Annotated in this window: 90 protein-coding genes, 2 tRNA genes, 3 rRNA genes and 1 pseudogene (2 of these 96 only partly in view); 37 read left to right on the top strand and 59 right to left on the bottom strand. The window is 68.8% G+C overall.

Going from position 1 to position 115343, the window contains the following annotated elements; genetic code table 11:
• Window positions 1–8359 carry the 5' portion of a type I polyketide synthase gene (locus L2Z93_RS05330; protein ID WP_090585513.1) on the bottom strand. The gene continues 860 nt to the left of window position 1, outside the view, so 8359 of the gene's 9219 nt are visible here — the first part of the coding sequence; its start codon is at window positions 8357–8359; its stop codon lies off the left edge, out of view.
• 480 nt (window positions 8360–8839) lie between these two features.
• Here L2Z93_RS05330 and L2Z93_RS05325 point away from each other — a divergent pair, with 480 nt between their 5' ends.
• Window positions 8840–10156 carry an MFS transporter gene (locus tag L2Z93_RS05325; RefSeq protein ID WP_090585515.1) on the top strand — a complete coding sequence of 439 codons (1317 nt, stop codon included), beginning with the start codon at window positions 8840–8842 and terminating at the stop codon, window positions 10154–10156.
• 81 nt (window positions 10157–10237) lie between these two features.
• Here L2Z93_RS05325 and L2Z93_RS05320 read toward each other — a convergent pair whose 3' ends face one another.
• The 3 genes from L2Z93_RS05320 to L2Z93_RS05310 form a co-directional block, all read right to left on the bottom strand.
• Window positions 10238–12190 carry a YhgE/Pip domain-containing protein gene (locus tag L2Z93_RS05320; RefSeq protein ID WP_193438916.1) on the bottom strand — a complete coding sequence of 651 codons (1953 nt, stop codon included), beginning with the start codon at window positions 12188–12190 and terminating at the stop codon, window positions 10238–10240.
• Between the two features lie 14 nt (window positions 12191–12204).
• Entirely contained in the window at window positions 12205–12924 is a 720-nt protein-coding gene (locus L2Z93_RS05315) for a hypothetical protein (RefSeq protein WP_370745804.1), read from the bottom strand.
• Window positions 12925–13026: 102 nt separating this feature from the next.
• Window positions 13027–14274 (bottom strand): FAD-dependent monooxygenase, encoded by a 1248-nt coding sequence (locus tag L2Z93_RS05310; protein ID WP_090585521.1) that lies wholly within the window; start codon window positions 14272–14274, stop codon window positions 13027–13029.
• 146 nt (window positions 14275–14420) lie between these two features.
• Between L2Z93_RS05310 and L2Z93_RS05305 the strand changes: the two genes are divergently transcribed.
• A complete protein-coding gene (locus L2Z93_RS05305) occupies window positions 14421–15044 on the top strand; it encodes a TetR/AcrR family transcriptional regulator (protein WP_090585523.1) in 624 nt (207 codons plus the stop codon).
• Here L2Z93_RS05305 and L2Z93_RS05300 read toward each other — a convergent pair.
• A complete protein-coding gene (locus L2Z93_RS05300) occupies window positions 15026–16636 on the bottom strand; it encodes a PucR family transcriptional regulator (RefSeq protein WP_090585526.1) in 1611 nt (536 codons plus the stop codon). The genes L2Z93_RS05305 and L2Z93_RS05300 overlap by 19 nt on opposite strands.
• Before the next feature lie 172 nt (window positions 16637–16808).
• On the opposite strand from L2Z93_RS05300, the gene L2Z93_RS05295 reads away from it, so the two are divergent.
• Genes L2Z93_RS05295 through L2Z93_RS05285 form a run of 3 tightly spaced genes read left to right on the top strand, consistent with a single transcriptional unit; the run spans window position 16809 to window position 21602 of the window.
• Window positions 16809–17891, top strand: a complete 1083-nt coding sequence (locus tag L2Z93_RS05295; RefSeq protein WP_090585528.1) for a saccharopine dehydrogenase family protein — start codon at window positions 16809–16811, stop codon at window positions 17889–17891.
• Window positions 17892–17912: 21 nt separating this feature from the next.
• Window positions 17913–19466 carry an L-piperidine-6-carboxylate dehydrogenase gene (gene amaB, locus L2Z93_RS05290; protein ID WP_090585530.1) on the top strand — a complete coding sequence of 518 codons (1554 nt, stop codon included), beginning with the start codon at window positions 17913–17915 and terminating at the stop codon, window positions 19464–19466.
• A 3-nt stretch (window positions 19467–19469) separates the two neighbouring features.
• Complete coding sequence (locus L2Z93_RS05285; RefSeq protein ID WP_090585532.1) at window positions 19470–21602, top strand: thiamine pyrophosphate-dependent enzyme; 2133 nt, start codon at window positions 19470–19472, stop codon at window positions 21600–21602.
• A 409-nt stretch (window positions 21603–22011) separates the two neighbouring features.
• On the opposite strand, the gene L2Z93_RS05280 is transcribed toward L2Z93_RS05285, so the two are convergent.
• Window positions 22012–22611, bottom strand: coding sequence for a hypothetical protein (locus L2Z93_RS05280; RefSeq protein ID WP_090585534.1), 600 nt, complete (start codon window positions 22609–22611; stop codon window positions 22012–22014).
• 80 nt (window positions 22612–22691) lie between these two features.
• On the opposite strand from L2Z93_RS05280, the gene L2Z93_RS05275 reads away from it, so the two are divergent.
• From L2Z93_RS05275 to L2Z93_RS05260, 4 genes are all read left to right on the top strand, one after another.
• Entirely contained in the window at window positions 22692–25220 is a 2529-nt protein-coding gene (locus tag L2Z93_RS05275) for a lysylphosphatidylglycerol synthase transmembrane domain-containing protein (RefSeq protein ID WP_234785988.1), read from the top strand.
• A gap of 2 nt (window positions 25221–25222) precedes the next feature.
• On the top strand, window positions 25223–26107 hold the full coding sequence (locus tag L2Z93_RS05270) for an alpha/beta fold hydrolase (RefSeq protein ID WP_090585536.1): 885 nt from the start codon (window positions 25223–25225) through the stop codon (window positions 26105–26107).
• 102 nt (window positions 26108–26209) lie between these two features.
• Entirely contained in the window at window positions 26210–27700 is a 1491-nt protein-coding gene (locus tag L2Z93_RS05265) for a flavin-containing monooxygenase (RefSeq protein ID WP_090585538.1), read from the top strand.
• Between the two features lie 26 nt (window positions 27701–27726).
• Complete coding sequence (locus tag L2Z93_RS05260) at window positions 27727–28182, top strand: VOC family protein (RefSeq protein WP_090585540.1); 456 nt, start codon at window positions 27727–27729, stop codon at window positions 28180–28182.
• Window positions 28183–28194: 12 nt separating this feature from the next.
• Here the strand turns inward: L2Z93_RS05260 and L2Z93_RS05255 are convergent.
• From L2Z93_RS05255 to L2Z93_RS05245, 3 genes are all read right to left on the bottom strand, one after another.
• Window positions 28195–28278, bottom strand: a tRNA-Leu gene (locus L2Z93_RS05255).
• A 55-nt stretch (window positions 28279–28333) separates the two neighbouring features.
• Window positions 28334–29557 (bottom strand): NAD(P)/FAD-dependent oxidoreductase, encoded by a 1224-nt coding sequence (locus L2Z93_RS05250; RefSeq protein ID WP_090585543.1) that lies wholly within the window; start codon window positions 29555–29557, stop codon window positions 28334–28336.
• A gap of 76 nt (window positions 29558–29633) precedes the next feature.
• The gene (locus L2Z93_RS05245; RefSeq protein ID WP_090585545.1) at window positions 29634–30554 is read right to left on the bottom strand and encodes a DMT family transporter; all 921 of its coding nucleotides are present in this window, start codon (window positions 30552–30554) and stop codon (window positions 29634–29636) included.
• Here L2Z93_RS05245 and L2Z93_RS05240 point away from each other — a divergent pair.
• The 3 genes from L2Z93_RS05240 to L2Z93_RS05230 are packed head-to-tail and all read left to right on the top strand — an operon-like array spanning window position 30553 to window position 32772.
• A complete protein-coding gene (locus tag L2Z93_RS05240) occupies window positions 30553–31965 on the top strand; it encodes an aminotransferase-like domain-containing protein (protein WP_090585547.1) in 1413 nt (470 codons plus the stop codon). The two genes, L2Z93_RS05245 and L2Z93_RS05240, sit on opposite strands and share 2 nt — an antisense overlap.
• A 37-nt stretch (window positions 31966–32002) precedes the next feature.
• On the top strand, window positions 32003–32431 hold the full coding sequence (locus tag L2Z93_RS05235; protein WP_234785989.1) for a hypothetical protein: 429 nt from the start codon (window positions 32003–32005) through the stop codon (window positions 32429–32431).
• Window positions 32428–32772: a DUF3817 domain-containing protein gene (locus tag L2Z93_RS05230; protein ID WP_090585549.1), complete on the top strand. Its 345-nt coding sequence runs from the start codon at window positions 32428–32430 to the stop codon at window positions 32770–32772. The genes L2Z93_RS05235 and L2Z93_RS05230 overlap by 4 nt, the downstream gene beginning before the upstream one ends.
• Window positions 32773–32974: 202 nt before the next feature.
• Here L2Z93_RS05230 and L2Z93_RS05225 read toward each other — a convergent pair whose 3' ends face one another.
• On the bottom strand, window positions 32975–34399 hold the full coding sequence (locus L2Z93_RS05225; RefSeq protein WP_162561854.1) for an MFS transporter: 1425 nt from the start codon (window positions 34397–34399) through the stop codon (window positions 32975–32977).
• A gap of 75 nt (window positions 34400–34474) precedes the next feature.
• Here L2Z93_RS05225 and L2Z93_RS05220 point away from each other — a divergent pair.
• Window positions 34475–35545: pseudogene (locus L2Z93_RS05220) on the top strand (acyltransferase family protein); the annotation flags it as partial.
• A 44-nt stretch (window positions 35546–35589) separates the two neighbouring features.
• On the opposite strand, the gene L2Z93_RS05215 reads toward L2Z93_RS05220, so the two are convergent.
• The 8 genes from L2Z93_RS05215 to clpS form a co-directional block, all read right to left on the bottom strand.
• A complete protein-coding gene (locus L2Z93_RS05215; protein ID WP_090585553.1) occupies window positions 35590–36186 on the bottom strand; it encodes a non-canonical purine NTP pyrophosphatase in 597 nt (198 codons plus the stop codon).
• Window positions 36187–36194: 8 nt separating this feature from the next.
• Entirely contained in the window at window positions 36195–36974 is a 780-nt protein-coding gene (rph, locus tag L2Z93_RS05210; RefSeq protein WP_090585555.1) for a ribonuclease PH, read from the bottom strand.
• A 10-nt stretch (window positions 36975–36984) separates the two neighbouring features.
• Window positions 36985–37800 (bottom strand): MBL fold metallo-hydrolase, encoded by an 816-nt coding sequence (locus L2Z93_RS05205; RefSeq protein ID WP_090585557.1) that lies wholly within the window; start codon window positions 37798–37800, stop codon window positions 36985–36987.
• Window positions 37801–37882: 82 nt separating this feature from the next.
• Complete coding sequence (murI, locus tag L2Z93_RS05200) at window positions 37883–38731, bottom strand: glutamate racemase (protein WP_090585560.1); 849 nt, start codon at window positions 38729–38731, stop codon at window positions 37883–37885.
• A 14-nt stretch (window positions 38732–38745) separates the two neighbouring features.
• On the bottom strand, window positions 38746–39411 hold the full coding sequence (locus L2Z93_RS05195; RefSeq protein WP_090585647.1) for a rhomboid family intramembrane serine protease: 666 nt from the start codon (window positions 39409–39411) through the stop codon (window positions 38746–38748).
• 11 nt (window positions 39412–39422) lie between these two features.
• The gene (locus L2Z93_RS05190) at window positions 39423–40460 is read right to left on the bottom strand and encodes a P1 family peptidase (RefSeq protein WP_090585649.1); all 1038 of its coding nucleotides are present in this window, start codon (window positions 40458–40460) and stop codon (window positions 39423–39425) included.
• Between the two features lie 5 nt (window positions 40461–40465).
• Window positions 40466–41068, bottom strand: coding sequence for an oxidative stress transcriptional regulator AosR (aosR, locus tag L2Z93_RS05185; RefSeq protein WP_090585562.1), 603 nt, complete (start codon window positions 41066–41068; stop codon window positions 40466–40468).
• 3 nt (window positions 41069–41071) lie between these two features.
• On the bottom strand, window positions 41072–41368 hold the full coding sequence (gene clpS, locus L2Z93_RS05180) for an ATP-dependent Clp protease adapter ClpS (protein ID WP_090585566.1): 297 nt from the start codon (window positions 41366–41368) through the stop codon (window positions 41072–41074).
• A 403-nt stretch (window positions 41369–41771) separates the two neighbouring features.
• Between clpS and L2Z93_RS05175 the strand changes: the two genes are divergently transcribed.
• The 5 genes from L2Z93_RS05175 to glgB all read left to right on the top strand — a co-directional run bounded on the left by L2Z93_RS05175 (window position 41772) and on the right by glgB (window position 50960).
• Window positions 41772–43070, top strand: coding sequence for a nicotinate phosphoribosyltransferase (locus L2Z93_RS05175; RefSeq protein WP_090585568.1), 1299 nt, complete (start codon window positions 41772–41774; stop codon window positions 43068–43070).
• Window positions 43071–43075: 5 nt separating this feature from the next.
• Window positions 43076–45088, top strand: coding sequence for an ATP-dependent DNA helicase (locus tag L2Z93_RS05170; RefSeq protein ID WP_234785996.1), 2013 nt, complete (start codon window positions 43076–43078; stop codon window positions 45086–45088).
• A 45-nt stretch (window positions 45089–45133) separates the two neighbouring features.
• Window positions 45134–46576, top strand: a complete 1443-nt coding sequence (locus L2Z93_RS05165) for a neutral zinc metallopeptidase (protein ID WP_090585571.1) — start codon at window positions 45134–45136, stop codon at window positions 46574–46576.
• Between the two features lie 103 nt (window positions 46577–46679).
• Window positions 46680–48755, top strand: a complete 2076-nt coding sequence (locus L2Z93_RS05160) for an alpha-1,4-glucan--maltose-1-phosphate maltosyltransferase (protein ID WP_090585574.1) — start codon at window positions 46680–46682, stop codon at window positions 48753–48755.
• 12 nt (window positions 48756–48767) lie between these two features.
• Window positions 48768–50960 carry a 1,4-alpha-glucan branching protein GlgB gene (gene glgB, locus L2Z93_RS05155; RefSeq protein WP_090585577.1) on the top strand — a complete coding sequence of 731 codons (2193 nt, stop codon included), beginning with the start codon at window positions 48768–48770 and terminating at the stop codon, window positions 50958–50960.
• 253 nt (window positions 50961–51213) lie between these two features.
• Here the strand turns inward: glgB and L2Z93_RS05150 are convergent, their stop codons facing one another.
• From L2Z93_RS05150 to L2Z93_RS05140, 3 genes are read right to left on the bottom strand one after another with little or no spacing between them, the layout of a single operon-like run.
• Window positions 51214–52095 carry a tetratricopeptide repeat protein gene (locus tag L2Z93_RS05150; protein ID WP_193438917.1) on the bottom strand — a complete coding sequence of 294 codons (882 nt, stop codon included), beginning with the start codon at window positions 52093–52095 and terminating at the stop codon, window positions 51214–51216.
• Between the two features lie 43 nt (window positions 52096–52138).
• Window positions 52139–52852, bottom strand: coding sequence for a VOC family protein (locus tag L2Z93_RS05145; RefSeq protein WP_090585579.1), 714 nt, complete (start codon window positions 52850–52852; stop codon window positions 52139–52141).
• Between the two features lie 14 nt (window positions 52853–52866).
• Complete coding sequence (locus tag L2Z93_RS05140; protein WP_090585581.1) at window positions 52867–54045, bottom strand: acetyl-CoA C-acetyltransferase; 1179 nt, start codon at window positions 54043–54045, stop codon at window positions 52867–52869.
• A gap of 92 nt (window positions 54046–54137) precedes the next feature.
• Here L2Z93_RS05140 and mce point away from each other — a divergent pair, with 92 nt between their 5' ends.
• A complete protein-coding gene (gene mce, locus L2Z93_RS05135) occupies window positions 54138–54599 on the top strand; it encodes a methylmalonyl-CoA epimerase (RefSeq protein WP_090585583.1) in 462 nt (153 codons plus the stop codon).
• On the opposite strand, the gene L2Z93_RS05130 is transcribed toward mce, so the two are convergent.
• Window positions 54596–54895, bottom strand: a complete 300-nt coding sequence (locus L2Z93_RS05130; protein ID WP_090585585.1) for an Rv1322 family protein — start codon at window positions 54893–54895, stop codon at window positions 54596–54598. The two genes, mce and L2Z93_RS05130, sit on opposite strands and share 4 nt — an antisense overlap.
• A 12-nt stretch (window positions 54896–54907) precedes the next feature.
• Complete coding sequence (nucS, locus tag L2Z93_RS05125; protein ID WP_090585587.1) at window positions 54908–55579, bottom strand: endonuclease NucS; 672 nt, start codon at window positions 55577–55579, stop codon at window positions 54908–54910.
• Window positions 55580–55651: 72 nt separating this feature from the next.
• Here nucS and L2Z93_RS05120 point away from each other — a divergent pair, with 72 nt between their 5' ends.
• The 4 genes from L2Z93_RS05120 to L2Z93_RS05105 all read left to right on the top strand — a co-directional run bounded on the left by L2Z93_RS05120 (window position 55652) and on the right by L2Z93_RS05105 (window position 59798).
• Window positions 55652–57256 carry an adenylate/guanylate cyclase domain-containing protein gene (locus L2Z93_RS05120; RefSeq protein ID WP_090585589.1) on the top strand — a complete coding sequence of 535 codons (1605 nt, stop codon included), beginning with the start codon at window positions 55652–55654 and terminating at the stop codon, window positions 57254–57256.
• Window positions 57257–57376: 120 nt separating this feature from the next.
• Window positions 57377–58843 (top strand): AlkA N-terminal domain-containing protein, encoded by a 1467-nt coding sequence (locus L2Z93_RS05115; RefSeq protein ID WP_090585592.1) that lies wholly within the window; start codon window positions 57377–57379, stop codon window positions 58841–58843.
• Complete coding sequence (locus L2Z93_RS05110) at window positions 58789–59334, top strand: methylated-DNA--[protein]-cysteine S-methyltransferase (protein ID WP_090585594.1); 546 nt, start codon at window positions 58789–58791, stop codon at window positions 59332–59334. The genes L2Z93_RS05115 and L2Z93_RS05110 overlap by 55 nt, the downstream gene beginning before the upstream one ends.
• A gap of 86 nt (window positions 59335–59420) precedes the next feature.
• On the top strand, window positions 59421–59798 hold the full coding sequence (locus tag L2Z93_RS05105; protein WP_128111776.1) for a hypothetical protein: 378 nt from the start codon (window positions 59421–59423) through the stop codon (window positions 59796–59798).
• A gap of 107 nt (window positions 59799–59905) precedes the next feature.
• Here the strand turns inward: L2Z93_RS05105 and rrf are convergent.
• From rrf to murA, 4 genes are all read right to left on the bottom strand, one after another.
• Window positions 59906–60018, bottom strand: a 5S ribosomal RNA gene (gene rrf, locus L2Z93_RS05100).
• A gap of 232 nt (window positions 60019–60250) precedes the next feature.
• A 23S ribosomal RNA gene (locus tag L2Z93_RS05095) occupies window positions 60251–63369 on the bottom strand.
• Between the two features lie 463 nt (window positions 63370–63832).
• Window positions 63833–65351 (bottom strand): 16S ribosomal RNA (locus tag L2Z93_RS05090).
• Together the 16S, 23S and 5S rRNA genes form the textbook arrangement of a ribosomal RNA operon.
• Window positions 65352–65720: 369 nt before the next feature.
• Entirely contained in the window at window positions 65721–66974 is a 1254-nt protein-coding gene (murA, locus tag L2Z93_RS05085; protein WP_090586742.1) for a UDP-N-acetylglucosamine 1-carboxyvinyltransferase, read from the bottom strand.
• Between the two features lie 57 nt (window positions 66975–67031).
• Between murA and L2Z93_RS05080 the strand changes: the two genes are divergently transcribed.
• Entirely contained in the window at window positions 67032–67634 is a 603-nt protein-coding gene (locus tag L2Z93_RS05080; protein WP_090586743.1) for a cob(I)yrinic acid a,c-diamide adenosyltransferase, read from the top strand.
• 17 nt (window positions 67635–67651) lie between these two features.
• On the opposite strand, the gene L2Z93_RS05075 is transcribed toward L2Z93_RS05080, so the two are convergent.
• The 15 genes from L2Z93_RS05075 to rpmE form a co-directional block, all read right to left on the bottom strand.
• Window positions 67652–68089: a DUF2550 domain-containing protein gene (locus L2Z93_RS05075; protein WP_090586746.1), complete on the bottom strand. Its 438-nt coding sequence runs from the start codon at window positions 68087–68089 to the stop codon at window positions 67652–67654.
• 35 nt (window positions 68090–68124) lie between these two features.
• Window positions 68125–68493 carry a F0F1 ATP synthase subunit epsilon gene (locus tag L2Z93_RS05070; protein ID WP_234786025.1) on the bottom strand — a complete coding sequence of 123 codons (369 nt, stop codon included), beginning with the start codon at window positions 68491–68493 and terminating at the stop codon, window positions 68125–68127.
• Window positions 68494–68520: 27 nt separating this feature from the next.
• Entirely contained in the window at window positions 68521–69957 is a 1437-nt protein-coding gene (gene atpD, locus L2Z93_RS05065; RefSeq protein WP_090586750.1) for a F0F1 ATP synthase subunit beta, read from the bottom strand.
• Window positions 69958–69991: 34 nt separating this feature from the next.
• Window positions 69992–70924 (bottom strand): F0F1 ATP synthase subunit gamma, encoded by a 933-nt coding sequence (locus tag L2Z93_RS05060; protein WP_090586753.1) that lies wholly within the window; start codon window positions 70922–70924, stop codon window positions 69992–69994.
• Window positions 70925–70945: 21 nt separating this feature from the next.
• Window positions 70946–72592 carry a F0F1 ATP synthase subunit alpha gene (gene atpA / locus L2Z93_RS05055; RefSeq protein ID WP_090586756.1) on the bottom strand — a complete coding sequence of 549 codons (1647 nt, stop codon included), beginning with the start codon at window positions 72590–72592 and terminating at the stop codon, window positions 70946–70948.
• A 52-nt stretch (window positions 72593–72644) separates the two neighbouring features.
• Window positions 72645–73982, bottom strand: coding sequence for a F0F1 ATP synthase subunit B/delta (locus L2Z93_RS05050; protein WP_090586759.1), 1338 nt, complete (start codon window positions 73980–73982; stop codon window positions 72645–72647).
• Entirely contained in the window at window positions 73983–74483 is a 501-nt protein-coding gene (locus L2Z93_RS05045) for a F0F1 ATP synthase subunit B (RefSeq protein ID WP_090586761.1), read from the bottom strand.
• Between the two features lie 6 nt (window positions 74484–74489).
• Window positions 74490–74753 carry a F0F1 ATP synthase subunit C gene (locus L2Z93_RS05040; RefSeq protein ID WP_090586765.1) on the bottom strand — a complete coding sequence of 88 codons (264 nt, stop codon included), beginning with the start codon at window positions 74751–74753 and terminating at the stop codon, window positions 74490–74492.
• Between the two features lie 90 nt (window positions 74754–74843).
• Window positions 74844–75623: a F0F1 ATP synthase subunit A gene (atpB, locus tag L2Z93_RS05035; RefSeq protein ID WP_090586768.1), complete on the bottom strand. Its 780-nt coding sequence runs from the start codon at window positions 75621–75623 to the stop codon at window positions 74844–74846.
• A gap of 22 nt (window positions 75624–75645) precedes the next feature.
• On the bottom strand, window positions 75646–76095 hold the full coding sequence (locus L2Z93_RS05030) for a hypothetical protein (RefSeq protein ID WP_090586771.1): 450 nt from the start codon (window positions 76093–76095) through the stop codon (window positions 75646–75648).
• Between the two features lie 270 nt (window positions 76096–76365).
• Window positions 76366–77571: a glycosyltransferase family 4 protein gene (locus L2Z93_RS05025; RefSeq protein ID WP_090586773.1), complete on the bottom strand. Its 1206-nt coding sequence runs from the start codon at window positions 77569–77571 to the stop codon at window positions 76366–76368.
• Between the two features lie 23 nt (window positions 77572–77594).
• Window positions 77595–78248 (bottom strand): L-threonylcarbamoyladenylate synthase, encoded by a 654-nt coding sequence (locus L2Z93_RS05020; RefSeq protein WP_090586776.1) that lies wholly within the window; start codon window positions 78246–78248, stop codon window positions 77595–77597.
• Window positions 78248–79156 (bottom strand): peptide chain release factor N(5)-glutamine methyltransferase, encoded by a 909-nt coding sequence (gene prmC / locus L2Z93_RS05015; protein WP_234786026.1) that lies wholly within the window; start codon window positions 79154–79156, stop codon window positions 78248–78250. Before prmC ends, L2Z93_RS05020 begins: the two co-directional genes overlap by 1 nt.
• Entirely contained in the window at window positions 79157–80230 is a 1074-nt protein-coding gene (prfA, locus tag L2Z93_RS05010) for a peptide chain release factor 1 (RefSeq protein WP_090586778.1), read from the bottom strand.
• 96 nt (window positions 80231–80326) lie between these two features.
• Entirely contained in the window at window positions 80327–80557 is a 231-nt protein-coding gene (gene rpmE / locus L2Z93_RS05005; RefSeq protein ID WP_090586780.1) for a 50S ribosomal protein L31, read from the bottom strand.
• 228 nt (window positions 80558–80785) lie between these two features.
• Here rpmE and L2Z93_RS05000 point away from each other — a divergent pair, with 228 nt between their 5' ends.
• A complete protein-coding gene (locus L2Z93_RS05000) occupies window positions 80786–81319 on the top strand; it encodes a hypothetical protein (protein ID WP_090586783.1) in 534 nt (177 codons plus the stop codon).
• Here L2Z93_RS05000 and L2Z93_RS04995 read toward each other — a convergent pair.
• From L2Z93_RS04995 to L2Z93_RS04955, 9 genes are all read right to left on the bottom strand, one after another.
• Window positions 81316–81879: a PadR family transcriptional regulator gene (locus tag L2Z93_RS04995; RefSeq protein ID WP_090586786.1), complete on the bottom strand. Its 564-nt coding sequence runs from the start codon at window positions 81877–81879 to the stop codon at window positions 81316–81318. The genes L2Z93_RS05000 and L2Z93_RS04995 overlap by 4 nt on opposite strands.
• Window positions 81880–81881: 2 nt before the next feature.
• Window positions 81882–82589 carry a DUF8817 family protein gene (locus tag L2Z93_RS04990; RefSeq protein ID WP_202971894.1) on the bottom strand — a complete coding sequence of 236 codons (708 nt, stop codon included), beginning with the start codon at window positions 82587–82589 and terminating at the stop codon, window positions 81882–81884.
• A gap of 324 nt (window positions 82590–82913) precedes the next feature.
• On the bottom strand, window positions 82914–84839 hold the full coding sequence (gene rho, locus L2Z93_RS04985; RefSeq protein ID WP_090586970.1) for a transcription termination factor Rho: 1926 nt from the start codon (window positions 84837–84839) through the stop codon (window positions 82914–82916).
• A gap of 294 nt (window positions 84840–85133) precedes the next feature.
• The gene (gene thrB / locus L2Z93_RS04980; RefSeq protein ID WP_090586789.1) at window positions 85134–86084 is read right to left on the bottom strand and encodes a homoserine kinase; all 951 of its coding nucleotides are present in this window, start codon (window positions 86082–86084) and stop codon (window positions 85134–85136) included.
• A gap of 10 nt (window positions 86085–86094) precedes the next feature.
• Entirely contained in the window at window positions 86095–87168 is a 1074-nt protein-coding gene (thrC, locus tag L2Z93_RS04975; protein ID WP_090586792.1) for a threonine synthase, read from the bottom strand.
• Window positions 87168–88505 (bottom strand): homoserine dehydrogenase, encoded by a 1338-nt coding sequence (locus L2Z93_RS04970; RefSeq protein ID WP_370745812.1) that lies wholly within the window; start codon window positions 88503–88505, stop codon window positions 87168–87170. Before L2Z93_RS04970 ends, thrC begins: the two co-directional genes overlap by 1 nt.
• A 2-nt stretch (window positions 88506–88507) precedes the next feature.
• On the bottom strand, window positions 88508–89926 hold the full coding sequence (lysA, locus tag L2Z93_RS04965) for a diaminopimelate decarboxylase (protein ID WP_090586796.1): 1419 nt from the start codon (window positions 89924–89926) through the stop codon (window positions 88508–88510).
• Window positions 89923–91575 (bottom strand): arginine--tRNA ligase, encoded by a 1653-nt coding sequence (argS, locus tag L2Z93_RS04960; protein WP_090586799.1) that lies wholly within the window; start codon window positions 91573–91575, stop codon window positions 89923–89925. The genes lysA and argS overlap by 4 nt, the downstream gene beginning before the upstream one ends.
• A 145-nt stretch (window positions 91576–91720) precedes the next feature.
• Window positions 91721–93250, bottom strand: a complete 1530-nt coding sequence (locus L2Z93_RS04955) for an HNH endonuclease signature motif containing protein (protein ID WP_090586801.1) — start codon at window positions 93248–93250, stop codon at window positions 91721–91723.
• A 360-nt stretch (window positions 93251–93610) separates the two neighbouring features.
• Between L2Z93_RS04955 and L2Z93_RS04950 the strand changes: the two genes are divergently transcribed.
• The 6 genes from L2Z93_RS04950 to L2Z93_RS04925 all read left to right on the top strand — a co-directional run bounded on the left by L2Z93_RS04950 (window position 93611) and on the right by L2Z93_RS04925 (window position 97876).
• Window positions 93611–93686, top strand: a tRNA-Arg gene (locus L2Z93_RS04950).
• A 168-nt stretch (window positions 93687–93854) separates the two neighbouring features.
• Window positions 93855–94094 (top strand): antitoxin, encoded by a 240-nt coding sequence (locus L2Z93_RS04945; protein ID WP_090586804.1) that lies wholly within the window; start codon window positions 93855–93857, stop codon window positions 94092–94094.
• A complete protein-coding gene (locus L2Z93_RS04940; RefSeq protein ID WP_090586806.1) occupies window positions 94091–94522 on the top strand; it encodes a TA system VapC family ribonuclease toxin in 432 nt (143 codons plus the stop codon). The genes L2Z93_RS04945 and L2Z93_RS04940 overlap by 4 nt, the downstream gene beginning before the upstream one ends.
• Before the next feature lie 113 nt (window positions 94523–94635).
• Window positions 94636–95832 carry an iron-containing alcohol dehydrogenase gene (locus tag L2Z93_RS04935; protein WP_090586809.1) on the top strand — a complete coding sequence of 399 codons (1197 nt, stop codon included), beginning with the start codon at window positions 94636–94638 and terminating at the stop codon, window positions 95830–95832.
• Window positions 95829–97220, top strand: a complete 1392-nt coding sequence (locus L2Z93_RS04930; protein ID WP_162561874.1) for a MadS family sensor histidine kinase — start codon at window positions 95829–95831, stop codon at window positions 97218–97220. The genes L2Z93_RS04935 and L2Z93_RS04930 overlap by 4 nt, the downstream gene beginning before the upstream one ends.
• Complete coding sequence (locus L2Z93_RS04925; protein ID WP_090586811.1) at window positions 97217–97876, top strand: MadR family response regulator transcription factor; 660 nt, start codon at window positions 97217–97219, stop codon at window positions 97874–97876. Before L2Z93_RS04930 ends, L2Z93_RS04925 begins: the two co-directional genes overlap by 4 nt.
• Before the next feature lie 58 nt (window positions 97877–97934).
• On the opposite strand, the gene adhP is transcribed toward L2Z93_RS04925, so the two are convergent.
• Both adhP and L2Z93_RS04915 read right to left on the bottom strand, forming a co-directional pair.
• On the bottom strand, window positions 97935–98954 hold the full coding sequence (gene adhP, locus L2Z93_RS04920) for an alcohol dehydrogenase AdhP (RefSeq protein WP_090586976.1): 1020 nt from the start codon (window positions 98952–98954) through the stop codon (window positions 97935–97937).
• A 383-nt stretch (window positions 98955–99337) separates the two neighbouring features.
• Window positions 99338–100162: a DUF1206 domain-containing protein gene (locus L2Z93_RS04915; RefSeq protein ID WP_090586814.1), complete on the bottom strand. Its 825-nt coding sequence runs from the start codon at window positions 100160–100162 to the stop codon at window positions 99338–99340.
• A gap of 100 nt (window positions 100163–100262) precedes the next feature.
• On the opposite strand from L2Z93_RS04915, the gene L2Z93_RS04910 reads away from it, so the two are divergent.
• Window positions 100263–101489 (top strand): alpha/beta fold hydrolase, encoded by a 1227-nt coding sequence (locus L2Z93_RS04910; protein ID WP_090586816.1) that lies wholly within the window; start codon window positions 100263–100265, stop codon window positions 101487–101489.
• A gap of 17 nt (window positions 101490–101506) precedes the next feature.
• Here the strand turns inward: L2Z93_RS04910 and L2Z93_RS04905 are convergent, their stop codons facing one another.
• Entirely contained in the window at window positions 101507–102130 is a 624-nt protein-coding gene (locus tag L2Z93_RS04905) for a winged helix-turn-helix transcriptional regulator (RefSeq protein WP_090586819.1), read from the bottom strand.
• 135 nt (window positions 102131–102265) lie between these two features.
• On the opposite strand from L2Z93_RS04905, the gene L2Z93_RS04900 reads away from it, so the two are divergent.
• A complete protein-coding gene (locus L2Z93_RS04900; RefSeq protein WP_234786035.1) occupies window positions 102266–102673 on the top strand; it encodes a DUF1761 domain-containing protein in 408 nt (135 codons plus the stop codon).
• Between the two features lie 122 nt (window positions 102674–102795).
• Complete coding sequence (locus L2Z93_RS04895; protein WP_090586825.1) at window positions 102796–103392, top strand: hypothetical protein; 597 nt, start codon at window positions 102796–102798, stop codon at window positions 103390–103392.
• A 16-nt stretch (window positions 103393–103408) separates the two neighbouring features.
• Here the strand turns inward: L2Z93_RS04895 and L2Z93_RS04890 are convergent, their stop codons facing one another.
• On the bottom strand, window positions 103409–104443 hold the full coding sequence (locus tag L2Z93_RS04890) for an Ldh family oxidoreductase (RefSeq protein WP_090586828.1): 1035 nt from the start codon (window positions 104441–104443) through the stop codon (window positions 103409–103411).
• 38 nt (window positions 104444–104481) lie between these two features.
• A complete protein-coding gene (locus L2Z93_RS04885) occupies window positions 104482–104958 on the bottom strand; it encodes a MarR family winged helix-turn-helix transcriptional regulator (protein ID WP_234786027.1) in 477 nt (158 codons plus the stop codon).
• A gap of 183 nt (window positions 104959–105141) precedes the next feature.
• Between L2Z93_RS04885 and L2Z93_RS04880 the strand changes: the two genes are divergently transcribed.
• Genes L2Z93_RS04880 through L2Z93_RS04870 form a run of 3 tightly spaced genes read left to right on the top strand, consistent with a single transcriptional unit; the run spans window position 105142 to window position 108459 of the window.
• Window positions 105142–106578: a nitrate/nitrite transporter gene (locus tag L2Z93_RS04880; protein WP_090586830.1), complete on the top strand. Its 1437-nt coding sequence runs from the start codon at window positions 105142–105144 to the stop codon at window positions 106576–106578.
• Window positions 106575–107696 (top strand): uroporphyrinogen-III synthase, encoded by a 1122-nt coding sequence (locus tag L2Z93_RS04875; protein WP_090586832.1) that lies wholly within the window; start codon window positions 106575–106577, stop codon window positions 107694–107696. Before L2Z93_RS04880 ends, L2Z93_RS04875 begins: the two co-directional genes overlap by 4 nt.
• Window positions 107697–107712: 16 nt before the next feature.
• Entirely contained in the window at window positions 107713–108459 is a 747-nt protein-coding gene (locus L2Z93_RS04870) for a sirohydrochlorin chelatase (protein WP_090586834.1), read from the top strand.
• 358 nt (window positions 108460–108817) lie between these two features.
• Here the strand turns inward: L2Z93_RS04870 and nirD are convergent, their stop codons facing one another.
• From nirD to L2Z93_RS04855, 3 genes are all read right to left on the bottom strand, one after another.
• Window positions 108818–109216, bottom strand: a complete 399-nt coding sequence (gene nirD / locus L2Z93_RS04865; RefSeq protein WP_090586837.1) for a nitrite reductase small subunit NirD — start codon at window positions 109214–109216, stop codon at window positions 108818–108820.
• 3 nt (window positions 109217–109219) lie between these two features.
• Window positions 109220–111754, bottom strand: coding sequence for a nitrite reductase large subunit NirB (gene nirB / locus L2Z93_RS04860; protein WP_090586839.1), 2535 nt, complete (start codon window positions 111752–111754; stop codon window positions 109220–109222).
• Window positions 111755–111883: 129 nt separating this feature from the next.
• Window positions 111884–115343: the 3' portion of a bifunctional nitrate reductase/sulfite reductase flavoprotein subunit alpha gene (locus L2Z93_RS04855; protein WP_090586841.1), read on the bottom strand. Its footprint extends 518 nt past the window's final position; 3460 of the gene's 3978 nt are visible here — the last part of the coding sequence; the start codon falls outside the window, past its right edge — the gene reads right to left on this strand; its stop codon occupies window positions 111884–111886.

Raw genomic sequence — 115343 nt, 5'->3', positions numbered from 1 at the left:
TGGCCCGGGAGATCTTGCCGTCGCTGATGCCCTTGGCCCGCATCACGTCGGTGTCGGCGGTGGCCGCCATGTCGGCGAAGCCGGTGATGGCGTCGGTGGTCATATCGTCGAAGCCACCGGTGACCACCAGGTCCGCCTTGCCGAGCCGGATCTTGTCGACGCCCTCTTCGATGGACACCGCCGCGGTGGCGCAGGCGCCGACCGGGTGGATCATCGCGCCGTAACCGCCGACGTAGGACTGCATGACGTGAGCGGCCACCACGTTGGGCAGCACTTCCTGCAGGATGTCGTTCGGCTTGGTCCGGCCCAGCAGGTTGCCGTGGAACATGGTCTGCATCGAGGTCATGCCGCCCATGCCGGTGCCCTGGGTGCTGGCCACCATGCTCGGGTGCACCCAGCGCATCAGCTCGGCCGGGGTGAAGCCCGAGGACAGGAACGCATCGACAGTGGCGACGATGTTCCACAGCGCCACCCGGTCCACCGAGTTCGCCATGTCGGCGCTGATGCCCCAGACCTTGGGGTCGAAGCCGGTGGGCAGCTGCCCGCCGACCTTGCGGGCCAGCTTCAGCTTGCGCGGCACCCGAATCTCGGTGCCCGCCTTGCGGATAACCTCCCAGTCGCCGGAATCGGGAACCGGCCGGATGACGGTGTGCTCGGGGTCGAAGGACGCGAACGCGCGGGCGTCGGCCTCCGAGGACACCACGAACGACAGGTCGTGGTCGAGGAACACGCTGACCAGCAGCGGCACCTCGTGGTCGGCTTCGATGGCCCCGTCGTCGATGAATTCCCTGATGCCGCAACGTTCCACGACGGCGTCGTGATACCGCTCGACCAGTTCCTCCTCGGGCACCAGCTCACCGCTGGCGGTGTCGTACCAACCCGGCTTGGGGTCGTCCTCCCAGGTGATCAGCCCGGTGCTCCAAGCCAATTCCAGCACGCCGGCGGCCGACAGCTCGTTGTCGACCTCCATCTCGAAGCGGGTCCGTGAGGAACCGTACGGGCCGACCTCGGCGCCACCGACGATGACCACCAGTTCGGACGGGTCCACATCCAGCGGGGCCCAGTCCGGCGCCGGCGCGGGCCGGTGCCCGCGCGGCGGAGACGGCAGGGCCGGGATGGTCCCCTGATCGGAATCGTCTGCGGCGGAAGCGCTTTCGGACCCCATCGCCTCGCGGGCTTGGGCGGCCAGCTCGGCCATGTCCAGCTTGGCGGCGGCGAGTCCACCGGTCAGATCCGCCTCGATGGGCTTCTCCGCGGCGGCCACCTTGGCTTCCACCGTGCACAGGTCCAGCAGCATGTCGGCCATCTCGGCGGTGGTGTAGGTGCGCACCCCGGCCTCTTCGACCGCGTCGACGATGACGTCGTTGTGGCCCATCAGCCCGGTGCCCTTGGTCCAGCCGATCAGCGCGTGCGCCAGGCTGACCCGTTGCGCCCAGGAGCTTTCCGCGCTCCAGCGCGCGACCACGGCGTCCAGCGCCGCCTTGGCCTCGCCGTAGGCGCCGTCACCGCCGAACATGCCGCGGTTGGGCGAGCCGGGCAGCACCACGTGCAGCCGGGAGGCGATGTCGCGTTCGGCGCCGATCGCCGACAGCCCGCCGATGAGCCGCTCGACGGCCCACAACAGCACCTTCATCTCCAGCTCGGAGCGCGACCCGGCATCGGACAGGTCGCCGGCCACCCGCGGCGCGGCGAACGGGAAGAGCAGCGTCGGGTTCAGCGCGTCCTTGATGTGGATCGACTGCGGCCCAAGGCTTTCCGACTGGCTGGTGCCGATCCACTCGACCAGCGCGTCGATGTCGGCGTAGGAGGCCATATTGGCCGGCAGCACCCACAGCTTGGCGCCGTAGCGGGCGTTGTCGCGGTACAGCTGCTTGTAGAAGGCCAATCGGTTGTCGTCGAGCTTGGACGTGGTCGCGATGACCGTCGCCCCGCCGGCCAGCAGGGCGGCGGCGACCGCCGCGGCGATCGAGCCCTTGGAGGCGCCGGTGACGACCGCGATCTCGGAGCTGTAGCGGCCCCGGCCCGGGCTCTCCGCGCCCGCGGCGATCCGGCCGAACAGCGAGGCGTGCACGGTCTTGCCGGCGGCCAGCGCCTTGCCCTGCCACCAGTTCGCCTGGCTGGCCACCACGTGGCCGGCCGCCTCGAAACGTTCGGCGTGCCGGGCCCAGTCGTCGTTGATCTCGTCCTCGTCGGCCAGCCACAGCTTGACCAGGTCCTCGCGGGCGCTGGCCCAACGGTCGTCGAGCACGACGGCCTTGCGCCCGTCGAACGCGGGCGCGACCAGACGCGGCCAGTCCGAACCGAGTTCGCTGGAAACCAGGTCGATCAGCTCGGTGTCGGTGACGGATTCGCCCACGCTGGCCGCGGCGTCCAGGCCGAGCTGGGCGAGCACCAGACGCGCGGCCGAGGCGAGCACCCCGTCGCGGCCGGTGACCTGCTCGGCGAACTCGGCCAGCGCCGCGGAGTCCACGACTCCCCCGCCGGCGCCACCGGCCGACGGCAGCGCGACCGGCACACCACGGCGGGCGCCGACCGCGGCGACCGCCGCGTCGATCGCCTTGTCGACATCGGCCGCGGAGCCGAGCGCGCCGGCTGCCAGCCCGCCCAGGTCGCCGCCGCGGACGCTGCTGCCCTCACGGGTGCCCAGCGCCACCTCGACGGTGACGTGCTTGGCCCAGCCCGGACCCAGTTCCCAGGTCTTGCCGACCCGCTCGGCGATGTACGCCGGGCGCTTGCCGGACGGGCCGAACACCGTGCGCAGCTGGTCGTTGATGGCGTCGGAGAGCACGGGGCCGAACGGCTTGTAGGTGCGGGCCAGCTTGGACACCTGTCCCTTCAGCGCCCCCAGGTCGGCCTCGGCCGCGCCGTCGATGGCGCCGAGGTTCAGCTCGGAGCCCAGGTCGACCAGCAGCTGGTTGCGTCGCGAGGACGCGCCGTCGGTGATGGTCTCGATGGAGTCCAGCGTCTCGATCTGGTCGAGCCGCATCTTGGCGCTCAGCGCGATCAGCGCGACGGTGGCGTCGGCCGCGTCGAACGTCAGGTCGTCGGGGCGCGGGCCACCGGACGGCGCCGCGGCCGGGGCCGGGGCCGCCGGGGCGGGCGCCGAATCGGCGACGGGAGCCGCAGAACTCGGCGCGGCGGGCTCGTCGTCCACCGGCTCCGGGTCGGTGTCGTTGGCGAACAGCACCGCGGCGTCGCGCTCGGCGTTGAGGATCTCCACCGTGGAGTGCGCGTACTCCGGCAGCTTGAGGGTGTTGGTGGCCAGGCCGGCGACGGTCGGCGCGTTCTTCACGCCGATCTCGACGAACCGCTCGACGCCGAGGCCGCCCGCGGCCTCCTCGATGAACAGCAGGTCCTGGGTTTCGATCCAGCGCACCGGGCTGGCGAACTGCCAGGCCAGCAGCTCGATGACGATCTTGCGGCACAACTCGGCGGGCTTTTCGGCGCGCCAGGTGTCGTAGTCGGCGAGCACCTCGTCCAGCGGTTCGGCCGGCACCAGGTCGCGGATCTCCTGGATGAAGTCGCGGTCCAGGGTGAACGGCCGCGGCACCAGGTTCGGGATGTAGCGGCCGACCAGGATCGCCGGATCGGGCTGTTGCGGCATGACCCGCTCCAGGCTGCGGCGGAAGTCGGCGACGCCGACCCGCAACACGCTGGAGTGGAACGGCACGTCGATGCCGGGCACCAGGATGAAGGACCGGCGGCCGCCGGCCAGCTCGCGGCGGCGCTCGACCTCTTCCTCCAGCGCCTCCAGGCCCCGGACGGTGCCGGCGATGGCGTACTGCGAACCGCGCAGGTTGAAGTTCACGATCTGCAGGAACTCACCGGTGCGCTCGGCGATGTCGGCGACGAACGCGGTGACGTCGGCGTCGTCGAGGTCGATCTGCGACGGGCGGATGGCGGCCAGCCGGTAGTTGGACCGGCCGCGCTCATCCCGCGGGACGATGTCGTGCATCTTGGACCCGCGGTGGAACACCACCTCCAGCAGCGCCTCGAGTTCGTAGGCGCCGGAGACGCAGGCCAGCGCGGTGTACTCGCCCACGGAGTGGCCGCACGCGATGGCGCCCTCCACGAAGGCGCCCTGCTCGCGCATCTCGGCGACCTGCGCGGCGGCGACGGTGGCCATCGCGACCTGGGTGAACTGGGTCAGGTACAGCACGCCCTCGGGGTGCTCGTAGTGCACGCCGGCGGCGATCAGGCTGGTCGGGTTGTCGCGCACCACGTGCAGCACCGAGAAGCCCAGGGTCTCCCGGGTGAACTTGTCGGCGTCGTCCCAGACCTTGCGGGCGGCCTTGGAGCGGGCGCGGACCTCCATGCCCATGCCCTTGGACTGGATGCCCTGGCCGGGGAAGGCGTAGACGGTCTTGGGCGCGGCCAGCCGTGCGGTGGCCGACATCTTCAGATCCGAACCCACCCGGGCGGAGATCTCCAGCACCTCGGCGCCCAGGTCCACCCCGACCCGGTCGACCCGGAAGTCGACCTCGTCGCCGGGCATGACCATGCCCAGGAAACGGGCGGTCCAGCCGAGCAGCTTGGCCGGCGGGACGGGCTTGCCGTCGGTGGCGGTCACCACGTGCTGGGCGGCGGCCGAGAGCCACATGCCGTGCACGATCGGGCCGGGGAGGCCGGCCAGCAGCGCTGCGGCCTTGTCGGTGTGGATCGGGTTGTGGTCACCGGAGACCACCGCGAACGGCCGCATGTCGACCGGCGCGGCCAGGGTGATGTCGCGGCGACGACGGCGCGGGGTGGCGGTCTCGTTGTCGGAGACGGCGCCGCCTGCGCGGAGCGGGTCGTCCAGCTCGGCGTCGCCGGTGCGGCCGCGGATGGCGAACCGCTCGGCCAGGCCGGCGACCATCTGCCGGTTCTCGTCGAACACGCTGACGTCGACCGGGATCACCCGACCCACCTCGGTGTCGTAGGCCTCCCCGGCCGTCGCGGTGACGGTCAGGGTGGCGCGCTCGGTCGGCAGCTGGGCGGTCAGGTGCGCGGCGTGGTCGAGGTGCACCAGGCTCAGCAGGCCTTCGACCACCGGGAACCCGGCGTGGGTGTGCGCCGAGCCGATCGCGGCGAACACCGCGGGCCAGCACCGGCCGACCAACGCGTCGGGAACCACTGACAGCGTTGGGGCCAGCGGCGCGCCGAACGGCGCGGTGACGCCGGTGTGGTCGGCGACCCGCTCGGGGTCCCAGTCCACCGTGACCGTGGTGATGCCGTCGACCACCGGCGGCAGCGACTCGGGGCCGTCCACCCCGGCGGCGATGGCCAGCACGGCCCGCATGGCGGTGGCGGCGTCATCGGTGCTGACGATCGGGGCGCCACCGTCGGCGGTGGTCTCCGGCAGCGAGAAGCGGATGTCGATCCAGTGCCCGGACAGCGGGGTGGACAGCACGACCTGGCCGTCGCGGACCTCCAGGCGGGCGCCGGTGTTGTGGTCGGTCGCCACGCCGTGGCCCTTGACCTGCCACTTTTCCGGGGCGGCGATGCGGTGCACCGGGTTGGTGGCGATGCGGCCGGCCCACAGCACGTCGGGCGCGTCGAGCACCAGCATCAGCGCGTCGGTCACGTCGTCCAGGCGCGACAGCACAGCGGTCGGGGTGTCGCCGGCGGCCAGCACGTCTTCGACGGCGGCCTGCTCGAAGCGGTCCAGCAGCTCGCCGACCGGCTCGTCGACGCGGGTGATCCCGGCGACCGCGGCGGTGCCGGGGATGACGCAGACCTGGTCGGCGGTGTAGCGGGCGTCGTGGGCCTGCCACAGCGAGTCGCTGCGCCACCAGCGCCGCACGTCCTTGTCGATGACCGGGACGAAGTTGACCGGCTTGCCGGGGGTCTTGCACAGCTCGAAGAAGAACGGCACGTCGGCCGGGTGCAGCTGCACCGCGCCGGCGTCGGAGTAGGTGACCAGCAGTTCGGCCAGCGCCCGATCCGGGTTCTCCAGCAGCGCCACGCCGGCCGCGTCGTCGCCGAAGCGGGTCGCAATGGGGCCGTTGTCGACCGGCGACAGCCGCGCCTCGGCGCGCTGCAGCATGCGCTGGAAGCGGTCCCGCCAGGTGATGTCCAGCCACGGCGAGTCGCCGCGGCGGGAGTCGGCGGTGGAATCGCCGTCGCCGATGGCCAGCTCGACGTAGCGCCGCAGCCAGCTCAGGTAGGTCATCTCGGCGACATCGCCGAAGTACGGCTTGGCGGTGACGGCCATCGCGGCGATGATCTCGTCGCGGCGCTCGGCGACCGCGTCGGCGTCGCCGGCGACCTCGTCGAGCAGCCGGCCGCAGCGGGAGGCGGCGTTGTCGATCTCGTGGATGTCCGCGCCCAGCTGGCTGCGGCCCGAAGCCATGCCGCCGGAGGCCTTGCCCGCCCCGACCCACCGGTCGGTGCCGACGGTGTCGACCAGCAATTGCTTGACCGCCGGGCTGGTGGTGGCCTCCAGTGTCGCCATCGCGGCGGTGCCGACCAGGATGCCGTCGACCGGCATCGCCGGGTAGCCGTACTCCTGGGACCAGCGGCCGGACAGGTATTCGGCGGCGCGCTGCGGGTCGCCGATGCCGCCGCCGACGCAGATGGTCAGGTTGGCGCGGCCGCGCAACTCCGCGTAGGTGGTCAGCAGCAGGTCGTCGAGGTCTTCCCAGGAATGGTGCCCACCGGCGCGGCCGCCCTCGATGTGGGCGATGATCGGGGTCGGCGCGGCTTCGGCGGCGATCCGGACCACCGAGCGGATCTGCTCGACGGTGCCGGGCTTGAACACGACGTGGCTGATGCCGATCTCGCGGAGTTCCTCGATCAGGCCGAGGGCTTCCTCGAGTTCGGGGATGCCGGCGGTGACGACGACGCCGTCGATCGGCGCACCGGACTGCCGCGCCTTCTGCACCAGGCGCTTGCCGCCGAGCTGCAGCTTCCACAGGTACGGGTCCAGGAACAACGAGTTGAACTGGATCTCGCGGCCCGGCTCCAGCAGCTCGGTGAGCTCGGCGACGCGGTCGTTGAAGATCTCCTCGGTGACCTGCCCGCCACCGGCCAGTTCGGCCCAGTGCCCGGCGTTGGCCGCGGCGGCGACGATCTTGGCGTCGACGGTGGTCGGGGTCATGCCGGCCAGCAGGATCGGCGAGCGGCCGGTGAGCCGGGTGAACTTGGTGGACAGCTTCACCGAGCCGTCCGGCAGGGCGATGACGCGCGGGGCGTAGCTGGTCCAGGGGGCGGGCACCTCCGGCACCGCGCCGATGGTGAACAGGTTGCGCTGGCCGCCGCGGGTGGCGACCGGGACGATCCCGATGCCCAGGCCGCGGATCACCGGGGCGGTGATGCGGGTCAGCAGGTCGCCAGGGCCGAGGTCCAGGATCCATTTGGCGCGCGCGGAGTGGACGCTGTCCACCTCGGCGACCCAGTCGACCTCGTCGATCAGCACGGCGGTGGTGAGCCGGCGGGCCAGCTCGGTGTCGATGCCGACGCGGGCGGCCCAGTCGACGACGATGTCGACGGTGTCGGCCAGCCGCGGGGTGTGGAATCCGACCTCGACCTGCACCCGGTCGAACTTCGGCGCGAACACCGCGCCACCGCGGACCTTGTTCTTGCGCTCGGCGGCTTCCTTGTCGGCGACCTGCTGGCAGTACAGCTCGAAGCGGGACAGCTGCTCGGGGGTGCCGGTGATGACGACCGACCGGCGGCCGTTGCGGATGGACAGCACCGGCGCCTGCACGGTCCGGACATCCTGGGCGAACTCGTCGAGCAGCTCCCGGATCCGCTCCGGTTCGGCGTTGGTGACCGACAGCATGGGCGGCTCGTCGCCGAGCACCGTGATGCCGCGGCGGCGGGCCACCAGGGTGCCGGCCGCGCCCATCAGCTGGGCCAATGCCAGCAGTTCGACGTCGCGGGCGCCGCCGAAGCGCACGGATTCCACCGCCAGCACGCCCTGGGAGTGTCCGACGACGACGGCGGCGGGGTGCTCGTTGAGGTCCAGGCCCTGGCGGGCCAGCGCGCGCACGCCGGCCATCTGGGTGAGCAGCACGCCGGGCACCGAGACGGCGGCCGAGATGAGCTGCTTGGCGGTGGGGATGGGTTCTTCGGCGGCGAGCTCACGCACCCACTTCAGCGGCTCGAAGCCGATCGGGCGGACCACCACCAGCTCGTCGGCGACCGGCTCCAGCATCAGGTGCGCCTCGCCGGCCACCGTCGCGAGTTCGGTCTCGATGCCGGAGGAGGAGACCAGCTCCTCCAGGGATTCCAGCCAGTCGGCGCCCTGGCCGCCGAAGGCGACGGCGAAGCGCTCGCCGGCGATCAGGCGATCCACCAGGGCTTCATTAGATCCGGAGTGTCCGGCAGCGCTGCCATCGTCGTTCATGGAAACGTGCTCGTGCTCGTGGATCGTCACCTTGTTGTTCTCCCTGCGGTCGCTCGCGTCTACAGTCTCGGCGTCGGCATACCGGCCGCGCCATGCTCCGGAGGTCGGATTGACCCCCGGGCAGCTGCCATAAGGGTGTCATAAGGGCCAGCGTTCCCATGCGCGAAAATTCGTTACTCGCGAGTTCTACGGTTGGGTAACCTGCCGCCGCGCGACGGGCCGCGAATCGCCGCCGGAACAAGCGCCCGACAAAGCTGCTGCATGCAGGTGGTTACGCTTGAGTAAGAAGAACTTCCCAGTTCACAGCAGTGCCGTTATCAAATCGTTATAAATGATCCTGGCCACTTTTCGCCCGGGAGTGGCGAAATCGGCCCGCGCCGGACGCCGACGTCCGGCCTGCGGAACACGCCGCCAAGATGTTTGCTGGCGATCTTACTGATCGGTAACTTTTTTCAGCGTCGATTCTCGCCCGCCGCGCGGCCCCAAAACGGCCGCGGCGATAATGGCTCGGTGGGAAAGCGCGCATGGGTGGTCTGGTCCGCCGGACTGCTGGCCTACGTGGTCGCCGTGCTGAACCGAACCTCGCTCGGGGTGTCCGGCCTGGACGCGGCCGACCGCTTCCACGTCGCGCCCGGGGTGCTGTCGAGCTTCGTGGTGCTGCAGGTGGTGGTGTACGCCGCGGCGCAGATTCCGGCCGGTCTGCTGCTGGACCGCTACGGCTCCCGGGCGATGATCGTGACCGGCGGGCTGCTGATGGCCGGCGGCCAGTTCGCGCTGGCGCTCACCGAGTCGCTACCGGCCGCGATGGCCGCCCGCGCGTTGCTCGGCCTCGGCGACGCGTTCACCTTCATCTCGGTGCTGCGCCTGGTCCCCTACTGGTTCCCCGAACGCCAGGTCCCGCTGGTCAACCAGCTGACCGGGATCTGCGGCCAACTCGGCCAGGTGCTCTCGGCGCTGCCGTTCCTCGCGGTGCTGCTCGGGCACGGCTGGACCACGGCGTACCTGAGCGCGGCCGCGCTGGGCGTGCTGACGGTGGTGCTGGCGCTGACCCTGGTCCGCAACACGCCCTCCCCGCGCCGCTATCGTTCCGCACGCGTCGCCCGGATGCGTTCGGCCGGAATCAGCGACACCTGGCACAACCTGCGCACGGTGTGGATGCGGCCCGGGACCCGGCTGGGGTTCTACATCCACATGGGCAGCCAGTTCTCGGTGACGGTGTTCACGCTGATGTGGGGCGTGCCGTATCTGACCGCGGCGCAGGGGCTGTCGCGCAGCGCGGCCGGCGCCATGCTGGTCGTCTCGGTCGCCACCGCCATCATCGCCGGGGTCATCATCGGCATCGTCACCGGCCGTCGTCCGCACCGCCGATCCCGACTGGTGCTGGCGATCATCTCCAGCAACGCGCTGATCTGGACCATCGTGCTCGCGCTGCCAGGCCCGGCGCCGTTGTGGCTGCTGGTGGTCCTGGTGGTGGTGATCTCGATCGGCGGCCCGGGGTCGATGGTCGGCTTCGACTTCGCCCGCTCCTTCAACCCGAGCAGCATCCTGGGCACCGCGCAGGGTGTGGTCAATATGGGCGGCTTCGTGGCCTCGCTGCTGGTCATCCAGGCGATGGGGCTGATCATCGGCGCGACCGGCGGCTACTCCTTCGAATCGTTCCGGCTGGCCTGGTGCGTGCAGTACGTCGTCTGGGGACTCACCGCGCTGGCCATCCTGATCAGCCGACGCAAGACCCGCCGCACCGTCGGCGACATCGAGGAGAGCCGCTACCTGCTGGAGTACTTCGACCCCGCCGACGAGCCCCGGTCTCGCCGCCGGGCGAACTGAGGGCGCGCCGGCTCGGCCTACACCTCGGGCCACATGGTCGGTTCCGGCCAGCGCGAGCTCCGCAGGCTCCGCTTGCTCGGCCTACACCTCTATCGGCGGGTAGAGCCGCTCCATGGTGTACTGCCGGTTGCGTCTGGCGGCCCAGGAACTGGCGGCCAGCGACGTCGCCAGGATGGTCAATAGCACCGCGATCGCCGTCCACAATCGGGCGTCGACGCCACCGGCGATCAATTGCCGCAACCCGTTGACGGCATAGGTCATCGGATCGAACGGGTGTATCCACTGGAACGGTTTGGCCGTCGTCTCCACCGGATAGATGCCACCGGCCGACACCAGCTGGAACATCAGGAAGGCCAGCGTGAGCACCCGGCCCACGGCCACGCCGAACACCGCGTTGAAGGCCTGGATCAGCGCCAGGAACGCCGCCGATATCAGCGCCAGGAACCCGACCGTCGCCAGGGGATAGCGGGCGTCGAGCCCGACGGCGTAGTGCACCACCAGGTACATCACGGTGACCTGCGCGGCGACGATCAGCAGACCCGGCCAGTAGGACGCCAGCGCCACCCGCAGCGCGCCCAGGCCGTGCACGATCGGCCTGGTCTGCAGCGGTTTGAGCAGCATCCAGACGATCAGCGCGCCGATGAACAGCGCCAACGGCATGAAGAACGGCGCGAACCCGGTGCCGAAGGTCTTCATCGGGTTGTGCTCGACGATCTCCAGGGTCGCCGGCGCGGCGAGCGTCTTGGCGGTGGCGGTGCGCTGCTCCGGCGTCCAGGACGGCACCTGGGTGGACCCGTCGCGGAGTTTCGTGGCCAGCTCCGCACTGCCGTCGCGCAACTGCGAGGTGCCGTCGGCGAGTTTGGCCGCGCCAGCGGACAGCTGGGTCATCCCGGTCTTGAGCTGCTGGGCGCCGTTGTCGAGCTGCTCGACCCCGTCGCGCAGTTTGACGACGTCCTTGCGCAGCTGGCCATTGGTGGCCTTGGTCAGGAACTGGCGCAGCTTGCTGTCCGGATTGGCGAGGTCGTTCTCCAGCTTGGCGGCGTTGGTCCGCCAGGCGGCCAGGCCGGTGTCAGTGGCCGGGTCCATATCCTTGGCCCGCATCAGTTTCTGCGCGCTCGCCAGGAACTCACCCATGTGCTTGAGGGTTTCGTCGGGATTGTTGCGCAGGAAATCCACCACCTGGTCGACGACGACGGCTGCGTGCGCGTAGTTGATGTTCATCGCCGCGATCCGGTCGCTGGTCGAGCGCACCGCGCCGGCCAGATGCAGCGCGGCGTTGGCGACGTCGTCGGGGTTCACCGCCAGGGTGTCGAGGTCGCCCAGCACGTCGATCATCGGGTTCAGAGCGTTGTCGACCCCGGTGCGCAACTGCTTGGTTCCCGCGGCGAGTTTGGTGGTGCCGTCGCTGGCGGTGTTAAGCCCGGCGGACAGCTGGTGCGCGCCGTCGTCGGCCTGCACCAGGCCGTCGTGCAGTTCGTCGGCGCCGTCGGCGGCCTTGCCGAGGCCTTCGCCGGCGTCGGTCAGGCCGGTCAGCACCGCGCCGATGGACTGCTCGCCGATCTCGGCGTTGACCTTGTTGATCACCTCGCGGGCGGCGTTCTGCCCGATGATCGAGCCGAGGTAGTTGTTGGCGCCGTTGAAGGTGAACCGGACCTTCGCCTGCTCCGGGTCGTCGCCGGTGGGCGAGGCCACGTTCTTGCTGAAGTCCTCGGGCAGCGTGATGGTGAAATACACCTTGCCGGAAGACAATTGGGACGCGGCTTCCGCCTCGGGCATCTCGCGCAGATCCAGTTGGTGGGAGTCCCGCAGCCCCTGGGCGACCTGGGCGCCGACATCGAGCCGTTTGCCGTCGACGGTGGCGCCACGATCGGAGTTGACCAGCGCCACCGGCACCCGGCCGACCTCGTTGAACGGGTCCCAGAAGGCCCACAGATACATGGCGCCGTACAGCAGCGGCATCAGCACGACGACGGTCATCGCGATGCGCGGCATGACACCGCGACTGAACCGTTTGACGTCGGTCCCCAAGGACATCCCGGCAAGCATGATTACTTGGTTCCCTTCTGCGCGGCCATCTCGACCCGGGCGACATTGGCCACCGGAAGTTGGGCGCGCACATCGTGGCCGACCAACTCATTGACGCTGGCGGTGACGACGGTCTGCTCCGCGCCGAGCGCCACCAACCGGCTCACCAGCAGGTCGCGGTTGCGGTCGCTGGTGACGTAGTCCAGATTCCCTACCACCAGCAGCTGCGGTCGCCTGATATTGGCCAGCGACACCCGCAACAGCAGCCGGTCCAGTTCGGTGAGCTCCTCGACGTATTCCCGCAGCGGCGGTAGCGGCAGGTCGCCGAACACCGGCAGGCACACCCGGTCCAGCTCGGCCTGACCGGCGCGGGGCACCATCTTGTGCCAGGGCGAGGACCAGCGCACCTGCTCGGTGATCAGGTCCTGCACGGTGACCGACTCATAGACGGTGTCCAGACCGTCGATGCCCGACAGCGCGGTGTGGGCGAAGATGTCGGTGGCCTTGGTCCGGCCGAAGACGCTGAGCTCACCGGCAGCCGGGCGCATCCGGCCGGCCAGCGTCAGCAGCAGCGCGGTGCGCCCTGATCCGGCCTCGGCCAGCAGCACGGTGACCCCACCGGCGTCGACGTCGAGGTCCAGCGGGCCGTACACCGGGCCCCACGGCCCGGAGACTCGGATGCCGCGGGCATGGATCGCGGAGCCTGGCGCCGTGGCCGCCCCCTCGTCGCCGATGTCAGACACCGCACACCTCCGTCTCGCGGCCGCTGTTCCCGGGCACAATCCCACCACACTGGCCTCACCCGTTTCCGGTGATCCCAGGTTTGAGGGACCGAAGACCCCGGATCAGGCGGCGGCGGTCTCGGCGGCGATGTCGGCGTTTCGCATCCGGAACGACGGGATGGCCTTCAGCAGGAGCGCCAGCACCGGCCGCAGCAGCCGCGAGCGCCGCGCCGCCATGAACCCGCGGCGCATGGCGATCGCCTTCTTGTCACCGGGGGTGAAGAGTTGCGCGCCCAACAATCCGGCTTGCTGATAGGCGTCGGTGTAAGGCCGCATCCGGCGCTCCCATTCGGTCAGCGCGTCATCCAGCGATCCCGACGAGTTCTCCAGGACATCGCCGAGCAATTGCCCGCCGGCCATCCCCGACGAGGAGCCCATGCCGGAGTACAGGGTCGGGCACCAGGCCGAATCCCCCACCAGGACAACACGTCCACGGTGCCAGCTGTCCATCTTGACCTGGGTGGCCGAATCGAACAGCCGGCTCTCGGCGTCGCCGAACTCGATGATCACCTCCTCCAGCAATTCGCCGTAGGGCGCCGGCCCGTAGACCTCGCGAATCCGGTCGACGGGCGAGCCGGCGAATTCGGCGTCGATGTCCTCGGTGCGGTAGGAGAACAGCGCGGTCGGCAGATGGTCGGCGAACGGATACACGATCAATGAGCGGCCCACCTCGAATTGCATGGCCCCGTCGGTGGGGCCCAGTCCCGCGGGCACGCGGGACAGTTGGAAGGCGGCGATCATGTAACCCAGCGGATGCAGGTACTGCTCGTGCGGGCCGAAGACCAGGGAGCGCACCGTGGAGCGCAGCCCGTCGGCGCCGACGACCAGTTCGTAGCGTTCGGTGGTTTCGGCGCCGGTGACGGTGTTGCGAAGAACGACGTCCACGCCGTCGTCGTCCTGACTGATCCGGGTCGGCGTCGTCTGGCAGCGCACCTCGACATCGGCGGGCAGCGCGGTGAACAGGGTGTCCTCGACGTCGCCGCGGAGTTGCAGCATCGGCCTGGGGTCCAGCGGAATATCGAAGATGCCGACCGATCGGCGGCTGTTCCCGTCGCGATCGACGTCGAAGTTCGCGCCGTCGGGGCCCGGCGTGCGGTCAGGCAGGTCGTCGAGCACCCCAAGGCGCCGGGCGGCGGCCTGGCCGGCCCCCATGGTGGCGATGAAGTATCCCTCGGTGCGCCGACCCGGCGCGCGTTCCACGATCGTCGGTTCCCAGCCGGCCTGGCGCAGCCGGATCGCCGTGGCCATCCCGCTGATACCCAGCCCGACCACCAGGACCTTGCCGGGGGTGATCGGCGCGGCGGCGTTCATGATGTTCTCCCATCCTTCTTGTGAATCTATATTCACGTTTTCACAGATGTGCACGACCTGCAAGTACCCGAGACGACAGAAGTTGAGATGAGCGCCAATTCACATTTGACCCGCGATCCGGGACCGACCGGTACGGTGGACCTGCCATGACCAGCGTCAGCCCCGCCGGGGCCATCCCACCGCGCCAGGCCCGCAGCCGGGCCGCGCTGGAACGGCTGCTGTCGGCGGCCCAAGAAGTGCTGGTCACCCGCGGTTTCGACGAGTTCACCATCGCCGCCGTCGCCGAAAAGGCCGGCGTCTCGGTCGGCGGCGTGTACCGCCGCTTCACCGGCAAGGACCAATTGCTGGAGACCGTGCTCGATCGCGCGCTCGATGATCTGCAGTCCACCGTCAGCGCCGCGCTGGCCACCCCGACCCCGGATCTCGCCGGCGCGGTGTCGGCGTTCGCCGGAGCGCTGGCGGACTATCTCGGCAGGACCGGCCCGCTCTACACCGCCGCGCTCACCGCGAGCCGACGGCCGGACAAGCGCGACCGGGCGCTGGCGGTGCTGACCGGCCTGCAGCGGGTGTTCTTCGACGCCGCCTTGCCACACGCCGCCGAGATCACCCACCCGGCGCCCTCGACCGCGCTGAACACCGCGCTGCGCACCATCATCGGCGCCGGCGTGCATCGGGCGGCAACCGCCCCGTTGTGGCCCGACGGCCTCGGCTGGGAGCAGTGGGCGAGCGAAATGGCCGAGATGGCAACGGGTTATCTGACCCGGTCCTGATCGAGCCGACGCACCTCCAGGCCCAGCCAGATCGGCAACATCTGGTCCGGGTCGGCCAGCTCGACGCCGAAGGTCTCCGAGATCCGCCGGAGCCGGTAGCGCACCGTGTTGGGATGCACCCCGAGCTCGGCGGCGGTGCGCGTGGCGTCGCGCCAGTTGCGCAGATACACCCGCAGCAGCTCGGCGTAGCCGGTGCCGAATCCCTCATCGTGGGAACGGATTTCGTCAACCCGCGCGGACACCAGCCCCGGCGTCTCGGCGGCCGCGGCGGCCAGATCTGCGAAGCTGGTCCGGTCCGTCAGCTGACGGTGGGTCGCGATCGGCGCGAGCTCCGGCTCGCGTCGCAGCAGCGTGGCGACCTTCGCCGAGGACTGCGCCGAGGACCGGAGCCCGGCGGCCGTCGCCGCGACCGGCCCCACCCCGATGACGACGTCGAGTTCCAGCGCGGTTCGCGCCGAACGCCGGATCGCCTCGGCGGTCACCACCAGGTCCTGCGAGTCCGCGAGCCGCTTGGCCGAGCAGACCACGTGCACCAGGTCGCTCGCGCCGGTGACCCCCACCGCGAGTTTGCGTGATTGGCAGTTCAATTCGACCAGCGCGGCGAACCGCTGCTGCCGGGCGATCAGCCGTTGCGCCGGGCTGACCGCGGCGATGGTCATCGCCGCCATCGGGGCGCCCGGCGAGAAGCCCAGCACCGCCGCGGCATCGCGGAGATCGCCGCTGCCGGCGACCAGCTCGGCGGCCGCCTCGCTGCGCTGCTGGCGGGCCAGGTCCTCGGTTTGTCGCGCCCGCATCAGATGCGCCACGACCAGCGGCGCCACATCGGCGAGGTGACGCGACGCCCCCGGGTTGAGGCCGTTTGCCGGCACCGTCACCCACAGCGAGCCGATCACCTCGTCCCCGGACCGCAGCGCCACGCCGAGCCGGTCCAGGTCACCGCCCACCGCGGGCACCTCGCACACCGTGCTCGACTGATAGACCTGCCGATACTGGCCCGGATTCTCCGGCGCGAACGGAACCCGCCGGCCCAGGATGGCGTTTCGCCGGTTCTCGTCGATCGGGTACTCCCCCGACGAGTAGGCCAGCACCCGCAGGTTCACGTCCTCGATGACCACGGCCCCGCCGACCGAATCGGAGATCGCCTCGGCCAGCGAAAACAGGTCGCCGACCGGCGGGGCCCCGTCGCGGTGCGCGGCCGCCAGAATCGCCGCGCGCAATTGCGCCTCCACACCCAGCCAGTCCACCCCGTCGCCCACCGTCAGCAGCGCGACCCGATGATCGTCGGCCAGCCCGGCCAACTCCGGCGCCTCGACGAGCGCCGACGCCCGCAGCACCAGCGCGGTGTGCCCGGCCGCGGCGGCCTCGGCGAGCACCGCCGCGACGTCGACCAGACGCGGGGTGAGACCGACACCGATCAGGACGGCGAACGGCGCCGGGCGCAGTGGCGCCGTCGGATCGAACAGCGCGGTGCGGGTGACCGCGTTGTCACGGCTGCCACCGGCCAGCCGGAGATCGACCGGGCCGGCGACATTCAGCAGGTCACGGACCCGGCACCGGCCGCCGATCCCGGCCGATCCGCCGTTGATTGCCATGATCCGACCCTACGTCTGTTTGTCACCGGTTAACAAGAACGGGATATCGACTACAGCTTCTCCGACAACGATTTCGGCGGTGACGGCTGTCACGCTGGAAGCACAGCGTCCGCAGCGGGACGCGCATTCGTCGACGCCCTCCAGGTGTCTGAGTCCGAGAAGGAGCGCCGCCATGGCCAAGAAAATCGATCGCGTAGCAGTCTTCGGGCTCGGCAAGGTGGGCGAACTCGTCGCCGGCATGTTGGTCGACTCCGGCTTCACGGTGGTCGGTCACGATGTGGCCGTCGGCGCGGTCGACCCGCGGTTCGAGGCCCGGGCCACCGATCTCACCGACCCGACCGCCATCCGGGCCGCGCTCGCCGACGTCGACGCCATCATCTCCTGCCTGCCGTACAACCTGAACATCGCCGTCGCCGAAGCCGCCTACGACACCGGCGTGCACTACTTCGACCTCACCGAGGACGTGCCCACCACCAATCGGGTCATCGAACTGTCCGAGCGCGGCGCCAAGGCCGCGTTCGCGCCGCAGTGCGGGCTGGCGCCCGGCCTGATCGGCATCATCGGCGCGTCGATGGCCAAGACCTTCGACTCCGTGCGTTCCATCGAGCTGAAGGTCGGCGCACTGCCGCAGAATCCGACCGGACTGCTCGGATACGCGTTCAACTGGTCGGCCGCCGGCGTCATCAACGAATACATCAACGACGCCGAGGTGGTGCGCAACGGCAATCCGCAGATGGTCCCGGCGATGACCGAAACCGAGCGGGTGGTGATCGGCGGAGTGGAGCTCGAGGCGTCGCTGACCTCCGGCGGTCTGGGCACCATGTGTCAGACCTACGCCGGCAAGCTGGAGCGCCTGGACTACAAGACCCTGCGCTACCCCGGCCACTTCGCCCAGATGCGCTTCCTGTTCGACGAGCTGCGGCTGCGCAACCGCCGCGAACTGGTCAACGAGATCCTGGTCGACGCGAAGCCGCCGGTCAACGACGACATCGTCTACCTGCACGCGTCCGTCGAGGGCGTCAAGGACGGAAAGCCGTTCCGGGAGAACTACGTTCGCGGTTACCTGCCCGCCGACATCGGTGGCCACCGGTGGCGTGCCATCTCCTGGACCACCGCCGCCTCGGCCGTGGCCGTCGTCGAACTGGTGGACTCCGGCCGGCTGCCCGGCACGGGCTTCATCCGCCAGGAGGACATCAGCTTCGCCGACCTGTGCGACACCAAGGCCGGCCAGCGATTTCTGCACGCCGGACGCTGAGCACGGGAAGGATTGACACTCATGACCACCACGGTTTCCGCTGCCATCACCCTGCCCACCGCCGACGATCTGCGCGATCGCGCCCGCGCCGCGCTCTCGGCCTGCGGGGTGGACCTGTCCCTGCTCGACCCGGCCGCCGGGCCGCGAATCACCGCGCGCACCCCGGTGACCGGTGACGACCTGTTCGGCTACCCGGGCTCCGACGCCTCCGACGTCGCCGCCGCGATCGACACCGCGCACCAGGCCTATCTGAGCTGGCGCACCGTGCCCGCCCCGGCGCGCGGCGCGCTGATCAAGCGGTTCGGCGAGCTGCTCACCGAGCACAAGGCCGATCTCGGCGCGCTGATCGGCATCGAGGTCGGCAAGATCACCGCCGAAGCCCTCGGCGAAGTGCAGGAGATGATCGACATCTGCGACTTCGCCCTCGGCCTGTCGCGCCAGCTCGACGGACGCACCATGCCCAGCGAGCGGCCCGGACACCGGCTGATGGAGACCTGGCACCCGCTGGGCGTGGTCGGCGTGATCTCGGCGTTCAACTTCCCGGCCGCGGTTTGGGCCTGGAACACCGCGCTGGCGATCGTCTGCGGCGACGCGGTGGTGTGGAAGCCCTCCGAGCTGACCGTGCTCACCTCCGCGGCGTGCGCGGCGATCTTCGACCGGGCCGCCGCCGAGTGCGGCGCGCCCGACGGCCTGCACGTCATGGTGGCCGCCTCGGCCGCCGACGCCGAGGTGCTGGTCGACAGCCCGAAGGTGCCGGTGGTCAGCGCCACCGGCTCCGAGCGGATGGGCGCGCAGGTCGCGCCGCGGGTGGCCGCCCGGTTCGGCCGCACCATCTTGGAGCTCGGCGGCAACAACGCCGCCATCGTCACCCCGTCGGCGGACCTGGACCTGGCGGTGCGCGGAATCGTGTTCGCCGCGGCCGGCACCGCCGGTCAGCGCTGCACCACCATGCGCCGGGTGATCGCGCACACCGACATCGCCGACGAGCTGACCGATCGGCTGTGCGAGGTGTACCGGCGGCTGCCGGTCGGCGACCCGTTCGCCGAAGGCACGCTGGTCGGTCCGCTGATCGACGCCCGGGCGCACGCGAATATGGTTGCCGCCCTGGATGACGCGGTCGCCCAGGGCGGCCAGGTGCTGGCCGGCGGGGCGCGCCGGGAAAGCAGCGACGGCTCGTTCTATGTCGAGCCGGCGATCGTCGCGATGCCCGCGCAGACCGCCGTCGTCCAGCGGGAGACCTTCGCCCCGATCCTGTATGTGCTGCGCTACTCCACCCTCGCGGAGGCGATCGCGCTGCACAACGACGTCCCGCAGGGGCTGTCGTCGTCGATCTTCACCCTCGATCAGCGCGAGGCCGAGCAGTTCCTGGCCGCCGACGGATCCGATTGCGGCATCGTCAATGTCAATATCGGCACCTCGGGCGCGGAGATCGGCGGCGCGTTCGGCGGCGAGAAGACCACCGGCGGCGGACGGGAATCCGGGTCGGACGCGTGGCGGGGCTATATGCGCCGGGCGACCAACACCATCAACTACTCCCACGACCTGCCGCTGGCCCAGGGCGTCAATTTCGGCTGACCGATGGCCGAACCCATTGACGACTACTTCGTCGCCGCGCTGCGGGCCCATCCGGGTTCCGCAGCCGGCGAACCGGGCCTTTCGGTCAAGGAGGCGCTGGCGGTCTTCGACGCGCAGATCGGCAGCAGGCACCTGGACCTGGCGGCCCGGGCGTTGCGCGCTCGCGGGCGCGGCTACTACACCATCGGCTCCGCCGGCCACGAGTCCAACGCGGTGGTGGCCGCGGCGCTGCGCGCAGACGATCCGGCCTTGCTGCACTACCGATCCGGCGGGTTCTTCCTGGCCCGCGCCGCGCAGCGGGACTCCGAGCGCGACGCATTGCGCGATGTGCTGCTGGGCATGGTGGCAGCGACCGACGAGCCCATCGCCGGCGGCCGGCACAAGGTGTGGGGGCGCCACGACCTGGCGGTGATCCCGCAGACCTCGACCATCGCCTCGCACCTGCCGCGGGCGTTCGGGATGGCCTTCACGCTGGCCGCCGCGCAACGCAGCGCGGACTGCCCGTGGCCGGCGGATGCGGTGGTGGCGTGCAGCTTTGGTGACGCGTCGGCGAATCATTCCACCGCGGTCGGCGCGATCAACGCCGCCCGCAACGCGGCGTTCCGCGGGCTGCCCGTGCCGCTGCTGCTGGTGTGCGAGGACAACGGCATCGGGATCAGCACCCGCACCCCGGCCGGTTGGATCGCGTCCAGCTACGCGAATCTGCCCGGACTGGCCTACTTCGAGGCCGACGGCGCCGACGTGGCGGGGGCCGCGGCCGCCGCCACGGCTGCCGCCGACTGGGTGCGCGGCAGGCGCAGCCCGGCGTTCCTGCACCTGCGCACCGTCCGGTTGATGGGGCACGCCGGCTCCGACGTCGAAACCGGTTACCGCACAACGGCGGAGATCAGCGCCGACTACCCGCGGGACCCGGTGCTGGCCACCGCCCGCTGGCTGATCGAGCACGGCGGCCTGGCGCCCGAGGAGGTGCTCGGACTATATGAGGACAAGCGGGAGGTGGTCGCGGCACTGGCCGACGAGGTCTGCGAGCTGCCGCAACTCGACAGCGCCGAGGCCGTTCTCACGCCGCTGACCACCACCGCCCAACGCGCCAGGGACGTGTCCTCGGCCACCCGTTCCACCGGCGATTCCGGGTTGACGTTGGCCCAGTCCATCAACGCCGCGCTGGTCGATGTTCTGGAAACCCATTCCGGAGCAACCCTTTTCGGCGAGGACGTGGCACGCAAGGGTGGCGTGTACGGGGTCACCCGCGGACTGCAGAAGCGCTTCGGGCGGTCCCGGGTGTTCGACACCATCCTCGATGAGCAGACCATTCTCGGCCTGGCGCTCGGAGCGGGCCTCAACGGGATGTTGCCCATCCCGGAAATTCAGTACCTGGCCTATCTGCACAATGCCGCCGATCAGCTCCGCGGCGAGGGCGCCACCCTGGACTTCTTCTCCAATGGCCAGTACCGCAACCCGGCGGTGGTCCGGGTCGCCGGCTACGGCTACCAGAAGGGCTTCGGCGGGCACTTCCACAACGACAACTCGGTGGCCGCGCTGCTGGACATCCCCGGTCTGACGGTGGCGTCCCCGTCGCATCCCGACGACGCCGCGGCGATGCTGCGCGCCTGCGCGGCCGCTGCCGCGGCGGCCGGAACGCTGAGCGTGTTCCTGGAACCCATTGCGCTGTACCACACCCGAGACCTGCACACCGGCGGTGACGGCGGCTGGCTGTCCACCGGCGAAGCCGTCGATCCCACGATCGGGGTGGGGCGCACCCACGGCGACGGCGAGGATTTGACGCTGATCAGCTTCGCCAACGGCGTGCCGATGAGCCTGCGGATCGCGGCGCGGTTGGCGCAGCGCGGCGTCAACGCCCGGGTGCTGGATCTGCGGTGGCTGGCGCCGCTGCCGGTCGACGACATTCTGCGCGAGGCGGAGGCGACCGGACGGGTGCTCATCGTCGACGAGACCCGCCGCAGCGGCGGCGTCGGCCAGAGCGTGCTCGCCGCCCTCGTGGAGAACGGCTTCGCCGGGGCGATCTCGCGGGTCAGCAGCGCCGACAGTTTCATCCCGCTCGGCGACGCGGCACTGCGCGTGCTGCTCGACGAAGAGACCGTCGAGCAGCACGCGCTCAAGCTCACGTCGGCGTGACGTCACCGGCGGCGAACCCCTTGAGTGGCCAAGTAGCGCACGAAAACCCTTCCCAGTGGCCAGTTCTGGCACAAAAACCTCCGAGAGTGGCCACCTAGCGCACGAGGGCTCCATGGCGTCCGCCTCGCGCAGGGCTGTCCTGGGCCTTTGTGTGCATCGTTGGCCCCTCGTGCGCTAGGTGGCCACTCGCGAAGGAAAACGTGCAGTAGGTGGCCGCTCGCCAAGGAAAACGTGCCGTCCTTGGCCGCTCGCACGCTCCGCCGAGCCTCGCTGAACCTGAGCGCTTGATGTTCGGTTCCAGCTTCGACTCGGCTCCGCACGCTCCGCCGAGCCTCGCTGAACCTGAGCGCTTGATGTTCGGTTCCAGCTTCGACTCGGCTCCGCAAGCTCCGCCGAGCCTCGCTGAACCTCAGCGCTTGTGCAGCAGCCCGTCCTCGAACCGGAAACCGCCGGTCGGGGTCTGACAGTCGACGCCGTCGTCGGGAAGCGCCAGGCAGGTCACCGATCCCACCGTGATCCGGTGATGCTCCGGCAGCGCCGGCGCCGCCTCGGGCCCGCCTTCGCCGATCGAGTTCTTCGGGCCGTCCGGCGGCACGATCAGCACCTGGTTCGGCGGTCCCTGGAACGGGCCCTCGGTCACCGGACCGGTGTTCGACGGGAACTCGACATTGCAGGCCAACCCTCGTTCGGCGTCGTCACCGGACCCGCGCACCGGGAAAATCGCGCACTCCCGCAGCGGGGTCTGCATATAGCTGAACCGGTAGTAGCCGGGCGACTCCTGGTAATCGTCGGCGACGACGTCGATCTCGGCGAAGGCCGGCATGGAGACCGTCGTGGTGGTGGTCCCCGCCGCGGCGCCCGGCGTCGACGGATTGCCGTCGGACTCCGGCTCACGGGTGGCGATCACCGTGATCAGCCCGACCAGCAAAATCAGCGCCGCCCCGACTGCCAGCCACAGCCACAGCCTGCCCAGCGGGGTGGACACCAGCTCGAGTTCGTCGTCGGCCACGCCACCATGCTAGATCCACCCAGTAGATTGACTCGGGAACCGCCGACCAGCTGCGGACCGAGGTAGAAAGACCAGGGTGGATGCGAGTTGACGGACGCGATATCGCGGTCACCGGCAAACTCCTGCTGCCCTGGAACCGTCGCACCAACGATCTGATCCGGCTCGGGCTGTCCGGGATGTTGCTGGCCGTGATCGTCACCAGCTCGGTCATCACCCGCAATGACTGGGAGGCGTTGGAGCGATCCATCTCCGACATCGTCGGAGTGCTCACTCCCACCCAGTCCAACCTCGTCTACCTGGTCTACGGCGTCGCGATCCTGGCGTTGCCGTTCGCGATTCTGATCGGGCTGGTCGCGGGACGGCAGTGGAAACTGCTCGGCGCCTACGCCGCCGCGGCCGCCGCGGCGGTGCTGTCACTGTCGATCAGCCCCAACGGATTCGCCGCGCCGCAATGGCATTTCGACATGGACGAGCGGCTGGACACCGTGCTGGCCCGATTCCTCGACGATCCCCGCTGGATCGCCATGCTGGCCGCGATGCTCACGGTGTCCGGCCCCTGGCTGCCGTCACGCTGGCGGCGCTGGTGGTGGGCCCTGTTGCTCGCGTTCGTGCCGATCCACCTGGTGGTCAGCGCCGTCGTGCCGGCCCGTTCGCTGCTCGGTTTGGCGGTCGGCTGGTTCATCGGGGCGCTGGTGATCCTGGTGTCGGGCACCCCGGCTCTGGAGGTGCCGCTGGAGGGCGCGGTTCGAGCGTTGGCCCGCCGCGGCTACCAGGTGACGGCGCTGACGGTGGTGCGTCCGGCAGGCCCCGGCGCCCTGGTGTTGCAGGCCACCTGCAGCGACCAGATCCCGGGGGGCATCGCGGTGGCGCCCGCCGAGAACGCCGCGGCGGTACTACCGGCCGACCCCGATGACGGCCCGGAGGAGCCGGCGGCGCGGGAGCCGGAGCCGGCGAAGCCGACCCGGCCGTTCCCCCGCCGGATGCCGTGGCAGCCGTCCGGCCCGGTGCCCGGCGCCGCGCTGATCGAGTTGTACGGGCCGAACCAGCGCAGCGGCGGCCTGCTGCGCCAGTTCTGGCGCAAACTGCGGCTGCGCAGCTCCGAAACCGCCCCGCTGCACGCGTCGATGCAGCGCGCCGTCGAACACCGCGCGCTGATGTCCGTCGCGATCGGCGACCTGGGCCTGGCCAACACCTCGACGGTCGCGCTGTCGGCGCTGGAACGCGGCTGGATGCTGTACGCCCGCACCGCCGCCCGGGGCCGCCCGATCAACACCGAGGTCCCCGTCGAACAGATCTGGCAGAGCCTGGCCAAACTGCACGAGGCGCAGATCTCGCACGGCGACCTTCGGGTCAGCGAGCTCACCGACGACGATGGCACGGTGCTGTTCGGCGGCTTCGGCAAGGCCGAATTCGGCGCCACCGACGTCGGCATGCAGGCCGATATCGCGCAGCTGCTGGTGACCACCACCGCGGTGTACGGGGCCGAGCCGACGGTGACCGCCGCGATCGAGGTCTTCGGCCGCGACGCGGTGTTGGGGGCTTCGCGCCGGCTGACCAAGGCCGCCATGCCGCCGCGGATCCGCCGCGCGGTGCCCGACGAGTCGGCGCTGCTGGCGGCGGCCCGCGACGAGGTGCAGAAGCAGACCGGCGCCGATCAGATCCAGACCGAGACCATCACCCGGTTCACCCGCTCCCAGATCATCCAGCTGGTGCTGCTGGTGGCCCTGGTGTACGTGGCGTACCCGTTCCTGAGCACGCTGCCGACCTTCTTCTCCGAACTGCGCAGCGCCAACTGGTGGTGGGCGCTACTGGGGCTGGCCGTGTCGATAATGACCTACCTCGGCGCCGCGCTGGCGCTGTGGACCTGCGCCGACGGGCAGGTGAGCTTCCGCAATCTGACGATCATGCAGTTCGCGAACACCTTCGCCGCCACCACCACGCCGGCCGGCGTCGGCGGCCTGGCGCTGAGCGCCCGGTTCCTGCAGAAGGGCGGCCTGGGCGCGGTGCGCGCGACGACCGCGGTCGCACTGCAGCAGTCGGTGCAGGTCATCACCCACCTGGCGCTGCTGCTCGTGTTCAGCGTGGCAGCCGGCGCGCGCACCGACCTGTCGCGCTTCGTGCCGTCGGCGACGGTGTTGTGGCTGCTCGGCGGCGCCGCGCTCGGAGTGCTGGGCACGTTCATGTTCGTGCCCCGGCTGCGCCGCTGGTTGGGCACCGAACTGGCGCCCAAACTCGCCGAGGTGCTCGTCGACCTACGCGAACTGGCGCGCGAGCCCAAGCGGCTGGGACTGATCATCCTCGGTTGCGCCGCAACGACATTGGGCGCCGCACTGGCGCTGTGGGCCAGCGTGTGGGCGTTCGGCGGGGACACCTCGTTCGTGACGGTCACCGTCGTCACCATGGTCGGCGGAACACTGGCGTCGGCGGCCCCGACTCCCGGTGGCGTCGGCGCGGTGGAGGCCGCGTTGATCGGCGGTCTGGCCGCGTTCGGCGTGCCGATGGGCGTCGCGGTGCCCGCGGTGCTGCTCTACCGCATCCTGACCTGCTGGCTGCCGGTGATCATCGGCTGGCCGGTGATGCGCTGGCTGACGCGCAACAACATGATCTGACGATGACCCAGCACAGCCAGGGCGAGCCGGTCTGGGTTCCCACCCGCGACGGGCGACGGCTCTACGCCCAGCTGCTGCCCGGCCCCGAACCAGGCTGTCCCACCGTGGTTTTCGAGGCCGGCTCCGGCGCCACCCGGTCCTCCTGGTCCGCGGTTCAACACGGTGTCGCGCCCTTCACCCGGGCCATCGTCTATGACCGCGCCGGACTCGGGCACTCCGAGCCGGATCCCGAGTCGCGCACCCTGGACCGGATGGCCGACGACCTGTGCGACGTGATCGACCACTTCAGCCGCGATAACACCGGCCCGTTTGTCCTGGTGGGCCACAGCGCCGGCGGGCCGATCGTGCGATTGGCGGCCGCGCGGCGGCCCGCCGAGGTCCGCGGCCTGGTTCTCGTCGACCCCACCGACGAGGCCGCGGAGATGCTGTTCAGCACGCCGTTCCGGGTCGGCGAGAAGGTCTTCCTCGACATCGGGAAGGTGCTGGCCCGACTCGGAGTTCTCCCGCTGCTGTTCGACAAGCAGATCGACGCGGTCCCGGAGCAGGATGTGCGCGAGGACCTGCGCAATGAGGGCTTCACCGTCGGGGTGCTGGAAACCCAGGAGCGTCAAGCGCTCACCTTCCTCGACGAACTGGAGCAGTGGCGCGAGCATCCCCCGGACCTCGGCGACATCCCGGTGACGGTGATCTCCGGCGGACTGGCCGCCGACGGCATGCCCGAGTTCGTCCGGCACCAGATGAACGCCTCGCACCTGACCCGGGCCACGCACTGCGCCCGCGGAAAGTACGTGATCGCCCGCGAGTCCGGGCATCTCATCCCGATGACCGAGCCCGAACTCATCGTTCGGGAGATCCGCTCGCTGATCGTCACCCTGCCTACCCGCTGAGCTGGGCTTTTTCCGACGCGCGCGGGCGCGGCGCGCCATTGGGCCTCAATTCAGACGCCGATTGTCCTCGCATCCACCCCGTCGCCAGTCCATGCTTAGCCGATGAGCACCCCGAGCATCGAGACCGCGGACGCCGAAATCCCCGTCGAGCACGTCGACGTCCTGGTGGTCGGCGCCGGAATCTCGGGCATCGGCGCCGCCCGCTATGTGGCCGTCGAGCATCCGGAGAAGAGCATCGTGATTCTGGAGGGCCGCGATCGCCTCGGCGGCACCTGGGACCTGTTCAAGTACCCCGGCATCCGCTCGGATTCCGACCTGCACACCTTCGGCTACGACTTCAAGCCGTGGACGGAGCGGGAGGCGATCGCCGACGCTCACCAGATCCTGGCCTACCTGCAGGAGACCGTCGACGAGAACGGGCTGCGGGACAGGATCCGCTGCGGGCAGCGCGTCGTCGCCGCCGATTGGGACAGCGCCAAGCGGCACTGGGTGGTGACCGTCGAGCGGTCCGACAGCGGCGAGCGATTCCAGATGACCGCGTGGTGGATCTTCGCCGGCACCGGCTACTACAACTACGACGAGGGGTACACGCCGGTCTTCGAGGGCCGGGATCGCTTTCAGGGGCAGATCGTGCACCCGCAGCATTGGCCGGAGGACCTCGACTACGCCGGGAAGAAGGTGGTGGTGATCGGCAGCGGCGCGACGGCGGTGACGCTGATCCCGTCGATGGCCGACAAGACCGCCAAAATCACCATGCTGCAACGCACCCCGAGCTACATCATGCCGCTGCCCAAGGTGGATCCGGTTGCCATCGGCCTGCAGAAGGCATTCGGGGATGAGCGCGGCTACGCGTTGGCGCGGCGGTTCAATATCGGCAAGGGTCGGATGATCTACTCGTTCTGCCAAAACCACCCGAAAGCCGCGCGCAAGCTCATCCGGTTCGTCAACGCCCGGGCGCTGCCGCGCGGCTACGACGTCGACACCCACTTCAACCCGCCGTACAACCCGTGGGACCAGCGACTGTGCGCGGTCCCGAACGCGGACCTGTTCACCGCGATCCGCAAGGGCAAGGCCGATGTGGTCACCGACCGGATCGTCACGTTCGACGAGACCGGGATCCAGCTGGAAAGCGGCGACCACCTCGACGCAGACATCATCGTCACGGCGACCGGGCTGAACCTGCAGCTTTTCGGCGGTATGGCATTGTCGGTCGACGGCAAGCCGGTGACCCTGTCGGACTGTGTGGTGCACCGCGGCACCATGTTGTCGGGGGTGCCGAACCTGTCGATCATCGTCGGCTACACCAACTCGTCCTGGACGCTGAAGGTCGGCATCCTGTGCCCGTACGTGTGCCAGTTGTTCGACTACATGGACGAACACGGTTACGACGTCGCCTGCGTGCAAGCCGCTCCCGGGATGGAAACCCGCCCGCTGTTGGACTTCGGCGCCGGATATGTGCAGCGGTCGGTTAGCTGGTTGCCCAAGCAGGGCGATCACGCGCCGTGGCGGATGTCGATGGGTTTTGCCGAGGACAAGGCCCTGCTGGACGGCCCGCTGATCAGCGAGGGTCTGACCTTCTCCGGGCCGGAGTGACCTCAGCCGTCGACTAGCATCAAGCTGTGGCGCTGCACTGGAAGCTGGTCATCGACTGCACGGATGCCAACGCGATCGCCGATTTCTGGGCGCACGCGCTGGGCTACCAGGTCGAGGACCCCAGCGCGCTGATCGAGCACCTGCTCTCGGAGCGGCAGCTACCGGAGTCCGCGGTGGCCGAGCACGGCGGCGGCAAGCGGTTCGCGGGTCTCGCGGCGGTCCGGCATCCCCATGACCCGTTCGACGCGTTCAGCGGCGTGGGGCACGGCCGCCGGATCCTGTTCCAGCAGATTTCGGAGCCGAAAGCGGGCAAGAACCGCCTGCACATCGATGTGCACGACGACGGCGGGGACCTCGACGCCCTGGTCCTGCGCCTTGAGCAACTCGGCGCGACGCGGGTGGGGCTTGTGGATCAGGGGCCCGCGGGTCGCTGGTGGGTGATGCGCGATCCGGAGGGCAACGAGTTCTGCGCCTGCGGTTGAGACGGCGCGTAGTGCGGGCGGTGGGACTCGAACCCACAAACTCTTTCGAGCAACGGCACCTAAAACCGTCCTGTTTGCCAATTTCAGCACGCCCGCGACGGCATTGATCGTACCGCCCGTCCGCGCCGCAGCGATCGCCGTGTCCAGCCCCTCAGCGCAGCGGGTCGAACGGGGCGATGGTCGGGTCCACTTCCCCGGTGACGATCTGTTTGGCCAGCATCTTCCCGGTCGCCGGACCCAGCACGATGCCCCACATCCCGTGTCCCCCACCGACGAACACCCCGGGCGATCGGGTCGCGCCCACCAGCGGAAGCCCGTCCGGGGTGACCGGACGCGAGCCCACCCATTCGTCGTGCCGATCGTCGAGGTCCACCCCGGTCAGCAGTTCCCGAACCTGGTTGACGATTGCCTGGATCCGGCGCGGCTGCGGCGGCTCGTCGGGCCGACGGAACTCCATGGTCCCGGCGATCCGGAACCGCCCCTGATACGGGGTGCAGGCGATGCGCTGCTTGGGCAGGTACAGCGGATGCTCAACCGGCACATCGGTTTTCACGGTGAACGAGTAGCCGCGACCGGCCTGCACGCGGGTGCGCACCCCGAGCCCGCGCGCCAGTTTCGGCAGCCACGCGCCGGTGGCGACGACCACCGAGTCGGCCTCCAGCCGCTCCCCGGTGGCCAGCACGACGGCCGGATGCGGACCGCCGACGACGGTGGTGACCGCGGCGCCGACCCGCAGATTCGCCCCGCGCTCGACCACCGACTCGCCGAGCGCCTCCAGGTACGGCCCCGGCTCGAGGAATCGTTGACCGTCCAGCCGGTAGGCGGCCGTCGCCCGCTCCGACAGGATCGGGCACAGCTCGCGCGGATCGTCTAGAGGGGTGAGCGGCACGTCCTGACCATGCCGCCGCGCGCCCTCGATCTCCCGCAGGAACGCGGTGGCGTCCGACGGCTGGGCGAACCCGATCACAAACGGGCCCTCCCGGGTCCATGCCTGGACCCCGCCAGCGGACAGCTCGTCGAAGCAGCCCAGCGCGATCTTGTCGATCGGGGTGAGGGCGGCCATGGTGGCGTCCCAGGCCCGCCGGGTGCCGTGCGCGGCGAAACGCGCCAGGAACGACCACAGGTTGACGTCGACGCGCAGCGGAACGTGCAGTGCCGCATCGGGATCCAGCAGCGCGGTGGGACCGTAGGTCCACAGGCTCGGGTCCGCCAGCGGGATCGCCTTGCCGGGAGTCAACCAGCCGGCGTTGCCCCAGGACGACCCGGCTGCCACACCCGCGCGGTCGATGACGGTGACCTCGACACCGCGCTCCTGCAAATGCCACGCGGTGGCCAGACCCACCATCCCCGCGCCGATCACGATGGAATGCGCCACGATGAACCTCCCTGCCGAAACGTTCAAGGCCTCTCTCCATCTCAGCACATCCGGCGGCGCTGGGCGCTGTGGCGCGTCAGGAGTTTCGCGCCCGCACCGCCAGCAACGCGCAGCAGATCACCGCGGCCCCGCCGAGCACCGTTGCGGCGTCGACGTGTTCGCCCAGCAGCAGCGCCGCCCAACAGATCGTCATCACCGGTTGCGCCAGCTGCACCTGACTGACCTGGGCCATCGGCCCGATGGCCAGCCCGCGGTACCAGACGACGAAGCCAAGGAACATCGAGACCGCGCCCAGGTAGCCGAAGGCGCCCCACTCCAGCGCCGAACCCGTCGGCGGCAACTGGATGACCGCGACGGCGGTGAGCACCACCATGACCGGGGCCGCGAGCACCAGCGCCCACGAAATCGTCTGCCAGGAACCGAGTTCCCGAGACAGCAGGCCACCTTCGGCGTAACCGATCGCACACGCCACGACCGCGCCGAGCAGCAGCAGATCCGCCCAGCCGAGACTCGGCGTGCCGACCCCGCGGACTATCGCGAAGGCCACCGCGGCGACGGCGCCGGCGATCGCCGCGATCCAGAAGCGCCGGCCGGGCCGCTCGTGGCCCCGCAGCACGGCCATCACCGCGGTCACCGCTGGCAGCACCGCGATCACCACCGCGGCGTGGCTGGCCGAGGTGATGGTCAGGGCGTAGGCGGTCAGCACCGGGAATCCGAGCACAACGCCGCCGGCGACGACCGCCAGCCGCGCCCACTGCCGGCCGTGCGGGCGAAGCTGGCGGGTCAGCCACAGCGCCGCCGCGGCGATGGTCGCGGCGATCACCGCGCGGCCGGCGCCGACGAACAGCGGCGACATACCGCCGCCGGACACCGCGATCCGCGTGAACGGCACGGTGAAGGAAAAGGCGAACACACCGAGCAGGCCCCACCACAGCCCGGTTGGCCGGGTTGATAGCGGGTGCGACACAATTAGAGTAGCGCTATCCTCTATTCTCATGTCAAAGAGTAGCAGTGATCGAATCGCCGACGCACTGCGAATATGGGTGGCCACCGCGGCGCCCGGCGCGCAGCTGCCGTCCACCCGGACATTGGTCGCCGAGCACGACGCGAGTCCGGTCACCGTGCAGAAGGCGCTGCGGACACTGTCCGCGCAGGGCCTGATCGAAACCCGCGCCGGCATCGGCGCCTTCGTGCGGGCCACCCGAACCGCGCGTCCCCATGATTACGGTTGGCAAACAGCGGCATTGGGATCACCACAGCACCGCATGCCGTCGCTGCCCACACCACTGCGCACCGCGGGCCACAATGTCATCGCGTTCCACGGCGGCTACCCGGACAAGGAGCTGCTGCCCGAACGGCTGGTGCGCTCCGCCCTTTCCCGGGCCGCCCGCGGCGCCGCCGCGCTACGCCACCCACCGACCGCCGGCCTGCCCGACCTGCGGGCGTGGTTCGCCGACGAGCTTGGTAGCGCCACTCCCCCGGGTCTGTCCCCACCGGCGCCCGGTGACGCCATCGTGCTGCCCGGAAGCCAGAGCGGGATGGGCACCTTGTTCCGCGCTCTGGTGGGCGCCGACCGGCCCCTGCTGATCGAGTCACCGAGCTACTGGGGCGCGATCCTGGCGGCAGCGCAGGTCGGGGTGCGACTCATCCCGGTCCCCAGCGGACCCGACGGCCCCGACCCGGTCGCGCTCGACGACGCCTTCGTCCGCACCGGGGCCCGGGCGTTCTACGCCCAGCCGAACTTCGCCAACCCGACCGGCGGACAGTGGTGCCCGGCGCTCGCCGACGAGGTCCTGCGCATCGTGCGGGACCGGCGCGCCTTCCTCATCGAGGACGATTGGGCGCACGACTTCGGCATCGACGCGGACCCCGTTCCGCTGGCCGCCCGTGACGACGGCGGCCACGTGGTATACATCCGGTCGCTGACCAAGAGCGTTTCGCCGTCGATCCGGGTGGCCGGGCTGATCGCTCGCGGACCCGCCCGCGAGCGCATCCTCGCCGACGCCGAGGCCCAGTCGATGTACGTCAGCGCCGCGCTGCAGGCCGCGGCCCTCGACGTCGTCAGCCAACCCGCCTGGACCACCCACCTGCGGAGTCTGCGCCAACAGCTGTCCGCCCGTCGGGACCTGCTCGTCGAGGCGATCCGCGCCCACCTCCCCGACGCCCACGTCGAACCACCCCGCGGCGGCCTGCACCTATGGGCGCGCCTGCCCGACGACACCGACCTGCCCGCACTCGTCCGCAACTGCGAGACGTCAGGTGTGCTGGTGGCCGCCGGCGACAATTGGTTCCCCGCCGAGCCGACCGGGCGCTACCTGCGACTCAGCTTCTGCGGGCCCGACCCCGGCTCCTTCCCCGACGGCGTGCGCGTGATCGCCGACACATTGGCCCGGCAACGAGCCAACTGATTCCAACCGGCCGACCAGCTCGCGGTACCGTCGAAGCGTGTCTTCGCCCCGCCGCCATCGCCCAGCACTGATCGTGCTGGCGCTCGCCGGCGCGACGGTGTGCATGCTTTTGGCCTGGTGGCAGTGGTCGCGCTGGGAATCCAACTCCGGGACGTTCCAGAATCTGGGCTACGCGCTGCAGTGGCCCGCGTTCGCGGTGTTCTGCATTTACGCCTACCGCAAGTTCGTGCTGCTGGAGTCCGAACCGCAGCCCGCGCCCCGGCCGGACCGTCCGACCGAGATCCCCGAGGATCTGCTGCCCCCGCGGCCGTCGGCGGCCACCCTGGCCGGGCACGACGACCCGGTGCTCTCCGAGTACAACCAGTACCTGTCGTCGCTGCCCGGCGCCGACGACACCCCGCATCCGCACAATGACGATCGCCGTGGTGACGTGCCCGGCGCCCCGCAGGACAGGACCTCTGCATGACCAACCCCGAGCAACCCGTCGTCGCCTCCGTGGACTCGATCCGCAAGGCGCTGAATCTGTACCGGGTGCTGGCCTGGGCGACCGGTATCTGGCTGATCGCGCTGGTCTACGAGATGTACGTGAAGTACGTGATGCAGGTGCCGAACCCTCCGAACTGGATCGCGATCGTGCACGGCTGGTGCTACTTCGCCTACCTGATGTCGGCCGCCAACCTCGCGGTCAAGGTGCGCTGGAGCATCGGCAAGACCATCGGTGTGCTGATCGCGGGCACCATCCCGATCGTCGGCATCGTCGTCGAGCACTTCAAGACTCAGGAGATCCGGGAGCGCTTCAACTTCTGAGCCCTTCGACTTCTGAGCGCTGAGCCGGCCCGCGCTCGACGGAGCAGCGTTGCCCAGGCTTTGGTTCCGCAGTCATCGTGAGTGCGCGTGGATCGTTGATTTGGCCAGATTCCCGATCTGGACGCACACACAATGAAATTTCGATCTGGACGCACGCAGAACGGCTGAGACGGCCGCCCCGTAGAAGGTCCCGCAGCACCCGCTACGCCGGCTCATCCCGCAGGGCCGCGATCGGGTCCGGGATCAGCATGGCCAGCACGGTCGCGACCAGCGCCACCGCACCGGCGACCAGCAGCGCCGCGGTGAAGCCCGCCGCGCTCGGCACCGGGTGAGCCGGCGCGTCGGCGGTGGCCGGCGCCCAGACCACCATGGCGGTGAGGATCGCGGTCATCACCGTCGAGGAGATCGAGGTGCCCAGCGACCGGGCCAGCGCGTTGATGCCGTTGGCGGCCGCGGTCTCGGTGATCGGGACCGCGGCGTTGATCAGGGCAGGCAATGCGGCGAACCCGAACCCCACCCCGACGCTGACGATGATGCCCAGCAGCATCACCAGCGGCGCGCTGCCCAGCAGCCAGGGCCCGGCCAGGAACGACGCCGCGATGATCGCGCAGCCCAGCACCAGAGTGAACTTGGGTCCGCGGCGTTTGGCGACCGCCGCCGACACCGAGGAGAACACCATCATCGCCAGGCCGCCGGGCGCCATCCACAACCCGGTGGCGATCAGCGACTGCCCCAACCCGTGCTCCAGCGAGGTCGGCAGTTCCAGCACCTGCGGGCTGACCAGCATCAAGGTGAACCAGGCGAAACCCATCGACACCGACGCCAGGTTCGTCAACAGGACCGGGCGGCGGAAGGTGGTGCGCAGGTCGACGATCGGCGACGGGATCTTCAGCTGCCAGAGCGCGAACACCGCGAAGATGACCGCCGAGGCGACGAACATCCCCACCGTCAGCGGCGAACCCCAGCCCCAGGAGGCGCCCTTGGAGATCGGCAGCAGCAACGCCAAGAGCCCGGCCGTCAGCAGCACGGTGCCCAGCGGGTCGAAACGGCCCGTCGAGACCGCGGGCACCGGCGGCACCAGCGTCGCGAAGAGCACCGTCGCCAGCGCCCCGAGCCCGGTGGCCAGCCAGAACAAGGCGTGCCAGTGGGTGTGCTGGACGATGATCGCCGACAGCGGCAGTCCCATCGCGCCGCCGACGCCCAGCGACGAGCTCATCACCCCCATCGCCGAACCGACCCGGTCCGGCGGCACCGAGGAGCGCAGCACCGAGATCCCCAGCGGGACGATCGGCATGCCGAGGCCCTGCAGCGCCCGGCCCGCCACGAACGGCGCCAACGAATCGCTCAGCGCGCAGATCAGGGATCCGGCGGCGAGCGCCAGCGCGCAGATGATCAGCATCCGGCGCGGTCCGTACAGGTCGCCGAAGCGGCCGTAGAGCGGGGTCGCCACCGCCGCGGCGAGCAGGGTGGCGGTCACCGCCCAGGACGCGTTGGCGGAGTCGGCGCCCAGCATGGCGGGCAGCTCGGGAATGATCGGGACGATCAGGGTCTGGGTGAGCGAGACGCTGATTCCGGCGGCGGCCAGCACTGCCACCAGCACGCTCGGATGCCGGGTTCGCACGGTCATCCGGCTGAAGTCCACGTATCGGCAGCGTACTCGCAATTAGCCAGGCTTACTAACGGGCGTCGATAGAATCTGACCATGCCTGCGAGTTCGATCAGCCGCGACGGCGCGCTGACCGGGCTTCGCGCGATCGCCGCGATCCTGGTGATCGGCACCCACTGCGGATTCGTCACCGGCAAGATCCCGCACGGTTACACCGGCAATATCTTCGCCCGGTTGGAGATCGGTGTGCCGATCTTCTTCGCGCTCTCGGGCTTCCTGCTTTTCCGGCCGTGGGCCCGCGCCGCGCTCGCGGGCGGGCGCACGCCGTCGACGAAACGCTATGCGCGACGGCGGTTCCGACGCATCGTGCCGGCCTACGTCGTCGCGGTGCTGGTCACCTTCGCGTTCTACGCCGTCTACACCGGCGGCGGCGAGAACCCCGGTCAGAGCTGGTACGGACTGCTGCGCTACCTGACGCTGACCCACATCTACACGTTCGACTACATGGCGACCCGGCTGCACATCGGCCTGCCGCAGATGTGGAGCCTGGCCGTGGAGGTGTCGTTCTACGCGATTCTCCCGGTGCTGGCCTATCTGCTGCTGCGCCGCCGCGACGGCGGCGCCCGCAGTCCGGCCGCCGTGCTGTGGCTGATCGCCGCCCTAGCGTTGATCGAACCGATCTGGCTGGTGGTGCTGCACTCCACCCACCTGTTGCCGATGGCCGCCGGGATGTGGCTGCCCGCGCACCTCGCGCCGTTCGCCGGCGGAATGGCCTTGGTGATCCTGCAGATCAGGCGGGCCCACTGCCGAGCTCGGGTCGCCCTGCCTATCGCGGTCGCGACGTTCTTGCTGTCGGCCAACTCGCTGATCGGCGGGCATTATCTGGATCCGGTGCGGCCGTGGCAGCCGATCGTCGTCCCGCTGATGTACGCGTTGTTCGCGACGCTGCTGCTGGCGCCACTGGCGCTCGGCGACACCGGCTGGTGGCACCGCTTCCTGAGCACTCGGCCGATGGTGTTCCTCGGGGAGATCTCCTACGAGATCTTCCTGCTGCACATCGTGGTGATGGTGGCGACCATGGAGTACGTGCTGGGCTGGCCCGGGTTCACCGGCTCCGCGCTGGGGTTGTGGTCCCTGACGCTGCTGCTGACGATCCCGCTGGCGTGGGCGCTGAATTGGCTCACCGCGCCGAAGGATCTGCGGGCGCGGATTCAGCTCAGTTCGCGCAGCGCGGGGACGAGCAGCGCCAGCGCCCGACCGCGATGCGAGGAGGCGTCCTTCTCCGCCGGCGACAGCTGCGCCGCCGACCGCAACTCCCCCTCGGGCACGAACACCGGGTCGTAACCGAAACCGCTGTCGCCGTGGGGTTCTCGCGCGATCGTCCCGCGCCACTGGCCGCGGACCACCGTCTCGCCGCGATCGGACACCAGCGCGCAGGCGGACACGAACCCGGCGCCGCGCCGCTCGTCGGGCACATCGGTCAGTTGCGCCAGCAGCAACTGGTAATTGGCGACGTCGTCGCCGTGGCCACCGGACCAGCGCGCCGACAACACCCCCGGCATCCCGTTCAGCGCGTCGACGGCGAGCCCCGAGTCATCTGCCACACAGGCGATCCCGGTGGCGTTGAAGCCGTCACGCGCTTTGGCCAACGCGTTCCCCTCGAAGTCGGCGGCGGTCTCCGGGGCCTCCGGGTAGGCCGGCACGTCGTCCAGGGACAGCAGCTCGAGCTCCATCTGCGCGGCGTCGAGCACGCGGCGCAGTTCGGCGAGTTTCTTGCGGTTGCGGGTGGCGACCAGCAATTGCGGCACCGGAACTCCTAGCTGCCGAACGCCTTCTTGCCCGCAGGCCCTTCTGGCAGTTCGCCCGGGTACGGCAATTCCAGTGCCTGGCGCTGGATTTCGAAGATCTGATCGCAGGCGGCCAGGGCCGAGTCGAGCAGCTTGTCCAGCGTCGAGCGCGGGAACGTCGCGCCTTCGCCGGTGCCCTGGATCTCCACTAGGGTCCCGGTGTCGGTGGCGACCACGTTCATGTCGACCTCGGCGCGCGCGTCCTCCTCGTACGGCAGGTCGACGCGGACCCGGCCGTCGACGACGCCGACGCTGACCGCGGCGATCGCGCAGGACAGCGGCCGCGGGTCGGACAGTTTGCCGGCGGCGCCCAGGTAGGTGACGGCGTCGGCCAGCGCCACGTAGGCGCCGGTGATGGCCGCGGTGCGGGTGCCGCCGTCGGCCTGCAGCACATCGCAGTCGATGGAGATGGTGTTCTCCCCCAACGCCCGCAGGTCGATGCAGGCGCGCAGCGATCGGCCGATGAGCCGACTGATCTCCTGGGTGCGCCCGCCGACCCGGCCCTTGACCGACTCGCGGTCCGAGCGGGTGTGGGTGGCCGCCGGCAGCATCGCGTATTCGGCGGTCAGCCAGCCCAATCCGGAGCCCCTGCGCCAGCGCGGCACGCCCTCGACGACGCTGGCCGCGCACATGACCCGGGTCTGGCCGAATTCGACCAGCACCGAACCGGCGGGGTGGGTGGTGAAGCCTCGGGTGATCTTGACCGGCCGAAGTTCGTCATCGGTGCGGCCGTCTTCGCGAGTGGACACCCCGAAGACTCTAGTGCTTCTTGCGAATGTCGAACGCCTCGCCGGAGGAGACCGCGTGGATGGGGCCGTCGTACTCGGCCTTCGCCTCGGCGATCACGTCTTCGCGGTTGGTCCACGGCGGGATGTGGGTGATCAGCAGTTCGCCGACACCGGCCGCCGCGGCGATCCGCCCGGCCTCGGTCCCGGACAGGTGCAGATCGGGCGGGTTGTGCGGGCCGTGCGTCCAGGACGCTTCGCACAGGAAGACGTCGGCGCCCTGGGCGAGTTCGCCGATCGCGTCGCACATGCCGGTGTCGCCGCTGTACACCAGCACGGTGCCGTCGGAGTCGGTGAAGCGCATCCCGTAGGAGACGGTGGGGTGCACCATCGCCCGCACCAGCACGTCGAGGTTGCCGTAGCGGAACTCCATCTTGTCGGTGAAGTTCTTCACCTCGAAGATGTCGTTGAAGTCATCGAGGTGATTGCCGTACGGCGACGACGCCGCCGCCAGCCGCTCCCAGGTGTCGGCCGGACCCCACATCCGCTTGCGGCCGACGGGTTTGTTCGTCGGGTGGTAGCGCCGCCAGACGAAGAGTCCGGGCAGGTCCAGGCAGTGATCGGCGTGCAGATGAGACAGGAAGACATTGACATCGCCCGGGTCGGCGAAACGCTGCAGTTCCCCGAGCACGCCCCCACCGAAGTCGATGACCAGCGGTTCGCAACCGGTCGCCGTCAGCAGGTACCCCGAGGCCGGCGATCCGGGCCCGTTGACACTGCCGGAGCAGCCAAGGATGGTGACGCGCACATCCTTAGCTTGCCACGAGGTAACGCGATATGACCGGCACATCACGACATCGCCGTTGCGTGCCGCAAATCCCTGATTCTGGTGACGATGATCACCAAAATGGCTGGCCGGGTTCGTCCCTGACTCAGCGTGCCGGGCGGGACGCCGGCGCCTGGCTCACACCGGTGATCGCCGGGCCCAGGAACCGCGCGGCCAGCGCCAGGAACTCCTCCGGGTCGCCGGTGGCCTCGAACCGTCGCACCGGCGGAGGCGCGTCGTGCGGGCGCAGCAGATCGGCGGCGGTCAGCACCTTCAACAGATCCTTCGCGGTCTCCTCCGCACTGGAGACCAGGGTGACCCCGTCGCCCACCGCCAGCTGGATCAGACCGGACAGCAGCGGGTAGTGCGTGCAGCCCAGCACCAGGGTGTCCACGTCCGCGCGCTGCAGCGGCTCCAGGTACCCCTCGGCCAGCCCGAGAACCTGGCGGCCACTGGTGATGCCGCGCTCGACGAAGTCGACGAATCGCGGGCAGGCCACCGCGGTGATCTCGGTGTCCACCGCGGCGGCGAAGGCGTCCTGATAGGCGCGCGAGGTGATCGTGGCCTGGGTGCCGATGACGCCGATGCGGCCGTTGCGGGTGGTGGCCACCGCGCGTCGCACCGCCGGCAGAATGACTTCGACGACGGGCACGTCGTAGCGCTCCCGGGCGTCGCGCAGGCAGGCCGAGGACGCGCTGTTGCAGGCGATCACCAGCGCCTTCACCCCGCGGTCGACCAGGTCGTCCATGATCGCCAGCGCGTGCGCGCGGATCTCGGCGATGCTCAGCGGGCCATACGGCCCGTTGCCGGTGTCCCCGACGTAGATCATCTCCTCGTCGGGCAGCATGTCGATGATCGCGCGAGCGACGGTCAGCCCGCCGACACCGGAATCGAAGACGCCGACCGGGCGACTCGACGAGGGGCGTACTTTCCCCTCGGAAGAGATCGCCCGCATCGGCACTGCTCCGCTCACCGGCGCGCCGCCCGTCGCGCGGCCCGCGCCTTGCGCTCCGGGCCGGACAGCAGGTAGGCGGCGATGACGCCAGCGATCGCCCCGCACAGATGCGCCTGCCAGGACACCCCGCCGCAGCGGTTGAGCACCGGCACCGCGCCCCACAGCACACTGCCGTAGCCGATCAGCACCAGCAGGCCGACGACGATCTCCCACGGCTGCCGGGAGAACCAGCCGAACAGCAGCAGGAAGGTCAGCCAGCCGAAGATCAGCCCGGAGGCGCCGATGTGGTTGGTCGGCCCGCCGCAGGGTCCCCAGTCGCCGATGATCCAGGTGCCCAGCCCGCCGAGCACCCAGATGATGACCGTCGCCCATACGAAGCGGGACATCCCGGAGAGCGTCATCAGGAAACCGAGCACCAGGATCGGGACGGTGTTGGCGATCAGGTGGTCCCAGCCGCCGTGCAGCAGTGGGGCGAACAGGATCCCCCACAGCCCGTCGATGGTCCACGGCCGGATGCCGTACTGGTCCAGCCGGTGGCCACTGGCGGCGTCGATCATCTCGATGACCCACAGCGCGACGATGAAGGCGGCGATGGTCAGCCCGCCGACCTTCCAGGCCGGGGCCGACTTGTCCGGTTTGGCCGGTGGCCCTCCGGGCGGCGGGAAGCCGGCCGGCGGCATCATCGCCACGGCTAGCGCCCCGCGCCGAACGCGCCGGGCAGCACGTCGCGGTAGCCGGGCACGCCCGCCACCGTCGTCGCGGCGATCACGCCGACCAGGACCGCGCGGGCGAGCGCCTCGGCGGCCGCGGCGCCGACGGCGGTGATCAGCGCGGTGTCCGGTCCGAGCTGGGGCGGGGTCTCCGGGTCCGGCGGCAGCGCGACACCGCCGGTGGCCAGCGCGAACACGGTGTCCCCGTCGACCGGGGTGTGCGCGGGCAGGATCGATCGGGCCAACCCGTCCTGGGCGGCGATCGCCATCCGCTGGCAGCCCGCCTTGTCCAGCGCGGCGTCGGTGGCGACGCACGCGATGGTGGTGTTCAACGGGTTGTGGCCCTTGGCGCGCTTGGCGAAATCCGTGACCTGTTCGCGGGGCGGTTCCTGCAGTCCCAGGGTGCGGGCCAGATCGCCCATCCACGGCAAACCGGTCTCCGGGTCGACCACGCTGCCCGCGCTGTTGACCACCACGATCGCGCCGACGGTGACGCCGTCGAACCGGCCGGACAGTGTCACCGACGCTGTGCCGACACCGCCCTTGAGCACGCCGGAGCGCGCCCCGGCGCCGGCGCCGACCGTCCCGATCGCCACCTTCTTCTTCGCCGCTTTGGCCGCCGCCCGGCCGAACGCCGCGCCCGGTCGCTTGTCCCACGCGCCGACGGGCAGGTCGAAGATCACCGCGGCCGGCACGATCGGGACGGTCCCGCCGCCGAGCGACACCCCGCGGCCCTGCTTCTCCAGCCAAGACATCACCCCGCCGGCGGAGGCCAGTCCGTAGGCGCTGCCACCGGAAAGCACGACGGCGTCGACGTTTCGCACGCTGTTGGCCGGGTCCAGCAATTCGGTCTCGCGGGTGCCAGGAGCGCCGCCGCGGCAGTCGACCGAGCCGACGGTGTTCGGCGGGGCCAGCACCACCGTCGTCCCGGTCGCCCAGCCGGATCCGAGCGCGGCGTCGGGGTCCAGCCGGTGATGCTGGCCGACCCGGATCCCGGCGACGTCGGTGATCGATCCCAGGCGCGTCACGCCCGTTTGCCCATCAGGCACATCACCAGGTACTCCTGCAGCGCGGTCAGCCAGTGGTAGACGTCCAGGTGCCCGGCCAGTGGATGGTCCGGCGGCAGCAGGTCCAGCCCCTCCGGGCCGATCTGCAGCATCTCGCCGAGCGCGAGTCGGACATCGTTCACCGCGGCCGCCCAGGCGTGCGCGTCCTGCTCGGTCAGCTCCAGCCGCCCGCCGCCCTCAGGGATGCTGTCGCGCATGGTGGTCGCGGCGTCCCGTTTGGCGTCGATGATGTCCGGCTCGTGCATGCTGCGCAGCGCGGCGTTGAAGTCCTGCGGCGTCAGATCGGCCGGGTGCGCGTCGGGGTCGCCGCCATTGGGCGGGTCGGTGCGATAGAAGTCCGGCAGCAGCCGCGACATGGTGGCGTCCTCGGGCGGCTCCGGGTTGCCGGTCCGGATGCCGGTGAGCGATTCCAGCTCGTCGGCGGGCGCCTCGGCCTCGCGCTCGTCGAGCATCTCCAGCACCGAGGTGACCATATTGGTCAGCAGCAGCGCCTCCGGCGGCTCCAACTCGGATCGGAACCGCGGGCCGTCAGCGGTCTCGACCCGCTTCCACTTGCGCACCGGCTACGTGTCCTGCTGCATGCTGGCCCACAGTCCGGCGGCGTGCAGCCGGGAGACGTCGGCCTCCATGGACTCGCGGCTGCCGGCCGACACCACGGCCTTGCCCTCGTGGTGCACCTGCAGCATCAGCTTGGTGGCGTGCGGCTCGGAGTAGCCGAACAGCTTCTGGAACACGTAGGTCACGTAGTTCATCAGGTTCACCGGGTCGTCCCAGACGATCGTCACCCAGGGCGAGTCGAGCTTCTCGACCTGATCGGCCTGGCGCTGATCAGCCGGCTTGGTCGGTGCGGACGCAGCCATAGGTCACAGGATAGCCGGGGCCGGGGCGCGCCGATCGCTAAGCGGCGCCCGGGACCCGGTTCGGTCGCAGGTGGCGGCACTAGCGGTCATCGGCTGAGAAGTCATGGCGGCTGGTGAGAACTCCGGGCGGGCGTGCTCCGTCGAATGGAACGTGGTGGCGGCCCAGAGACCCAAAACCGCCCTGGTGTTCCACCCGATGAGATCGCCCGCCGTGGTGTCTCACTCGCGTACCTCACGTCTCAAACGCGTCCCTGAACTCTCACTCGATGCGCCCCCCGCCACCACTTCTCACTTGCGTGCCGGAGTTCTCACTCGATGACCGCCGGGGTCGGCGAACCGGCACTAGCGGGTCAATCCGCCCCGGACGCGCTACCCGGCCGCGCGCACGCATTAGCGTGAAGCCGTGACGGTGTCCCTGCTGACCGACAAGTACGAGCTGACCATGCTGTCGGCGGCGCTGCGCGACGGCGCCGCGCACCGCCGCTGCGTGTTCGAGGTGTTCGCCCGACGGCTGCCCGACGGCCGCCGGTACGGCGTGGTCGCCGGGGTCGGCCGGTTCCTCGAAGCGTTGGAGCAGTTCCGCTTCACCGACGCCGACCTGGCGTCACTGGACGGCCTGGACCAGGCGACGCTGGATTACCTGCGCGACTTCCGCTTCACCGGTGACGTCGACGGTTACCCGGAGGGTGAGCTGTACTTCCCCAATTCGCCGGTGTTGTCGGTGCGCGGCAGCTTCGCCGAATGCGTGCTGCTGGAAACCCTGGCCCTCTCGATCTACAACCACGACTGCGCGATCGCCTCGGCCGCCGCGCGGATGGTCAGCGCCGCCGGCGGGCGCACCCTGATCGAGATGGGCTCGCGGCGCACCCACGAGCGAGCGGCCGTCGCCGCGGCGCGCGCGGCCTACCTGGCCGGGTTCGACGGCACCTCCAACCTGGAGGCCGGCCGGACCTACGGCGTCCCGACGCTGGGCACCAGCGCGCACGCGTTCACCATGCTGCACACCGGGCCCGACGGACCCGACGAGCCGGCCGCCTTCGCCGCCCAGGTCGCCGCCCTCGGTGTCGGCACCACGCTGCTGGTGGACACCTACGACGTGACCACCGGGGTGGCCAACGCGGTCGCCGCGGCCGGCCCGGAACTCGGCGCGGTCCGGATCGACTCCGGCGACCTCGGCGTGCTGGCCCGCCAAACCCGCGAGCAACTGGACACGTTGGGGGCCAACAAGACTCGCATCGTGGTGTCCGGGGATCTGGACGAGTACTCCATCGCGGCGCTGCGCGCCGACCCGGTGGACGCCTACGGCGTGGGCACCTCGCTGGTCACCGGATCCGGGGCGCCGACGGCCTCGATGGTCTACAAACTCGTCGAGGTCGACGGCATTCCGGTCACCAAACGCTCCAGCAACAAGGCGTCGCACGGCGGGGCCAAGCAGGCGCTGCGGACCTCCCGCCAGACCGGGACCGTCACCGAGGAGATCGTCTACCCCGACGGGCAGCCGCCGACCATCGTCGACCCGTCTCGGCAGGTCAGCACCGCATTGGTGCGCGACGGCGCGCCGGTCACCGATCAGCGGACGCAGTTGGCCGACGGCCGACGGCGCGTCGCCGACGGTTTGGTCAGCTTGCCGTGGGAAGGTCTCAAGCTCTCCCACGGTGAGCCGGCCATCGCCACCCGGATCATCGCGCCCGGCGCGTCCTAGGAGCTATCACGGCATCGGTATCGGAATTGCTCGACGCGGCCGTCGCCGCGCTCGGGGGCGCCCGGCGCGACGGTCAGCTGCAGATGGCGCAGGCCGTCGACAAGGCGTTTGACACCGGCGAGCACCTCGCGGTGCAGGCCGGGACCGGCACCGGCAAGTCGTTGGCCTACCTGGTGCCGGCGATTAAACACGCCGCCGACGGCAACGGTCCGGTAGTGGTGTCCACGGCGACGATCGCGCTGCAACGTCAGCTCGTCGACCGCGATCTGCCCCGGCTGACCCAGGCGCTCGACGGCGTGCTGCCCAGAACGCCGACCTTCGCCTTGCTCAAGGGCCGCGGCAACTATCTGTGCCTGAACAAGCTGCACAGTGGGTCCGACGCCGAACCCGATGTGCCGCAAGAGGAATTGTTCAACCCGGTCGCCGCGAGCTCGCTGGGGCGCGAGGTGGTGCGGCTCAATGAGTGGGCCTCCGACACCGAGACCGGGGACCGCGACGAACTGCGCCCCGGCGTCACCGACCGGGCCTGGACGCAGGTCAGCGTGTCGGCGCGGGAGTGCCTGGGCCCGTCGCGCTGCCCGTACGCCACCGAGTGCCACTCGGAAAAAGCCCGCGCCGAGGCCGGCCGCGCCGACGTCGTCGTCACCAACCACGCGCTGCTGGCCATCGACGCGATCAACGACGCCGCGGTGCTGCCCGAGCACGGGCTGCTGGTGGTCGACGAGGCCCACGACCTGGTGGACCGGGTGACCGGGGTGGCAACCGGGGAGTTGTCGGCCACCGGGATGGGCGTCGCGCTGCGGAGGGTGGGCCGGCTGGTGGACGCCGAGCTGTCCCAGCGCCTGGAGGCGGCCACCGCGAACGTCGCCGCGGTGCTGCACGACCACGAGACCGGCCGCATCGACTTCCTCGATGAGGAACTCGGCCGGGTGCTGACGCTGCTGCGCGACGCCGCGCGCGCCGCCCGGGGCGCGATCGACGCCTCCCCGACCGACCCGAAGGCCGCCGCCGCCCGCAACGAGGCCATTGCCGCGCTGGAGGACCTCGGCGACACCGCCGCGCGAGTGCTGGACTCCTTTGCCCCCGCCATCCCGGACCGGCTCGACGTGGTGTGGCTGGATCGCGACGAGGTGCGCGGTCAGGTCAGGGCCGTCTTGAGGGTCGCGCCGCTGCAGGTCGCGGGATTGCTGCGCGGCCGACTGTTCGCCGAGACCACCACGGTGCTCACCTCGGCGACCCTGACGCTGGGCGGCTCGTTCGACGCGATGGCCCGCGGCTGGGGACTGGAGGGCGGCCCGACCCCGGTGCGCTGGCGCGGCCTGGACGTCGGTTCCCCGTTCACCCACGCTCGCTCCGGAATCCTCTATGTCGCAAAGCATCTGCCGCCGCCGGGGCGCGACGGCAGCGGGTCCGACGCCCAGTACACCGAGATCGCGGAACTGATCGCCGCCGCCGACGGCCGCACCCTGGGGCTGTTCTCCTCGATGCGTGCCGCCCGGGCCGCAGCCGAGGCGATGCGTGAGCGACTGGACACCCCGGTGCTGTGCCAGGGTGAGGACGCCACCGCCGCGCTGGTGGAGCGCTTCGCCGGGGATCCGCAGACCTCCTTGTTCGGCACCCTGTCGCTGTGGCAGGGCGTCGACGTTCCGGGCCCGTCGCTGTCACTGGTGCTGATCGACCGGATCCCGTTCCCCCGGCCCGACGACCCACTGCTCACCGCGCGGCAGCGGGCGGTGGCCGCGCGCGGCGGCAACGGGTTCATGGCGGTGGCCGCCAGCCACGCCGCGCTGCTGCTGGCCCAGGGCGCGGGCCGATTGCTGCGCCGCGCCGACGACCGCGGGGTGGTCGCGATCCTGGACTCCCGGATGGCCACCGCCCGCTACGGCGGCTTCCTGCGCGCCTCACTGCCGCCATTCTGGGCCACCACCGACGGCGAGCAGGTCCGAAAATCCTTGCGCCGGTTGCGGTCTGAGCACGCCGACGGAGACGAGCCCGGCGACGCGGCGCCGAAAGGCTGACCGCGCACTATCCTGGCCAGACCCGGACCGGCAGAAAGGCGTCCCATGCGCTCACCACGGCTGCGCGCCGTCCTGGCACTGGCCGGGATCGCCGTCGTGGTCTCCGGCTGCGCGCACCGCGTCGACGGTGAGCCGGTGTCGGTCTTCTCCGACCCGTTCCAGGTCGCCGGGATGCCTGCCGAAGACGGACCCAGCGGCCTGCGCCCGGACGCGACCCCGCCGACGCGAACCGTGGTGAACACCGACGGCGGCGAGTCCGATCACCTCGGCGCCCAGGCGGTCAGCGATATCGAGCAGTACTGGGAGTACGCCTTCCCGGAGACCTTCGCCGGCGAATTCACCCCCGTCGACCAGGCGGTCTCCTGGGACGCCGACGACTACGACGCGCAGTTCTGCGGGTTCTCCACCTACGGGCTGGTCAACGCCGGGTTCTGCCGGCCGGAGAAGACCATCGGCTGGGACCGTGGGGTGTTGCTGCCGGCGCTGCGCCGGTCCCACGGCGATATGGCGATCACCATGGTGCTGGCCCACGAATACGGGCATTCGGTTCAATTGCAGGGCGGGCTCGCCCAGCCCAAGACGCCGACGCTGGTCGCCGAGCAGCAGGCGGACTGCCTGGCCGGCGCGTACATCCGGTGGGTCGCCGAGGGCAATTCCGCCCGGTTCACGGTGTCCACCGGCGACGGGCTCAACGACCTGCTGGCCACCCTGCTGTCGATCCGCGACCCGGTGATGACCGAGTTGGACGTGATGGTCCAGGGCCCCGGCAACGAGCACGGTTCGGCGTTCGAGCGGATCTCGGCGTTCGAGTTCGGCTTCACCGATGGCCCGTCGGCGTGCGTGGTGATCGACGCCGAGGAGATCGAGCAGCGCCGGGGCGACCTGCCCCAGGAGCTGCGGATGGACCAGACCGGCGAGTTGGAGATCACCGAGCAGTCGGTGCGCACCATGTTCGACGCGCTCAACGCCCTGTACACCCCCGAGCAGCCGCCGACGCTGAGCTTCGCTCCCGCCGGACAGACCTGCGCCGACGCCCGGCCCAGCCCCCCGGTGTCCTACTGTCCGGCCGCCGACACGATCACCGTCGACCTGCCCGCGCTGGTGGCGCTGGGCACTCCCACCGATGACGACGACGCCGCGACCATGGTCGGCGACAACAGCGCGTACTCGGTGCTGTTCTCCCGGTACGCGCTGGCGATCCAGCACCGCCGGGAGCTGGATCTGGACTCGGCGGAGGCCGCGTTGCGCACCGGCTGCATGACCGGGGTGAGCATCGCCAAACTGGCCGAAGGCGTCGACGTTGACGACAGCCGGGTCAAGCTCGCCGCGGGCGACCTCGACGAAGCGGTGTCCGGGCTGCTGACCAACGGGCTGGTGGCCAGCGATGTCAACGGCGACACCGTGCCGGCCGGTTTCTCCCGCGTTTCGGCGTTCCGGACCGGTGTGCTGGGCGGCGATCTGGACCAGTGCGTGAACCGGTACCGCTGACTCCGCTCAACCTTGCGCCTACTGCGCCGTAGCGCACTACGGTGGAACCCGCAGGGCGTGGTGTGTCTCCCGCGCAAGCCAACACGAGAACGGAGCCCAGCGGTTGCCCGGTCGGATCGAGATTGACGACGTAGAACCTGCGGTTTCCGGCGGTGAGTATCCGGCCAAAGCGGTGGTCGGCGAGGTGGTTCCGGTGCAAGCCGCGGTGTGGCGGGAGGGCCACGAGGCCGTCGCCGCCACCCTGGTGGTCCGCTACCACGGCAAGGCCTACCCACGGCTGGTGCCCACTCCCCCCGGATTGACGGTGCCCAAGCCGGCCGCGCCGGCCGAACGCGCGAAGGTCAAACGGCTGAGCGTGCCGATGTCGGCCGCCAAGACCAACCCCGACCTGTTCTTCGGGCAGTTCGTGCCCGATGAGGTCGGCATGTGGACATTCCGGGTCGACGGCTGGGGCGATCCGATCGCCAGCTGGCGCAAAGGATTGCTGGCCAAGCTCGAGGCGGGCCAGGGCGAGTCCGAACTCGACAACGACCTGCTGGTCGGCGCCGCGCTGCTGGAGCGGGCCGCCACCGCCGTGCCGCGCGCGCAACGCAGCCCGCTGCTGACCGCGGCGACCGCGCTGCGCACCCCGGGCGACCCGTACACCCGAGCCGGCCTGGCGCTGTCCGACCAGATCGCCGGGCTGCTGGCGCAGCACCCGCTGCGCGAACTGGTCACCCGCGGCAAGCAGTACGGGGTGTGGGTGGATCGGCCGGCCGCGGAGTTCGCCTCCTGGTACGAGCTGTTCCCGCGCTCCACCGGAGGCCGCGACGAGAACGGCGAGCCGGTGCACGGCACCTTCGTCACCGCGTCCGCCGCACTGGACCGAGTGGCCCGGATGGGCTTCGACGTCGTCTACCTGCCGCCGATCCACCCGATCGGCAAGGTGCACCGCAAGGGCCGCAACAACTCGGTGACCTGCGAGCCCGGGGACGTCGGGTCACCGTGGGCGATCGGCAGCGACGAGGGCGGGCACGACGCCGTCCACCCCGACCTGGGCACCATGGAGGATTTCGACGGCTTCGTCGCCACCGCGAACGAGTTGGGCATGGAGATCGCGCTGGATCTCGCGCTGCAGTGCGCCCCGGACCACCCGTGGGCCAAGGAACACCGGCAGTGGTTCACCGAGCTGCCCGACGGCACCATCGCGTACGCGGAGAACCCGCCGAAGAAGTACCAGGACATCTACCCGCTGAACTTCGACAACGACCCGGCCGGGTTGTACGGCGAGGTGCTGCGGGTGGTGCTGCACTGGGTTTCCCACGGCGTCAAGATCTTCCGGGTCGACAACCCGCACACCAAGCCGCCGAACTTCTGGTGCTGGCTGATCGGCGAGGTCAAGAACGTCGACCCCGACGTGCTGTTCTTGGCCGAGGCGTTCACCCGGCCGGCCCGGCTCTACGGCCTGGCCCGGTTGGGTTTCACCCAGTCCTACAGTTACTTCACCTGGCGGGTGGCCAAGTGGGAGATCGAGCAGTTCGGCAAGGAGATCGTCGAGCACGCCCACGAGGCCCGGTTGAACCTGTTCGTCAACACCCCGGACATCCTGCACGCCAGCCTGCAGAACGGCGGCCCGGGCATGTTCGCGATCCGCGCGGTGCTGGCCAGCACGCTGAGCCCGCTGTGGGGGGTGTACTCCGGCTACGAGCTCTACGAGTTCCAGCCGGTCAAGGCAGGTTCCGAGGAGTATCTGGACTCGGAGAAGTACGAGCTCCGGCCGCGTGACTTCGAGGCCGCCCGGGACCGCGGGCAGTCGCTGGAGCCGTTCATCGTCCGGCTCAACGAGCTGCGCAGGCTGCACCCGGCGCTGCGGCAGATGCGCAATATCACCTTCCACCAGGTGGACAACGACGCGCTGCTGGCCTACAGCAAGTTCGACCCGCTCAGCGGCGACTGCGTGCTGGTGGTGGTGACGCTGAACGCCTTCGGCCCGGAGTCGGGCACGCTGACCCTGGACATGGCGGCGCTCGGGCAGCCCGAGCACGCCAGATTCTGGGTGCGTGACGAGGTCACCGGCGAGGAATACCAGTGGGGCGCAAATAATTTCGTCCGGATCGAGCCGTCCCGCGCGGTGGCCCACATCGTGAATATGCCGCTGGTGCCGGCCAATTCGCGACCCACCCTGCTGCGCCGCGACTGACAGGAGCCCACGATGCCCAAAACCTCCCCGAACCTGGCCCCCGACGGCGGCGAGCTGGCGCGATTGGTCGCCGGCGCGCACCACGATCCGCATTCGATCCTGGGCGCCCATGAATACCGCGACCACACCGTGATCCGGGTGCTGCGCCCCAACGCCCGCTCGGTGGTGGCGTTGGTGGGTGACAAGCGGCACCCGCTGGATCACATCGATTCCGGGTTGTGGGCGGTCGCGCTGCCGTTCACCAATCTGGTCGATTACCGGCTGGAGATCAGCTACCCCACCGCCGACGGCGAGCACGTGTTCACCATCGCCGACGGTTATCGCTTCCTGCCCACCCTGGGCGAGGTGGATCTGCACCTGTTCTCCGAGGGCCGCCACGAGCGGCTGTGGGAAGTCCTCGGCGCGCACCGGCGCAGCTTCGAGACCCCCGACGGCGTCGTCGAAGGCGTGTCGTTCGCGGTGTGGGCGCCCAACGCCAAGGGCGTCGGCGTGGTCGGCGAGTTCAACAGCTGGGGTAACGAAGCGCCGATGCGGGTGCTGGGTTCTACCGGGGTGTGGGAGCTGTTCTGGCCCGGCTTCCCCGAGGGCGGCGTCTACAAGTTCCGGGTGCACGGCGCCGACGGCTCCGTGGTCGATCGGGCCGACCCGGTCGCGTTCGCCACCGAGGTGCCGCCGGCCACCGGGTCCCGGGTGTTCACCAGCGAGTACCGCTGGGACGACGACACTTGGATGACCGAGCGCGCCGAGCGCAATCCGGTGTTCGAGCCGATGAGCACCTACGAGGTGCACCTGGGTTCCTGGCGGCCAGGCCTGTCGTATCGGCAGTTGGCCGACGAGCTGACCGAATATGTTGTGGCCCAGGGCTTCACGCACGTCGAGATGCTGCCGGTGTCGGAGCATCCGTTCGGCGGGTCCTGGGGGTACCAGGTCACCTCCTACTACGCGCCGACCTCACGCTTCGGCAACCCGGACGATTTCCGGCACCTGGTGGACACCCTGCATCAGGCCGGCATCGGCGTCATCATGGACTGGGTCCCGGCGCACTTCCCGAAGGACGCGTGGGCGCTGGGCCGGTTCGACGGCACCGCGCTGTATGAGCACGCCGACCCGCGCCGCGGTGAGCAACTCGACTGGGGCACCTACGTTTTCGACTTCGGCCGGCCCGAGGTGCGCAACTTCCTGGTGGCCAACGCACTGTACTGGCTGCAGGAGTACCACATCGACGGACTGCGGGTGGACGCCGTGGCCTCCATGCTGTATCTGGATTACTCGCGCCCGGCCGACGGCTGGACGCCGAACATCCACGGCGGCCGGGAGAACCTGGAGGCGGTGCAGTTCCTGCAGGAGATGAACGCCACGGTGCACAAGACGACGCCCGGAATCGTCACCGTCGCAGAGGAATCCACCTCGTGGCCGGGAGTCACCCGGCCCACCAATCTCGGTGGTCTCGGCTTCTCGATGAAGTGGAACATGGGCTGGATGAACGACACCCTGCGCTACTTCGCCCGGGACCCGATCTACCGCAACTTCCACCACCACGAGATGACCTTCTCGCTGCTCTACGCGTTCAGCGAGAACTTCGTGCTGCCGATCAGCCACGACGAGGTGGTGCATGGCAAGGGCACGCTGTGGGAGCGGATGCCCGGCAACGACCACGTCAAGGCGGCCGGGGTGCGCAGCCTGCTGGCCTACCAGTGGGCGCATCCGGGCAAGCAGTTGCTGTTCATGGGCCAGGACTTCGGTCAGCGCGCCGAATGGTCCGAGGAGCGCGGCCTGGACTGGTTCCAGCTCGGCGAGCACAGCTTCTCCGGCGGGATTCAGCGGTTCGTCCGGGACCTCAACGGCATCTACCGTGATCACCCGGCGCTGTGGACTCAGGACAGTCGGCCCGAGGGCTACTCGTGGATCGACGCCAACGACTCGGCCAGCAATGTGCTGAGCTTCCTGCGCTTCGGCGACGACGGCTCGATGATGGCGTGCGTGTTCAACTTCTCCGGGGCTGAGCACTCGCACTACCGGGTGGGGTTGCCGAAGGCGGGCCGCTGGCGCGAGGTGCTCAACTCCGACGCGACGGTCTACAACGGCGCCGGGGCGGGCAATCTCGGCGGCGTCGACGCCACCGAGGAGCCCTGGCACGGCCGTCCGGCATCCGCGGCGCTGGTGCTGCCGCCCACCTCAGCGGTCTGGTTGACCCCGGAGGAGTAGGCGGCGGTTTTGGAGGTAGAGGCTGGTCAGGATGGGATCGGCCAACGGCCCCACGTCACCGACGTGCGCGATGAAGGTGGCGCCGACCGGCGCCCCGGTGAAATCAGACCCGCCCGGGACCAGCGAAAATGGCCGCCACAAGGGTCGCTTAACGGGGGCGCGCAACGCGCCCGGCCCGCCGCACCACCGGGGCCCGGTCAAGTGAAAACCTGTTGCCCGTGGTGGGATTCGGGATCACCACCCCCACCGGCGGTCAGTACAGCGCGCTGGCCAGGTCCCGGCGGCCCTTGATCACGTCGGGATCGCTCGGGTCGAACAGCTCGAAGAGCTCCAGCAACCGGGTGCGGATCTTGGCGCGCTCGTCGCCGGCGGTGCGCTTGATCAGCCCGGTCAACCGGGCGAACGCCCCGGCGACGTCCTGGCCGAGCAACTGCACGTCCGCGGCGGCCAGCGCGGCGTCGATATCGTCGGGGCTGGCGTCGGCGACCTCGATCACCGACGGGTCGGCGACCGAGGCGCGGGCCAGCCAATCGATCTGCCGGATCGCGCCCTTGGCCTCGGTGTGCGACGGGTCGGCGTCCAGGATGGCCTGGTAGGAGGCGCGGGCGGTGACGAAGTCCCCGGAATCCAGTTGGTCGCGGGCGGCGGCCAGCGCGGGATCGACCTGCTCGGCCTCGGCAGTCTCGCCGGCGCCACCGGCGAGCTTGCCGGCAGTGGCCTCCAGCAGCGAGTCGATCCACTTGCGCAGTTGATCGGCGGGCTGGCGGCCCTGGAAACTGCCCAGCGGACGGCCGGCGGCCAGCGCCACCACGGTCGGCACGCCCTCCACGCCGAACACCTGCGCCAACTGCGGGCTGGCGTCCACGTTGACCAGCGCCAGCGACCACTTGCCCTGGTCGGCGGCGGCCAACTGGGCCAGAGTGTCGGCCACCTCGACGCAGATGTCGCTGCGCGGGGACCACAGCAGCACGACGACGGGCACCTGGTTGGAGCGGCCGAGCACCTCGGTCTCAAAGTTGGCCTCGGTGACCTGCACGGCCGCGGGCGCCGAACCCTCGCCGGCCGGGGCGGCAGGCGCGGTGGCGCGCTGTTTGAGGGCGGACAGGTCAACAGCGCCGGCCATCGACGCGGCCATCGCGGGGCGGGGAGGACGGGGTTGAGTCACGTGATCAAGTCTGTCATGACCGCCCCGCGCTCGGCTGCCCCGGCTGCCCCGGCTGCTGCCTATGCTCGATCAGCAGCGTCGGTGTGCCCAGCGCCGGCTCCCGCACCGTCGCGACCCGGGTGCCGGGTTTGCGCCCGGCGCGGACCTCGCTGACATCCATCCCGGCGTCGCACAGCATCCGGCGGGCCCGGTCGATGTCGTCGGCGCGCCAGGCGATCCCCCACCATTCCAGCGCTGACGACGGTTTGCTCGAATCGACCACCGCCTCGACGACGGTGTCGCCGCAGCGGAAGAACAACTGGGTGATCCGCTCATCGAGGGCCCGCACCAGCCGGAAGTCCAATCCCAGGCAACCGCCGAACAGCGCGATCGCATCCCGCTCGTCGGGCGCGGACACCACGACGTGGTCGATCCGCCGCACGGCGCCGCCGGAGGTTGGCCGCAGCGCCTCGGCCGGGCAGACGCCCAGCACCGGATGGTCGACCAGTCGCAGCGTGCCGCCGTCGGCCGCCGCCGTGGGCAGGCCGCGGCGGGCGAGCAGCCGAGCCGCGCCGTCGACGTCGGGCGTCGCGAACAACACGCCCGACGGGCCGTCGGTCAGCGCAAGGCAATCGGCGCCCACCGACCAGCGCCCGTCGGCGCCGGAGCCCAGCAGCGCGGTGTACGCGGCGGTGTCGCCAGCGCCGACCTGCAGCCGGATGCCCGCGCCGCCCACCAGGTTCGGCACGCGGTCGGCCGGTCTCAGCGTCGCAGGATCAGCGCGTCGCCCTGGCCGCCGGCGCCGCACAGCGCCGCCACCGCGTATGAGCCGCCGCGGCGCTTGAGCTCCAGTGCGGCGTGCAGGGCGATCCGGGCGCCGGACATGCCGATGGGGTGACCGATCGCGATGGCGCCGCCGTTGACGTTGACCTTCTCCGGGTCCACGCCGAGTTCCCGGGTGGAGGCCAGGGACACCGCGGCGAACGCCTCGTTGATTTCCAGCACGTCCAGGTCGCCGACGCTGATGCCCTCGCGCTCGACGGCGCGCCGGATGGCGTTGGCGGGCTGGCTCTGCAGCGTCGAGTCGGGTCCCGCGACGTTGCCGTGCGCGCCGATCTCACAGAGCCATTCCAGTCCGAGTTCCTCGGCCTTGGCCTTGCTCATCACCACCACGGCGCAGGCGCCGTCGGAGATCTGCGACGCCGAGCCGGCGGTGATGGTGCCGTCCTTGCGGAACGCCGGGCGCAGTCGTCCCAGCGATTCGACAGTGGTGTCGGCGCGCACACCCTCGTCCTCGGCGAAGACGATGGGATCGCCCTTGCGCTGCGGAATCTCCACCGGGACCACCTCGTCATCGAACACGCCGTCCTTCCAGGCCACCGCGGCGCGCCGGTGCGACTCGGCGGCGAAGGCGTCCTGCTCGGCGCGGGTGAACTCGTCGACGTCATTGCGCTGCTCGGTGAGCGCGCCCATCGGCTGGTCGGTGAACACGTCGTGCAGGCCGTCGTAGGCCAGGTGGTCGCGGACCACGACATCGCCGTACTTGTATCCGGCGCGGCTGTCCATCAGCAGGTGCGGGGCCTTGGTCATGGACTCCTGGCCGCCGGCGACGACGACGTCGAACTCCCCGGCCCGGATCAGCTGGTCGGCCAGCGCGATGGCGTCGATACCTGACAGGCACATCTTGTTGATCGACAGCGCCGGAACGTCCCAGCCCAATCCGGCGCCGATGGCGGCCTGACGGGCCGGCATCTGGCCGGCGCCGGCGGTCAGCACCTGGCCCATGATCACGTACTGCACGGCGGACGGCTGCACACCGGACTTCTCCAGCGCGGCCTTGATGGCGATGGCGCCCAGGTCGGTGCCGGAGAAATCCTTCAGCGAACCGGACAGCTTGCCGACCGGGGTGCGGGCTCCGGCAACGATCACCGACGTCGTCATTGACTCTCCTCTGGGTTGTGCCGCGGCCGGCCGGAGCTTCCCGGCGCCGGTCCCGCGACGCGTCTTCCAACACCTCAGGTTACCGTTGTGCCATGACCACCGAGCAGGCCGATACCACCGTCGATCTACCCCGCGACCTGGTGATCGCGATCGATCACGCCGGCATCGCCGTGCCCGACCTGGAGGCGGCCAAGAAGTGGTACGTCGAGAACCTTGATTTCGAGGTGCTGCACGAAGAGGTCAACGCCGAACAGGGCGTGGTCGAAGCGATGCTCGGAGTGCGCGGCGCCGCGGCGGGAACCACCCAGATCCAGTTGCTGGCCCCGCTCGACGAGAACTCGACCATCGCGAAGTTCATCGGGCGCAACGGTCCGGGCCTGCAGCAATTGTGCGTGCGCACCACCGACGTGGCGGCGCTGTGCGACCGGTTGCGGGCCAACGGCGTGCGGTTGCTCTACGACACCCCCAAGCGCGGCACCGCCGGCGCGCAGATCAACTTCATCCATCCCAAGGACGCCGGCGGGGTGTTGATGGAGTTGACCCAACCCGCCTAGCTCCAGCGGCGCGTCGGGCTCCGGGTGGCCCGGTTCTGCCAGCACGGGGTGTGCCAGTGCCGCCGGTCCTCGACGCCGGCGTCTCCCCCGTCGCTCGGCCACACCACCACATGCGCGACGCCAGGGCGGATCTCGTGGTCGCAGCCCGGGCAGCGGTAGGTCTTCACCGCCCCGGATCCAGCGACGACCCGCACCTGGTAATCCCGGCCGTCGGCGCCGATCTCGGTCCGCGGCGATGACCGCGGTCCGGGCCGGCGGGCAGTGCCCCCCGCGCGTCGCCGCGCCCGCCGCGGCATCAGCGCCGCCGCTCAGAACAACCGGTACTCATCGCTGTCCATCCCGCGCATCCGGTCGTAGTCCAGCGTGACGCAGCGGATCCCGCGGTCGGCGGCCAGAGTGCGGGCCTGCGGCTTGATCTGCTGGGCGGCGAAGATCCCGCTGACCGGAGCCAGCAGCGAATCCCGGTTGAGCAGATCCAGGTAGCGGGTGAGCTGTTCGACACCGTCGATCTCACCGCGACGCTTGATCTCCACCGCCACCGAGCGGCCCTGCTCGTCGCGACAGAGCAGGTCGACCGGACCGATCGCGGTCATGTGCTCGCGGCGGACCAGCGAGAAACCCGTGCCGAGCAGCTCCACGTGTTCGGCCAGCAGTTCCTGCAGGTGCGCTTCGACACCGTCCTTGACCAGGCCCGGGTCGACGCCGAGTTCGTGCTGCGAGTCGTGTTCGATGTCTTCGACGGTGATCCGCAGTTGCTCGCCGGCCTTGTTCTGCACCACCCACACCGGGTGGTCGCCGGACTCATCCTCAATCAGCCAGCACGGCGGCGTCATCCAGTTCAGCGGCTTGTAGGCTCGGTCGTCGGCGTGCACGCTGACCGAGCCGTCGGCCTTGACCAGAAGCAGCCGGCGCGCGGACGGCAGGTGGGCGGTCAGCCGCCCGACGTAATCGACGGTGCACTGGGCGATGACAAGACGCACCGCACGAGCTTAAAGGTCGCCGCGCCCGGATCGAGCGGCGCCGTCGCAGCGGCGGGCTAGGCTACTTCCACGATGGCGGACAGAGACACGTTGGCCCAGCGGCTGGATCGGACCATGCAGCGGGCCACCGGGCAGAAGCGGGGGATCGCCGGGAGCCCCGAGTACGGCTCCTGGCTGCTCGGCACTCCGGGCGAGGCCCCGCGAAAGCGTCGCGTGCGCATTCAACTGCTGATGACCGGCGCGCTGGTGGCCGCGAATCTAATCGGCATCATCGTCGCGATCGTGCTGGTGGTGGTGGCGGTGCCCGAGCCGTCGGTGTTCAGCCCGGATGTGTGGTGGGTCTCAATCATCGTCGCCCCGGCCTACATCTTGCTGGCACTGGTCACCGGCGTCGCCTGGTTGACCGGCCGCACCGTCAAGGCGCTGCGCTGGGCGACCGAGCACCGCGCTCCCACCCGGGAGGACCAGCGCCGGACCTTGGCCACCCCGGCGCGGGTGTCACTGATGAATCTGGTGCTGTGGTTGGTCGGTGACGGCCTGCTGACCCTGCTCTACGGGCTGCACGACCCAAGTTTCATCCCGAAGATCGCCCTGGTGGTTTTTTTCTGCGGTGTCGTGGTGAGCGCGGCCTGTTACCTGTTCACCGAGTTCGCGCTGCGCCCAATAGCCGCGTTGGCGTTGGACGCCGGACGGCCGCCGGGCCGGCTGAGCTCCGGTATCACCGGCCGGATCATGTCCACCTGGATGTTCACCACCGGTATTCCGGTCGCCGGAATCATGTTCGCCGCGCTGTTCACCATCATCTTGCACAACTTGTCCGCCACCCAGTTGTCGGTGACGGTGTTGTTCATCGCCGGTTTTGCGATGGTGTTCGGCTCGGGGCTGATGTGGGTGGCGGCATGGATGACCTCCAACCCGGTGCGCACCGTGCGCCAGGCGATGGGCCGCGTCGAGCAAGGCGACCTGTCGCCCACCCTGCAGGTGTTCGATGGCACCGAGCTCGGCGAACTGCAGCGTGGGTTCAACTCCATGGTCGCCGGGTTGCGGGAACGCGAGCGGATCCGCGACCTGTTCGGCAGACACGTCGGCCGCGAGGTCGCCGCAGCCGCCGAGTCCAAGGATCTGGAGCTCGGCGGCGAGGAGCGATTCGCCGCGACCATGTTCGTCGACATCATCGGGTCCACTTCGCTGGCCATCAGCCGCCCGGCCACCGAGGTCGTCGATCTGCTGAATCGCTTCTTCGCGGTCATCGTCGAAGAGGTCGACGCTCAGCATGGCTTCATCAACAAGTTCGAGGGCGACGGTTGCCTGGCGGTCTTCGGCACGCCGAACCACGTGCCATGCCCACAGGATTCCGCGTTGGCGGCGGCTCGGTCCATCCAGCAGCGGCTGCGCGAGGAGCTCGCCGAGGTCGACGCGGGAATCGGCGTCTCCGCCGGCCGGGTGGTCGCCGGCAACGTCGGGGCACATGAGCGCTTCGAATACACCGTGATCGGCGACGCGGTCAACACCGCCGCGCGCTTGTGCGAGCTGTCCAAATCCGTTTCGGGGCGCCTGCTCGCCACCGCTGAAACGGTGCGCGGCGCCAGCCCCGAAGAGCAGCAGTTCTGGGAAAACGGCCAGGAGATCGTGTTGCGCGGCCGGGACCAGCCCACCCGGCTGGCCATGCCCATCTGATCGGCCGTCGCGTGCTCGGGCATGTGGGCCCCAAAGCCTGTCGCGGGGCGCCAACCCTTGGTGACCGCCATGTCGGATTTCCGCTAGTTAACACGCCTTGATTCGTGCCAGAGTGGAAGCGTGCACGATGATTTCACGCGCTGCTACCGCGCCGTCCAATCCCGGGACGCGCGGTTCGACGGGTGGTTCGTCATCGCCGTCTCCAGCACCGGAATCTACTGCCGGCCGAGTTGCCCGGCCCGCACCCCGCTGCCTGCCAACGTCAGCTTCCACCCCACCGCGGCGGCCGCCCAGCGCGCCGGATACCGGGCCTGCAAACGCTGCCGCCCGGACGCCTCGCCCGGATCGCCGGAGTGGGATGTCCGCACCGATGTCGCCGCCCGCGCGATGCGCCTGATTGCCGACGGCGTCGTCGACCGCGATGGGGTCACCGGGCTGGCCGCGCGCCTCGGATACACGGTGCGACAGGTCGAACGGGTGCTGGGCGCCGAGCTGGGCGCCGGCCCGCTGGCATTGGCGCGAGCTCAGCGCGCGCAGACCGCGCGGACGCTGATCGAGAGCACCGACCTGCCACTGAGCGACGTCGCCTTCGCCGCGGGCTTCTCCAGCATCCGCCAGTTCAACGACACCATCAGGGCAGTATTCGACTGTCCGCCAACGCAACTGCGTCATCGCCGTGGTGGACGACGCGGGCTCCGGGCACCCGAGGCGGGCGCCGTGGTGTTGCGGCTGCCGGTGCGCAAGCCATTCAGCCACGACGGCGCCTTCGCACATCTCGCCGCGACGGCGGCGCCCGGCTGCGAGGAGGTTCGCGACGGCGCGTTTCGCCGTTCGTTTCGATTGCCACACGGCGTCGGGTTCGTCGGGCTCACACCCCATGACGACCATGTGCGGGCCGTGCTGCACCTGGAGGACTTCCGCGATCTGCCAGTGGCCACCGCACGCTGTCGCCGGCTGCTCGACCTCGACGCCGACCCGACGGCGATGTCGGAGGTGTTGAGCGCGGACCCGGCACTGCGCCCGCTGATCACCCGCGCCCCGGGCCGGCGTATCCCGCGGACCGTCGACGAGCATGAGCTGGCGACCCGGGTCGTACTGGGACAGCAGGTTAGCACGGCCGCCGCGCGCACCCTGACGGCGCGGCTGGTCACCGAGTACGGCCGACCCGTCAGCGATCCGGCCGGCGGACTGACTCACCTGTTCCCGACCGCCGGCGACCTCCGCGACGCGACCGTGCCGGGCATCCCCGGCGCGCGGCGCGACGCGCTACAGGCGCTGAACCGGGCGCTCGACGATGGAGATCTGGTCCTGGACCCGGGCGCGGACCTCCCCCGGGCCCGAGCCGCGTTGTCCGCGCTGCCCGGCATCGGCGGCTGGTCAACCGAGGTGATCGCCATGCGCGGGCTCGGCGACCCGGACGCCTTCCCGGCCGCCGATGCCGGAGTACGGACCGCCGGCGAACTCCTCGGCGTGCCGATAGCCGAGCACAGCGTCCGCTGGAGACCCTGGCGCTCCTACGCCACCCAATACCTATGGTCCGTCCTGGACCATCCGATCAACCACTGGCCACCGAAGGAGACCACGTGACCGAGTACCGCACCATCGACAGTCCGATCGGCCCACTGACCCTCGCCGGAGACAACGGGGTCCTCGCTCACCTGCGAATGGTCGAGCAGACCTATGAGCCCGACCGTGCGGGCTGGGTCCGCAACGACAACGCCTTCCCCGACGCCGTCGCGCAACTCGACGAGTACTTCTCCGGCCGCCGACGGGAGTTCGACATTCCCCTCGAACTGGCCGGAACCGCGTTCCAGCGTCGGGTCTGGGCGGCGCTGCGCACCATCCCGTACGGCGAAACCCGGTCCTACGGCGAGATCGCGGAACAGATCGGCTCGCCGAACGCGTCCCGCGCCGTCGGCCTGGCCAACGGGCACAACCCGGTGTCGGTCATCGTGCCGTGCCATCGGGTGATCGGCGCCAATGGCAGCCTCACCGGCTACGGCGGGGGGCTCGAGCGCAAGAAAGCGCTGCTCGCACTCGAACGCGAAGCCGACGAGCCTGCGCTTTTCGACGCGTGAACCACCACGCGGCCATCATCACGGCGTTAGTCTCGACCTGTCCGACGGGCTGACCGGGCGGTGAACTGAGGACTGAAGGGGACGTGGTGAGGCTTCTGCGTATCGCGGCGACGACGGTGGCGCTCTGCGGCGCCGGCATCGGATTGGCCGGGCCGGCGAGCGCGGATCTGGATCCCGGCGACTACACCATGACCATGACCATGAGCAATCGACCGTTCTTCTGGCCGGGCACAACCTATGGCTGGCACACCGTTGATTGCGGCCCGCAGTGCCGAACCGTGTTCACCAGCCAGTTCCCCGACGATCCGTGGAACCTCACCATGCAGCGGAACATGTGGACCGACATTCATCTCGAATCCGTCTGGTACGGGCCTTTCACGGTCACGGTCGACCCCAATACCCTGGCCGGCCGGGTGACGTACCACAACGGCGGCTGGTACAACTTCCAACTCACGCGAAACTGAAAGCGCCGGCGGCGCAGAAAGGAATAGGCCCCCGAATTACTCGGGGGCCTATTCCTTGTCATATCAGAATTACAAAACCCCCGAATTGCTTCGGGGGTTTTGTGTGTGTTCGGCGGTGTCCTACTTTTCCACCCGTGTGGGCAGTATCATCGGCGCTGGTAGGCTTAGCTTCCGGGTTCGGGATGGGTCCGGGCGTTTCCCTGCCGCTGTGGCCGCCGTAACTCTATTCATTTGTCCGGTGTGGTGGTGTGCGGGATATGGGTGGGTGGCGCTGTTGCTGCCGGCCCAGGTGTTCCCGTGTCACTCACCGTGTGCCGGTGTGTGGTGTTTTTGGTGGGGGGTGTGGCGCCCACTCCCTGGTGAGGGGGTGGGTTTATGGATTGTGTGGTTGCGCGTGCGTGTTTTTGTGCGTCATATTGTTGGCTTACTGTTTCCCATACGAGTGTGTGGGGTGTTGTAAGTTTTCGGCCGGTTAGTACCAGTTCCCTGAACCTATTGCTAGGCGTGCAGGTCTGGCCTATCGATCCCGTGGTCTGCGGGGGGCCTTATCCCTCCTAGAGGGTGAGAAGCCTGGTCTTGGAAGAGGTTTCCCGCTTAGATGCTTTCAGCGGTTATCCTGTCCGAACGTGGCCATCCAGCGGTGCCCCTGGTGGGACAACTGGTATACCAGAGGTTCGTCCGTCCCGGTCCTCTCGTACTAGGGACAGATTTCCTCAAGCTTCTGACGCGCGCGGCGGATAGAGACCGAACTGTCTCACGACGTTCTAAACCCAGCTCGCGTGCCGCTTTAATGGGCGAACAGCCCAACCCTTGGGACCTGCTCCAGCCCCAGGATGCGACGAGCCGACATCGAGGTGCCAAACCATCCCGTCGATATGGACTCTTGGGGAAGATCAGCCTGTTATCCCCGGGGTACCTTTTATCCGTTGAGCGACACCCCTTCCACTCAGAGGTGCCGGATCACTAGTCCCGACTTTCGTCCCTGCTCGACTTGTAAGTCTCGCAGTCAAGCTCCCTTGTGCACTTACACTCAACACCTGATTGCCATCCAGGTTGAGGGAACCTTTGGGCGCCTCCGTTACATTTTAGGAGGCAACCGCCCCAGTTAAACTACCCACCAGGCACTGTCCCTGGACCGGATATACGGTCCGAAGTTAGAGGTCCAATACGATCAGAGTGGTATTTCAACAATGACTCCACCCACACTGGCGTGCGGGTTTCACAGTCTCCCACCTATCCTACACAAACCGTACCGAACATCAATACCAAGTTGTAGTGAAGGTCCCGGGGTCTTTTCGTCCTGCCGCGCGTAACGAGCATCTTTACTCGTAGTGCAATTTCGCCGAGTCTATGGTTGAGACAGTTGAGAAGTCGTTACGCCATTCGTGCAGGTCGGAACTTACCCGACAAGGAATTTCGCTACCTTAGGATGGTTATAGTTACCACCGCCGTTTACTGGGGCTTAAATTCTCAGCTTCGCAAACCGAAGTTTGCTAACCGGTCCTCTTAACCTTCCAGCACCGGGCAGGCGTCAGTCCGTATACATCGTCTTGCGACTTCGCACGGACCTGTGTTTTTAGTAAACAGTCGCTTCTCACTGGTTTGTGCCACCGGATCCCGCTGCCGGCCGCGAAGGCCTTGACGGTATTCCGGTCCCCCTTCTCCCGAAGTTACGGGGGTATTTTGCCGAGTTCCTTAACCATAGTTCACTCGTACGCCTTAGTATTCTCTACCTGACCACCTGTGTTGGTTTGGGGTACGGGCCGTGTGCGGACTCGCTAGAGGCTTTTCTTGGCAGCATAGGATCACCGAATTCGCCTCAATCGGCTATGCGTCACCTCTCACACAAATGAACGACGGATTTGCCTATCGTTCGTGCTACAGGCTTGCCCCAGTATTACCACTGACTGGTACGGCTACCTTCCTGCGTCACCCCATCGCTTGACTACTACCCGCCCGGGTCCCGCGCAGCCAGCGACCCTCTTATCCCCGAAGGGAAAGTTAGGCCACTCTTTGGGCGGTTAGCAGAACGGATTCATCAGGGACGCTCACACACGGGTACGGGAATATCAACCCGTTGTCCATCGACTACGCCTGTCGGCCTCGCCTTAGGTCCCGACTCACCCTGGGAGGACTGGCCTGGCCCAGGAACCCTTGGTCTTTCGGCGGGCAAGGTTCTCACTTGCCTATTCGCTACTCATGCCTGCATTCTCACTCCCACACCCTCCACAACTCGTTCACACGGCTGCTTCACCGGATGCAGGACGCTCCCCTACCCAATACCTTGCGGTATTGCCGCGGCTTCGGCGGTGTGCTTGAGCCCCGCTACATTATCGGCGCACAATCACTTGACCAGTGAGCTATTACGCACTCTTTCAAGGGTGGCTGCTTCTAAGCCAACCTCCTGGTTGTCTTCGCGACTGCACATCCTTTTCCACTTAGCACACACTTAGGGGCCTTAGCCGGCGATCTGGGCTGTTTCCCTCTCGACGCACGGAGCTTATCCCCCGCCGTCTCACTGCCACACTTACACGTACCGGCATTCGGAGTTTGGCTGACGTCAGTAACCTAGTAGGGCCCATCGGCCATCCAGTAGCTCTACCTCCAGCACGCAACATGTGACGCTGCACCTAAATGCATTTCGGGGAGAACCAGCTATCACGGAGTTTGATTGGCCTTTCACCCCTACCCACAACTCATCCCCTCAGTCTTCAACCTAAGTGGGTTCGGGCCTCCACGCGGTCTTACCCGCGCTTCACCCTGGCCATGGGTAGATCACTCCGCTTCGGGTCCAGAACACGCCACTACACCACAAACGTGGATACGCCCTATTCAGACTCGCTTTCGCTACGGCTACCCCACCCGGGTTAACCTCGCGACATGTCCCTGACTCGCAGGCTCATTCTTCAAAAGGCACGCCATCACCCCACGTTAAAAACGAAGGCTCTGACGGATTGTAAGCGCACGGTTTCAGGTACTATTTCACTCCCCTCCCGGGGTACTTTTCACCATTCCCTCACGGTACTAATCCGCTATCGGTCACTGGGTAGTATTCAGGCTTACCGGGTGGTCCCGGCAGATTCACAGCAGATTCCACGGGCCCGCTGCTACTCGGGAACAATCCACAGGAGTCATCATGTTTTCGTCTACCGGGCTCTCACCGTCTACGGCAGGCCATCCCAAGCCACTTCGACTAACACAACGATTTCTCACTCCTGCTCCAGCCGGCGGGCTGAAGAAGAAAAGTCCCACAACACCACGCACACAACCCCCGCCGGGTATCACATGCACACGGTTTAGCCATCCTCCGCTTTCGCTCGCCACTACTCACGGAATCACAATTGTTTTCTCTTCCTACGGGTACTGAGATGTTTCACTTCCCCGCGTTACCTCCCCAACACCTATACATTCAGTGCAGGGTGACACGACATCACTCGCGCCGGGTTTCCCCATTCGGACATCCTCGGATCACAGCACGGTTGACAGCTCCCCGAGGCATATCGCAGCCTCCCACGTCCTTCATCGGCTCCCAGTGCCAAGGCATCCACCATGCGCCCTTAAACACTTACAACACAAAAAACCAAAAAATGAGAAAAAATCACACTACAACAAACCACACCACCAACCCCAGACAACCCAAAGGGAAAACCCCTTGAGCCAACCCAAGGCCGGCACACGTGCGGCTTGATGCTCGCAACCACTATCCACAAATCAAACACCACACCCCACCACCAAGCGAGGCGACAACCAAGACCCCCAACCACCCACGCCGATCACAACGATCACGCCTGCAGTCGGGAGCCAGCACCCACCCTCAATCCTCACATTCGAGGGGGTGGGCCTGCGGGCCTGTTGTCTCAGGACCCAACAGTGTGTCTGGCGGCACCAGGAAGAACGATCCCCGTTCCCCGGTCAACGTTGGTTTGTCGCGCACCCACCAGCACTCCACTACAGAGAACTGGCATGTATCCCAACCACCGGATCCGTCCCTATAGACGGGGTGGGGGAACCTTTTCGGTATCGGTGCTCCTTAGAAAGGAGGTGATCCAGCCGCACCTTCCGGTACGGCTACCTTGTTACGACTTCGTCCCAATCGCCGATCCCACCTTCGACAGCTCCCTCCCACAAGGGGTTAGGCCACCGGCTTCGGGTGTTACCGACTTTCATGACGTGACGGGCGGTGTGTACAAGGCCCGGGAACGTATTCACCGCAGCGTTGCTGATCTGCGATTACTAGCGACTCCGACTTCACGGGGTCGAGTTGCAGACCCCGATCCGAACTGAGACCGGCTTTAGAAGGATTCGCTCCGCCTTACGGCATCGCAGCCCTTTGTACCGGCCATTGTAGCATGTGTGAAGCCCTGGACATAAGGGGCATGATGACTTGACGTCATCCCCACCTTCCTCCGAGTTGACCCCGGCAGTCTCTCACGAGTCCCCACCATAACGTGCTGGCAACATGAGACAAGGGTTGCGCTCGTTGCGGGACTTAACCCAACATCTCACGACACGAGCTGACGACAGCCATGCACCACCTGCACACAGGCCACAAGGGAAACCACATCTCTGCAGTCGTCCTGTGCATGTCAAACCCAGGTAAGGTTCTTCGCGTTGCATCGAATTAATCCACATGCTCCGCCGCTTGTGCGGGCCCCCGTCAATTCCTTTGAGTTTTAGCCTTGCGGCCGTACTCCCCAGGCGGGGTACTTAATGCGTTAGCTACGGCACGGATCCCAAGGAAGGAAACCCACACCTAGTACCCACCGTTTACGGCGTGGACTACCAGGGTATCTAATCCTGTTCGCTCCCCACGCTTTCGCTCCTCAGCGTCAGTTACTGCCCAGAGACCCGCCTTCGCCACCGGTGTTCCTCCTGATATCTGCGCATTCCACCGCTACACCAGGAATTCCAGTCTCCCCTGCAGTACTCCAGTCTGCCCGTATCGCCCGCACGCCCACAGTTAAGCTGTGAGTTTTCACGGACAACGCGACAAACCACCTACGAGCTCTTTACGCCCAGTAATTCCGGACAACGCTCGCACCCTACGTATTACCGCGGCTGCTGGCACGTAGTTGGCCGGTGCTTCTTCTGTACCTACCGTCACTTGCGCTTCGTCGGTACTGAAAGAGGTTTACAACCCGAAGGCCGTCATCCCCCACGCGGCGTCGCTGCATCAGGCTTGCGCCCATTGTGCAATATTCCCCACTGCTGCCTCCCGTAGGAGTCTGGGCCGTATCTCAGTCCCAGTGTGGCCGGACACCCTCTCAGGCCGGCTACCCGTCGTCGCCTTGGTAGGCCATCACCCCACCAACAAGCTGATAGGCCGCGGGCCCATCCCACACCGCAAAAGCTTTCCCCCACCAACCATGCGATCGATAGGAAATATCCGGTATTAGACCCAGTTTCCCAGGCTTATCCCAGAGTGCAGGGCAGATCACCCACGTGTTACTCACCCGTTCGCCACTAATCCACCCGAAGGCTTCATCGTTCGACTTGCATGTGTTAAGCACGCCGCCAGCGTTCGTCCTGAGCCAGGATCAAACTCTCCAAACAAAAACCCCCGGACAAACCGGGACAGTCTCCAATCAGAAAAACTCGATCAAAGCAAAAAGACACCAAAAACTGGCATCAAAAAAACAAAACCACACCCCAACACGGGGGTATCAGAGCATGGCAAAAAACAACAACAAACAAAAACCACCAAACACACTATTGAGTTCTCAAACAACAGGCTGTCCATCTGTTCCGGGAAGCTCTTCGCTGACCGGTGTTCCGGCGGAGCTTGCGCTCTTCGGAACTCAGACTTTCTGTTTGTCACCCTCTCCGGGGCAACCCGACCAGCTTAAGCCGGAGCGGATCTGGAAGTCAAGTTGAGAGTCGGGGGATCTTTTGTGATCGCCCCCACACTGCGACTTCCTCGTCCTATACTACCCGCTCGATGTCCGCGCCCAAACTCCGCAGGTTCTCCACGAACAGCGGGTAGCCCCGATCGATGTGGTAGACGTCGTGCACCTCGGTCTGACCGTCGGCCACCAACCCGGCCAGCACCAGCCCGGCGCCGGCCCGGATGTCCGAACTCCACACCGGTGCGCTGGAGAGCTGCGGGATCCCGCGGATCACCGCGTGATGGCCGTCGGTCCGGGCGTCGGCGCCCAACCGGATCATCTCCTCGACGAATCGGAACCGCGCTTCGAACACGTTCTCGGTGACCATGGATGTGCCCTCGGCGATCGCGGCGAGCGCGATCGCCATCGGCTGCAGGTCGGTCGGGAAACCCGGGAACGGCAGCGTGGCGACGTTGATGGCCTTGGGCCGCTCGTATTGCACCACGCGGAATGAGTTTTCGGTCTGGGTGACCGTCGCGCCGGCGTCGTGCAGCTTGTGCAACACCAACTGCAGATGCGACGGATCGATGCCGGTCACCGTGACATCCCCGAGCGTCATCGCCGCGGCGATCCCCCAGGTCGCCGCGACAATGCGGTCGCCGATGCATCGGTGCTCGGTCGGGTACAGCTTGTCGACCCCGGTGACGGTCAGCGTCGAGGTGCCCGCGCCATCAATCTGCGCGCCCATTGAGGTGAGCATTTCGCACAGGTCCACGACATCGGGCTCGCGCGCGACGTTGTGGATGATCGTGACACCGTTGGCGAGCACTGCGGCCATCAGGATGTTCTCGGTGGCGCCCACCGACGGAAACTCCAACTGGATCTCGGCGCCGTGCAGCTCATCGGCCTCGGCGACCACACAACCGTGTTCGATCGCGCACCGCGCGCCCAACAACCGCAGGCCGGTCTGGTGCATGTCCAGCGGCCGGGACCCGATCGCGTCGCCGCCGGGCAGCGCGACCCGGGCCCGCTTGCACCGGCCGATCAGCGGTCCGAGCACACACACCGAGGCGCGGAACTGACGCACCGCCGCGAAGTCGGCGTCGTGCTTGGGCTCCTCCGGCGACGTGATCCGGGCGACGTCGCCGTCGAGCTCGACCGTGGCGCCCAGCCCGCGCAGAACCTCCGCCATCAACGGCACGTCCAGGATGTCGGGGCAATTGGAGATGGTGGTGGTGCCCTCGGCCAGCAGGCTGGCCGCCATCAGCTTGAGCACGCTGTTCTTCGCGCCGCCGACGGCGACCGTGCCGGACAGCCGGCTGCCACCGGTCACCACGAAGACGTCGCTCACCCGGAACAGTGTAGTGAGCCCCGGACCGGCGTCGATGCTCACCGGTACCGTTGGCCCATGGCTGTGCACCTGACCCGCATCTACACCCGCACCGGCGATGACGGCACCACCGGTCTCAGCGATTTCTCCCGCGTCCCGAAGAACGATTCCCGGCTGATCGCCTACGCCGACTGCGACGAGGCCAACGCCGCGATCGGCGTGGCGACCGCTCTCGGGGCGCCCGAGCCGCCGATCCGCGAAGTGCTGCGCTGGGTGCAAAACGACCTGTTCGACGCGGGCGCCGACCTGTCCACGCCGGTGGCGCCGGATCCGAAGTACCCGCCGTTGCGCATCACCCAGGACTACATCGACCGGCTGGAGGGCTGGTGCGATGAGTTCAACGAGGGACTGCCCGCGCTGAACTCGTTCATCCTGCCGGGTGGCACAGCGCTGTCGGCCCTGCTGCACACCGCCCGGACGGTGGTGCGTCGAGCCGAGCGTTCGGCGTGGGCCGCGGTGGAGACGCATGGCGACGGTGTCAGCGTGCTGCCGGCGAAGTACCTCAACCGGCTCTCCGACCTGCTATTCATCCTGTCCCGGGTGGCCAATCCCGACGGCGACGTGCTGTGGACGCCCGGCGGAGGAGAAGGACACGCAGGGCAAGCTACGACGAAGGAGTAGTGCAGCCCGGGTAACGCTCAGAAGTCGCGGCGCCGGGCCCGCGGTGACGGCCGCGATTCCCACCAGGACAGGAACGCGGTCAGCGCGCCCCGATCCAGCGCCAACTCGTAGCCGCGCTCGCGGTCGGTGTCGCTGAGTTCCAGCACCACCGTCTCGGGGCCCATGATGTCGAACTCGTCGCCGCGTGGGACTCGTCGGCCCAGCAGCTCCAGACCGCGTCGGCCCAGTCGGCGGTCGGGCCACCAGCGCACGCTGGACAGCTGGTAGAAAACCGCTTCCTCGCCGCGGTAGCGCACCACACCGTGCCGCCAGCCGGCGCCGCCGACGGCCGGGATGTCGCGCATGATCGCGGCGGTGCCGCCTTGGCGCAGCTTCCACAGCCGATAGCCCATGGCCAGCACCATCAGGGCCAAGACGCCGATGAGCACGACCATGACAGTCATGGTCGTGCTCATCGGCGGACTCCCTTCAGACCGTTTCGGGCCGGCTCCTAACCGAGCTGCCCAACGGCGCGCAGTCGGGCGCGGCCATGCGCGGCGACATGCGGATCCTCGCAATCGGCTTCACGCTTGGCCTCGTCGACGTCGATCTCGGAGACCAGCGAGGCCGACTCCACCAGGATGATGACGCCTTCCTCGGTGACCGACATGAACCCACCGTCGACGGCGATGCTCAAGTCGTCTTCACCCTCGCGCTCGATGCGCACGATGCCGTCCTCGACGATCTGCGCGACCAGCGGAATGTGCCGGGGCAGGATGCCGATGTCACCGGCAGTGGTCCGGGTGAAGACGAACGTCGCCTTACCCGACCACAGCTGGCGCTCGACGGCGACGATTTCGACGTCCATTTCAGCCGCCATGAGACACCTCCTTCAATCCGAGGGCAATCACAGCTTGACGCCGAGGCTCTCGGCCTTCTTCGACAGGTCGTCGAGACCGCCGATGAGGAAGAACGCCTGCTCCGGCACGTGGTCGAACTCGCCCTTGGACAGCCGGTCGAACGCCTCGACGGTCTCCTTGAGCGGCACGGTCGAGCCGGGCTGGCCGGTGAACTGCTCGGCGGCCATCATGTTCTGGCTCAGGAAGCGCTCGATGCGACGGGCCCGGTTGACCAGCTGCTTGTCCTCTTCGGACAGCTCGTCGATACCGAGGATGGCGATGATGTCCTGCAGATCCTTGTAGCGCTGCAGGATCCGGATGACTTCCTGGGCGACCCGGTAGTGCTCGTCGCCCACGACCGACGGGTCGAGGATGGTGGAGCTGGAGGCCAGCGGGTCCACGGCCGGGAAGATGCCCTTGGAGAACACCGCGCGGGAGAGCTCGGTGGTGGCGTCCAGGTGCGCGAACGTGGTGGCCGGGGCCGGGTCGGTGTAGTCGTCGGCGGGCACGTACACGGCCTGCATCGAGGTGATGGACCGGCCGCGGGTCGAGGTGATGCGTTCCTGCAGCTCACCCATCTCGTCGGCCAGGGTCGGCTGGTAACCCACCGCCGAAGGCATGCGGCCCAGCAGGGTCGACACCTCGGAACCGGCCTGGGTGAACCGGAAGATGTTGTCGATGAACAGCAGCACGTCCTGGCCGGCCTCGTCGCGGAACCACTCGGCCATGGTCAGCGCGGACAGCGCGACGCGCATACGGGTGCCGGGCGGCTCGTCCATCTGGCCGAACACCAAGGCGGTGTCCTTGAGCACGTTGGCGTCGGCGAGCTCGACCCACAGGTCGTTGCCCTCACGGGTGCGCTCCCCCACCCCGGCGAACACCGAGGTGCCACCGAAGTTGCGCGCGATGCGGTTGATCATCTCCTGGATGAGCACGGTCTTGCCCACGCCCGCGCCGCCGAACAGGGCGATCTTGCCGCCGCGCACGTACGGGGTCAGCAGGTCGACGACCTTCAGGCCGGTCTCCAGCATCTCGGTCCGCGGCTCGAGCTGGTCGAAGGCCGGCGGCTTGCGGTGGATGGACCAGTGCTCGAAGTCCTCGCCGTAGCCGGGCTCGTCCAGGCAGTAGCCCAGCGCGTTGAACACGTGGCCCTTGACCTCGTGGCCGACCGGCACCGAGATCGAGGAACCGGTGTCGGTCACGTCGACACCGCGGACCAGGCCGTCGGTGGGCTGCATGGAGATGGTGCGGACCATGTTGTCACCCAGGTGCTGGGCGACCTCCAGGGTCAGCGTCTTGGCGAGCTCGCCGTAGGTGATGTCGGCGTGCAACGCGTTGAACAGGTTGGGCACCGAACCGCGCGGGAACTCGACGTCGACGACGGGCCCGGTGACCCGTACGACGCGACCGGCGGTCTTGCTCTTCGCTTCAGCGGTGGCAGTCATTCGTATTCGCTCTCTGCTTCTTTATCGGTGGGGCTTAGTCGATGGCGTCGGCCAGGGCGTTCGCGCCGCCGACGATCTCGCTGATTTCCTGGGTGATCTGGGCCTGACGCTCGCGGTTTGCTTCCAGCGTCAGGATCTTGATCAGGTCATCGGCGTTGTCGGTCGCCGACTTCATGGCGCGCCGGCGCGACGCCGACTCCGACGCCGAGGCTTCCAGCAGCGCGGCGTACACGCGAGTGGCGACGTACCGCGGCAGCAGCTCGCCGAACAGGGTGTTGGCGTCCGGCTCGAAGGAGAACAGCGTCTGCGGACCGCTGTGGTCGGCAGCGGTGTCGTCCTCGACGTACTCCACCAGCAGCGGGGCGATCCGGCGTGCCTCCGCCGTCTGCGACAGCATCGACTTGAACTCGGTGAAAACGATGTGGATCTCGTCCACGCCAGTCACGCCGTCGGCGTTGTCGTCCGCGTCGTCCTCGCCCGCCATGAACGCCCCGACCAGGGTCTCGGCGATCTCCCGGGCGTGGCTGAACTTCGGCCGCTCGGAGAAGCCGGTCCAGGACTCCACCACCGGGCGGTCCCGGAAGTTGTAGAAGCCCAGGGCCTTACGGCCGACGACGTAGAGCTGCGGCTCCTTGCCCTGCTCGCGCAGCAGCTTGAGCAGCTCCTCGGCGTGGCGCAGCACGTTGGCGTTGTAGCCACCGCACAGGCCACGGTCCGAGGAGACCACCAGGACGGCGGCCCGGTTGCTCTCCTGCCGCTCGACCAGCAACGGATGGTCCAACGCGCTGTGGCTGGCCAGCAGGGTCAGCATGTGCGTGATCTCCCGGGCATAGGGGCGGGACTGCTCGACCCGCGCCTGTGCCTTGACGATCCGCGATGTGGCGATCAGCTCCTGGGCCTTGGTGATCTTCTTGATCGCCGAGGCCGAGCGGATTCGTCCACGCAGTTCGCGCAGTGTGGCTGCCATGTGGTTACCAGACCCTCCGGTCTACTTCTTGCCGGCCGGCTTGCGGACCTTGACCGTCTCGGCCGACAGCTCGGACTCGTCGAGCGCCTCGACCTCTTCGTCAACCGGCAAGACCGACGAGCCGTCGGTGGCCTGGAAGCTCTTCTTGAACTCCTTGATGGTGGCGACCAGGGTGGCCTCCAGCTCCTCGGAGAGCTTCTTGGTGTCGCGGATCTCGTCGAGGATCTCCGGCTTGGAGGTCTTCACGTGCTCCAGGAACTCGGCCTCGAAGCGCTGCACGTCCTCCACCGGCACCGAGTCCAGGTGGCCCTGGGTGCCGAGGAAGATCGCGATGACCTGCTCCTGCACGGCCATCGGGCTGTGCTGCGGCTGCTTGAGCAGCTCCACCAGGCGCGCGCCGCGCTCCAGCTGAGCCTTCGAGGCCGCGTCCAGATCGGAGGCGAAGGCCGCGAAGGCCTCCAGCTCGCGGTACTGCGACAGGTCCAGACGCAGCGAGCCCGCCACTTCCTTCATCGCCTTGATCTGGGCGGCGCCGCCGACGCGGGACACCGACACACCGACGTTGATGGCCGGACGAACACCCTGGTTGAACAGGTCGGTCTCCAGGAAGCACTGGCCGTCGGTGATGGAGATGACGTTGGTCGGGATGTAGGCCGAGATGTCGTTGGCCTTGGTCTCGATCAGCGGCAGGCCGGTCATCGAACCGCCACCGAGCTCGTCGGACAGCTTCGCGCAGCGCTCCAGCAGGCGGGAGTGCAGGTAGAAGACGTCACCCGGGTAGGCCTCGCGGCCCGGCGGGCGGCGCAGCAGCAGCGAGATGGCGCGGTAGGCCTCGGCCTGCTTGGTCAGGTCGTCGAACACGATCAGGACGTGCTTGCCGTTGTACATCCAGTGCTGACCGATGGTCGAGCCGGTGTACGGGGCCAGCCACTTGAAGCCGGCGGAATCCGAAGCGGGGGCCGCGACGATGGTGGTGTACTCCATCGCGCCACCTTCTTCCAGCGTGCGGCGCACGCTGGCGATGGTGGTGCCCTTCTGGCCGACGGCGACGTACACGCAGCGCACCTGCTGCTTCGGGTCGCCGGTCTCCCAGGCCTCACGCTGGTTCAGGATGGTGTCGACGCAGACCGCGGTCTTACCGGTCTTACGGTCGCCGATGATCAGCTGGCGCTGGCCGCGGCCGATCGGAGTCTGCGAGTCGATCGCCTTGATGCCGGTCTGCAGCGGCTCGGACACCGACTGCCGCTGCACCACCGAGGGGGCCTGCAGCTCGAGGGCGCGACGGGTCTCGGCCTCGATGTCGCCCTTGCCGTCGATCGGCTGGCCGAGCGGGTTGACCACGCGGCCCAGGAAGGCGTCGCCGACCGGAACCGAGAGCACCTCACCGGTCCGCTTGACTTCCTGGCCCTCTTCGATCTTGTCGAAGTCGCCGAGGATAACCGCGCCGACCTCGTGCTCGTCGAGGTTCAGCGCCACCCCGAGCACGCCGCCGGGGAACTCCAGCAGCTCCTGGGTCATCGCCGAGGGCAGGCCCTCGACGTGCGCGATGCCGTCACCGGCGTCGACGACGGTGCCGACCTCTTCACGACCCGAGGCCGGGGTGAACGAAGTTACGTAGTCCTCGATCGCGCCTTCGATGTCAGCAGCCGAGATTGTCAACTCTGCCATGGCTTTTCGTCTTCCTGCCTTTGTTGTCCGTTTAAGTGTCTGGTTGTGCCGGTCAGTCGGGGAGGCCGATGCGGGCCGCCGCCAACCGGGAGGAGATCGCGCCGTCGATGACTTCGTCGGCGACCGTGATGTGCAGACCGCCGAGCAACTCGGGGTCGACATCGAACTTCAGCGCGATCGGATGCCCGTAGATGCGGGACAGGATCGTGGTGAGTCGGGTGCGCTGGGCGTCGGTCAGCGGCGCGGCCGCTGACGCTCGGGCCACCAGCTCGCCGCGGCGGGTCACCGCGACCTCGGCCAGATCGTTGACCACCAGGTCGATGCGCTCGCCGTGGGTCAGTTCGACGGCCTGGGCCAGCAGCTCCCGGGTCACCTGGTGGGTGCTGCCGCCGCGATTGAGCACGTCGTCCAGCAGCGCCAGGCGCGATTCGACCGGCTGACCGTAGTCGCTGAGCATCTGGGTCAGGTCCGGCGAGCTGTCCAGCGCCCGTCCGACCCGGAACAGCTCGTCCTCGACCCGCTCGCCGGCGCCCAGGCGCTCGGCCCGCACCAGCAGCACGACCTGCGCCAGGTAGATGAACGCGGGGCCCAGATCCTGCTCGGAGGACCAACGCGCGGCCCCGGCGGTCTGCAGCAGCTCGGCGGTCTTGGCGCCCACCTTGCCGCCGAACACCCGGTCGATCAGGGTCCGCTTGGCGCCCGGGTCGTCGGCCGGGTTGCTCAGCACCCGGCTCAGGTTGCGGTTGGCGCGCAGCAGCTGGCCGACCGCGCCGAGCTCGTCGGCGAAGCCGACCAGCCCTTCGGTGTCGACGGTGTTGCTGACGGACTCGAACTTCGAAACCAGGGCGTCGACCGCGGCGCGGCTGGAGGACTTCAGGTTCAGCGAGACGCTGCTGGGCAGCGGCGCGGAACCGGCCGCCATCGAATCCAGCTCGTCGAGGTAGCGGTCGACCGTCGCCGCCTGCGCGGCGGGGTCGGCCACATGTGCCCGGACGATCTCCTCGGCCCGGTTGACCGCGTCGGCGCCCAGGGAGCCGCGCAGTGCTCGGATCTGCTGGGCCCGCATGCTCTCGATCTGCGAGGCGCCCAGAGCCTTGATCCGGTCCGCGTCGCTGACCGCCTGCTCACCGAGCTGCTCGGCGATCCGGATCGAGTCGGACTGCGCGTCCGTCCGGATCCGCTCGCCCTCGGTCTGCGCGTCAGCGAGCATCTGGGCCTTGGTCTGGTCAGCGTTGGCCAGCTTGTCCGCGGCGGTCTTGCTCTCCGCCAGTGAGACCCTGATGGCTTCCTGCTGCTTGGCCATCAGCCCGCCGATCAGCGGGAACACATACTTGACGGCCAAGTACGCCAGGATCGCGAAACCGATCAGCTGGCCGATGAATGTCGACATCTAGCGACTCCCGCCGGTTGCCGCACCATCGATGCCGAGGATGCGGTTGGCCAATGTCTGCGAAAGACCGTCCACCGAGGTGTTGAGCTCGGCGGAGGCGGCCTCCGCGTTCTGCGAAAGCTCGTCGCCGGCGGCGGCGAGCGTCTGTGCCACCTCGCCGTTGGCCGCCGTGCGCGCCGCGTCGACGGCCTCCCGGCCGGCGGCGCGAGCCTCGTCACGGATGGCCGAGGCCTCGCCGCGCGCTTCGGCCAGAGCGGCCTCACGTTCGGCTTCGGCGGCCGCCACCTGGTCGACCGCCAACTTGTTGTCGGCGGCGGTCTTGGCCAGCATGGCCTCGCGCTGGGCGAGGACCGCGCTGACCGGCGGCACAACCCACTTCGCGATCACGCCGAGCACGACCAGGAAGATGAACAGGCAGACGAAGAAGGTTCCGTTGGGGATCAGGAAGTTGTCCTGACCCCCCTCCTCCGCCGCGAGGATGGTTGCGCTCAAGTCACCCATGCTGGTTTACGACAGGCCCGGGGTGGCGAAGACGAACAGCGCCATGAAGGCCAGGTTGATGAAGTACGCGGCCTCCACCAGACCCACGGTGATGAAGAACGGGGTGAACAGGCGGCCCTGGGCCTCCGGCTGACGGGCGATGCCCGAGATCAGCGCGTTGCCCGCGATGCCGTCACCGACGCCGGCGCCGATGGCGCCGCCCGCCATGATGAGGCCACCGCCGATGAGGGCGCCCTGGATGATGGTGGCGTTCGTTGCTGCGTCGGCCATTCCTATTTCCTCCTTGATAGCTGACAGGTGCTGTCAGGTCTGTTGTGATGCGGTTGGTTCAGGTCGTGCGGTTGGTTCTGGGTACTGCGGTCAGTGGCCGGCTTTGGCCGCTTCCTCTTCCTCGTGATGGATCTCCATCGCCTGGCCGAAGTACAGAATCGTCAGCAGGGCGAAGATGAAGGCCTGGATGAGGCCGACGAACAGGTCGAAGCCCTTCCAGATGGCGTTGGGCAGCCACATGATCCAGGTCGGGAACAGCGCGATCAGGCTCAGCATGATGCCGCCGGCGAACAGGTTGCCGAACAGACGCAGCGACAGCGAGATCGGCTTCGCGATTTCCTCGACGATGTTGATCGGGGCGAGGACCGCGACGTGGCCCTTCAGCAGCGCGACCGGGTGGCCGACCACGCCGCGGCGCCAGATGCCCGCGGTGTGGTAGCAGATGAAGACGAACAGCGCGAGCGCCAGCACGAAGTTGATGTCGGAGGCCGGCGGCTTCAGCAGCTCGTGGGTCGCGCCGGTGGAATCGGAGTACTGCACGGGCAGCACACCGAGCCAGTTGGCGGTCAGGATGTAGACGAACAGGGTGACGGCCAGTGGGAGCACGAACGGCGCGATCTTCATGCCGATGGCGCTCTCGATCTGATCGCGCGCCTGGATGGTGATCGCTTCCCAGAACAGCTGGATCTTGCCGGGCACGTCGGTGGCGGTCACCTGAGACTTCAGGATGAACGCCAGGATCAACACGATGACGCCGGCGACAGCCGACGCGATCACGGTGTCGCCGTGGATCGTCATGCCGAACAAGTGCCAGATCGGAGCGTGGTAGCCGACGTGAATCGCGGCCTCGGCGACGAGTGTCTCTGTCATCAGCGGATCAATCCTTCTGTCTTCATCCGTCGTGGGATACGTCGGCGGCGCCGGTGTCACCGGCGCCCGCGCGCAGCTTCTTCAGTACCGGCAGGGACGTGCTGATCACCAGCAGAGCTTCGAACAGCGCCAGGCCGAACGGGGTGCCGAGCCCGACCGGCTTGAAGTACCAGGCCATGAACAGCGCGATCGCGCCGAACACCAGCAGGCGGGTCGCGGAGTTGACCGCCATCTTGGCCTTGAGCGGATGCTCCTCATTGGTGATGGAGGTGACCGCGTGGCGCACCAACAGCGCATTGATGAGGCCGAGCAACAGACCGAACGCGAAGAAGGCGCCGAACAGGGGGGCGCCCATCCAGGTCGCGACACCGGTGACCACGCCGGCGATCACCAGGCAGACCACGCCGAGGCGGGCGGGACGAAACGCAACGGCCGGCAGAACGAAGGGCGCGTCTTGCGCTGGCGTCGTCACTGCTCCACCTCATCGTCGGGACCGTCGCAGAGCACCGGGATTCCGGTCCGTGCCCGAAGAGCGTATCGGAGGGCTGCGGACTCCCTGTAGTCACCCAAGCGGGCGGTCCCCTTTGTCGGTCGTGATCCGGCTCTTTTCGGCGAATCGCCGATCGGCCGGGGCCGGCAACCCGCGGTGTTCCCGCGGGTTCTGCCAGAACCGTACCACATGGTAGAGGCCCGAAATCACCCCCTACTACGTCTCGTCGTAGTAGCCTGCGCGATCCCGGATCTAGAGCCCCCGGGTGCTCCAGTCATACGGCTCCTCGCCGCCGCGGCGCAGCAGCGGGATAAGGGTGACCACCACCGCCACCGCGATCGCGGCGAGCATCACCGCGCCGGTGTAGCGCGGTGGCACGAAGATAGTGCTGGCCGCGCCGAGGGCGATGATCCCGACCCATAGGTAGATCAGCAGCACCACCTTGCGGTGCGAGTGGCCGATCTCCAGCAGCCGGTGATGCAGGTGCATCTTGTCGGGGCTGAACGGGCTGCGGCCGGCGCGGGTGCGCCGCACGATCGCCATCAGCATGTCCAGGGCGGGCACCGCCATCACCGCGACCACCAGAAGGAACGGCGACAGCAGCGCGAAGACGTCCCGGGCGCCGTAGGCGTTCTGCGAGATCGGGCCGGCGGCCGTCGTCGACGCCGCGGCCAGCATCAGCCCGATCAACATCGAGCCGGAGTCGCCCATGAAGATCTTGGCCCGGTGGAAGTTGTGCGGCAGGAAGCCCAGGCAGGCGCCCGCCAGCACCACCGAGATGACGGCCGGCGGATAGAACAGCACGTCGCCGCCGTGATCGCGGAGCAGCCCCACCGAGAACACGCAGATCGCCAGCGCGGTGATCAGGCCCAGTCCCGCGGCCAGCCCGTCGAGACCGTCGACGAAGTTCATCGCGTTGACGATGGACACCGTCAACGCCAGGGTCAGCAGGATCGACGCGGTCTGGTCCAGCACGATGGTGCCGATGCCGGGGATGTAGAGCACACTCCAGGCCACGCCCATGGTGACCAGCACGCTGGCCGCGGTGATCTGACCGGCGAACTTGGTCAGCGCGTCCAGACCCCAGCGGTCGTCGATCAGACCGATGGCCATGATGATGCCGCCGGCGACGAGCACCGCGGGCATGCCGGTGGAATAGACGAACCCGCGGGTCAGCGCGGGCAGCTGGGAGGCCAGAAACACCCCGGCCGCCACGCCGAGGTACATCGCCAGCCCGCCCATCCGGGGCACCGGGACGACGTGCACGTCGCGCTCCCGCGGGTGGGCGACCGCGCCGATGCGGATCGCGAACGCCCGCACCGGGCCGGTCGCGAAGTAGGTGATGATGGCCGCGGCCAGCCCCACCAGCGCCAGCTCGCGCAGCGGCACGCCGGCGCCGCGGTCGGCCAGCGCCAGCAGTCCCGACGCCAACGCGTCAGTGGAACCTGGGCTGGACATTGCTTGAACCGTACTGCACCGCATTACGCGTGCAGCGACTCCGGCGTGACGCCGAGGACCTCGGCGATCCGGGCGGCCGGAACCGGCCCCGGGCGCAGGATCCGCGGGGTCGGCCCGGTCAGGTCGACGATGGTGGACGCGGCCCGACGGGCCGCCGGTCCCCCGTCCAGGTAGACCGACACCAGCTCGCCGAGCTGACGCTGGGCCTCGCCGACCTCGACGGCCGGGGTCTGCCCGGAGATATTGGCGCTGGAGACCGCCATCGGCCCGACCTCGCGCAGCAGTTCGATGGCGACCGGGTGCAGCGGCATCCGCACCATCACCGTCCCGTCGGAGTCGCCGAGGTCCCATTGCAGCGACGGGACCTGACGCACCACCAGGCTCAGGGCGCCCGGCCAGAACGCCTCGATCAGCTCGCGGGCCGCCGACGGCACCGGATAGACCAGTCCGTCGATGGTCTGCCACGAGCCGACCAGCACCGGCACCGGCATGTCCCGGCCGCGGCCCTTGGCGGCCAGCAGCGCGGCGACGGCGTCGGCGTCGAAGGCGTCGGCGCCGATCCCGTACACGGTGTCGGTCGGCAGCACCACCAGCTCACCGTCGCGGGCGGCGGACGCGGCCGCGGCGATGCCCCGGCTGCGCTGCTGCGGGTCGCCGCAGTCGAATACCTGGCTCATCATTCTCGCTCGCCTCCGTTGCGCGCTCGCACGGCCGTGACGAACCTCGGCCTGCCGGTCAGATCTGTTCGGGCCACGATGTCATCGAACACCCCGGCGTCGCGCAGCACCGCGACGGTGGCCTCCGCAGTGGTGTCGTCATGCTCGACGCCGATCGCGCCGCCGGGGCGAAGCAACCGCGCCGCCACCGCGGCGAGCGGGCCGATCACCGACATGCCGTCGGGCCCGCCGAACAGCGCGCGGTCCGGGTCTGCGGCCGCCTCGGCAGGCAGCGCGGCGCCGTCGGGAATGTAGGGCGGGTTGCAGACCAGCAGGTCCACCCGGCCGTTCAACTCGCCGAGCAACCCGGGATCGGTCGCGTCGGCGTCCAGCACGGTCACGTTCGGGTACGGCTCGGCGTTGCGGCGGGTGTAGGCCAGGGCCGCCGGGCTGTTCTCCACCAGCCACACCCGCGCGTCCGGGTGGTGGTGGGCCAGGGCCAGTCCGAGGGCCCCGCTGCCGGCGCACAGGTCGACGGCCACCGCCGGGTTCGACGAAGAGGCCCGGCGCGATGACGCCACCGGGTTCGAGGCCTCGACGCCCAGCGCCCATTCCAGCAGCGCCTCGGTCTCCGGCCGCGGGACGAACACTCCCGGCCCGACGCGCAGCGTCAGCGGTCCGAACGCGGCGTAGCCGGTGAGGTGCTGCAGCGGGGCGCGGGCGGCGCGGGCGTCGATCAGCTGGCGGTAGCAGTCGGCGACGTGGGTGTCCGGGGTGTGGCCGGTGACCGCCCAAACGGCGATCCGGCTGCGGTCGACACCGGCGGCGTGTGCGGCCAGCAACTCGGCGTCGGCCCGCGGCGAGTCCACCCCCGCGGCGGCCAGGGTGGCTTCGGCGGCGGAGATCAGCTCCCGGATCGGGGCCGGCACTTACGCCTGCTGCAGCCGGGCCTGCTTGTCGGCGGCGGCCAGCGCCTCCAGCAGGGCGTCGAGGTCCCCGGCGAGCACCTGGTCGAGGTTGTGCGCCTTGAAGTTGATCCGGTGGTCGGCGATCCGGTTCTCCGGGAAGTTGTAGGTCCGGATGCGTTCGCTGCGGTCCACGGTGCGGATCTGGCTGGCCCGATCGGCCGACGCGTCGGCCTGGGCCTGCTCCTCGGCCAGCGCCTGCAGCCGTGCCGCGAGCACCTGCATGGCACGGGCCTTGTTCTGCAGCTGGGAGCGTTCGTTCTGGCAGGTCACCACGATCCCGGTGGGCAGGTGCGTGATCCGCACCGCCGAGTCGGTGGTGTTGACGCCCTGGCCGCCCTTGCCGGAGGACCGGTAGACGTCGATGCGCAGGTCCGACTCGTCGATCTGCACCTGCTCGACCTCGTCGGGCTCGGGGTACACCAGCACCCCGGCGGCCGAGGTGTGCACCCGGCCCTGCGACTCGGTGACGGGCACCCGCTGCACCCGGTGCACGCCGCCCTCGAACTTCAGCCGCGACCAGACGCCGTCGGGCGAGTCGCCCTTGCTGGAGATGGCCAGCGTGGCGTCCTTGTAGCCGCCCAGGTCGGAGGTGGTCTCGTCGAGGATGGTGACGTTCCAGCCCTGGCGCTCGGCGAAGCGGATGTACATCCGGGCCAGGTCGGCGGCGAACAGCGCGGACTCCTCGCCGCCCTCGCCGGACTTGACCTCCAGCACGATGTCGTCGCCGTCGTGCGGATCCCGCGGGGCCAGCATGTCGGTCAGCGCGGTGTCCAGCTCGGCGATCTGCTGCTCCAGCGCGGGCACCTCGTCGGCGAAGGACGGGTCGTCGGCGGCCAACTCGCGGGCAGCCTCCAGGTCGCCGCGGGCGGCCTCCAGCTTGCGGTGGGTCGCAGCGATCGGCGCGAGCTGAGCGAATCGGCGGCCGGCCTTGCGAGCCGCGGCCGGGTCGGCGTGCAGCGCCGGGTCGGCCAGCCGTGACTCCAGTTCGGCGTGCTCGGCCAGCAGCGCGTCAATCGCCGGTGCGCTCTGCGTCATCGCGGCCTCCTGGCTGCTGTGTGGTTCTGGACCCGGACATGACACCGGCGCCCGGCCGGTCGCGTGATGCGACGGCAACGGGCGCCGGGGACATTGCTAGCTGTCGGCTTCGGCCTTGGCAGTGCGCTTGCCGTAGCGCTTCTCGAAGCGCGCGACGCGGCCGCCCGAGTCCAGGATCTTCTGCTTGCCGGTGTAGAACGGGTGGCACTGCGAGCACACCTCGACCACAATGTGGCCGCTGTCCTTGGTGCTGCGGGTGGTGAAGTTGTTCCCGCAACCGCAGACCACGGTGGTCTCTTTGTACTCGGGATGGATGCCGCTTTTCATGGTGTCCTCTGCAATCGTTGGCCGCCGGGTCGCCCGAACTGACCTGGGGTAATTGGGCGTGAACCGGAACCTGAGGTGGTCGACGGTGAATTATGCCAGGTCACCCGTCGCTCCCCCAAAACGCGTCCGGGCCGCCGGATGTTCCCGACCGCGAAAATCACCGCGCGAGAGGGCCCCGGGCGGGTGCTAGTTTTGCGCAGTCGCGCAGTCGCTCCGGGGAGGGAATCAGTGAACGTTCTCAAGCGCATCGGAATCATCCTGGTGTCATTGGTCATCGTCGCCGTGGTGCGGCACTACTGGCAGGAGCGCAGCGCCAAATCGAGCGCCGACAAGGAACTCGACAGCTATTCGGTGGGCGAGTGCGTGACGATGGCCAAATCCGACGAAGGCGTCGGGAACGTCGAACTGACCAAGGCGGACTGCGGCACAGACCCCAGCTACACCGTCGCCAGCCGGATCGGGGCCGACGAGAAGTGCCCGAGCGAGCACTACTCCGAGTACAGCCTCAGCGTGAACTACGAGACCACCGGCAAGTTGTGCCTGGTGGAGAACCTTGTTGTGGGCCACTGCTACGAGTCCGAGTTCATGACCAACATCACCAAGCTCAACGCGGACTGCCGGGGTGGGCTGTCCAGCTCCAATCCGTTCCGGGTGGTCGACCGGTCCGAGACCGCCGACGCGCCGTGCCCGGCGGACAGCACCGCCGTGAGCTTCGCCGACCCGGCGCGCACCTACTGCCTGGCGCCGCTGGAGACGATCTAGCGCGATCGGTGTGGCAGGCCTGGGGCGAAGTCGAGCCCGCCCAGGCCGGCCAACAGGTCCGCGGTCCATCGCGCCTGGGCCTGGAACACTGCCGCCCACAGCTCCAAAAGGTGCGCCGCGTGCGGTGGCTGCGCGGCGTCGGGCCACTGCGGTTTCATCGCCACCAGGTCGATCGCGATCTGCTCCACCGTCTGCAACCGCTCGGTGAGCAGGTCTCGGACCCGCGGCTCCGACAGTTGCCGCATGAACGCGACGCCCGCTCCGAACTCCTCGATGTCGGGGTTTCGCAGCGCCTCCTCGAGCAGTTCGAAGAACTCCCGCTCCCCCACCTCGGTCAATCGGTAGCCGGTCCTGGCCGGGCCCCGGGCGCTGGCCGGAGGTCCAACGGCCGTCAGCCGCTGCTCTCGCGCCAGCTGTTTGACGGCGTGATAGATCGACGGCGGTTTCACCGCCGTCCAGGTGTCCACCCGCCAGGACATCAGCTCGCGGTGGACGGCGTAACCGTGCGCCTCGCCGTGCGCGCGGATCACGCCGAGCACCAGCAACCGGACCGCGGACACGATCAGCTCTTCCAGCGTTCGATGTCGGCCAGTGCGGTGAGCTCGACGGCGATTTGCGACCGTTCCGATTCGTCGAGGTCCAGGGCTGTCAGTTCCGCGCGCATCCGCTCGGCGGTGGCGTTGTCATCGAGTGCGAGCGCCAGTTCGGCGCGGTCGGCCAGCGCCGCGGCCCACTCGATCCGGGTCGCTTGGTCGCGGCGCCGGGCCAGCGCCGCGTCCAGCGCCCGCGCGGCGAGCTGATCGTCGTTCTTGAAGTCGCGAAAGATCCGGACGTTGTCCATCGCCCTGGCCAGCCCGGACAGTTCCCGCGAGCCGCCGTATTCGATATCCGGCTCATCGCGGACCACGAACAGAAGGCAGTTGCCGGACGGGTCGTAGAGGCTGAACCGGGTGTCGCCGGTGCGGAACCTGCTGATCCGCGGGACCCCGGCGGTGGGGATGCGGCCCAGACCGGCGCGCAGGCCGTCCGCGAATCGCCGGTGCAGCGGCGCGAGGTCGTCGAGGAAGATCAGCGCGCCGCCGGATAGTTCGTCGCGCGCGTCGAGCCGCGGCGCGGGGTCCTTGAAGTGCAGTTCGAGGTCATCGAGGGCAAAGGCGAGGTACAGGTAGGGTCGCCGCTGGTCACAGCTGAGCCTGAACCCGAGGGCTCCGTAGAACTCGATGGTCGCGGCGGGGTCCAACGAGGGCAACAGCGGCACGACGGTGGCCATAGAGACACACTACTCAAGGTTGAGTAGTTCGGAGCTTGTTCGCAACCGAGCGATCGCACCCGATGCCCCGGCGAGCGCTCGACTGCGTACACCGCGGCGCGTACCAAACCGAGCGGTCACACTCCACCTTCCCGGCGAGCGCACGGCTAGGCACACCACCGCGCGTACCAAACCGAGCGGTCGCGCCCCCGGAAACGAACGAGCGGTCGGTTGCGCACAGCCTGAGCTGTGCGCAACCGACCGCTCGTCGGGATCGAGGTAGGTCAGTCGGGTTTAACGCGACTGATCTCTTCTCGCTTGCTCGTTCCTCGCAAGCTCGTCGAATCAGTCGTTGTCGTTCGTCGTGCCGGGGGCAGTCTTGGAGACCTGGACCAGGAACTCGTAGTTGGTCTTGGTCTTGCGCAGCTGGCTCATCAGCAGGTCGATGGCCTGGTGTGAGTCCAGCCCGGACAGCACGCGGCGCAGTTTGTGCACGATCGCGAACTCGTCGGGGCCGAGCAGCAGCTCGTCCTTGCGGGTGCCGGACGGGTTGACGTCGACGGCCGGGAACACCCGGCGCTCGGCGATCTTGCGGTCCAGCTTGAGCTCGGCGTTGCCGGTGCCCTTGAACTCCTCGAAGATGACCGTGTCACCGGTGGAGCCGGTCTCCACCATCGCGGTGGCGATGATGGTCAGCGAGCCGCCATCCTCGATGTTGCGCGCAGCGCCGAGGAACCGCTTGGGCGGGTACAGCGCGGTGGAGTCCACACCACCGGACAGGATGCGCCCCGACGCCGGAGAGGCGTTGTTGTACGCGCGGCCCAGGCGGGTGATCGAGTCCAGCAGCACCACCACGTCCTTGCCCTGCTCGACCAGGCGCTTGGCCCGCTCGATGGCCAGCTCGGCGGCCTGGGTGTGATCCGACGGCGGGCGGTCGAAGGTGGAGGCGATGACCTCACCCTTGACGCTGCGCTGCATGTCGGTGACCTCTTCGGGCCGTTCGTCGACCAGCACCACCATCAAGTGGCATTCGGGGTTGTTGCGGGTGATCGCGTTGGCGATGTCCTGCATGATCGTCGTCTTACCGGCCTTGGGCGGGGACACGATCAGCGCGCGCTGGCCTTTGCCGATCGGCATGATCAGGTCGATCACCCGGGTGTTGAGCTTCTCCGGGGTCGTCTCCAGACGCAGCCGCTGGTTCGGGTACAGCGGCGTCAGCTTGCCGAACTCGGGACGGTTCTTGGCGGCTTCGACCGGCCCGCCGTTGACGGTGTCCAGCCGGACCAGCGGATTGAACTTCTGCCGCTGATTCTTGTCGCCGCCCTCGCCCTCACGAGGAACACGGACCGCGCCGGTGACCGCGTCACCACGGCGCAGCCCGTTCTTGCGCACCATGTTCATCGAGACGTAGACGTCGTTCTGGCCGGCCAGGTAGCCCGAGGTGCGGACGAAGGCGTAGTTGTCCAGCACGTCGAGGATGCCGGCGACCGGCTGCACGACGTCGTCCTCACGCAGTTCGGTGTCACCGCCCTCGCTGCCACCGCGCTCCCGGCGGCGACGGTCGCGGAAGCGACGTCCGCGGCGGCCACCGCGGCCGTCGTCGTCATCGTTGTTGTTGCCGGAGTTGTTGTTGCCCCCGGCGTTGTTATTGCTGTTGTTGGCGTTACCGCCGCGCTGCTGGCCACCGTCATTACGCTGCTGGCCACCCTCGTTGCGCTGCTGGGCGCCCTCGTTGCGCTGCTGGCCACCCTCGTTGCGCTGCTGGGCGCCCTCGTTGCGCTGTTCACCCCCCTGACCGGACGGAGCGCCGGCCTCGCGGTTGGCGTTGCGGCGCTCACGCCGACGACCCTCACCGGAGGCGTTGTCGTCGGTGTCGTCACCGCGGGCGCGCTTGTTGTCGTCGTCCTTGGCTCGAGCGTTGTCCGAGGACTCGTTCGAAGCGGTCTCGTTCGAAGCGGTCTCGTTCTTGGCGGGCTCGTTCTTGGCGGGCTCGCTTTTGGCCGGCTCGGCTGCGGGCGCCTCGGTCTTGGCGGGCTCAGCCTTGGCGGGCTCAGCCTTGGCGGGCTCGGACTTGGCCGGGGCGGCGCCACCGGCCTGCTGGGCGCGGATGGCGGCGACCAGGTCGCCCTTTCGCATGCCCGAAACGCCCTTGACGCCGACCTGTCCGGCCAGTGCGCGCAGTTCGGGCAGCAGCATCGTGTTCAACGAGCCGGATTTGGAAGACTTCGACGCCGGCGAATCGGCGCTGGTGACGGCGCTATCTGCCGTCATGAGGTCCGTATTGGTCACGGATTTCCTTTCTTCCCCTGCCGGTTCGCTTCATCGGCGGGGGGTTCGGCGCGCTCAGCGGAAACACTGTGCGCGTAATGCCACCGTCGGCCATGCGACGGAGTGCTCCGGAATATGTGGGTAGGGCCCAACCATCGATTCCATGCGGAACTTCGCAAAAAAATTGGTGGTCGTCCTAGTGTCGGCGCGGAAGACGCCCCCTCAGCCCGGGACGGCACGAGAATAACCCCGTTGCGCTGCGGAAGCAACAATGTGGGCCCAGCCAGTCCCGGCGTGTCAGTTCCCGGACCGGGCCCGCGCGCCCCATGTCAGTGGGTTGCCGACGCGCAGTTCGCAAACGCGGAATCCGGCGGATTCCGCGAAGGCGACCGCTTCGGCGGGCAATTCCGAGCTCAGACTCAAGGCGAGCACCGACGGTCCGGCGCCCGAAATCACCGCTGCCACCCCACAACGCCGCAGCACCTGAACATATTCCGCGGACGCCGGCATCGCCGGAGCCCGTTGACTCTGGTGCAACGCGTCCTCGGTGGCGGCCATCAGCAATTCGGGGCGTTCGGTCAATGCCAGGATCAGCAGCGCCGCCCGGCTGATATTGAACCGCGCCGCCGTGTGCGGGATCTGGTCCGGCAACAGCCCGCGGGTCTCGGCGGTCGAGGATCGGGTCTGCGGCACACCCGCGAAAATCCGGATGTCGGGATGCAACCGAAGGCCGGCGGCGCGGTACCGCGGTTGCCCACCCGAGGCCGCCGCCTCGGTCCAGGACACCACCGCGCCGCCCATCACCGACGCCGACGCGTTATCCGGGTGCCCCTCGAACTCCGAGGACAGCTGGACAAGCTGTTCCTCGCCGAGCGGGGCGAACCCGGCTTGTTCGGCCAGCGCGTTGGCCACCCCGAGCCCGCCCACCACCGCGGCAGCGGACGACCCGAGCCCACGGGAGTGCGGAATGGCGTTGCGACACCGGACAATCAGGCCCGGCGCACGCAGTCCGAGAGTGGTCAGACCCCGGACGATGGCCCGCACCACCAGGTGGTCGTGGCCGTCGGGAACCTGACCGGCACCCTCCCCCTCGACCTCGATGCGCAGACCGGAATCGGTTGTCTCGACGTCAATTTCGTCGTACAGGCCCAGAGCCAGCCCCAGCGAGTCGAAGCCTGGGCCAAGATTGGCGCTGGATGCCGCGACGACGGCGCTCGCGCTGATTCCAGCCGGTAGAAGCGTTGTCATGACGAGCCGGTTACCCCAACCCGAGTTCGGCGACGACCGCAGACGGGTCGACGGGCACGGCGGAGACCTGCGGCATACCCTTCAGCGCGGTGTCCGGGTCCTTGAGCCCGTTACCGGTCACGGTGCACACCACCGTGGATCCCTTCGGCACCCAGCCCTCTTCGACCGACTTCAGCAGCCCGGCGATGCTCGCCGCGGAGGCGGGTTCGACGAACACGCCCTCGGTGCGCGCGACCAGGTGGTAGGCCGCGAGGATCTCTTCGTCGGTGGCGGCCAGGAACTTCCCGCCCGAATCCTGCTGGGCGACAACGGCGGAATCCCACGAGGCCGGCGAACCGATCCGGATGGCAGTCGCGATGGTCTCCGGATCGCTCACCGGCCGGCCGTGCACCAGGGGCGCCGCTCCGGCAGCCTGAGTGCCCAACATCTTGGGCAGCCGGTCACTGACGCCATCGGCGTAATACTCGTTGTAGCCCTTCCAGTACGCGGTGATGTTCCCCGCGTTGCCGACCGGCAGCGAGTGGATGTCCGGGGCCTGTCCGAGGGCGTCCACGATCTCGAAGGCCGCGGTCTTCTGACCTTCGATCCGGACCGGATTGACGCTGTTGACCAATGAGATGGTCGGGTAGTCGGCCGTCAGCTTACGGGCCAACTCCAGGCAATCATCGAAGTTGCCGTCGATCTGGATGATCTTGGCGCCGTGCATGACGGCCTGGGCCAGCTTTCCCATCGCGATCTTGCCCTGCGGGATCAGCACCGCGCAGGTGATTCCGGCGCGCGCCGCATACGCCGCAGCCGAGGCGGAGGTGTTGCCGGTCGAGGCGCACAGCACGGCCTGCTGGCCGTGGTGCACCGCGTCGGTGACGGCCATCGTCATGCCGCGGTCCTTGAACGAGCCGGTCGGGTTGAGCCCCTCGACCTTCAAATGCACTGTGCAGCCGGTGAGTTCGCTTATGCGGGTGGCGGGGATCAGCGGGGTGTTGCCCTCCCGCAGGGTCACCGCGGTCCAGTCGGCAGCGACCGGAAGCCGGTCCCGGTACGCCTCGATCAAGCCCGGCCAGGGGCGGTGCACGGGTTCGGTCATCAGTCGTTTCCTTCCATCCGCAGCACACTCGCCACGTTCGACACCACGTCCAGTTCCTTGAGCGCGGCCACCGTCTCCGACAGCGCGGCGTCGGTGGCGCGGTGGGTGAGCACCACGATCCGCGCGCCGATCGCCTGGCCTTCCTCGTCCACCAGGCCTTCCTGACGCACCTCGGCGATGCTGACCCCGCGATTGGCGAACTCCGAGGCCACCCGGGACAGCACGCCGGGCTTGTCGTGCACGTTCAGGCTCAGGTAGTACCGGGTGGGCACCACGCCGATCGGGGCGATCGGCAGCCGGGCGTATTTGGACTCGCGCGGCCCGCGGCCGCCCTGCACCCGGTTGCGCGCGGCCATCACCAGATCGCCCATCACCGCCGACGCGGTGGGGGCGCCACCGGCGCCCTGCCCGTAGAACATCAGCTGCCCGGCCGCGGCTGCCTCGACGAAGACCGCGTTGAACGCGCCGTTCACCGACGCCAGCGGGTGGGTCAGCGGGACCAGCGCGGGGTAGACCCGGGCCGAAACCTGTTCGGATCCATCGGCGTTGGTGATCCGCTCACAGATGGACAGCAGCTTGATGGTGCATCCCAGCGCCTTGGCGGAGGCGAAATCCTCGGCGCTGACGGCGGTGATGCCCTCGCGGTAGACATCGTCGGCCTGCACCCGGGTGTGGAACGCGATGGAGGCCAGGATGGCGGCCTTGGCCGCGGCGTCGTAGCCCTCCACATCGGCGGTCGGATCGGCCTCGGCGTAGCCCAGCGCGCCGGCCTCGGCCAGCGCGTCGTCGTAGGAGGCGCCCGTCTCGGACATCGCCGAGAGGATGTAGTTGGTGGTGCCGTTGACGATTCCGGCGACCCGCAGCACCCGGTCACCGGCCAGCGACTGGGTCAGCGGCCGGATCACCGGGATGGCGCCGGCCACCGCGGCTTCGAAATACAGGTCCGCGCGGACCTTCTCGGCGGCCTGGGCCAGCTTGCCGGCGTCCTGGGCCAGCAGCGCCTTGTTGGCGGTGACCACCGATTTGCCGTTTTCCAGAGCGGTCATGATGGCTTTGCGGGCCGGCTCGACCGGGCCCATCAGCTCGACGACGATGTCGACGTCGTCACGGGAGGCCAGTTCCTCGATGTCGTCAGTCAGCATGTCGGCCGGAACTCCGCGGCCCTTGGCCACCCGGCGGACGCCGACGCCACGCAGTTCCAGCGGAGCGCCGATGCGCGCCGCCAGATCGGGCGCGGACTCCGCCATGATGCGGACTACCTCGGCGCCGACGTTGCCCAATCCGAGCACCGCCACGCCCACCGGCTTCTCTGTTTTCGCCACGGTCGTTTTAGCCACGGTCACTCCACCTCCAAACTCAACAGGTCTTCGAGCGTCTCGCGACGCAGAACCAACCGCGACCGACCGTCTTCGACGGCGACCACGGCCGGGCGGCCGAGCAGGTTGTACCGGCTCGACATGGAATAGCAATAGGCACCGGTGGCGGCCACCGCGATCAGATCGCCGGGCGCCAGATCCCCGGGCAGCCAAGCGTCACGCACGACGATATCGCCGCTCTCGCAATGCTTTCCGACGATTCGGCAGAGAACCGGATCCGAATCGCTGTCGCGCGAGACCAGCCGGACGTCGTACGCCGCGCCGTACAGCGACGGCCGGATGTTGTCGCTCATCCCGCCGTCCACGCTGACGTACCGGCGCTGCGCGCTGGCGCTGATGGCGACGTCCTTGACCGTCCCAACCCGGTACAAGGTCACAGTCCCGGGTCCGGCGATGGCCCGGCCGGGTTCGACGACCAGCTTGGGCGCCGGCAGCCCGACGGCCGCCGACTCATTGGCGATGATGGCCTCCAACTTCGCGGCCAGCTCAGCCACCGGTGGCGGATCGTCGTTGGGAAGATACGAAATACCCAGTCCCCCACCGAGATCCACGATGGACATCTGGGAGGTCTTGTCGACGCCGAACTCGGCGACTACGTCGGCGAGCAGGCCGATCACGCGGTGCGCGGCCAGTTCGAAGCCGTCGACTTCGAAGATCTGGGAGCCGATGTGGCTGTGCAGGCCGACCAGGCGCAGATTGTCGGTGGCGAAGACGCGGCGCACCGCGTCCATTGCCGCGCCGCTGGCCAGCGACAGGCCGAACTTCTGGTCTTCATGCGCGGTGGAGATGAACTCGTGGGTGTGCGCCTCGACCCCGACGGTGACGCGGATCAGCACATCGACGACGACGCCGGCCTCGCCGGCGATCGCATCGAGTCGGTCGATCTCGGTGACCGAGTCGATCACCACGTGCCCGACACCGGCCTCGACGGCGGCGCGGAGCTCTTCGGCGGATTTATTGTTGCCGTGCAGGGTGATTCGGCTCGCCGGGAACCCGGCGTGCAGTGCGACGGCCAGCTCTCCGCCAGTGGCCACGTCCAGCGACAAACCCTCCTGGGCGACCCAGCGGGCGATCTCGCCACACAGGAACGCCTTGGAGGCGTAGTGCACGTGGTCGCCGCCGCCGAACGCCTCGGCGATCTGGCGGCAACGGGTGCGGAAGTCGTTCTCGTCGACCACGAACAGCGGGGTGCCGTACTCGTCGGCCAGCGCGCTGACCGACGCCCCGGCCAGGCTCACCTCGCCGTCGGCGCCGCGGTGGGCGCCCAGCGGCCACACGTTGGGCTCCAGCGCTGACACCTCGGCGGGACCGGTCGGCCGGGCGGGTGCGCCCGGGTGGTGGATCTCGTCGGCGTGCCGGGGCCCGGCGGGATGCGCGCTCACATCCGCTCCGGTGCGCCGACACCCAGCAGCCGCAGGCCGTTGCCGATCACCTGGCGGGTCGCCGCGCACAGCGCCAGCCGGGCCGCGTTGAGGTCGCCGGCGGGCTCGTCGCCCTGTGGCAGCACCCGGCAGGAGTCGTAGAACCGGTGGTAGTCGCCGGCCAGATCCTCCAGGTAGCGGCACACCCGGTGCGGTTCCCGCAATGCCGCGGCGGTCTTCACCACCCGGGGGAACTCGCCGAGATTGCGGATCAACGCGCCCTCCTTCTCGTGGGTCAGCAACCCGAGGTGCGCGGTGTCGGCGGCCAGACCCAGGTCGGTGGCGTTGCGGGCCAGCGCGCACAGCCGCGCGTGCGCGTACTGCACGTAGTACACCGGGTTCTCGCTCGACGCCGAAGACCACAGTTCCAGGTCGATGTCGATCGGAGTGTCCACCGAGGACCGCAGTAGGGCGTAGCGGGCGGCGTCGACCCCGAGGGCGTCGACCAGGTCGTCGAGGGTGATGACGGTGCCGGCGCGTTTGCTCATCCGGACCGGCTGCCCGTCGCGCACCAGGTTGACCATCTGCCCGATCATCACCTCGACGGTGTCGGGACTGTAGCCGAACGCCTGGGCGGCGGCCTTGAGCCGGGCGATGTAGCCGTGGTGGTCGGCGCCGAGCATGTAGATGCACAGCCCGAACCCACGTTCCCGCTTGTCCAGGTAGTAGGCCAGGTCACCGGCGATATAGGCCGGTTCGCCGTCGCTCTTGATGACGACACGGTCCTTGTCATCGCCGTAGTCGGTGGTGCGCAGCCAGGTGGCGCCGTCCTTCTCGTAGATGGCGTTGTTGGCGCGCAACCGGGCGATGGCCTCGGTGACCATCCCGGAGGTGTGCATGGAGTCTTCGTGGGTGAACACGTCGAAGTCGGTGCCGAACTCGTGCAGCGATTCCTTGATGTGGGTGAACATCAGATCCACACCGACGGAGCGGAAGGTCTCCTGCTGCTCGGCGGGCGGCTGGCTCAGCACGTCCGGGACCCGCGCGATGACGCGCTGCGCGATGTCGGCGATGTAGTCCCCGGCGTAGCCGTCCTCCGGGGCCGGTTCGCCGTGCGCGGCGGCCATCAGCGAGCGGGCGAACCGATCGATCTGCGCGCCGTGGTCGTTGAAGTAGTACTCCCGGCACACCTCGGCGCCGCGAGCGGCGAGCATCCGGCCCAGTGCGTCGCCGACGGCCGCCCAGCGGGTGCCGCCGATGTGGATCGGCCCGGTCGGGTTCGCCGAGACGAACTCGAGGTTGATCTTCTGCTCGCCCAGTTCGTCGCCGCCACCGTAGCTGTCGCCGGCGTCCAGGACGTCCTGCACGATCTGGCCCTGTGCGGTCGCGTCGATACGCAGGTTCACAAAGCCCGGGCCGGCGATTTCGGCGTCGGCGATGCCAGGGGCGGCGCGTAGCGCTTCGGCCAGCCAACCGGCGAGTTCGCGGGGGTTGGCGCCGACCTTTTTGCCCAGCTGAAGGGCCAGATTGGTGGCGTAGTCGCCGTGTTCGGGATTGCGCGGACGCTCGACGGTCACCGTCTCAGGCAGCGCGGCGGCGTCCAGATCATGCTCGGTGAGCACCGTCGCGGCGGTGGACTTCAGCAACTCAGCGAGGTCGGCGGGGGTCACGGGGGTCCATCCTATGGTCTGGGGCTGTTCAGACCGGAATCCGCTCCCGTTGTCGGGAGGCCTGCGACAGCCGTGACAAGCGGGCTCGTTGATCGGGCGGGAAAACTCGGTCGGGTCTTGGCCCGGTGGCCCGGTGTTCGCGGCCCTAGCTTTTTGAGCCGTGGGGTGGGTCTGTCCCGGGTGGGTGTTGGTGTCGGAAGCGTTTGTGGAAGTGGGCGAGCATGTCGGCGGGTTGGTGATACGGGTTGACCCGGGGTTGGCCGTGGTTGAGGTGTTTCGGCGGGGTCCATTCGACGCGGCCGTCGGTGTTGAGGTGGGTGGTCCAGTTGTGGGTGTCGGCCATGGTGTTGTCCCTGCCGCAGGCCAGGCCGAGATCGTCGATGTCGGTGCGGCCTTCTCGGCCCCGCCCGTAGGGGGTCAGGTGGTGTGCTTGGCAGCGGTAGGCACTGTGGGTGCAGCCGGGCTTCGTACACCCCTTGTCCCGGGCGTACAAGACGATCCGCTGGTCAGCATTGGCCAGGCGTTTGGTCCGTCCGAGCCATAGTGCCCGGCCGTGGCCGTCGAAGACGGTGAGGTAATGGATGGCATGCGACGCCATCCGCAGGAGATCACTCATCGGCAGGAACGATCCACCCGCGGTGACGGCCCACCCCGTGAGCGCGGCGGGGACGTAGCAGGCCGGGGGCTGACTGGTGGTCGCGCTGGGCTCCACGGTCGGCGCCGTCCCGAGGTCGGCGGGCGCCCCGCCGTGGGCGGCGGCCTCCAATTCCGCCAAGGTGGTGGTGACGATGACGGTGACGGGTAGCCCGTTGTGTTGCCCGAGGTCTCCGGAGGCCAGCAGTGCGCGCATGGCGGCGACGAGGGCGTCGTGGTTGCGTTGCGAGACGGTCCGCTTGTCGCCTTGGATCTGGTCTTCCGACGGGGTTCCGGAGACGCAGGGGTGTTCGTCCTCGGGGTTGCACATGCCTGGCGCCGCCAACTTCTCCAGGATCGGCTCCAACGTGGCCCAGGCTTCGGGGGTGAGGCTGGCGCGGAGGTTGCGCATCCCATCATGAGTCTGCGCACCAACACTGAGGCCGCGTTTGGCGGCCCGCCGCCGATCGGCGAAATCCCCATCGGGATCCAAAACCATCAGCAGCACGGTCGCGAGTTTCTGTAGGTGCGCCGGCCCGTAGGAGGCGGCCAACTCCGCCAACTCCTTCTCGGCGTCAGCCCGGGTCTCCGGATCGACGGCGGCGGGGATCTTGGCATAGGTGTCCCGCACGATCGCGATCTGCTCGGGGCCGATCACCCCCGCCGCCGCCCCCTGCGCCACGGTGGGCATGACCGGTTCCAGGGGTTGCCCATCCAACGCGACCCGCGGCCCGAGGTCAGCGGCCTCAGCCAGCCGCCGTCGGGCGACACCCCGGGAGATCCGCAGACGCTCCTCCAACACGAGGGTCAGGTTCGCCGCCCCCAACACCCCCGGATTGCCGTCGACCACCAACCGCGCCAGCAGCCGATGGTCGACCGCCGGCGCCCGCCAGGCCAGCGCCTCCCGGCGGGCCAGCACCTCCAACACCTCCTCGGCGGACAGTGCGTCGAGGGACGCCGAAGCCAACACTCGGTGGGCAGTTTCGGCCTGCGCGAGGGCGGCGAAGATCGCCTCCCGATCGGCGTAGGCGTTGCTGCTCATACCAAAACGTTAGACCCCGGGTCCGACAAGTTCCGTTGCGAGACAACGGAAAACAGGCCCTGTGGTTTGAGAGTTCTATGAGAAAAATAGACGCCGCGAGGGCCGCTGCGAGCGCGACCGCGAGACGACTCCGGGCGCGACCGCGAGGCAACTCCCGGCGCGACCAAGAGACGACTCCCGCCGCGGCTCTTCCCGACGATCATCGCCGCACTCCCGAGCGAGCCGCCGTTCTCGCGGGGTTTCGGAGCGGACCTTCCCGCAATCCACAGTCGGGCGCCTGCGCATCGGCTGCCCACCGTCCACCGTCACACTGGCGATGGGTTACGCTATCCGGGCCCGATCGGCGCGACGAACGTCCGCGCCCCCGTAGCTCAGGGGATAGAGCGTCTGCCTCCGGAGCAGAAGGCCGCAGGTTCGAATCCTGCCGGGGGCACCACCTGAAACACCCTCTGACCAGTGTCGGAGGGTGTCTTTCTTTGCCCGGCGCGTCGATGCGCCAGTCCTCGCGCCCAGCAGGAATACCGCCGTCACATTCTGGCCGCTCGCATCCGTTTCTCGAGGATCCAGGAGCGGCGCATGCATCTGATGCCGTAGCATCAGATGCATGCGCACCACACTCTCCCTGGACGACGACGTGCTGCTCGCGGTGAAGGAGCGGGCACGCCGGGAGAAGCGCACCGCCGGCGAGGTGCTCTCCGACCTGGCTCGACACGCTCTGCAGCAGCACAGCGCCGAATCCGGGCGAGCGACGGGCGACCTCCACGGCTTCGAACCGTTCGGGCGCCGCGGACCCGCGGTCTCGAACGCGTTGGTCGACAAACTGCGTGACGAGGAAGCCGTGTGAAACGGGCGCTGCTCGATGTCAACGTCCTAATTGCGCTGTTCGACAGCGATCACGTCGACCACGGGCGAGTCCGCGCATGGCTGGCGGCCGAAATCGCACACGGCTGGGCTTCCTGCGCCATCACGCAGAACGGCTTCATCCGCATCATCAGCCAGCCGCGATACCCGAGTCCGGTGGCGCCCGCCCAGGCGATAACGAGGCTCGCAACCGCCACCTCGACTGAGCATCATAAGTACTGGTCGTGTTCGATCAGCCTGCTGGACGCCGATCTCATTGACCACTCCAGGTTGCACGGCCATCGGCAAGTCACCGACGCCTACCTGCTGGCGCTGGCCACCTCCAACGACGCCAGGTTCGTGACTCTCGACCAGTCGATCGGCCTGAATACCGTGCGGAATGCGACGCCGGACAACCTCACGGTGATCTGACCAGCAAGAGTCAAGCGTCTGCCGCGCGTTGGTCCGCAGAGTCGCACGCCGTACGCTGGTTGTGTTACCTGGATCACAGCAAAGAGAATCGGGGTCTGGTGAGAATCGATGTGATGGCGCGGGATCAGATCGCTGCGACCACGATGCCGGCCGGCCCGCCGACCCGGCTGCTGAAGTTCCATGCCCCGGAGATCGTATTCGGCATCGACTCGACGGCTGAGGCAGCGCACGCCGCGGTCCGGCTGGGCGGACTGCGGCCCATGCTGGTGACCGACCCCGGCCTGATCGAGGCGGGCTGGGTCGCCGAGTTGGTCGGGCACCTACGCGACCGGCACATCGAGGCCCAGGTGTGGAGCGCGCTGACGCCGAACCCGAAAGACCACGAAATCACAGCCGGCCACGAGTTCTATCGGTCGCACGGTTGCGACGTGCTCATTGCGTTGGGCGGCGGGTCGGTGATCGATGCCGCAAAGGGCGTCGCCATCCTGGCTGCCAACGGCGGTGACATCCTGGACTACGCCGGCGTGGACAAAGCCACCGCGCCAATTCCGCCCCTGGTGGTGCTGCCGTCCACGTCGGGCTCAGGCGCCGATGTCTCTCAGTTCTGCATCGTCACCGACACCGCCCACAACACCAAGATCACCATTCTGGGCCGTGCCCTGGTCCCGGACATCAGCGTCATCGACCCCCGCCTGCTGACCACCATGCCCGAATGGCTCAACGCGGCAACGGGACTGGACGCACTGACACACGGCATCGAGGCGTTCGTATCGCTGGGACACAACCAGCTGACCGACCACCACGCGCTGCGGTCGGTCGTGATGGTCACCCAGAACCTGGTCACCACCATCGAGCGTCCGCAGGATATGCCGCCGCGGGTGCTGATGGCCCAAGCGGCATTGGAAGCCGGGCTCGCGTTCACCAACGCCATCCTGGGCGCCGCCCACGCCATGAGTCACCAGGTCGGCGGACTGCTCGACTTGCCGCACGGCGTCATCAACGGCGTGCTGCTACCGCATGTGGTGCGGTTCAACGCCGAGGCCGACCCGACGCCGTACGCCACCATCGCCACCTGCCTCGGAATTGCCGACATGCGGGCTCCAGAACTGGAATCCGCACTGGTACTGGCCGATCGACTCCAAGAGCTGGCCCGGCAGGTGGGTGCGCCGCGCGGACTGGCCGACTTGGGAGTTCGTGACACCGACGTTCCCGTGCTGGCCCAGAACGCTCTAAAGGACGCTTGTTTGACCACCAATCCACGTCCCATCGATGATGCGCAACTTCGCGCATTGTTCCGGGCCGCACTGTGACCGTGGCGCCCGGAAACCCCGTGGTCCCGCGACAAGCGGCCGCGCCGGATTTGGATCAACTCACCGGCGTGCGGTCCGGCAAAGGCACGTTCTACCCCGAATTCCGGGTGGCTGCGCAGCGCACGAATCGGGTGCTCGCAGCTCTCGACGCCATCTCGCGAGCTCTGGTGCAGACCGTCAACGGTCCCGAGAATCTCGTGCGTGCGGTAGCTGAGGCAGCCCGGACCCACCTCGGCGCCGAATGGGTGTTGCTTGCGCTCGCAGACGGCGCCCTGCCGGAGGCACGACCGCGTCACCTCATCCTGGACGCCGACGGCCACGCGTACTCCTTCGAAGGTCTGTCGGGCACCACGCATCCGGTACCGCACCTTCCCGAGGCTGTGCTGAACCGACTCAACGACGTCCTTCGTGGGCACCTTGCGCAGTTCCGGGTACCGGTGATCGAAGGCCACCATTCACACGTCCCGCTAGAACTCGACAGCGGTGTGATCGGGGCGTTCGCCGCCTGGACTCCACCGCATCGGCTGCTCGACGGGATTGACGAGACGGTCATGCGAATCCTGGCCAGTCAGACCGCGGTGGCACTGCAGAACTGCGAACTGTTCCAGCGCTCGCAGACCTTGCTGGCGCAGTCCGAGGCACACAACGCGCAACTGCTGGCCACCCAACGCGAACTCGGTGCGGCGCAACGCCATCAGGTCCTGGACTCCGAACGCCAGCGCATCGCACGGGAGTTGCACGACAGCGTCGCGCAAACCGTGCTGTCTGCGGGCATGCAGATCGAGGTCTGCCGCAGTGAAGTCGAATCGCATGATGGTCAAGCCGAACTGGTCGAACGGCTGGACACCGCCAAGACGTTGACCCGATCGGCGGTCGAACAGCTGCGATCGGCGATCTACGCACTCAACCATTCGTCCGACGCGGACCGATCCAGCCTCCCCGAGCTACTCCAGCAGCTGGCCACGGTGCACATGCCCAAGGATCTGCGGGTGACCCTGCGGGTCAGCGGCGAGGTCGCGGAACTGACCAACGCTGTCGAGCGCAGCCTGCTTCGGATTGCGGGCGAGGCACTGTTCAACACCGCCATGCACGGTCGCGCCTCGCGGGCGATCGTTCGGTTGAGCTACCGCGCCGCCGACGTGACCCTGTCGGTATCCGACGACGGGGTCGGTGACCCGGACAAGCTTCGGCTGATGCTTCGGTTGGCCGACACCACCGACCTCGACGGGCATCATCGCGGGCTGGCGAACATGCTGGCGCGGTGCCGCGAATTCGGTGGAACCCTCGCCGTCGGTCCATCCCGCATCGGTGGCGTGCGGGTGGTCGCGATGATTCCGCGGGACCCGGAAGTCCCCGCGCAAGCTCCGATCGAAGGGGTCGCTCGATGACCGTTGACGAAGCCAGAACGAGGACCATCCGGCTTGCGCTCGTGGACGACCACGCCATCTTGCGCCAGGGTCTGCGTTCGCTACTGGAACGCGAGGACGATCTCGTGGTGGTCGGCGAAGCGTCCAATGAACTGGAAGCCGAGGCGGTGGTCGCGGCCACGCGACCGGACGTGGTGGTGGTCGACCTCAAACTCTCGGCCGGTTCGGACTTCGAGGGATTGTCTTTGTGCGGCACGCTTTCCAGCGCCCACCCCGACATCGGTCTGCTTGTGCTGACCACATTCCTGGACGAGGAACTCGTCGTGCGTGCGGTGCATGCGGGAGCGCGCGGCTACGTGGTCAAGGACGTCGACACCACAGAACTGGTGCGGGCCATCCGCGCCATCTCCGCCGGACAGAGCGCCTTCGACTCCCGCAGCGCCGCTGCTGTAGTCCGTTCGCTCAGCGGACGCGGCTCACCACACGAGAAGCTCACCGACCGAGAGGTCGAAGTGCTGCGACTGCTCGCCGCAGGCTTGTCCAACCACAAGATCGGTGAGCAACTGTTCATCTCCGCAACCACCGCCAAGTTCCACGTCAGCAACATCATGCGCAAACTCGAGGTCAGTCGGCGCGCCGAGGCCGTCTACACGGCCAGCAAACGAGGTCTGATCTAGGCCGACGTGCCCTTGGGGTCGTCGGCCCAGCTCAGCTGCCGCGGATTACTCTGCGCTGTCAGGGATTTCGATAGTCGATGACGACCCGACCGTCAATCTGTCCGCGCTCCATCCGCCCGAACACCTCGTTGATGTCGTCGAGTCGGGCACTGGTGACGGTCGGTTTGATCAGACCTCGAGCATAGAAGTCCAACGCCTCTGCCATGTCTTGGCGGGTCCCGACAATCGACCCCCGGATGGTCAGCCCCTTGAGGACGATGTCGAAGATCGGCGCCGGGAAGTCACCCGGCGGAAGGCCGTTGAACACGATCGTGCCGCCACGACGGGCCAGCCCTATCGCCTGGCCGAAGGCCTGCGGATGCACGGCGGTGACCAGCACACCATGGACTCCACCGGTTGCCTGCTGCACCGCGTCGACGACGTCGGCGGTCCGTGCGTTGACGACGACTTCGGCGCCCAGGCTGGTGGCGAGCGCGAGCTTGGCGTCGTCGACATCGATCGCAACGACGCGCAGACCCATCGCTCGGGCGTACTGGACCGCGATATGCCCCAGCCCGCCTATGCCCGAGATCGCCACCCACTGGCCGGGCCGGGTGTCGGTGACCTTGAGACCCTTGTAGACGGTGACGCCGGCACAGAGGATCGGCGCAATCTCCAACGGGTCGGCTCCATCGGGGATCCGCGCCGCATAGTCGGCATTGACCAGCATGTAGGCGCCGAAGCTTCCATCGACGGAATATCCGCCGTTGCGCTGACTTTCGCACAACGTCTCCCACCCGGTCCGGCAGTACTCGCAGCGGCCGCAGGCCGACCATAGCCAGGCGTTGCCGACTTTGTCACCGACCGCCAGATCGACGACGCCTTCACCGAGAGCCACGACCGTGCCAAAGCCTTCATGTCCTGGCACAAACGGAGGCTGCGGCTTGACTGGCCAATCACCCTGTGCGGCATGCAGATCCGTGTGGCAGACACCGGATGTCTCAAGCTTGACCAAAGCTTCGCCGAAGCCCGGCGTCGGCAATCGCATGTCGCGCACCTGCAGCGGCATGCCGAAGTCGGTGACGACCGCTGCCCGCATGGCGTCGCTGCGCTCGACCACGGTGTCGGTAGTCAGTGTCTGGGTTTGTGCCATTGCTTCATTCCATTCGCGAGAGTTGGTTCGAGAGACAGCGTCTGAGCTTCCGCTCACACAGCTCCGGGCGATCCGGGAAGGACGGGTCATACAGATCCGGGGCGCTGAGCAAACTCATAGACTTCGACACTATTGACAGCAACGTGCTGGCGGACGCTCCGATCGGGTCGACTTCCCGCACCGCCCGGGCGGGCATCACCTACCCATTCGGGTAGTGCCATTTCTGGCCGACCCCGGCTGGGCCGGCCTCGATCGTGAACCGGTTAGGCCGGTCAGCACACGATCCGTCGACCGGCGCTCACGCCGACGTGTCACCGGGCATTCTCCGGCTACATCCGGCCGTAGCGACTCCGCACGAAGCTATAAGCGCCGAACGCGGCGATCCCCAGAGCGGCCAGAATCAGCAGCACCTTGCCGAACGGCGCCTCTCCGAGGGTCTTGACGGCCGCGTCCAAGCCCGCGGCCTTCGACGGATCAGCCTTGATCGACGCGACGATGACGAGCAGGCCCGCCCCCGCGAACACCAGGCCCTTGGCGATGTAGCCGGTGACCCCGACCGCGGTGATGAAGGTGCCGCCGGACACGCGAAGGTCTTTCATGAACTTCTTGGAGGCGCCCTTGTAGACGTGGTAGCCGCCGACGGCAGCCACTCCAAGGCCGACCAGCACCAGGAGGAACTTGCCCCAGCCGTGCTGCATGAGCATGCCGCTGATCCCGCTGTTCTGCTGACCGCTGGATTTACCGCTGCCGATGGCAAACCGTGCGGCCGACAGCGCGATGCCGAAGTACACGGTGGCCACGCCGATGTCTTTGCCGCGTTTCCATGCCGGGCGGTCGTCGGACTTCTGCCGCGAGGAGCCCTGCTCGCTGGGGTGCTTGCCGACGATAGCCTCGGCGACGTGCCACAGCGCCAGAGCCGCCATGCCCAGCGCCGCGCACCACAACATGAGCGGGCCGCCGGGCTGTTGGGCGATGGTGGCCAACGCCCCCGACTGGTCGGCGTTGCCACCGGAGCCGAACGCGATTCGCAGGACGATGAAGGCGACGAGCAGGTGCAGGACGCCGCTGACGGCGAATCCGGCTCGCGCGGCGGACTCGAATGTTTTGCTGTCGGTGGCGCGGTCAACCGCCCCATGAACCGAGGAATCACCCATTTCGACCTCCTCGCCGACGAGTACCCCTTCTGAGACCGAGGAAACCACCGCGCACCGCCGGTATCGGTCAGCGACCGCCACGGTCTCTACGCTCGACCACATGGCGACGACGGGTCTGGAGCGGATGGCGACGGCGGAGATCAACCGCGCCGGGGGTCGGGTCCGCCGGCCCGCCGGGGCAGAACAGATCGACATCGCCTATGTGCGTCCGACGCCGTCGAACGGCACGCCGCTGGTGGCGATCCCCGGCGGTCCGGGCATGGGGTCGATCGTCCCGTACCGCAGCTTGCGCCGACGCGCCGTTCGGGACGGTGTCGACATCCTGATGATGGAGCACCGCGGCGTCGGCGCTTCCCGAAAAACCTTGTCGGGAAATGACATTGCCATGGACGCGGTGACCATCGGCGCCGTCGTCGACGACCTGGCCGCGGTGCTGGACCACGCCGGGATCGAGCGGGCGGTCATCTACGGCACGTCGTACGGGACGTATCTGGCGCAGGTGTTCGGGGTGAGGCATCCGGATCGGGTGGCCGCTATGGTGTTGGACTCGCCGATGCTCTCCGCCGAGGGCGATGTGGCGGTCATCCGGAGGTTCCTGCGCGGCCTCCTGCTCGACGGTCCGTCATCGCTGGCCACCGCGGTGCGGTCGCTGTTGTCCGCCGACCTCGTTCCGATCGCCGGACTCAACCATGTGGTGCAGGTGGTGTACGAGTTCGCCGGACCGACGGCCGCGGAGCGGCTGGTGCGGGCACGGCTGGATGGCCGCGGCAAGCTCGCATGGCGACGGATCGCCGCGCTCGGCGAGATCGAAGTGGCCGGCGATGGTCGGCGGTTCATCGTCGAACCCGACCTGGTGGCCGGGATCGCCCACGGCGAACTGGGGCTGTCCCACAATCCCGACGGGTTGCCGTTCGATCCGGTGAGCACGTATCTGCGCGACGACGCCCCGCGGTTTCAGGGGGAACCGGAAGATCTGCCGGCGACGCTGCCCGCATTCGATTGGCCCACCGCCGTCATCTCCGGTGATCGCGACCTGCGGACACCGCGCCCGGTCGCCGACCAGGTCACCGAACTCATCCCCGACGCGGTCCTCGTGCCCATCGCCGATATGGCCCACAGCGCGCTCGACACCCATCCGCTGGCGGCACTGGCGGTCGCCCGTGCCGCACTCGACGGCACGCTGCACGCCGACGGGCTGTCGGCGCGGATCGCAACGCTCCCGCGGAAGGGCCCGTCAAGCCTGCTCGGGCCGCTGATCCGGGCCGGAATCAACCTCGACCTCGCGGTGAGCGGCGCGAGGCAGCGGATCAAGGCGGCGCGAGGCTGATCTTCAGGAGTCGCTACTCAGGACGTTCCGAACACCGCGGCGAAATCCGCGGCGGCGCCGTGCAATTCGCCGGCGGCGATGGCCTGTTCGACGGTCAGCATCCCGGCGGCCGCGCCGAGCACCACCATGGGTTCGGCGCGGAAGACGGTGTCCGGTCGCCGATCGGCCCGTTCCACCCGAACGCCGGTGCTGTCGACGCACACCTCGAAGACCTCGCCGTCGGCCTCCACTCCCACAGTCGCCGGGGTGCGAGCTGTTCGCTGCGCCAGCAACGCTTCCAGCGCCAGCACCAGCCAATGTGCTCGGAATTGATCGCCCCGCGGACCTGAAGCCATCAGTGGTTTGCTCCAGCTGAGCAAGCCACTGATGGGTGTCCGCAGCTCGCGGCCCCAGGGGGTGAGCGCATACGCGACGCCGTTGCCTTCGGCGTCCAATTGACGCTGCAGCACTCCGGCTTCCTCCAGGTCGCGCAGCCGCTGCGCCAACAGGTTCGTGGCGATTCCGGGCAGCCCGGCCTGAAGTTGCCCGTAGCGCGCCGGGCCGATGAGCAGTTCACGCACGATGAGCAGGCTCCACCGGTCGCCGATCACGTCGAGCGCGCGCGCCAGGCCGCAGTACTGGCCGTAGGACCGCGCGCTCATCGGGTGCGCGCCGCGACGTCGGACGAAGGCTCGGGACCCAACGCGTTCACGAGATACCCCCAACTACTTGACTAACTAAAGCTGTCTTGATTATATCAATTAACTCGACATCGGCCCGAGAGGACGTGCGTGGCGATGAACATCAACTGGTTGGCCGTCGCGGCTGCCACCGCGGTCGGGATGGTGATCGCCTGCTTCTGGTACGGCAAGGCGTTCCTCGGTGTGTGGCGCGAACTCACCGGCGTCACCGAGGCGGATTCGAAGCGGGCCGGCAAGACCCCGATGGTGGTTCTACTGGTGTGCGTCACGGGCACCGCGATCGCCCTGACGGCCGCCTGCGATGTCACATCCACCGCCCTCGGGCACAACTCGATCTGGCTCAACGTCGGAGTCGGACTCGTCACCGGACTGGGCTTTTCCCTGTCAACACTGTTGCAACACAACGCCTTTGAACAGAAGCCGACACGCCTCACGGTGATCAACAGCGCCTATCAGCTGGTGCTCTTCGGCGGGATGGCGCTGACCATCGGGCTGCTGGGCTAAGCGGACGTCCCACCGCCGCGGGTCCGCGGGGACGGCGCATCCGCCCGACTCTCCCCGCCACCCGGCCGGCTCCCATAGGGTGAGTAAGTCCACTTATTGCGTTCGCAAGGAGCTAGAAGAAGATGCTGATCCGGCTGTCGGTGTTCATGGGCACGGTGCTGCTCGGCGCGTCTTTGGTCGCTTGCGGCGGCGCCAGGACCGAGGCGCCGGCGGGATCGACGGTCGCCCAACAGATTGAGCAGACACCGACCGCGCTGACCCTGGACACGGTGAACGGCCTGTTCACCGCGCTCACGGAGTTGGCGGGCGCCCCGCTGGATCAGATCCAGGCGCGGATGATCTCGGTGGGAGTCTCCGGCAGCGGGAGCGTGGACGCCCTGGATCCCGCCAAACCCACCGAGTTCAACCAGTACGTGGCCTACCCGGACGGCCGCCGTGACGTCCGGCCGTACGACTACGGCGGCTCCGAGAACTACGACGCACTGCTGACCGAGACCTTCCCCGCCAACACGGTGTCGGCGGAAACACTGGTGATCACCTGGAACGATTCATTCAACCGGGTTACGGGTGCACCCGAGGATCTGTCTGCGCCCGGTGGAGTGACCGTCAACCGGAACCGCGAGACCAACGAAGTCGAGATTTACGTGGTGAACGGCCCAGAGCGGGACCGGCAGACCGTGTACTACGACAGCACCGGAGGGTTCCTCAGAGTGTCCTGACCCCAACGGTGCGCCGTCAGGACAGCGCGTCGAGTCCGTGCTCTTCGAACCGGTTCAGTTGGGCCTGTTCCTCGGCGGTCAGCGTGATCCCCTGAGTCGCGGCCCGCTCCCGCGCGGCATATCGGCGCATCGACGGCAGCCGGGCGCCCTGGCCGGTGATCGCCTCGAACAGCGCCTCGCCCTGCCGCGCCGGGTCGGCGTCGCGGCCCGCGGCGAACCGCGCCGGGTCGAACGCCAGGATCAACTCGCCGTGCACCGGAACCAGCGAGGTGCCACCGAGGTCGTCGAGCACCTCGCGGCTGGACATGTCCCCGATCAGGGCGCCGGCGAGCAATTCGACCATGGTCGCAATCGCCGACCCCTTATGGCCGCCGAACGGAAGCATGGCGCCGGCCAGCGCCGCGTCCGGATCGGTGGTCGGGGCGCCGTCGGCGTCCACCGCCCAGCCTTCCGGGATCGGGTCGCCGGCTCGGCGGCGCAGTTCGATCTCCCCGCGCGCGGCCACACTGGTGGCGAAGTCGAAGACATACGGTGGCCCGTCCGGCCGCGGCCAACCGAAGGCGAACGGGTTGGTGCCCAGCAGCGGGCGGCTGCCACCAGCCGGCGCCACCGCCGAATAGCTGGGACACATGGCCATCCCGGCGAGACCCCGGTCCGCGACCGACTCCACCTCGTACCAGAGCGCGGAGAAATGCCCGACGTCGTTGAGCACCAGCGCGGCCAGTCCGCATTGGCGCGCCCGCTCGGCCAGCACCGGAAGCGCCAATTCGAAAGCGGCACAAGAGAATCCCCGGTTCCCCAGCACCCGAATGATGGGCGAGCCGTCGTCGCGGAGCTCAGGCACGGCGGTGGCGTCGACGGTGCCGGCGCGCATCGACTTCAGGCAGACCTCGACGCGGTAGACGCTGTGGGACTTCGCGCCGTCCCGCTCGCCGGAGGCGATCACCCGGGCAACCGCGGCCCCCTGCTGCGGCGACGCTCCGGCGTTGACGAAGATCCGCCGCAGCCGGGCGACAAGCTCCTCGAACGACGTCACCGACTCCTCAGGCATGCCGCGATGGTAGGCGAACAGGCGATGCCGGCGGCGCGCTATACCGGCAGCGGGTGGGCGGCGTCGTCGTCGGCGCCGACGCCGAGGCGGTCGTGCAGTGCGGTCAGCACATTCACGCAGGCCGCCCGTTCATCCGGATCCAATCCCCGCAGCGCCCTGGCCAGTTCTTTGCTCCGGTGCGCCGTCACCTGGCGCACGGCCCGACGGCCGGTGGTGGTCAAGCTCAACGTCACCACGCTGCGATTGTCCGGATCGTCGCCCCGGACCAGATAGCCGGCGGCGTGCAGCCGGTCAGCCAGCCGGGTCACCGACGACCCGGCGACACCCAGCGCCTTGGCGCACCGGCTGGAGCTCACCGTGCCGAGGTCGGCCAACACCTGCAACAGCCGGTACTGGGGAATGGTCAGGTTCGCCCGTTCGACGCTGCGCAGGGCCAAGCCGACAAGGTCTCTGGTCGCTGTCTGAAACGCCAACAACTCATCCTCGGAAGCTTCGCTCACAGAGTGACGTCCCACCGTGTGAGTATCCCACGCGAACCCGGAGAGGACAGGGTGAAGACCGGCCGACCTCACCGCGGCGCCCGCGACCCGGTGAGAACGAGTTCACCGTTGCGACACCGCGCGAGCCGAGCCGCGAAACACGTCGTCCCTAGCTTTTGACCCATCGGCGGAGATCCCGCCGGGTCAGGAGCGACGGCCGTGAGGCGTTCACACACCATCACCGATTGGGATCCGGAGAACCTCGATCAGTGGCGCGGCGGCGGGGAGAAGGTCGCCAAGCGAAACCTGCTGTGGTCGGTCGTCGCTGAGCACGTCGGGTTCTCGGTGTGGTCACTGTGGTCGGTGATGGTGTTGTTCATGCCGGAGTCGGTCTACGGAATCACCGCCGCGGACAAGTTCCTGATCGCTGCGACAGCCACCCTGGTGGGCTCCTGTCTGCGGCTGCCCTACACCCTGGCCACCGCGCGGTTCGGTGGCCGCAACTGGACGGTCTTCTCCGCGTTCGTGCTGGCCGTCCCGGTCATCGCGACCATCGTCATCCTGGCCAATCCGGGCCAACCGTTGTGGGTCTACCTGCTGTGCGCGGCCCTGACCGGTTTCGGCGGCGGCAACTTCGCCTCGTCGATGACCAACATCAACGCTTTCTTCCCACAGCGCCTCAAGGGCTGGGCCCTGGGGCTCAATGCCGGCGGCGGGAACATCGGGGTTCCGGCCGTACAGCTGGTGGGGCTGCTGGTGATCGCCGTTGCCGGCGACCAGCAGCCCTACTGGGTGTGCGCGGTGTACCTGGTGCTGCTGGCTGTCGCCGGGATCGGGGCCGCGCTGTTCATGGACAACCTCGACATTCCGACCGTGGACGTCGCGGCCATGCGGGCGGCCGCCAAGCACCGGCAGACCTGGATCATCGCGCTGCTCTACATCGGCACGTTCGGGTCCTTCATCGGATTCTCCTTCGCGTTCGGCCAGGTGATGGCCACCAGCTACCGGGCCGCCGGACAGAGCCCGGCCGAGGCGTCTCTGCACGCCGCACAGATCGCCTTCCTGGGCCCGCTGCTCGGGTCGCTGGCCCGGGTCTACGGCGGCAAGCTCGCCGACCGCTTCGGTGGCGGCCGGGTGACGATGCTGGTGTTCGCCGGCATGGTCGTCGGCGCCGGGGTGCTGATCGGGGCCGACCTGTCCACCAGCGGTGGAGCGCCCTCCGGCGCCGTGCTGATCGGCTACTTCACCGGCTTCATTCTGTTGTTCCTGCTCAGCGGCCTGGGCAACGGCTCGGTGTACAAGATGATCCCGTCGATCTTCGAGGCCGAAGCCCGCGGCATGGACACCGACGAGGCCACCCGGGTGCATTACTCGCGGGCCATGTCCGGGGCGGTGATCGGCATCGCCGGCGCCATCGGCGGGCTCGGCGGCGTGGGAATCAACCTGGTGCTGCGCACGTCGTATCAGGCCACCGGCGCCGCCACTGTCGCGTTCTGCGTGTTCGGCACGGCGTATGTGCTGGCCGCGGCACTGACCTGGTGGATGTATGTGCGGGTTCCCGGCGGGCCGTCCACCGTTTCGACACCGCGGGCTCGGCGTGACACGCTTGTGGGCGTGACCTCAGCCAATCGCGTGCCAGCCCTCGGCAACGGATGACCGCGGCGGAACCGCTGATCGGTTTCACCGTGGCTATCACCGCCGCGCGCCGCGCCGACGAACTCGCCACCCTGTTGATCAGGCGTGGCGCGTCCGTCGTGTCCGCTCCGGCCATCGCGATGATCCCGCTGGTTGATGACGCCCGGTTGCGCGAGGCCACCGAATCGGTGATCGCCAACCCGCCCGACGTGCTGATCGCCACCACCGGCATCGGGTTCCGCGGCTGGGTCGAGGCCGCCGAGGCGTGGGGCCTGGCCGGACCGCTGCTGGCCGCCCTCGCCGGCGCCCGGGTGCTTTCCCGCGGCCCCAAGCCCACCGGCGCGTTGCGCGCGGCGGGTCTGCGCGAGGAATGGTCCCCGGCCTCGGAGTCGTCTCCGGAACTGCTGGAGCACCTGCGCGGCGACGACCTGGGCGGTGTCCGGGTGGCCGTGCAGCTGCACGGCGCGCCGGAGGCCTGGGACCCCAACCCCGGTTTCGTCGACGGTCTGACCGCCCTGGGCGCGCAGGTGCTGGAAGTGCCGGTGTACCGCTGGGAGCAGCCCGCCGACACCACCGGCCTGGACTCCGTGATCGAGGCGATCGCGTTGTCGCAGGTCGACGCGGTGACGTTCACCTCAGCGCCCGCGGTCGCCTCGACGCTGCTGCGGGCGCGGGAGCTGCGCCTGTTCGACGGGGTCCGCGCCGCGCTGGCCGGACCGGTGATCCCGTTCTGCGTCGGGCCGGTCACCGCGGGCCCACTACAGCGCATCGGCATCGAACCCGTCACCCCTGAACGGATGCGCCTGGGCGCGCTGGCCCGCTGCGTGGAGCAGCAGCTGCCGGAGCTGCGGCCGGACCTCCCGGTCGCCGGCCACACCCTCGGGGTACGCGCGGCGCGAGCAGTTGTCGACGGCGAACCCCGCGAACTGACCCCGACGTCACTGCTGTTGCTGCGGTTGCTGGCCCGCGCCCCCGGCACCGTCGTCAGCCGCGAGGAGATGCTCGCCGCACTCGGCGGCGAGGACCCACACGCGGTGGAGGCCGCGATCGCCCGGTTGCGAACCAGTTTGGGCCACAAGGAAATTGTGGCCACGGTCGTCAAACGCGGCTACCGGCTGGCTCTGGATGAGGCGGCCTGATGGGCAGCGCCGTCTGATGGGCACGCTGCTGGTGGCGCACGGCACCGCCAACCCGCACGGGGTGGCGATGATCGGCGACCTCGCGGGCAAGATGGCCGCGCGGTTGGGCGAACCGGTGCGGACCGCGTTCGTCGACGTGTTGGGCCCCAGTCCCACCGAGGTGCTGGCGGCGGTCGCCGACGAGCCGACGGTGGTGGTTCCGGCTTTCCTGTCCGCCGGGTATCACGTCCGCACCGACCTGCCGGCGTTGATCGCCGCCTCCGGGCATCGCAATGTCACCGTCACCGATTCGCTGGGCCCCTCCCCGGATTTGACCCGCGCGCTGCTCGGGCGGCTCATCGAAGCCGGCTGGCGGCACGGCGACGCCGTGGTGATGGCGGTTGCCGGCACCCGGGACCGGTACGCGCAAAGCCAGCTGCGGGCCACCGCGGCGACGCTGTCGGCGCTGGTGGGCCGGCGGGTGGACATCGGCTTCGCCGCGCCCAGCCAGGATGGAAACGGCTACCCGCTGGTGGCCGAGGTCGTCGCCCGACGCCGGGCCGAGAGCGGCGGGCGGGTGGTGATCGCGTCGTATCTGCTGGCCGAGGGGTTGTTCCAGCAGCGGCTGCGGGAATCCGGCGCGGATGCCGTCGCCGAACCGCTGGGCCTGCACCCGGCGGTCGTCCGGCTGGCCTGCGCCCGGCGCGAACGGACCTGGTTCGAGCGGCAGCCTCGGCGCCACAACAAGTTTCAGCAATTCTCCAACGGGCTAACGGTGGCGTAATCGGCCCACCGCCGCTGGGACTGCCAAGATTCCGCACCATGGCGGCAGACGATTGCGGCGGCCGGGTGTCTTCTGGGGCAGATTCTGAGTGGCCGGGGCCACGAGCGGCCAACGATGTGCACAAAAGCCCAGGACTCCTCCCCGCAGAGCGGACACCGCGGGCCGCTCGTGCCCTATCGGGCCGTTCGCGGGCCTGTTTGTGCAGAAACCGGCCACTCGAGGACCATTGCGTGCAGAAACCGGCCGCTCGGCGCCAATCGCCGTGCCGCTGCTGCGCCAAAGGCCTCCACATGCGACGACCCCCGTCCGAGAAGGGTCACCCCGTGTCACGCGTACCCCAGCAGCAACACGCTTAACCTCAGGCGCTGCGGGTCCGGTAGCCGAACCGCACGTCCGGAGTGTTGGCCACGAAAATCGTTCCGTCCAGGGTGATCCGGGTGGCGTACACCGGCACATAGACCCCGTCGACGTCCAGGCAGCGGCCGTCCAGCAGTGAGAACGCCTGCTTTTTCAGCGGCGAGATGACGACGGGGAATCCACCCCGGTCCCCGACGATGCCGCGGGACAGCACCGCCGCCCGGCCGATAGGGTCGATATTGCCAATCGCCTTGATCCGGCCGTCGGCCAGCCGGAACAGCGCGGCCTGGGCGCCGTCGGGCAGCAGCACCGCCACTCCGCGTAGCGGCTCGAGGCGCTCCAGCGGGCAGGCCGGCGTCCAGTCCCGGGTCCAGCGATGCAGATCGAATGCGACGGTCATGGTTCAGCCCTTCCTGACTGCGAGCGTGGGACTGCCGATCAGCACCGGCACCTTGCGGCCGTTCTTCTCCCCGAAGGACACCGTCGGATCCGGCGCCCCGGGTGCGTTGACGAAGGAGACGAACCGGGCCAGCTTGTCCGGATCCTCCAGCACGCCCTTCCATTCGCAGGCGTAGCCGTCGACGTGCCGGGCCACCGCCTCTTCGAAATCGGCGTTGAGGCCCAGCGCGTCATCGACGATGACCTCGCGCAGCCGGTCCATCCCGCCGTCGAGGCACTCCACCCAGGATGCGGTGCGCTGCAACCGATCCGCGGTGCGGATGTAGTACATCAGGAAGCGGTCGACATACCGCACCAGCGTCTGGCCGTCGAGGTCGGAAGCCAGCAGTTGGGCGTGCCGCGGCGTCATACCGCCGTTGCCGCCGACGTAGAGGTTCCAGCCGGATTCGGTGGCGATGACGCCGACGTCCTTGCTGCGCGCCTCCGCGCATTCCCGGGCGCAGCCGGAGACGCCCATCTTGATCTTGTGCGGCGAGCGCAGCCCGCGGTAGCGCAGTTCCAGGTCGATCGCCATCTGCACCGAGTCCTGCTGGCCGTAGCGGCACCAGTCGGTGCCGACGCAGCTCTTCACGGTTCGCAGCGACTTCCCGTACGCCTGACCGGATTCCATGCCGGCGTCCACCAGCCGCCGCCAGATCAGCGGCAGTTGGTCGACGGTGGCCCCGAACATGTCGATGCGCTGGCCGCCGGTGATCTTGGTGTACAGCCCGAAATCGCGGGCGATCTCGCCGATCACGATCAGTTGCTCGGCGGTGACATCCCCGCCGGGCATCCGCGGCACCACCGAGTAGGTGCCGTTGCGCTGGATATTGGCCAGGAAATGGTCATTGGAGTCCTGCAGCGAGGCCTGCTCACCGTCGAGGATGTGATCGGAGCTGGTGGACGCCAGGATGGAGGCGACGGTGGGCTTGCAGATGTCACAGCCGGTGCCGGACCCGAACCGGGCGATCAACGCGGAGAAGGTCCGCAGCCCGCTGGCCTGGATCAGTTCGAACAGCTCGGCGCGGGACTGGGAGAAGTGCTCGCACAAGGCTTTCGAGACGGTGACGCCTTCGGCTTCGAGCAATTGCGACAGCAACGGCACGCACGATCCGCAGGAGGTGCCCGCGCCGGTGCAGCCCTTCAGCTCGGCGACCGTGCAGGAGCCGTCGGCGATGGCCGAGCACAGCGTGGCCTTGGTGACGTCGTTGCAGGAGCAGATCTGTGCCTCGGCGGGCAGTGCGCCGACCCCGATCGCGGCGCCGCCACCCGTGCCGGCGGGTGCGATCAGCGAGACCGGGTCGCCGGGCAGTGACGAGCCGACCAGTGGGCGCAGCACTCCGTACTGCGAGGCGTCGCCCACCAGGATGCCGCCGAGCAATGTCTGCGCGTCGTCAGAGAGCACCAGCTTGGCGTAGGTTCCGCCGATCGGGTCGGAGACCACCACGTCCAGCGCCCCGGGGGTCAGGCCCATCGCGTCGCCGAAGCTGGCGACGTCGACCCCGAGCAGTTTGAGTTTGGTGGACAGGTCCGCGCCGCCGAAGGACGCGTCGCCGCCCAGCAACCGGTCGGCGACCACCTCGGCGGTGCTGTAGCCGGGGCCGACCAGGCCGTAGCAGCGGCCTTCGATCGCGGCCACCTCGCCGATCGCGAAGACCGCCGGATCGCTTGTCACACAGCGGAGGTCGGTCAGCACGCCGCCGCGTTCGGCCAGCTCCAGGCCGGCCGCGGCGGCGAGTTCGTCGCGCGGGCGGACACCAGCGGCGAATACCACCACCGCCACCTCAACGACCGATTCGTCGGCCAGGGTGACCTGCAGCGCGGTGTCCTCGGCATTGCGGGTGATCGCCGCGGTCCCCGAGGACAACGTGACGTCGATGCCGAGTTCGGTGATCATCCGGGCCAGGTGCTCCCCGCCGCCGGTGTCCACCTGCTGGGGCATCAGCCGCGGGTTGCGCTCCACCACGTGCGGGCGCAGGCCGAGGCTGCGCAGCGCGTTCGCCGCCTCCAGTCCGAGCAGGCCACCGCCGACCACCATGCCGACGGCGTTCGGGTCCCGGGCCAGCGCGGCTTCGGCGTCGGCGCGGATCGCGTCCAGGTCGTCGAGGGTGCGGTAGACGTGGCAGCCGCGGGCGTCGCTGCCGTCGACCGGCGGCACGAAGGCGTAGGAGCCGGTGGCCAGCACCAGGGCGTCGTAGCGCTGCTCCCCCGTTGGCGTCCGCACCAGCCGGGCGGCGGTGTCGATGGCGGTGACGGTTTCGCCGAGCCGCAACTGCACCAGCGGGTCGCCGGCGTAGTCGTTGCCGGGCAACGCCAGCTGACTGCGGTCCCAGACCCCGACGTAGGACGACAACCCGACCCGGTCGTAGGCGGCGTCGGATTCCTCACCGAACACCACGATCCGCCAGGCGCCCTCGCCGTCGCGGGCGCGCAGCGCTTCGACGAATCGGTGTCCCACCATGCCGTGTCCGACCACCACCGCGGTCTGCTGCCTGCTCATCTAGCGTCTCCTCACCCCGGCCGAGCCGGATTGCCATCACGGTAGGAACGCGGTGTTGCCCGGACTGGGCTGCGATATTGCGCCGCCGTCACGACTTCCTCACCGGCTGCGCGACGGGGGCGTGAGGAGTCAGTAGACGTCGCGGACGTACCGGCCCTCGGCCGCCAGCGCCTTGACGTAGGCGTCGGCGCTGCGGGCGGCCATCTGGCCGTGCTCGGCCACGATGCCGCGCAACGCCTCGTCGACGTCGCGGGCCATGCGGGCGGCGTCGCCGCAGACGTAGAGATGCGCGCCGCGGCGGATCCAGGACCACAGCTCCGCGGCGTGCTCGCGCATCCGGTCCTGCACGTAGACCTTGCCGTCGCCGTCTCGGGAGAACGCGGTGTCCAGCCGCGTCAGCACACCGTCGGCCTGCAGCTTCTCCAGTTCCTCGCGGTAGTAGAAGTCGCAGGATTGATGCTGCTCGCCGAAGAACAGCCAATTGTCGCCGCGGTGGCCGCGACCGGCCCGGTCGTGCAGGAAGCCGCGGAACGGCGCGATCCCGGTGCCGGGCCCGATCATCACCGCGGCCGCGGCGTCGTCGGCGGGCGGCAGGAAACCGCGGGTGGGCTGGACGAACAGTTCCACCTCGTCGTCGGCGAGGCCGGCCAGGAACGACGAGCACACCCCGCTGCGGCGGCCGGTGTCGGTGTCGAAGCCCACCACCGACACCGTGATCGACACCCGGTCGGGGTCTTCGCGCGGGCTGGAGCTGATCGAGTAGAGCCGCGGGGCGAGCGGGCGCAGCAACTCCCGCCACTGCGCGGGCTCGGCGGTCACCGGGTGTGCGATGAGCAGATCCGCCAGCTGTTTGCCCCAGGCCCAGTCCGCGAACAGCGATGGTTCGTCGATGATCTTCTGGAGGTCGTCAGGATCGGCGGCCCGCTCGGCGACGAACCGCAGCGCGGCCGGGGTGATCTTGGTCAGATCCAGGCGCTCCAGCTCCTCTTCCGGGCTCATCCCGGTCAGCTCACACCAGGTCTCGATGACCGTCGGGGTGTTGCGCGGCCAGACTCCGAGCGCGTCGCCGGCGCGGTAGCCGAGTTCGGCGCCGGGCAGCGCGAAGGTGAACCGCCGCACGTCCTTGGCCGAGCCGGCCCCGGAGAGCCGCTCGGCGCTCAGCAGCCGGGTGCGCAGCGGGTTGGTCCTGGAGTACGGGGCAGGCTGCGGGGTCGGCTGGGCTGCGACGACGTCCCCGGCCGAGGCGCCGACACCGGGGATTTCACCGGCGCCGAGGGCGGCGATGACGGCGGCAAGCCAGCCCGCCGCGGTGTCGGCGTAGTCCGGTTCGCAGGACGCCCGCGGCGCGATGCGCCGGCCGCCGAGATGCTCCAGTCGGGCGTCGAGTTTGCGGGCGAACCCGCAGAAATCGGCGTAGGAGGGGTCGCCGAAGCCGAGCACGGAGAACCGCAGCGCCTCCAGGTCACCGGAGGCAGCCGAGGCCAGCGCGTCCCACAGCGCCACCCCGTTGTCCGGCGGGTCCCCGTCACCGGTGGTGGCGACCAGGAACAACACCGCGCCGGTGAGATCCGCGGGGCTGACCTGCTCGGCGCCGCGCACCGTCGCGGTGATCCCAACGGCGGCCAGCGCGGCGACGCAGTCGGCGGCATAGCCTTCGGCGGTGCCGGTCTGGGAGGCCCACACCACCGTCACCGACGGGCGCTGCGCGCCCGGTTCAGACTTGGGGCCGAACACGCCGGCCAGCACGCCCTCCAGCCAGGCGCGCGCGATCGGGGTCAGCGGCGCGTCGGCGGGCACCGCGGGCGCCTGGTCGGGTGCGCTGGCGCTCCATCCGGCCAGCAGCCCGCCGAGGTAGCCGGCTGCCTCCGCGGAAAGCTCACCGGGCCCCGCCGCGTACGGTCCGAGGGCCACGGACAGCGGCCCTGCCGCGGCGGACACCGCGCCGGCGGCAGCGGAGGCGACGGGCGTGGGCGCGGCGATCGGCTGGGGCGCGGCGACCGGAGTCAACGCCACCGCGCACACCTTGAACTCGGGCTGTAGCGACTCCGGGTCGACCGCGTCGTTGGTGACGGCATTGACGGAAACCTCCGGTCCAAACGCGTCGGCGAAGTGCATGGGCGCGAAGCACACGCCGGGCCGGACCGCGTCGTCGATCGCCACCGGCACGGTCGCGGCGCCGCGACGGCTGGCGAGCCGGACGTGCCCTCCGGCGACCAACCCGAACCGCGCGGCGTCCTCGGGATGGACCTGCAGGAACGGCGCGGGATTGAGCTTGTTGAGCTTGCCGACCCGGCCGGTCTTGGTCATGGTGTGCCACTGGTGCGCGAGCCGGCCGGTGGTCAGCAGCATCGGGTGGTCGTCGTCGGGCAGTTCCGCCGGCGGCAGGTATGGCCGGGGCAGGAACTGCGCCCGCCCCGAGGCGGTGGCGAACCGCAAACCGCGGCCGTCGGATCCGGCGGACGCGTCCAGATAGCGGATGGGGTTGCGGTCCCCGGCCCCCGGTGGCGCGGGCCATTGCACCGGCCCGCGGGCCAGCCGGGCGTGGTCGACGCCGCGCAGGTCCCAGCCGGTGCGCGGGTTGTGGAACCGGGTCAGCTCGTCGAAAACTGCTGCGGCGTCCGGGAAGTCGAAGGCCGGGCCGTAGCCGAGCTCGTCGGCGATCAGGCAGATCAGCTTCCAGTCGGGTAGGGCGTCCCCGGGCGGCGGCATCGCCGGCGCGCACCGGGTCAGGGTGCGTTCGGAGTTGACCATCACGCCGTCGGCCTCGGCCCACAGCGCCGCCGGCAGCACGATGTCGGCGTACCCGACGGTCTCGGCGCCGGTGAAGGCTTCCTGCACGAGCACCAGCTCGGCGCTGTTCAGCCCGTCGATCACGTTGGCGCGGTTGGCCATTGACGCGACCGGGTTGGTGCAGATGATCCAGGCGGCCTTGATGTTTCCGGCGGCCAGCTGCTCGAACATGGCGACCGTGCCCGCGCCCGCTTCGGCGCGCAGCGTCCCGTCGCGCAGGCCCCAGACCTCTTCCACGAACCTCCGGTCGTCGGCGTCCAGGGCGCTGCGCTGGCCGGGCAGACCCGGGCCCATGTAGCCCATCTCGCGGCCGCCCATCGCATTCGGTTGCCCGGTCAGGGAGAACGGGCCGGAACCGGTGCGGCAGATGGCGCCGGTGGCCAGGTGCAGGTTGCACAGCGCGATGGTGTTCCAGGTGCCGTGAATGGACTGGTTCAGGCCCATGGTCCACAGGCTGGTCCAGTTGTCCGCCCCGGCGATCAGATCCGCGGCGGCCGAAATATCCTCGGCGCCAAGCCCGGTCAGCTCGGCGACCCGCTCCAGCGGATATTCGGCTAGCAGCGCAGGCATCGCGTCCCAGCCGTCGGTGTGCGCCTCGATGAACCCGGCGTCGAGTGCGCCGCGGTCGGCGATCAGCGCGAGCAGGCCGTTGAGCAGGGCCAGGTCCGTGCCGGGACGGATCGGCAGGTGCAGGTCGGCTTTGGCGGCGGTGGCGGTGCGGCGCGGGTCGACGACGATCAGCTTCGCGCCGGCTTTGACCCGGTCCATCATCCGCAGGAACAGGATCGGGTGGCAGTCG

The organism is Mycolicibacterium brumae, from assembly GCF_025215495.1.
Lineage (GTDB): Bacteria > Actinomycetota > Actinomycetes > Mycobacteriales > Mycobacteriaceae > Mycobacterium > Mycobacterium brumae.
The sequence above is the reverse complement of the archived record's forward strand: the minus strand, read 5'-3'. Positions and strand labels throughout refer to the sequence as shown.

Coding starts and splice junctions, on each gene's coding strand:
- prfA (WP_090586778.1), bottom strand. CDS start 80,230: ATGACGCAGAGCGCACCGGCGATTGACGCGCTGCTGGCCGAGCACGCC.
- L2Z93_RS05050 (WP_090586759.1), bottom strand. CDS start 73,982: ATGTCGACATTCATCGGCCAGCTGATCGGTTTCGCGATCCTGGCGTAC.
- L2Z93_RS05310 (WP_090585521.1), bottom strand. CDS start 14,274: ATGAACGCCGCCGCGCCGATCACCCCCGGCAAGGTCCTGGTGGTCGGG.
- L2Z93_RS05025 (WP_090586773.1), bottom strand. CDS start 77,571: ATGTCCAGCCCAGGTTCCACTGACGCGTTGGCGTCGGGACTGCTGGCG.
- L2Z93_RS04870 (WP_090586834.1), top strand. CDS start 107,713: ATGGGCACGCTGCTGGTGGCGCACGGCACCGCCAACCCGCACGGGGTG.
- L2Z93_RS05305 (WP_090585523.1), top strand. CDS start 14,421: ATGACCAGCGTCAGCCCCGCCGGGGCCATCCCACCGCGCCAGGCCCGC.
- murI (WP_090585560.1), bottom strand. CDS start 38,731: ATGCGGGCGATCTCTTCCGAGGGGAAAGTACGCCCCTCGTCGAGTCGC.
- L2Z93_RS04945 (WP_090586804.1), top strand. CDS start 93,855: ATGCGCACCACACTCTCCCTGGACGACGACGTGCTGCTCGCGGTGAAG.
- rpmE (WP_090586780.1), bottom strand. CDS start 80,557: ATGAAAAGCGGCATCCATCCCGAGTACAAAGAGACCACCGTGGTCTGC.
- L2Z93_RS05275 (WP_234785988.1), top strand. CDS start 22,692: ATGCGAGTTGACGGACGCGATATCGCGGTCACCGGCAAACTCCTGCTG.
- L2Z93_RS05245 (WP_090585545.1), bottom strand. CDS start 30,554: ATGAGAATAGAGGATAGCGCTACTCTAATTGTGTCGCACCCGCTATCA.
- L2Z93_RS04875 (WP_090586832.1), top strand. CDS start 106,575: ATGACCGCGGCGGAACCGCTGATCGGTTTCACCGTGGCTATCACCGCC.
- L2Z93_RS05045 (WP_090586761.1), bottom strand. CDS start 74,483: ATGGGTGACTTGAGCGCAACCATCCTCGCGGCGGAGGAGGGGGGTCAG.
- L2Z93_RS05240 (WP_090585547.1), top strand. CDS start 30,553: ATGTCAAAGAGTAGCAGTGATCGAATCGCCGACGCACTGCGAATATGG.
- L2Z93_RS05195 (WP_090585647.1), bottom strand. CDS start 39,411: ATGCCGCCGGCCGGCTTCCCGCCGCCCGGAGGGCCACCGGCCAAACCG.
- L2Z93_RS05300 (WP_090585526.1), bottom strand. CDS start 16,636: ATGGCAATCAACGGCGGATCGGCCGGGATCGGCGGCCGGTGCCGGGTC.
- glgB (WP_090585577.1), top strand. CDS start 48,768: ATGCCCAAAACCTCCCCGAACCTGGCCCCCGACGGCGGCGAGCTGGCG.
- thrB (WP_090586789.1), bottom strand. CDS start 86,084: ATGACAACGCTTCTACCGGCTGGAATCAGCGCGAGCGCCGTCGTCGCG.
- L2Z93_RS04990 (WP_202971894.1), bottom strand. CDS start 82,589: ATGGCCACCGTCGTGCCGCTGTTGCCCTCGTTGGACCCCGCCGCGACC.
- L2Z93_RS05110 (WP_090585594.1), top strand. CDS start 58,789: ATGGTCCGTCCTGGACCATCCGATCAACCACTGGCCACCGAAGGAGAC.
- L2Z93_RS05230 (WP_090585549.1), top strand. CDS start 32,428: ATGACCAACCCCGAGCAACCCGTCGTCGCCTCCGTGGACTCGATCCGC.
- L2Z93_RS05020 (WP_090586776.1), bottom strand. CDS start 78,248: ATGAGCCAGGTATTCGACTGCGGCGACCCGCAGCAGCGCAGCCGGGGC.
- nirD (WP_090586837.1), bottom strand. CDS start 109,216: ATGACCGTCGCATTCGATCTGCATCGCTGGACCCGGGACTGGACGCCG.
- rho (WP_090586970.1), bottom strand. CDS start 84,839: ATGACGGCAGATAGCGCCGTCACCAGCGCCGATTCGCCGGCGTCGAAG.
- L2Z93_RS04900 (WP_234786035.1), top strand. CDS start 102,266: ATGAACATCAACTGGTTGGCCGTCGCGGCTGCCACCGCGGTCGGGATG.
- L2Z93_RS05130 (WP_090585585.1), bottom strand. CDS start 54,895: ATGCCGCGGCGGGCGCGGCGACGCGCGGGGGGCACTGCCCGCCGGCCC.
- L2Z93_RS04895 (WP_090586825.1), top strand. CDS start 102,796: ATGCTGATCCGGCTGTCGGTGTTCATGGGCACGGTGCTGCTCGGCGCG.
- L2Z93_RS05075 (WP_090586746.1), bottom strand. CDS start 68,089: ATGAGCACGACCATGACTGTCATGGTCGTGCTCATCGGCGTCTTGGCC.
- L2Z93_RS05120 (WP_090585589.1), top strand. CDS start 55,652: ATGGCGGACAGAGACACGTTGGCCCAGCGGCTGGATCGGACCATGCAG.
- nirB (WP_090586839.1), bottom strand. CDS start 111,754: ATGAGCAGGCAGCAGACCGCGGTGGTGGTCGGACACGGCATGGTGGGA.
- clpS (WP_090585566.1), bottom strand. CDS start 41,368: ATGGCTGCGTCCGCACCGACCAAGCCGGCTGATCAGCGCCAGGCCGAT.
- thrC (WP_090586792.1), bottom strand. CDS start 87,168: ATGACCGAACCCGTGCACCGCCCCTGGCCGGGCTTGATCGAGGCGTAC.
- L2Z93_RS05165 (WP_090585571.1), top strand. CDS start 45,134: ATGCGCTCACCACGGCTGCGCGCCGTCCTGGCACTGGCCGGGATCGCC.
- L2Z93_RS05285 (WP_090585532.1), top strand. CDS start 19,470: ATGGCCGAACCCATTGACGACTACTTCGTCGCCGCGCTGCGGGCCCAT.
- adhP (WP_090586976.1), bottom strand. CDS start 98,954: ATGCGGGCAGCGGTCGTCACCGACTTCGGCATGCCGCTGCAGGTGCGC.
- L2Z93_RS04910 (WP_090586816.1), top strand. CDS start 100,263: ATGGCGACGACGGGTCTGGAGCGGATGGCGACGGCGGAGATCAACCGC.
- L2Z93_RS04905 (WP_090586819.1), bottom strand. CDS start 102,130: ATGAGCGCGCGGTCCTACGGCCAGTACTGCGGCCTGGCGCGCGCGCTC.
- L2Z93_RS04935 (WP_090586809.1), top strand. CDS start 94,636: ATGGCGCGGGATCAGATCGCTGCGACCACGATGCCGGCCGGCCCGCCG.
- atpA (WP_090586756.1), bottom strand. CDS start 72,592: ATGGCAGAGTTGACAATCTCGGCTGCTGACATCGAAGGCGCGATCGAG.
- L2Z93_RS04915 (WP_090586814.1), bottom strand. CDS start 100,162: ATGGGTGATTCCTCGGTTCATGGGGCGGTTGACCGCGCCACCGACAGC.
- atpB (WP_090586768.1), bottom strand. CDS start 75,623: ATGACAGAGACACTCGTCGCCGAGGCCGCGATTCACGTCGGCTACCAC.
- L2Z93_RS05295 (WP_090585528.1), top strand. CDS start 16,809: ATGGCCAAGAAAATCGATCGCGTAGCAGTCTTCGGGCTCGGCAAGGTG.
- L2Z93_RS05150 (WP_193438917.1), bottom strand. CDS start 52,095: ATGGCCGCGTCGATGGCCGGCGCTGTTGACCTGTCCGCCCTCAAACAG.
- L2Z93_RS05205 (WP_090585557.1), bottom strand. CDS start 37,800: ATGTGCCGGTCATATCGCGTTACCTCGTGGCAAGCTAAGGATGTGCGC.
- L2Z93_RS05225 (WP_162561854.1), bottom strand. CDS start 34,399: ATGACCGTGCGAACCCGGCATCCGAGCGTGCTGGTGGCAGTGCTGGCC.
- L2Z93_RS04925 (WP_090586811.1), top strand. CDS start 97,217: ATGACCGTTGACGAAGCCAGAACGAGGACCATCCGGCTTGCGCTCGTG.
- L2Z93_RS05140 (WP_090585581.1), bottom strand. CDS start 54,045: ATGACGACGTCGGTGATCGTTGCCGGAGCCCGCACCCCGGTCGGCAAG.
- L2Z93_RS04955 (WP_090586801.1), bottom strand. CDS start 93,250: ATGAGCAGCAACGCCTACGCCGATCGGGAGGCGATCTTCGCCGCCCTC.
- amaB (WP_090585530.1), top strand. CDS start 17,913: ATGACCACCACGGTTTCCGCTGCCATCACCCTGCCCACCGCCGACGAT.
- L2Z93_RS05265 (WP_090585538.1), top strand. CDS start 26,210: ATGAGCACCCCGAGCATCGAGACCGCGGACGCCGAAATCCCCGTCGAG.
- L2Z93_RS05080 (WP_090586743.1), top strand. CDS start 67,032: ATGGCTGTGCACCTGACCCGCATCTACACCCGCACCGGCGATGACGGC.
- L2Z93_RS05320 (WP_193438916.1), bottom strand. CDS start 12,190: ATGTCCTTGGGGACCGACGTCAAACGGTTCAGTCGCGGTGTCATGCCG.
- L2Z93_RS05070 (WP_234786025.1), bottom strand. CDS start 68,493: ATGGCGGCTGAAATGGACGTCGAAATCGTCGCCGTCGAGCGCCAGCTG.
- atpD (WP_090586750.1), bottom strand. CDS start 69,957: ATGACTGCCACCGCTGAAGCGAAGAGCAAGACCGCCGGTCGCGTCGTA.
- L2Z93_RS04890 (WP_090586828.1), bottom strand. CDS start 104,443: ATGCCTGAGGAGTCGGTGACGTCGTTCGAGGAGCTTGTCGCCCGGCTG.
- L2Z93_RS05040 (WP_090586765.1), bottom strand. CDS start 74,753: ATGGCCGACGCAGCAACGAACGCCACCATCATCCAGGGCGCCCTCATC.
- mce (WP_090585583.1), top strand. CDS start 54,138: ATGACCACCGAGCAGGCCGATACCACCGTCGATCTACCCCGCGACCTG.
- L2Z93_RS05060 (WP_090586753.1), bottom strand. CDS start 70,924: ATGGCAGCCACACTGCGCGAACTGCGTGGACGAATCCGCTCGGCCTCG.
- L2Z93_RS05270 (WP_090585536.1), top strand. CDS start 25,223: ATGACCCAGCACAGCCAGGGCGAGCCGGTCTGGGTTCCCACCCGCGAC.